The 115,343-nt window shown below is 66.3% G+C and carries 97 protein-coding genes and 1 tRNA gene (2 of these 98 cut by a window edge); 55 read left to right on the top strand and 43 right to left on the bottom strand.

From position 1 onward, the window contains the following. The 8 genes from AC07PE_RS23065 to AC07PE_RS23030 all read left to right on the top strand — a co-directional run. Positions 1-22, top strand: the final stretch of a protein-coding gene (locus tag AC07PE_RS23065) for a lipoprotein-releasing ABC transporter permease subunit (protein ID WP_498768883.1). 1,244 nt of this gene lie to the left of the window's left edge; the window shows 22 of its 1,266 coding nt (coding positions 1,245-1,266); the start codon falls outside the window, past its left edge; it ends in the stop codon at positions 20-22. A gap of 4 nt (positions 23-26) precedes the next feature. Continuing rightward, a complete protein-coding gene (gene lolD, locus AC07PE_RS23060; protein ID WP_498768881.1) occupies positions 27-737 on the top strand; it encodes a lipoprotein-releasing ABC transporter ATP-binding protein LolD in 711 nt (236 codons plus the stop codon). A 5-nt stretch (positions 738-742) separates the two neighbouring features. Continuing rightward, entirely contained in the window at positions 743-1,546 is an 804-nt protein-coding gene (locus AC07PE_RS23055; protein WP_498768879.1) for a TatD family hydrolase, read from the top strand. A 233-nt stretch (positions 1,547-1,779) separates the two neighbouring features. Next, positions 1,780-4,578 carry a type VI secretion system Vgr family protein gene (locus AC07PE_RS23050; RefSeq protein ID WP_498768877.1) on the top strand — a complete coding sequence of 933 codons (2,799 nt, stop codon included), beginning with the start codon at positions 1,780-1,782 and terminating at the stop codon, positions 4,576-4,578. Positions 4,579-4,609: 31 nt separating this feature from the next. Then, on the top strand, positions 4,610-6,280 hold the full coding sequence (locus AC07PE_RS23045) for an esterase/lipase family protein (protein WP_498768875.1): 1,671 nt from the start codon (positions 4,610-4,612) through the stop codon (positions 6,278-6,280). Beyond that, the gene (locus AC07PE_RS23040; protein ID WP_498768873.1) at positions 6,277-8,007 is read left to right on the top strand and encodes a T6SS immunity protein Tli4 family protein; all 1,731 of its coding nucleotides are present in this window, start codon (positions 6,277-6,279) and stop codon (positions 8,005-8,007) included. Before AC07PE_RS23045 ends, AC07PE_RS23040 begins: the two co-directional genes overlap by 4 nt. A 39-nt stretch (positions 8,008-8,046) precedes the next feature. Then, the gene (locus AC07PE_RS23035) at positions 8,047-9,183 is read left to right on the top strand and encodes a T6SS immunity protein Tli4 family protein (RefSeq protein ID WP_498768871.1); all 1,137 of its coding nucleotides are present in this window, start codon (positions 8,047-8,049) and stop codon (positions 9,181-9,183) included. Between the two features lie 12 nt (positions 9,184-9,195). Then, positions 9,196-11,589 carry a DNA internalization-related competence protein ComEC/Rec2 gene (locus AC07PE_RS23030; protein ID WP_498768868.1) on the top strand — a complete coding sequence of 798 codons (2,394 nt, stop codon included), beginning with the start codon at positions 9,196-9,198 and terminating at the stop codon, positions 11,587-11,589. Between the two features lies 1 nt (position 11,590). On the opposite strand, the gene AC07PE_RS23025 is transcribed toward AC07PE_RS23030, so the two are convergent. Both AC07PE_RS23025 and AC07PE_RS23020 read right to left on the bottom strand, forming a co-directional pair. Further along, a complete protein-coding gene (locus AC07PE_RS23025) occupies positions 11,591-13,123 on the bottom strand; it encodes a sensor histidine kinase (RefSeq protein ID WP_498768866.1) in 1,533 nt (510 codons plus the stop codon). Between the two features lies 1 nt (position 13,124). Next, positions 13,125-13,811, bottom strand: a complete 687-nt coding sequence (locus tag AC07PE_RS23020; protein ID WP_498768864.1) for a response regulator — start codon at positions 13,809-13,811, stop codon at positions 13,125-13,127. Between the two features lie 136 nt (positions 13,812-13,947). On the opposite strand from AC07PE_RS23020, the gene AC07PE_RS23015 reads away from it, so the two are divergent. From AC07PE_RS23015 to dcd, 4 genes are read left to right on the top strand one after another with little or no spacing between them, the layout of a single operon-like run. Further along, positions 13,948-14,484, top strand: a complete 537-nt coding sequence (locus AC07PE_RS23015) for a Spy/CpxP family protein refolding chaperone (RefSeq protein WP_498768862.1) — start codon at positions 13,948-13,950, stop codon at positions 14,482-14,484. Positions 14,485-14,502: 18 nt separating this feature from the next. Beyond that, on the top strand, positions 14,503-15,363 hold the full coding sequence (locus AC07PE_RS23010) for a dioxygenase family protein (RefSeq protein WP_498768860.1): 861 nt from the start codon (positions 14,503-14,505) through the stop codon (positions 15,361-15,363). Between the two features lie 41 nt (positions 15,364-15,404). Then, positions 15,405-16,232 carry an alpha/beta fold hydrolase gene (locus tag AC07PE_RS23005; protein WP_498768858.1) on the top strand — a complete coding sequence of 276 codons (828 nt, stop codon included), beginning with the start codon at positions 15,405-15,407 and terminating at the stop codon, positions 16,230-16,232. A gap of 38 nt (positions 16,233-16,270) precedes the next feature. Continuing rightward, positions 16,271-16,837, top strand: a complete 567-nt coding sequence (dcd, locus tag AC07PE_RS23000; protein ID WP_230022462.1) for a dCTP deaminase — start codon at positions 16,271-16,273, stop codon at positions 16,835-16,837. On the opposite strand, the gene AC07PE_RS22995 is transcribed toward dcd, so the two are convergent. Together AC07PE_RS22995 and AC07PE_RS22990 are read right to left on the bottom strand one after the other, a co-directional pair. Further along, entirely contained in the window at positions 16,807-17,643 is an 837-nt protein-coding gene (locus AC07PE_RS22995; protein WP_498768856.1) for an ankyrin repeat domain-containing protein, read from the bottom strand. The two genes, dcd and AC07PE_RS22995, sit on opposite strands and share 31 nt — an antisense overlap. Before the next feature lie 73 nt (positions 17,644-17,716). Then, complete coding sequence (locus AC07PE_RS22990; protein WP_498768854.1) at positions 17,717-19,972, bottom strand: Orn/Lys/Arg family decarboxylase; 2,256 nt, start codon at positions 19,970-19,972, stop codon at positions 17,717-17,719. Between the two features lie 216 nt (positions 19,973-20,188). Here AC07PE_RS22990 and AC07PE_RS22985 point away from each other — a divergent pair, with 216 nt between their 5' ends. Beyond that, positions 20,189-20,719 carry an Rv1443c family protein gene (locus AC07PE_RS22985; protein WP_498768852.1) on the top strand — a complete coding sequence of 177 codons (531 nt, stop codon included), beginning with the start codon at positions 20,189-20,191 and terminating at the stop codon, positions 20,717-20,719. Here AC07PE_RS22985 and AC07PE_RS22980 read toward each other — a convergent pair. From AC07PE_RS22980 to wrbA, 14 genes are all read right to left on the bottom strand, one after another. Further along, positions 20,648-21,268, bottom strand: coding sequence for a DUF4337 domain-containing protein (locus AC07PE_RS22980; protein WP_498768850.1), 621 nt, complete (start codon positions 21,266-21,268; stop codon positions 20,648-20,650). The genes AC07PE_RS22985 and AC07PE_RS22980 overlap by 72 nt on opposite strands. 19 nt (positions 21,269-21,287) lie before the next feature. Next, positions 21,288-21,770: a dihydrofolate reductase gene (locus AC07PE_RS22975; protein WP_498768848.1), complete on the bottom strand. Its 483-nt coding sequence runs from the start codon at positions 21,768-21,770 to the stop codon at positions 21,288-21,290. Positions 21,771-21,864: 94 nt separating this feature from the next. Then, a complete protein-coding gene (locus tag AC07PE_RS22970; RefSeq protein ID WP_498768846.1) occupies positions 21,865-22,047 on the bottom strand; it encodes a hypothetical protein in 183 nt (60 codons plus the stop codon). A gap of 310 nt (positions 22,048-22,357) precedes the next feature. Further along, positions 22,358-23,209 (bottom strand): hypothetical protein, encoded by an 852-nt coding sequence (locus AC07PE_RS22965; protein ID WP_498768844.1) that lies wholly within the window; start codon positions 23,207-23,209, stop codon positions 22,358-22,360. A 78-nt stretch (positions 23,210-23,287) separates the two neighbouring features. Further along, complete coding sequence (locus AC07PE_RS22960; protein WP_498768842.1) at positions 23,288-24,082, bottom strand: thymidylate synthase; 795 nt, start codon at positions 24,080-24,082, stop codon at positions 23,288-23,290. 49 nt (positions 24,083-24,131) lie between these two features. Continuing rightward, complete coding sequence (locus AC07PE_RS22955) at positions 24,132-25,220, bottom strand: threonine aldolase family protein (protein ID WP_498768840.1); 1,089 nt, start codon at positions 25,218-25,220, stop codon at positions 24,132-24,134. A gap of 53 nt (positions 25,221-25,273) precedes the next feature. Then, on the bottom strand, positions 25,274-27,292 hold the full coding sequence (locus AC07PE_RS22950) for a methyl-accepting chemotaxis protein (RefSeq protein WP_498768837.1): 2,019 nt from the start codon (positions 27,290-27,292) through the stop codon (positions 25,274-25,276). A 121-nt stretch (positions 27,293-27,413) separates the two neighbouring features. Continuing rightward, complete coding sequence (locus AC07PE_RS22945; RefSeq protein WP_498768835.1) at positions 27,414-29,204, bottom strand: ABC transporter transmembrane domain-containing protein; 1,791 nt, start codon at positions 29,202-29,204, stop codon at positions 27,414-27,416. Between the two features lie 28 nt (positions 29,205-29,232). Next, a complete protein-coding gene (locus AC07PE_RS22940) occupies positions 29,233-30,300 on the bottom strand; it encodes a lipocalin-like domain-containing protein (RefSeq protein ID WP_498768833.1) in 1,068 nt (355 codons plus the stop codon). Then, on the bottom strand, positions 30,300-32,855 hold the full coding sequence (locus AC07PE_RS22935) for an ABC transporter permease (RefSeq protein ID WP_498768831.1): 2,556 nt from the start codon (positions 32,853-32,855) through the stop codon (positions 30,300-30,302). Before AC07PE_RS22935 ends, AC07PE_RS22940 begins: the two co-directional genes overlap by 1 nt. After that, positions 32,843-33,283 (bottom strand): DUF4124 domain-containing protein, encoded by a 441-nt coding sequence (locus tag AC07PE_RS22930; protein ID WP_498768829.1) that lies wholly within the window; start codon positions 33,281-33,283, stop codon positions 32,843-32,845. Before AC07PE_RS22930 ends, AC07PE_RS22935 begins: the two co-directional genes overlap by 13 nt. Positions 33,284-33,299: 16 nt before the next feature. Continuing rightward, positions 33,300-34,709, bottom strand: a complete 1,410-nt coding sequence (locus AC07PE_RS22925; protein ID WP_498768827.1) for an FAD-binding oxidoreductase — start codon at positions 34,707-34,709, stop codon at positions 33,300-33,302. After that, the gene (locus AC07PE_RS22920; protein ID WP_498768825.1) at positions 34,702-35,100 is read right to left on the bottom strand and encodes a DUF2069 domain-containing protein; all 399 of its coding nucleotides are present in this window, start codon (positions 35,098-35,100) and stop codon (positions 34,702-34,704) included. The genes AC07PE_RS22925 and AC07PE_RS22920 overlap by 8 nt, the downstream gene beginning before the upstream one ends. 3 nt (positions 35,101-35,103) lie before the next feature. Then, positions 35,104-35,715: an NAD(P)H:quinone oxidoreductase gene (gene wrbA / locus AC07PE_RS22915; protein ID WP_498768823.1), complete on the bottom strand. Its 612-nt coding sequence runs from the start codon at positions 35,713-35,715 to the stop codon at positions 35,104-35,106. A gap of 86 nt (positions 35,716-35,801) precedes the next feature. Between wrbA and AC07PE_RS22910 the strand changes: the two genes are divergently transcribed. Both AC07PE_RS22910 and AC07PE_RS22905 read left to right on the top strand, forming a co-directional pair. Beyond that, positions 35,802-37,148 carry a YihY family inner membrane protein gene (locus AC07PE_RS22910; RefSeq protein ID WP_498769090.1) on the top strand — a complete coding sequence of 449 codons (1,347 nt, stop codon included), beginning with the start codon at positions 35,802-35,804 and terminating at the stop codon, positions 37,146-37,148. Positions 37,149-37,255: 107 nt separating this feature from the next. Next, positions 37,256-39,259, top strand: coding sequence for a GGDEF domain-containing protein (locus AC07PE_RS22905; protein WP_498768821.1), 2,004 nt, complete (start codon positions 37,256-37,258; stop codon positions 39,257-39,259). Positions 39,260-39,301: 42 nt separating this feature from the next. On the opposite strand, the gene AC07PE_RS22900 is transcribed toward AC07PE_RS22905, so the two are convergent. The 3 genes from AC07PE_RS22900 to AC07PE_RS22890 are packed head-to-tail and all read right to left on the bottom strand — an operon-like array spanning position 39,302 to position 41,734. Further along, entirely contained in the window at positions 39,302-39,616 is a 315-nt protein-coding gene (locus AC07PE_RS22900; protein WP_498768819.1) for an Mpo1-like protein, read from the bottom strand. Then, complete coding sequence (locus AC07PE_RS22895; protein ID WP_498768817.1) at positions 39,613-40,422, bottom strand: alpha/beta fold hydrolase; 810 nt, start codon at positions 40,420-40,422, stop codon at positions 39,613-39,615. The genes AC07PE_RS22900 and AC07PE_RS22895 overlap by 4 nt, the downstream gene beginning before the upstream one ends. 1 nt (position 40,423) lies before the next feature. Then, the gene (locus AC07PE_RS22890) at positions 40,424-41,734 is read right to left on the bottom strand and encodes an O-acetylhomoserine aminocarboxypropyltransferase (RefSeq protein ID WP_498768814.1); all 1,311 of its coding nucleotides are present in this window, start codon (positions 41,732-41,734) and stop codon (positions 40,424-40,426) included. A gap of 205 nt (positions 41,735-41,939) precedes the next feature. Between AC07PE_RS22890 and AC07PE_RS22885 the strand changes: the two genes are divergently transcribed. Beyond that, on the top strand, positions 41,940-42,392 hold the full coding sequence (locus AC07PE_RS22885) for a CBS domain-containing protein (RefSeq protein WP_230022542.1): 453 nt from the start codon (positions 41,940-41,942) through the stop codon (positions 42,390-42,392). 64 nt (positions 42,393-42,456) lie between these two features. Here AC07PE_RS22885 and AC07PE_RS22880 read toward each other — a convergent pair whose 3' ends face one another. After that, positions 42,457-44,718 (bottom strand): putative bifunctional diguanylate cyclase/phosphodiesterase, encoded by a 2,262-nt coding sequence (locus AC07PE_RS22880; protein ID WP_498768811.1) that lies wholly within the window; start codon positions 44,716-44,718, stop codon positions 42,457-42,459. A 176-nt stretch (positions 44,719-44,894) separates the two neighbouring features. Between AC07PE_RS22880 and aroC the strand changes: the two genes are divergently transcribed. Then, positions 44,895-45,986 carry a chorismate synthase gene (gene aroC, locus AC07PE_RS22875; RefSeq protein WP_498768809.1) on the top strand — a complete coding sequence of 364 codons (1,092 nt, stop codon included), beginning with the start codon at positions 44,895-44,897 and terminating at the stop codon, positions 45,984-45,986. Between the two features lie 112 nt (positions 45,987-46,098). Further along, positions 46,099-47,271, top strand: coding sequence for an MFS transporter (locus AC07PE_RS22870; RefSeq protein ID WP_498768807.1), 1,173 nt, complete (start codon positions 46,099-46,101; stop codon positions 47,269-47,271). A gap of 69 nt (positions 47,272-47,340) precedes the next feature. Here the strand turns inward: AC07PE_RS22870 and AC07PE_RS22865 are convergent, their stop codons facing one another. Beyond that, a complete protein-coding gene (locus tag AC07PE_RS22865) occupies positions 47,341-48,834 on the bottom strand; it encodes an HDOD domain-containing protein (RefSeq protein WP_498768804.1) in 1,494 nt (497 codons plus the stop codon). After that, positions 48,831-50,570, bottom strand: a complete 1,740-nt coding sequence (locus AC07PE_RS22860; RefSeq protein ID WP_498768802.1) for a putative bifunctional diguanylate cyclase/phosphodiesterase — start codon at positions 50,568-50,570, stop codon at positions 48,831-48,833. The genes AC07PE_RS22865 and AC07PE_RS22860 overlap by 4 nt, the downstream gene beginning before the upstream one ends. 348 nt (positions 50,571-50,918) lie before the next feature. Between AC07PE_RS22860 and AC07PE_RS22855 the strand changes: the two genes are divergently transcribed. From AC07PE_RS22855 to AC07PE_RS22840, 4 genes are all read left to right on the top strand, one after another. Further along, a complete protein-coding gene (locus tag AC07PE_RS22855) occupies positions 50,919-52,610 on the top strand; it encodes an isovaleryl-CoA dehydrogenase (protein WP_498768800.1) in 1,692 nt (563 codons plus the stop codon). Positions 52,611-52,685: 75 nt separating this feature from the next. Continuing rightward, a complete protein-coding gene (gene upp, locus AC07PE_RS22850) occupies positions 52,686-53,336 on the top strand; it encodes a uracil phosphoribosyltransferase (protein ID WP_230022558.1) in 651 nt (216 codons plus the stop codon). After that, positions 53,337-53,717 carry an Hpt domain-containing protein gene (locus AC07PE_RS22845; RefSeq protein WP_498768798.1) on the top strand — a complete coding sequence of 127 codons (381 nt, stop codon included), beginning with the start codon at positions 53,337-53,339 and terminating at the stop codon, positions 53,715-53,717. Between the two features lie 296 nt (positions 53,718-54,013). Next, a complete protein-coding gene (locus tag AC07PE_RS22840; RefSeq protein ID WP_036166698.1) occupies positions 54,014-54,217 on the top strand; it encodes a cold-shock protein in 204 nt (67 codons plus the stop codon). A gap of 117 nt (positions 54,218-54,334) precedes the next feature. On the opposite strand, the gene AC07PE_RS22835 is transcribed toward AC07PE_RS22840, so the two are convergent. Beyond that, positions 54,335-55,249 carry a LysR family transcriptional regulator gene (locus AC07PE_RS22835; RefSeq protein WP_498768795.1) on the bottom strand — a complete coding sequence of 305 codons (915 nt, stop codon included), beginning with the start codon at positions 55,247-55,249 and terminating at the stop codon, positions 54,335-54,337. A gap of 161 nt (positions 55,250-55,410) precedes the next feature. Between AC07PE_RS22835 and aceB the strand changes: the two genes are divergently transcribed. Then, on the top strand, positions 55,411-57,000 hold the full coding sequence (gene aceB, locus AC07PE_RS22830; RefSeq protein WP_498768793.1) for a malate synthase A: 1,590 nt from the start codon (positions 55,411-55,413) through the stop codon (positions 56,998-57,000). A 72-nt stretch (positions 57,001-57,072) separates the two neighbouring features. Here aceB and AC07PE_RS22825 read toward each other — a convergent pair whose 3' ends face one another. Both AC07PE_RS22825 and gloB read right to left on the bottom strand, forming a co-directional pair. Further along, a complete protein-coding gene (locus tag AC07PE_RS22825) occupies positions 57,073-57,756 on the bottom strand; it encodes a 2-hydroxychromene-2-carboxylate isomerase (protein ID WP_498768791.1) in 684 nt (227 codons plus the stop codon). Further along, positions 57,738-58,544, bottom strand: a complete 807-nt coding sequence (gloB, locus tag AC07PE_RS22820; RefSeq protein WP_498768789.1) for a hydroxyacylglutathione hydrolase — start codon at positions 58,542-58,544, stop codon at positions 57,738-57,740. The genes AC07PE_RS22825 and gloB overlap by 19 nt, the downstream gene beginning before the upstream one ends. A 34-nt stretch (positions 58,545-58,578) precedes the next feature. Here gloB and AC07PE_RS22815 point away from each other — a divergent pair, with 34 nt between their 5' ends. The 4 genes from AC07PE_RS22815 to AC07PE_RS22800 all read left to right on the top strand — a co-directional run bounded on the left by AC07PE_RS22815 (position 58,579) and on the right by AC07PE_RS22800 (position 60,698). Beyond that, positions 58,579-59,364, top strand: coding sequence for a class I SAM-dependent methyltransferase (locus AC07PE_RS22815; protein ID WP_498768787.1), 786 nt, complete (start codon positions 58,579-58,581; stop codon positions 59,362-59,364). Between the two features lie 8 nt (positions 59,365-59,372). Beyond that, on the top strand, positions 59,373-59,813 hold the full coding sequence (gene rnhA, locus AC07PE_RS22810) for a ribonuclease HI (RefSeq protein WP_498768785.1): 441 nt from the start codon (positions 59,373-59,375) through the stop codon (positions 59,811-59,813). A gap of 22 nt (positions 59,814-59,835) precedes the next feature. Continuing rightward, positions 59,836-60,543, top strand: a complete 708-nt coding sequence (gene dnaQ, locus AC07PE_RS22805; RefSeq protein ID WP_498768783.1) for a DNA polymerase III subunit epsilon — start codon at positions 59,836-59,838, stop codon at positions 60,541-60,543. Positions 60,544-60,623: 80 nt separating this feature from the next. After that, positions 60,624-60,698: transfer RNA gene (locus AC07PE_RS22800), tRNA-Val, on the top strand. A gap of 79 nt (positions 60,699-60,777) precedes the next feature. Here AC07PE_RS22800 and AC07PE_RS22795 read toward each other — a convergent pair. The 3 genes from AC07PE_RS22795 to AC07PE_RS22785 all read right to left on the bottom strand — a co-directional run bounded on the left by AC07PE_RS22795 (position 60,778) and on the right by AC07PE_RS22785 (position 66,674). Further along, positions 60,778-61,335, bottom strand: a complete 558-nt coding sequence (locus AC07PE_RS22795) for a PEP-CTERM sorting domain-containing protein (protein WP_498768781.1) — start codon at positions 61,333-61,335, stop codon at positions 60,778-60,780. 19 nt (positions 61,336-61,354) lie between these two features. Beyond that, positions 61,355-63,697 carry a LamG-like jellyroll fold domain-containing protein gene (locus AC07PE_RS22790; protein ID WP_498768779.1) on the bottom strand — a complete coding sequence of 781 codons (2,343 nt, stop codon included), beginning with the start codon at positions 63,695-63,697 and terminating at the stop codon, positions 61,355-61,357. Between the two features lie 112 nt (positions 63,698-63,809). Beyond that, the gene (locus tag AC07PE_RS22785) at positions 63,810-66,674 is read right to left on the bottom strand and encodes a TonB-dependent receptor (protein ID WP_498768777.1); all 2,865 of its coding nucleotides are present in this window, start codon (positions 66,672-66,674) and stop codon (positions 63,810-63,812) included. Positions 66,675-66,913: 239 nt separating this feature from the next. On the opposite strand from AC07PE_RS22785, the gene AC07PE_RS22780 reads away from it, so the two are divergent. From AC07PE_RS22780 to AC07PE_RS22645, 28 genes are all read left to right on the top strand, one after another. Continuing rightward, a complete protein-coding gene (locus AC07PE_RS22780; RefSeq protein ID WP_498768775.1) occupies positions 66,914-67,057 on the top strand; it encodes a hypothetical protein in 144 nt (47 codons plus the stop codon). A gap of 26 nt (positions 67,058-67,083) precedes the next feature. After that, positions 67,084-67,746, top strand: a complete 663-nt coding sequence (locus AC07PE_RS22775; RefSeq protein WP_498768773.1) for a glycoside hydrolase family 43 protein — start codon at positions 67,084-67,086, stop codon at positions 67,744-67,746. Between the two features lie 139 nt (positions 67,747-67,885). Next, a complete protein-coding gene (locus tag AC07PE_RS22770) occupies positions 67,886-69,244 on the top strand; it encodes an MFS transporter (protein WP_498768771.1) in 1,359 nt (452 codons plus the stop codon). 80 nt (positions 69,245-69,324) lie between these two features. Further along, complete coding sequence (locus AC07PE_RS22765; protein WP_498768769.1) at positions 69,325-70,275, top strand: glycoside hydrolase family 43 protein; 951 nt, start codon at positions 69,325-69,327, stop codon at positions 70,273-70,275. A gap of 12 nt (positions 70,276-70,287) precedes the next feature. Then, on the top strand, positions 70,288-71,355 hold the full coding sequence (locus AC07PE_RS22760; protein ID WP_498768767.1) for an aldose epimerase family protein: 1,068 nt from the start codon (positions 70,288-70,290) through the stop codon (positions 71,353-71,355). A 4-nt stretch (positions 71,356-71,359) separates the two neighbouring features. After that, on the top strand, positions 71,360-72,241 hold the full coding sequence (locus tag AC07PE_RS22755; RefSeq protein ID WP_498768765.1) for an SMP-30/gluconolactonase/LRE family protein: 882 nt from the start codon (positions 71,360-71,362) through the stop codon (positions 72,239-72,241). Between the two features lie 114 nt (positions 72,242-72,355). Then, positions 72,356-74,098 carry an IlvD/Edd family dehydratase gene (locus AC07PE_RS22750; protein WP_498768763.1) on the top strand — a complete coding sequence of 581 codons (1,743 nt, stop codon included), beginning with the start codon at positions 72,356-72,358 and terminating at the stop codon, positions 74,096-74,098. A 107-nt stretch (positions 74,099-74,205) separates the two neighbouring features. Then, the gene (araD1, locus tag AC07PE_RS22745; RefSeq protein ID WP_498768761.1) at positions 74,206-75,198 is read left to right on the top strand and encodes an AraD1 family protein; all 993 of its coding nucleotides are present in this window, start codon (positions 74,206-74,208) and stop codon (positions 75,196-75,198) included. Next, on the top strand, positions 75,195-76,775 hold the full coding sequence (locus AC07PE_RS22740) for an aldehyde dehydrogenase (NADP(+)) (protein ID WP_498768759.1): 1,581 nt from the start codon (positions 75,195-75,197) through the stop codon (positions 76,773-76,775). The genes araD1 and AC07PE_RS22740 overlap by 4 nt, the downstream gene beginning before the upstream one ends. 30 nt (positions 76,776-76,805) lie before the next feature. Beyond that, a complete protein-coding gene (locus AC07PE_RS22735; protein WP_498768757.1) occupies positions 76,806-77,582 on the top strand; it encodes an SDR family NAD(P)-dependent oxidoreductase in 777 nt (258 codons plus the stop codon). Between the two features lie 11 nt (positions 77,583-77,593). Continuing rightward, a complete protein-coding gene (locus tag AC07PE_RS22730) occupies positions 77,594-79,495 on the top strand; it encodes a glycoside hydrolase family 97 protein (protein ID WP_498768755.1) in 1,902 nt (633 codons plus the stop codon). Positions 79,496-79,526: 31 nt separating this feature from the next. Further along, a complete protein-coding gene (locus AC07PE_RS22725) occupies positions 79,527-81,071 on the top strand; it encodes an alpha-N-arabinofuranosidase (protein WP_498768753.1) in 1,545 nt (514 codons plus the stop codon). A gap of 3 nt (positions 81,072-81,074) precedes the next feature. After that, positions 81,075-82,130, top strand: a complete 1,056-nt coding sequence (locus AC07PE_RS22720; RefSeq protein ID WP_498768751.1) for an arabinan endo-1,5-alpha-L-arabinosidase — start codon at positions 81,075-81,077, stop codon at positions 82,128-82,130. Beyond that, positions 82,127-84,490, top strand: a complete 2,364-nt coding sequence (locus AC07PE_RS22715) for a beta-L-arabinofuranosidase domain-containing protein (RefSeq protein WP_498768749.1) — start codon at positions 82,127-82,129, stop codon at positions 84,488-84,490. Before AC07PE_RS22720 ends, AC07PE_RS22715 begins: the two co-directional genes overlap by 4 nt. A gap of 58 nt (positions 84,491-84,548) precedes the next feature. Further along, complete coding sequence (locus tag AC07PE_RS22710) at positions 84,549-85,124, top strand: demethoxyubiquinone hydroxylase family protein (protein ID WP_498768747.1); 576 nt, start codon at positions 84,549-84,551, stop codon at positions 85,122-85,124. Between the two features lie 105 nt (positions 85,125-85,229). Then, positions 85,230-86,195, top strand: a complete 966-nt coding sequence (locus tag AC07PE_RS22705) for an ABC transporter substrate-binding protein (protein WP_498768745.1) — start codon at positions 85,230-85,232, stop codon at positions 86,193-86,195. 7 nt (positions 86,196-86,202) lie between these two features. Then, positions 86,203-87,726, top strand: a complete 1,524-nt coding sequence (locus tag AC07PE_RS22700; protein ID WP_498768743.1) for a sugar ABC transporter ATP-binding protein — start codon at positions 86,203-86,205, stop codon at positions 87,724-87,726. After that, positions 87,723-88,760 (top strand): ABC transporter permease, encoded by a 1,038-nt coding sequence (locus AC07PE_RS22695; protein WP_498768741.1) that lies wholly within the window; start codon positions 87,723-87,725, stop codon positions 88,758-88,760. The genes AC07PE_RS22700 and AC07PE_RS22695 overlap by 4 nt, the downstream gene beginning before the upstream one ends. Beyond that, positions 88,757-89,734, top strand: coding sequence for a galactofuranose ABC transporter, permease protein YjfF (gene yjfF, locus AC07PE_RS22690; RefSeq protein WP_498768739.1), 978 nt, complete (start codon positions 88,757-88,759; stop codon positions 89,732-89,734). The genes AC07PE_RS22695 and yjfF overlap by 4 nt, the downstream gene beginning before the upstream one ends. 15 nt (positions 89,735-89,749) lie before the next feature. Beyond that, a complete protein-coding gene (locus AC07PE_RS22685; protein ID WP_498768737.1) occupies positions 89,750-90,700 on the top strand; it encodes a glycoside hydrolase family 43 protein in 951 nt (316 codons plus the stop codon). Between the two features lie 56 nt (positions 90,701-90,756). Continuing rightward, positions 90,757-91,701: a LysR family transcriptional regulator gene (locus tag AC07PE_RS22680; protein WP_498768735.1), complete on the top strand. Its 945-nt coding sequence runs from the start codon at positions 90,757-90,759 to the stop codon at positions 91,699-91,701. 96 nt (positions 91,702-91,797) lie between these two features. Beyond that, positions 91,798-92,946 (top strand): acyltransferase family protein, encoded by a 1,149-nt coding sequence (locus AC07PE_RS22675; protein ID WP_498768733.1) that lies wholly within the window; start codon positions 91,798-91,800, stop codon positions 92,944-92,946. 30 nt (positions 92,947-92,976) lie between these two features. Then, positions 92,977-93,999 carry an MBL fold metallo-hydrolase gene (locus AC07PE_RS22670; RefSeq protein ID WP_498768731.1) on the top strand — a complete coding sequence of 341 codons (1,023 nt, stop codon included), beginning with the start codon at positions 92,977-92,979 and terminating at the stop codon, positions 93,997-93,999. 176 nt (positions 94,000-94,175) lie between these two features. Beyond that, positions 94,176-96,572 (top strand): WD40/YVTN/BNR-like repeat-containing protein, encoded by a 2,397-nt coding sequence (locus tag AC07PE_RS22665; protein ID WP_498768729.1) that lies wholly within the window; start codon positions 94,176-94,178, stop codon positions 96,570-96,572. Positions 96,573-96,714: 142 nt separating this feature from the next. Then, positions 96,715-97,824 (top strand): TIGR03118 family protein, encoded by a 1,110-nt coding sequence (locus AC07PE_RS22660; protein WP_498768727.1) that lies wholly within the window; start codon positions 96,715-96,717, stop codon positions 97,822-97,824. 90 nt (positions 97,825-97,914) lie between these two features. After that, the gene (locus AC07PE_RS22655) at positions 97,915-98,487 is read left to right on the top strand and encodes an RNA polymerase sigma factor (protein WP_498768725.1); all 573 of its coding nucleotides are present in this window, start codon (positions 97,915-97,917) and stop codon (positions 98,485-98,487) included. After that, positions 98,484-99,146, top strand: coding sequence for an anti-sigma factor family protein (locus AC07PE_RS22650; RefSeq protein ID WP_498768723.1), 663 nt, complete (start codon positions 98,484-98,486; stop codon positions 99,144-99,146). Before AC07PE_RS22655 ends, AC07PE_RS22650 begins: the two co-directional genes overlap by 4 nt. A gap of 69 nt (positions 99,147-99,215) precedes the next feature. Then, the gene (locus AC07PE_RS22645) at positions 99,216-100,091 is read left to right on the top strand and encodes a CPBP family intramembrane glutamic endopeptidase (protein ID WP_498768721.1); all 876 of its coding nucleotides are present in this window, start codon (positions 99,216-99,218) and stop codon (positions 100,089-100,091) included. Here AC07PE_RS22645 and AC07PE_RS22640 read toward each other — a convergent pair. The 13 genes from AC07PE_RS22640 to AC07PE_RS22580 form a co-directional block, all read right to left on the bottom strand. Continuing rightward, positions 100,066-101,622, bottom strand: coding sequence for an MFS transporter (locus tag AC07PE_RS22640; protein ID WP_498768719.1), 1,557 nt, complete (start codon positions 101,620-101,622; stop codon positions 100,066-100,068). The two genes, AC07PE_RS22645 and AC07PE_RS22640, sit on opposite strands and share 26 nt — an antisense overlap. Beyond that, the gene (locus AC07PE_RS22635; RefSeq protein ID WP_498768715.1) at positions 101,619-103,877 is read right to left on the bottom strand and encodes a hypothetical protein; all 2,259 of its coding nucleotides are present in this window, start codon (positions 103,875-103,877) and stop codon (positions 101,619-101,621) included. Before AC07PE_RS22635 ends, AC07PE_RS22640 begins: the two co-directional genes overlap by 4 nt. A 114-nt stretch (positions 103,878-103,991) precedes the next feature. Beyond that, entirely contained in the window at positions 103,992-105,875 is a 1,884-nt protein-coding gene (locus AC07PE_RS22630; protein WP_498768713.1) for an AI-2E family transporter, read from the bottom strand. 84 nt (positions 105,876-105,959) lie between these two features. Continuing rightward, positions 105,960-106,562, bottom strand: coding sequence for an SAM-dependent methyltransferase (locus AC07PE_RS22625; protein WP_498768711.1), 603 nt, complete (start codon positions 106,560-106,562; stop codon positions 105,960-105,962). Then, positions 106,559-107,968 (bottom strand): APC family permease, encoded by a 1,410-nt coding sequence (locus AC07PE_RS22620; protein ID WP_498768709.1) that lies wholly within the window; start codon positions 107,966-107,968, stop codon positions 106,559-106,561. Before AC07PE_RS22620 ends, AC07PE_RS22625 begins: the two co-directional genes overlap by 4 nt. A 90-nt stretch (positions 107,969-108,058) precedes the next feature. Then, the gene (locus AC07PE_RS22615; protein WP_498768707.1) at positions 108,059-109,567 is read right to left on the bottom strand and encodes an FAD-dependent oxidoreductase; all 1,509 of its coding nucleotides are present in this window, start codon (positions 109,565-109,567) and stop codon (positions 108,059-108,061) included. A 95-nt stretch (positions 109,568-109,662) separates the two neighbouring features. Next, complete coding sequence (locus tag AC07PE_RS22610; RefSeq protein ID WP_498768705.1) at positions 109,663-110,394, bottom strand: ABC transporter ATP-binding protein; 732 nt, start codon at positions 110,392-110,394, stop codon at positions 109,663-109,665. Continuing rightward, positions 110,391-111,224 (bottom strand): ABC transporter permease, encoded by an 834-nt coding sequence (locus AC07PE_RS22605; RefSeq protein ID WP_498768703.1) that lies wholly within the window; start codon positions 111,222-111,224, stop codon positions 110,391-110,393. Before AC07PE_RS22605 ends, AC07PE_RS22610 begins: the two co-directional genes overlap by 4 nt. Positions 111,225-111,228: 4 nt before the next feature. Next, positions 111,229-112,233 (bottom strand): aliphatic sulfonate ABC transporter substrate-binding protein, encoded by a 1,005-nt coding sequence (locus tag AC07PE_RS22600; RefSeq protein WP_498768701.1) that lies wholly within the window; start codon positions 112,231-112,233, stop codon positions 111,229-111,231. Between the two features lie 25 nt (positions 112,234-112,258). Continuing rightward, the gene (locus AC07PE_RS22595) at positions 112,259-113,644 is read right to left on the bottom strand and encodes an LLM class flavin-dependent oxidoreductase (protein WP_498768699.1); all 1,386 of its coding nucleotides are present in this window, start codon (positions 113,642-113,644) and stop codon (positions 112,259-112,261) included. Next, positions 113,641-114,477 carry a MetQ/NlpA family ABC transporter substrate-binding protein gene (locus tag AC07PE_RS22590; protein WP_498768697.1) on the bottom strand — a complete coding sequence of 279 codons (837 nt, stop codon included), beginning with the start codon at positions 114,475-114,477 and terminating at the stop codon, positions 113,641-113,643. The genes AC07PE_RS22595 and AC07PE_RS22590 overlap by 4 nt, the downstream gene beginning before the upstream one ends. 18 nt (positions 114,478-114,495) lie before the next feature. Then, on the bottom strand, positions 114,496-115,158 hold the full coding sequence (locus AC07PE_RS22585) for a methionine ABC transporter permease (RefSeq protein ID WP_498768695.1): 663 nt from the start codon (positions 115,156-115,158) through the stop codon (positions 114,496-114,498). Continuing rightward, a protein-coding gene (locus AC07PE_RS22580) for a methionine ABC transporter ATP-binding protein (RefSeq protein ID WP_498768693.1) crosses the window boundary here: on the bottom strand, positions 115,151-115,343 show its 3' end. 587 nt of this gene lie beyond the right edge of the window; the window shows 193 of its 780 coding nt (coding positions 588-780); its start codon lies beyond the right edge, outside the window — the gene reads right to left on this strand; the stop codon is at positions 115,151-115,153. Before AC07PE_RS22580 ends, AC07PE_RS22585 begins: the two co-directional genes overlap by 8 nt.

Raw genomic sequence — 115,343 nt, 5'->3', positions numbered from 1 at the left:
GGAGGCACTGCGCTATGAATAATATGATGACCACTGAGACTATCGAGACGAATGCCGGCATGCCGGTCCTGTCCTGCCGCGGCGTCGGCAAGACTTTCCGCGAAGGCGATTATGCCGTCCAGGTACTGGACAACATCGACTTTTCCATTGCCCGCGGCGAGCGCGTGGCCATCGTCGGCGCGTCCGGCTCGGGCAAATCGACCCTGCTGCACATCCTCGGCGGCCTCGATACCCCGAGCGGCGGCGCCGTGGTGCTGAAGGGCGAGGACTTTGCGGCCCTGTCGGAAACGAAGCGCGGCGATCTGCGTAACGCCTCGCTGGGCTTCGTCTACCAGTTCCATCACCTGCTCCCGGAATTCTCGGCGCTGGACAACGTCGCCATGCCGCTCCTGATCCGGCGTGTAAAACGCGAGGAAGCGGTGGCGAAGGCGCAGGCGATGCTGGCGCGCGTCGGCCTGGCCAAGCGCGCCGTGCACCGCCCCGGTGAGCTGTCGGGCGGCGAACGCCAGCGCGTGGCCCTGGCCCGCGCCCTGGTGACGGAACCGGCCTGCGTGCTGGCCGACGAACCGACCGGTAACCTCGACCACACGACCGCCGAGACCATCTTCGACCTGATGCTGGAGCTCTCGCGCACCCTCGGCACCGCCTTCGTGATCGTCACCCACGACCCCGAGCTGGCGCGCCGCTGCGACCGCGTGCTGCGCCTGACCGAGCACGGACTGCGGCCGGAAAGCTGACGCGCATGTGGATCGACACCCACTGCCATCTGGACGCGCACGAGTTCGGCGCAGAGTCGCTGGACGTCGCCGCGCGCGCCGGGCACGCGGGCGTGGGCATGATCGTGATCCCGGCAGTCGAGCGGGGGAATTTCGATGTCGTGCGTGGACTGGCGCATGCAGCGCCGAATGCGTCTTATGCGCTGGGCATCCATCCGATCTACGTGCCGCAGGCGCAGGAAGACGACCTGGCGCTGCTGCGCCGGGAGGTCGAAGAATCGCAGGCGGATCCGCGCTTCGTCGCCATCGGCGAGATCGGCCTGGACTTCTTCATCCCCATGCTGTGCGAACCCGCGATGCGCGAGAAGCAGGAGCACTTCCTGCGCGAGCAGCTGCGCATCGCACGCGATTTCGGGCTGCCGGTGCTGACCCACGTGCGGCGTTCGCAGGACCAGGTGCTAAAACACATCCGGCAGATCCGCCCCGCGGGCGGCATCGCCCACGCTTTCAACGGCAGCTTCCAGCAGGCGCAGAACTTCATCGATCTGGGCTTCCACCTCGGCTTCGGCGGCGCCATGACCTTTACGCGCGCGCTGCAGATCCGGCGCCTGGCGGCCGAACTTCCCTTGGACGCCATTGTGCTGGAAACCGATGCGCCGGACATCGCCCCCAGCTGGGTCCACCCCGGCCGCAACAGCCCGGAAGAGCTGCCGGCGATCGGGCGTATGCTGGCTGCATTGCGCGGCATGCCCGAGGACGAGGTTCGCGCCGCCACCGGGCAGAGCGCATTTGCTGCGATTCCGCGCCTGAAAAACCTGCTCGCATCCTGATCCACGCCTAATCCCGCTTGCCGGCCCCCGTCCGCCACCCATGGTGCCGCCGTGCGCGCCTGGCGGGAGCGTGGCGCGCACCCTCCTACCGTATTCTGGCGGCCACGACAATTCCGCTCGCGTGAAGTTCCGGCTTGACCCTCCCCAAACCGTATGACGCACGGCAACGGACCGCCCGAGCAAGCGTGGAAAAATAGGTTCTCTGCCGCACTGCGGTACGCGAACATGGAGAGATGGTGGAGAGCGCGAGCGAGTTCCTGCGGGTCCTGCAGCATGAAAAGTCCCTGAGCACGGCCAACCGCCCCCTGCGCCTGCGCCTTGCGCATGCCGGGCAGCTCGACGAGGACATCCTGCTGCCGCAGCGGGTGGTGGGCAGCGAGGCGGTGTGCGGCGGCATCGAGTATCGCGTCGCCTGCCTGGCCAGCAGCCCGCACCTGCCGCTCAAGGAGCTGATCGCGCTGCCGGCGGAAATCCGGTTCGTGACCGACCGCGGCCAGCTGCGCAGCGTCTGCGGCCTGGTGACCGAAGCCCGCGCCGGCGATTCCGACGGCGCCCTCGCATCCTACGAACTGGTGGTCCGCGATGTCTTCGCCATCATGGAAAAGCGCACCAACAGCCGCGTGTTCCGCTACCAGAACGAGCTCGAGATCGTGCAGCTGCTGTGCGACGAATGGCGCCACTCGAATACGGTTTTGGCCAATGCCTTCGAACTGGAACTCGACGCGCTGCTGGACATGGGCCAGTACCCGCCGCGCGAACAGACCATGCAGTACAACGAATCCGACGCCGCCTTCGTGCGCCGCCTGCTCAAGCGGCGCGGCATCGGCTGGGTGTTCCGTCCGGGCCGCAGCCGCAGCACCGCCGTCGATCCGGCGCACGACCGCACCCCGGCGCATACCCTGGTGTTGTTCGCCAGCGCCGGCAACCTGCCGAGGAACAGCGCCGGCAGCGTGCGCTACCACCGCGACGGCGTGGCCGAGGGCCGCGACACCGTCACCTCCTGGACCGCCGCGCGCCGCCTGCAGCCGGGCGTCACCACCCGCCATAGCTGGGACTATAAAAACCCGGGCGGACCGCAGTTCATGACCGCCAGCGCGCGCGGCATGGCCGACCAGGGCCCGAGCGGCAACCAGCTGGCCGCCACCCTCGACGACTACCTGGTCGAGATGCCGCACGCCGGCGACGACGTCGAAGACCACTGGCGCCTTGGCCACGTGCGCATGAGCCGTCACGAATTCGAATCGAAGTGCTTCCATGGCGAGGGCAGCGTGCGCGATTTCTGCGCCGGCCAGTATTTTGCGCTGGAAGACCATCCCGAGATCGACACCCACCCGGCCGCCGAGCGCGAGTTCGTCATCACCGAGCTGCGCGTGGTGGCCGACAACAACCTGCCGCGCGAGCTGGCCTCCTCGGTGTCGGGTTTGCTGGGCGTCGGTTCACCCAGCCTTGACGCGGTTGGTCGCGTACGCATCTCCTTCACGGCGGTCCGGCGCGGGATCGCCATCGTCCCGGCCTTCGATCCGCGCATCGACCTGCCGCATCCCGAGCTGCAAAGCGCGGTCGTGGTCGGCCCGGCCAACGAGGATGTTCATTGCGATGCGCTCGGCCGGGTGAAGATCCGCTTCCCCGGCATGCGCGCCGCGGACCACGAGCATGCGCGCGGCGCCGGCGCCTCGGGCGGCCCGGCCGATTCGGCCTGGGTGAGAGTCGCCTCGAACTGGGCCGGCAATGGCAGCAGCAGCCAGCACCAGTCCGGCGCGCTGGGCCTGCCGCGGGTCGGCACCGAGGTGCTGGTGGCCTTCCTGGGCGGCGACCCGGACCGCCCCATCGTCCTCGCCCAACTATATAACCAGCGTTCGGCGCCGCCGGCCTTCAACGGCTATGGCGACCTGCCGGGCAACCGTTACCTGTCCGGCACCCGCACCAAAGAAATCGCCGGCGCGCGCGGCAACCAGCTGCGCTTCGACGATACCCGCGGCCAGATCAGCGCCCAGCTGGGCAGCGACCACGGCGCCTCGGAGCTCAACCTGGGCTGGATGACGCAACCGAGGGACCATGGCGCAGGCAGCCCGCGCGGCGAGGGCGCAGAACTGCGCAGCGACCTGTCGGTGGCGGTGCGCGGCGCCCAGGGCGTCCTGATCAGCGCCGAGGCGGACCAGGGCGGCGCCGGCGGACAGCTGGGACGCGCGGGCCTGGTCGGCCTGGCCGAAGTCATGCAGGGCATCCTGGACGAAGTCGGCAAGCTGGCGGCGGTGCACAACGAGGACGAGCCCTCGCAGCAGCGCCTGGCCGCGCTGGTCGAAAAACTCAAGCGCTGGCACGAAGGCAGCAACGTGGCCGAAGGCGCAGGTGGGACAAATTCGGGCGGCGGCCAGCCCATCGTCGCCGCCAGCGCGCCGGCCGGCGCCATCTTCGCCAGCAGCGACAACCTGGCGCTGGGCGCGCAGAACAAGATCGACGTGGTCAGCGCCGGCGATGCCGAAGTGTCCACCGGCCGCAACATCTTCCTGCGCGCGGCCCGCGGCCTGAGCATGTTCGCGCACGAACTTGGCATGAAGATCGGTGCGGGGAAGGGCGACATCGTGGTGCAGACCCACCTCGGCAACATCCAGATCAAGTCGTCCGGGCGCATCAGCCTGATCGCGGCCGAGCGCATCGAGCTGGAAGCGCCCGCGGTCAAGATCATCGCCCCGGGCGCCACCACCGACTGGGTGGACGGCAAGATCACCCACCAGAGCAGCAGCCAGCAGATCCACAAGGGCTCCGATTTCATGTACTTCGGCCCCGGCGGGGCCAACCCCAAGGACGTGCGCCTGCCGACTTCGCACCTGCACACCGACGAATACGTGGTGTTGCGCCACCTGCAGACCGGCGCGCCGATCCCGAACCAGCGCTACAAGGCGACCTTCGAGGACGGCCGCACGGTCACCGGCCGCACCGACGACCAGGGCCGGACCTCGCTGCTGATCGGAGAAATGATCGGCGGCGTCGACATGGCCTATTTACCCGAACAGGACGATCCGGCCGCCTGAGCCGGATCAACACCAACACGGAGCGCCGAGCATGGCAGATCCAACCCGCCCCTTGCCGAATCTTGTCCCGCAGCCGGATGGCAGCTGGACCGGACGTACGGTGCTGACGCCGACGGCGCTCAAGACCCGTGGGCTGTTTACGATGCCGCCGTCGAAGGTGGTGCCGGTGATTGTGGTGCCGGGGATTATGGGGACGAATTTGCGGGCGGTCAGTGATCCGGCCTTGCTTGCGGACGGGGTGCTCGAGCCGAAGGAGGAGGCGTGGCGGCCGCCGAATGGATCGATCGCCGGAATTAACGCGGCCCGCACATGGAAGAAGCGGGATCCCGGCACGCGGCAGAAGCTCTTGAACGCCGGGAAGCTCGAGGTCGACGATCGTGGGGATATCAGTTTGCCCTTGGAAGCCAGAAATTACGGGATGTTGGAGAAAGAAGTCCGCGATCGTTTCTGGGGCGAAGTGCACTGGGATTCTTATGGCGGACTGCTGTATGGACTTCAAGTAGGATTGAACCACACGTTTGAATTGGATCCGCTCGATAACGCCCCTGTCGTCTGCCGACATTGGAAAGAGGTGATGGCCTGCGATCCGGCAAAGTGGGGCGTCCGCAGCATCGAGAAGATTACGCAGAGCGAGTTGGAAAAGCATGCTGCGTACTACTACCCCGTGTATGTGTGCGGCTACAACTGGCTGGAATCTTGCGAAGAATCGGCGAAGAGACTACGTCAGCGCATTGAAAACACGATCGCGCACTGGACCAAACTGAAGCGTGAATGCAGTAAGGTGCTTCTTGTGACGCATTCGATGGGCGGGCTGGTCGCGCGAGCTTGCGCCAAGCAGATTCCCGACCAGATTTTGGGCATCATTCACGGCGTAATGCCAGCATTGGGCGCCCCGGTTTGCTATCGACGGATTGCCTGCGGCACTGAGCGCTGGAGTCCTAGCAACGACACAAGCGCCAATCTCAAAGCCGACTTTGCGGCTGATATTTTGGGCGGAAAACCGGAACAAACCATGCCGGTCATGGCTACCGCTCCTGGTCCATTGCAGCTTTTGCCCAACCACCTGTACCCGCAGCCATGGCTCCATGTGTGCATGCTCAGCCGCGTCAATAACAAGGACGTTCCGCGCGATGTGGTTCACCTACCGGTCGGGAATCCTTACGACTTGTACCGCGATACACAGTCGTGGTATCGGCTCATCGATTTGCAGCTGGTGGATCCAGCGCGGAAGTATAGCGGAGATCAGCGCAAGCTCGAACATGCCGTCCGGGTTGCGGTCGATACGGCGGAGAAGTTCCACCGCGATGTTCTGGACACGTATTACCACCCGAATACGTTCGCGTTTTATGGCGCAGATTCGGCGCATTTGTCATTCGGCGCCGTACGTTGGGTCGCGCGGGAGCCCGGGTCCGGGGCCGTATTCACCGAAGCGAACCTGCGCAAGGCAACGCTGATGGGGTATCGCGAAACTGTTGGCCGCCGGGTCAAAGTTGAAGGTAAGACCGCGCTGGAATTTGTGCCTGCGCGCCAGGATATCGGTGGCGATGGCACGGTGCCGCTGCAGTCCGGCGCCGGGCCGCGGGGAAAAGTACGGCAATTGTTCGAAATTCGCGGCGTGGACCACCAGGATGTCTTCAATAACGAAGCTGTACTGCTGCTGACCCAACACCTCGTCGTCAAGCTAACGCAAAAATTGCCATGACACGAGTAAGAAAAGGCGGATGGCGGGAACTCGTCGTCCTGCTGGCAGCCCTTGCCTGCGCCGGAAGCTGGGCTGCCGGCTACGTCCGCAGTATGCGGGACAGATCCGAGGTGGCGAAAATGACGGAAAACTTGAAAACGGTATGCGTCGGGCGTTACCTGGTAGACGTGCCGTCCCAGGCAGAAGTGAGCCTTTCTGGAGGAATGCTGGGTGGATTCGAGATCAGCACACGCGAGGAAGAGGAGGGCAAATTCCGGGAGCGGGTGATGGCGCGCGAAGCAGAGCTCAAGGCCAGTGCGACTAACTCCGGCGTTAATGCTCCGGGTGGCGTGATCGAGACTCGCGAATTGCGTGTTCCGAACATGATCGGACGTACTCTGGTCTTTGGGCGTACCCGTAGCCATGGCTTTGACGGCGAGCGTAGGGTGACGTCGGAGTATGCCTCGGTCGAGACACATGCACACGTAGGGGGGCTGAGCTTTTTGTTAGCCATGCAATATGCTGACGACGCTGACATTAAATTATCTGAGGTGCTGCTTTCGCGGCTCCAGATCCGGGATAAGGACGAAATCCCGACCGTTCCAGGGTTCTGCGTTTCGCGTGCCGTCTTTGCCGAACCGCTCCCCAGCCACAACAATGAACACATGGTCATGCACCTTGGGCTGCCTGGACACCCCGACGTCGCGCTGGCGCTTTTCAGTATCGCGGGCGCCAAGTCCGGGGCTGGCATTCTCTCTCGTACTTCGGATGTCGATGCCAGCGCAAGCGCGGAAGAGCTGCTGCGCGTGACCAAGCTACGCGCCGGCAAACGGAATATCAATGGACTGGAAGGTGAGGAGGTATTGGAACGGGTACGCGAGTTCAACTTCGCGACCACTTACGGCTTCAACTGGGAAACGCGAGGAATCGAGGAAGATCCCCTACAGCCCTATCTGTCTCTTGAGCTTCAAACCGGTGTTGGTGAGCGTCCTGGCGGCAAGCCAGTCGATACCAGCCTGCACGAAGATGCCTTGCTCTCCTTGTGGGATAGCATCGCCTCCAGCATCCGCCTCAGGAAAAGCGGGCCTCCACCACCAGCCTCGGCGCCGCCTGAACCGTTAGGCCCGAAACTCGGCGCCGTAGCCAGTGCAGGGGAGATTTGCCCACAGTCCGGCTGGTGGCGCTGCAAGGTTGGAGACGAAGGTATGAGCGTGCACGGTGGATCAGTGCAGTTCATTCGTCAGGGTGAGCGCATGCCACAGGCATTGCTGCTGCCCCGTCAGACTGTATGGCAAAAGCTGAAACGTATCCAGCCAAGTGTCGAAAGTCCCGAGTTGACAGCATGGACCCTCGTCGATAAGCGCCTGCGGCCACGAACTGCGATCACGGTTGCGTTGGCGCCGGCCCTTATGCCAGCCGAGGGCCCGGTGCCTGCTGCTTCGGACGCGCGCCCGGTCCTTCTCGGAAGCCATGTGCGTACAGGTGAGGTTTGTCCTGCGAGTGGTTGGTGGCGGTGCGAAGAAACCCACGCGCTTGACGGAACCCGCTGGTTCGCCAGGGGCAGCCTGATGCCGGCGGCAACGTTTCAAGTACCTGCTGGCGTGTTTGCCAAATCGAGCGGCCCCGAAATCATTCAACGGCGAAGCATGTGGCAACTCGTGCGACATGCCGAGGCATCGGTAGCATCGCAAACAGCGCTGCCGGTGTCCGATCGATTATCGATTAACGAACCGCCGGAGCTGGTGTAAGCATCAGCATCGGATCAAGGCGCGTGGCCGGGCTATTCTATGAAAATTGCGATAAAGCGCAACTGGTCTCATCTCATCGTTATCGTGGTCGCGCTCTCATACTTAGGGACCTGGGCTGTCAGTCAGGTACGCAGTGTGCAGGATCGTTCCACAGTCGCGCATCTCTCCGAGAAGATGAAGACAGTGTGCGTTGGACGTTATCTCGTGGATGTACCGGCGCAGGCCGATGTGACCCTGTCACGCGAAAGACTGGCTGGGATCGAGATCCAAACGCTAGAAGAGGATGAGGCGAGATTTCGGACTCGTATGGCAACGCGTGAGGCTGAGATCGCAACTCGAGGTTCCACGTCTGATGGTAGAGGTGGTTTGACGGAGGCTCGAGATTTGCGCATACCGGGAATGCTTGGGCGCACGATGATCTTCGGGCATAGCGTGGGATATCTAATGGAAGGGGATCGCCGGGTCGAAGATCAGTTCTCGTCGGTCGAGGTGCATGCGCATGTGGAAGGGCGCAGTTTTACGCTCTCCGCGAAATATGCGGACGAGTCCAGGGCGAGATTGGCCGAGGCGCTTTTGGCGCGGCTACGTCTGCGTGGTGAGGAAGAAATTCCGCCCGAGCCCGGTTTTTGTATTCGGGGTGCATTCTTCCTGGAGCCGCTTCCAGTACGCAAAGCGGAGCAGATCGCGATGCGGTTAAGTTTCCCGGAACATTCCGATGTAGAGATGATGTTCCTTAGCATGCCTGGCGGGGGACCCGAACCGGGCTTACTTGCACGCGTCGCCGAGACGGATTCCGAACGCGGCTTTGACGAACGCTTGCGGACCACGAAACTTCGTGCCAAGAAGCGGAGTATCAATGGTCTCGATGGCGAAGAAGCACTCGAAAGGTTCTTGGACCTGAATTTCGCGACTACATATTCCTTCATATGGGAAGCAAAAGGAATCAAAGACGATGCCCTGCGCCCCTTTCTATCCCTTGAGCTTCAGGCCGGAATGAGTCAACGTGCGGGCGGAAGACCTGTCGACGCGAGCCTCCATCAAGACGCCATATTGGCTTTGTGGGACAACATCGCATCCAGCATTCGACTGCGCGAGACTGAGCTGCGACCTCCGAAGCGCTCTGCCGATCCAGTGCGACTCAAAGTGGTCGCTGCGACCGACTCAAATAAGCCCTGACAGACGCACACGATGCGCTGCGCGATCCTCGGCTTTACCGTTGGCGTGCTGGCACTACAAAGCTGCGCTGAATTGCCGTCCGTGCCGGTCATGTTTATTTGCGCTGGATGTGCGATTGTTTGCGTCATGCTGACGCGCCATGTAAAAGTGTTCCTGGGTGTGATTTCTTTAACAGCCGGCGCCGGCGCACTGCTAGGCTACACCTGGACCGCCCTCCTGGCCCACCACGCCCTCGCTTCCCAACTCGCCCCCGCCGACGAAGGCCGCGACCTGACCGTGGTCGGCATCGTCGACAGCCTTCCATACCGCTTCGAACAAGGCCTGCGTTTCAACCTGCTGGTCGAGCGCACCGAAACCGCAGGCGCCGAAGTCCCGCCAAGAGTCGCCTTGTCCTGGTACGCCGACCGCCGCGGCGCCGGCGGCCTGCCGGACAAGCTGATGCCCGGCGAACGCTGGCGCCTGACGGTGCGCCTGCAGCGCCCGCACGGTAACGCCAATCCCGGCGGCTTCGATTACGAAGCCTGGCTGCTGGAGCAGGGCGTGCGCGCCATCGGCTACGTGCGCGTGGACACCGGCAACGCACGGCTGGACGCCTTCGTGCCGCGCGTAGGGACCTTGATCGAACGAACCCGCGCCGTCCTGCGCGACAGGATCCAGGCAGCGCTGCAGGACAGGCAGTACGCCGGCGTGATCGTCGCGCTGGTCATCGGCGACCAGCGAGGCATCGACCAGGGCGACTGGCAGGTCTTCAACCGCACCGGCGTCGGGCATCTCATCTCCATATCGGGCCTGCACATCACGATGATCGCCGGCCTGGCTGCGCTGGCGGTATCCAGCCTGTGGCGGCGCTCCTTCTTCACAGGGGCCCAGCTGCCATTGAAGCTTCCCGCGCAGAAGGTGGCGGCGCTCGCCGGCGCGCTGGCCGCGCTGCTGTACGTGCTGCTGGCCGGCTTCGGTGTGCCGGCCCAGCGCACGCTCTACATGCTGTCGGTGGTCGCGCTGGCGCTGTGGATGGGCAGGCTCTCCAGCATCACGCACGTGTTGTGCATGGCCCTCGGCGTGGTCGTGCTGATCGATCCCTGGGCCGTGTTGTGGCCGGGCTTCTGGCTGTCCTTCGGCGCCGTGGCGGTGATTCTGTTCGGCGGCCATGGACGGATTTCCGAGCGCGAGACGGGAATCAAGGCGAACCTGAAGATGGCCGGGCGTACGCAGTGGTCGGTGACCCTCGGCCTCGTTCCGCTGACGATGCTCCTGTTCGGCCAGGTCTCGCTGGTCAGCCCACTGGCAAATGCCGTCGCGATTCCGCTGGTGAGCTTCGTCGTGACGCCGCTGGCGCTGCTGGGCAGCCTGTCGCCGTCGCCGCTGTGCGCTTGGCTGCTGCTGGCGGCGCATGCGGTGGTCGAGGGACTCGCCGCCGTGCTCGCACAGCTCGCGACGATGCCGGCCGCCGTCTGGCGCGCGCCCGCGCCGCAGCTCTGGGTGTTCCTGCTGGCGCTGGGCGGCACCATGTGGATGCTGATGCCGCGCGGCTGGCCGCATCGCTGGGCCGGCGCGGCGGCCTGGCTGCCGCTGCTGCTGCAGGTCCCCGACCATCCCGAGATGGGCCGCTTTCGCATCATCGCCTTCGACGTCGGTCAGGGCATGGCCCTGCTGGTCGAAACCGCGAACCACCGCCTGCTGTACGACACCGGCCCCGGTTATGCACCCGGCGCCGATGCTGGCAGCCGCGTGCTGCTTCCGTATTTGCGCATGCGCGGCATCGCGGAGCTCGACGGCATGGTCCTCAGCCACAGCGATACCGACCACACCGGCGGCGCGCTGGCCGTGCTGGGCGAAGTGAAGGTCGGCTGGCTGGCGTCCTCGCTGCTGGCCGGCCACCCCGTCGTGCGCGCGGCGCCGCGACATCTGCATTGCGCCGCCGGACAAACATGGGAGTGGGACGGCGTGCGTTTCGAGATGCTGCACCCGGCTGCCGCCAGCTATGCGGACCCCAAGCCGAAGCCGAATGCGCGCAGCTGCACGCTGAAGGTTACGAACGGCCGCGCGTCCATGCTGCTGGCCGGCGATATCGAAGCGGCCCAGGAGGCGGCCCTTGTTACAACCAACGCAGCCGGTCTGCGCGCCGACGTCCTGCTGGCGCCGCACCACGGCAGCGGCACCTCGTCGACGCAGGCCTTCCTGCAAGCCGTGCAGCCCAAGCTCGGTGTGTTCCAGGTCGGCTGGCGCAACCGTTACAAACATCCGAAGAAGGAAGTCTACGAGCGCTATGGGCAGCTCGGCATCGGGCGCCTGCGCACCGACGAGCTGGGCGCCCTCAGCCTGGAGTTCGATGGAAAAGTCGAGGCGCAGGCCTACCGGCGCCAGCACGCGCGCTACTGGAGCGCGCCGGCGCAACAGGCGCAGTAGATCAGGCGTCGCGCGGCAAGGTAATCGTCACCCGCAAGCCTCCGCCCGCGCGGTTCGTCGCCGTGATCCGCCCACGATGCGTCTCGACCACGCGCTTGGCGATGGCCAGTCCCAGGCCGTGACCGTCCACGTTGTTCTGCGTCGGATTCGAGCGGAAGAAGGGCTCGAAGATCTGGCCCAGGTGCTCGTCGGGAATGCCCGGTCCGCGGTCCAGCACTTCGATGTGGACCACGCCGGCCTCCGGGTGCAGTGCGATGTCCACCGCGCCGTTGGCGCCGCCGTGCTTGACGGCGTTGCGTACGATGTTCTCGACCGCGCTCCACAGCAGGTCGGGGGCGCCGCGCACCGTCACCGGGACCGGGGCATCGACGTCGATGCGGGCGCCGGCTTCGAAGCGGGCGTCGTCGGCGATCTGGTCGACCATCTCGACCAGGTCGACCGGCTCCATCGCAGGCGGCGCACTGGGTGCTTCGAGGCGCGACAGCGTCAGCAGCTCACCGACCAGGCGGTCCATGCGCACGCTTTCGCGTTCGATGCGGCCGAGCGAGGCTTGAATCTTGTCCGGCTGCTGGTGCGCCAGGCCGATCGCCGCCTGCAGGCGCGCCAGCGGCGAGCGCAGCTCGTGCGAGACGTCGTGCAGCAGGCGGCGCTGGCCTTCCATCAGCGTGCGCAGCTGGGCGCTCATGCGGTCGAAGTCGTGGCCCAGTTCCGCCAGTTCGTCGCCGGCCACCGCCATCTTCGCTTCGCCGAACTTGGGTGCGAGGTCGCCGGCGGCGGCGGCTTCGAAGGCGCCGCGCAGGGCGCGGATCGGGCGCGAGAAATACCAGGCGAGGAGGGCGGCGAACAGGAAGCTGGCGGTGGTCGCGGCGGCGATCGGCAGCCAGCGGCCGACATGGCGGCCGAATTCCGGCGGCAGGCCGAACCAGCCCAGGCGACCGCCGGGGCCGCCGGGACCCGGGCCGGCGCCCGGTTCGCGGCCGCGTCCGAAGTCGGGCGCCGACGATATCGAGGGCGCGGCGGCGCCCGGGTGCGGTATGCCGCCTTGTGAGGAGACCGGCGGATTGCCGTCGGCCGGCGCAGGCTTGCCGTCTTGCGCGAATGCCGGTGAACGCTGGTCTGGCGCAAACGGCCATGGCTCGCGCGAGGCAAAGGCCAGATAGCGCCGCCCATCCGGTCCTGTCAGGCGGGCGACGGCATGGGTCCGGGTGCCGTCCACGAGATTGCGTGCGACTTCCTTGCGCAGCTTGTCCGGCACCGTGCGGCCGAGCAGTTCGTGGTCCTGGTCGTCCAGTATGTAGAGGCGTGTGCGGCGCGCGGAGCCGGCCAGTTCGCGCAGGCCGTCGACACCGCCGTGCTTGAGCGTGGCCGCGGCCGCGTCGAGCATAATCACGGCGGGCGGGCCGACGTCGAGGGTCGGTTCGGTATTCCGGTGGCGCGTCTGGTCGCGCAGCCAGAGGGTGCCGCCGATGCCGATGGTGGCCGCCACTTGGGCCAGCAGGATCGACAGGAAGAACTTCCAGAACAGCCGGCCCATCTTACTCGCGGATCAGCTGGTAGCCGAGACGGTAGACGGTCTGCAGGCAGGAGCGGCCGTCCGACAGCGTGCCGAGCTTGTGGCGCAGGCTGCTGAGGTGGACGTCGATGTTGCGGTCGAAGCGTGCCAGCGGCCGGCCCAGGCCCTGTTCGGACAGGTCGTTCTTGCTGACCGGGCGGCCGGCGTTGCGGGCCAGGACTTCGAGCAGGTTGAATTCGGTGCTGGTCAGTTCCAGCGGGCTGCCGTCCCAGGTCGCGCGGCGCTGCTCGGGCAGCATGGTCAGCTTGCCGACCGTGAGCGTGATGCCGGGACCGTCAGTGCTGGCGCCCTGCGTGCGGCGCAGGATGGCGCGCACGCGGGCGGTCATCTCGCGCGGGGTGCAGGGCTTGGTGACGTAATCGTCCGCGCCAAGTTCGAGGCCAAGGATGCGGTCGGCGTCGTCGCCGCGGCCGGTCAGCATCAGCACCGGGATGCGGCTGGCGGCGCGGATGCGGCGCAGGGTCTCGATGCCGTTCATGCGGGGCATCATCACGTCGAGGATCGCGATCGCGTACTGGCCGCTGAGCGCTTCACGCGCACCGGTCTCGCCGTCATGGGCGCAGGCCACGCGGAAGCCCTCCTGTTCCAGGTATTCGGTGAACATCCCGACCAGTTCGGTATCGTCGTCGATTAACAGCACTTGAGTCATGTTCGCATCTTAGCAAATGCGGCGCGGGCCGGGCGCACCGGGTCCTTTCTCTTTACCCGGTTTTACAAGGGACTAACACCGCTTAACAGGGGCGCGCACCACAATCCGGCATCTCAACCACACAAGGATGCGAAACATGAACCTGATGCGAAAATCGATGGCGGCCGCGCTGCTCGCGGCCTGCTGCGCCACCACCTTTGCCGCCGGCCAGGCCGGGGCGCCGGCTGCCGATGGCGGGCCGGCTGCCGATCGGGGGCCGCATGAGGGTCCGGGCGTGCGGGGTCCCGGCGGCCACGGACCCGACGCGCGTGGTCCGGAAGACGGCCCGCGCCATGGCCCCGGTTTCGGTCGCGGCTTCGGCCACCTTGGGCACCTGAAGCTGAGCGAAGCCCAGCAGGACAAGCTGTTTGCGATCGAGCACGCCGCCGCGCCGCAGCGCCGCCAGCAGGAAAAGGCGATCCGCCATGCGCACGAAGCGCTGCGCGCCCTGCGTGACGAAGCCCAGTTCGACGAAGCCAAGGCCGGCGCCGCCTCGCGCGACCTCGGCCAGGCCATCGCCGCCGAGACCCTGCTGGAAGCGCGCCTGCATGCCCAGGTACTGGCCGTGCTGACGCCCGAGCAGCGCGAACAGCTGCGCCAGCGCCGTCCACAGCCGCCGCAGGAGCGCCCGTAAATCATGGAGGAATTCGATATGGATCACCATCGCGACGGACTCGCCGCCGACCTCGAACCCTTGCTGGAGATTGCCGCCAACCGCCGCCAGTCGCTGCGCTGGCTGCTCAGCGGAATGGCGGCGCTGCCGCTGGCCAGCTGCGGCGGCGGCAGCACGGCCGGCAGCGTCGAAGCCGGCGCCACCAGCAGCAGTTCTGGCAGCACCGGGACGACCGGCAGCACGGGAAGCACCAGCTGCGCGCTCATCCCCGAGGAAACCGGCGGCCCCTACCCGGGCGACGGCACCAACAGCAACGGCAGCGGCGTCGCCAACGCACTGGCGCTGTCCGGGATCGTGCGCAGCGACATCCGCACCAGCGTCTCGCCGGGCAGCGCGACGGCGCAGGGCATTCCCTTGACCATCAAGCTGCAGCTGGTGAACGTCGGCGCGAGCTGCGCCCCGATCGCCGGCGCCACGGTCTACCTGTGGCATTGCGACCGCGACGGCAACTACTCGATGTACGCCAGCGGCCTGACCAAGGAAAACTACCTGCGCGGCGTGCAGGCGGCCGATGCCGATGGCTACGTCACGTTCACGACCATCTTCCCGGGCTGCTACGCCGGCCGGATGCCGCACGTGCACTTCGAGGTGTTCCCGAGTCTGGCCAAGGCCGCCAGCGCCGCGGGCCGCATCAAGACCTCCCAGTTCACCTTCCCGATGGCGACCCTGAACGAGGTCTACGCGAACACGGCCTATGCCGCCAGCTCGCGCAACCTGGCATCGATCAGCTATGCCACGGACAACGTGTTCAGCGATGGCACCTCGCTGCAGATGGGCAGCGTGAGCGGCAACGCCGGCACCGGCTATACCGTTTCTCTGGCAGTAGGCGTTTCACTCTAAAGCTGGATCGGGTTCACCGCAATGCCCTTACAATGGGCGCCATGAACAAGCCTCTGCTGCATTTCACGCACGGGAACAGCTATCCGTCCGGCTCCTACGGGCGCCTGCTCGAGGAGCTGGGCCGCGATTTCGACGTGCGCACCACCGACATGCTCGGCCACGATCCGCGCTATCCGGTCGACGACAACTGGCACGCGCTGATCGACGAGCTGATCGCCCAGCTCGAGCGCTATGACGAGCCGGCGATCCTGGTCGGGCATTCGCTCGGCGGCGCGGTCGGTATGCTGGCGGCCTGGCGGCGCCCGGACCTGGCGCGCTGCGTGGTGATGCTGGATTCGCCGGTGGTGGCGGGCTGGCGCGCCCACGTCTGGCGGCTGGCGAAAGCGCTGGGACTGGGCCGCAAGCTGTCGCCGGGCGGGGTGGCGGAGCGCCGCCGCAATGTCTGGCCCTCGCGCCAGGCGGCCTATGAACACTTCAACTCCAAGACGATCTTCCAGGCCTGGGCGCCGGGCGCGCTGGATGACTACCTGAACCACGGCTTGAAACCGCATCCGGAAGGCGTGCAGCTGCGCTTCGACCGCGATGTCGAGGCGGCGATTTACAGCACTCTGCCGCACGACATGGAGCGTGTGCTGCGCGAGCCGTATCCGCTGCCGATCGGCTTCGTCGCCGGCACCCGTTCGGAAGAACTCCGCCAGGCCGGTATGGACTCGACCCGCAAGCTGGTGGGCGAGAACCTGGTGATGATCGAGGGGAGCCATTTGTACACGATGGAATCGCCCCAGCTGACCGCGCAGCTGACACGCGAGATGATCGAACGCTTGTTGCCTGAACTGGCGACAGGTGACCAGCGCAGGGCTTTCGCGTAAAATCCCCGGTTAATATTTATTCACCGGGAAGCCCTGCAATGGCAATCAAAAGCGACAAATGGATCCGCCGGATGGCGGAAGAACACGGCATGATCGAGCCTTTCTCCGCCAAGCAGGTGCGAGAGAGCGAAGGCCGCAAGATCATCTCCTGGGGCACCTCGTCCTACGGCTACGACATCCGCTGCGCCGACGAATTCAAGGTGTTCACGAACATCAACAGCACCATCGTCGACCCGAAGAACTTCGATTCGAACTCCTTCGTCGACGTCAAAAGCGACGTCTGCATCATCCCGCCGAACTCCTTCGCGCTGGCCCGCACCATCGAGTACTTCCGCATTCCGCGTAACGTGCTGACGGTCTGCCTCGGCAAGTCGACCTATGCGCGCTGCGGCATCATCGTCAACGTGACGCCTTTCGAGCCGGAGTGGGAAGGTTACGTGACGCTGGAGTTCTCGAACACCACGCCGCTGCCGGCCAAGATTTATGCGGGCGAGGGCTGCGCGCAGGTGCTGTTCTTCGAGAGCGATGAAGTCTGCGAGACTTCATATAAAGACCGTGGCGGCAAGTACCAGGGTCAGCATGGGGTGACTCTGCCGAAGACCTGATACAGTTTACGGCGCGTGCCTGACCAGGCCGTATCACATCGGAAGGAGGTCATGGCCTCCTTTTTTTGCGCCAGCACTGCTTCAAACTGCCGCCAGCAGGCTTCTTCCCGCTGCCACCTGGCCGGGGAATCGCGCTTTCTGGCTTCGTACATCTCGCCCACGTTCATGCCGCGGTAGGTGGGCGCTTCCGCCAGCTCCGCATTGATGTAGAAGCGCTCGGCGAAGCTGGCGCCTGCCCTGGCCAGGGGCAACGCAGTCTCGCAGCGTAGGTAGTGGACGGCCATCACGAGCGGGGTCGCGTGGTCTCCCTTGTGGGCGTTGACGTCGGCGCCGGCGGCGATCAGGATCCTGAGCAGTTCGGGATTCTCCGAATACACTGCCCCTGTCAGCAGGTAGCCGCGATCTTCGGTGTGCAGGTCCGGATCGACGCCTGCCGCGAGCTGCCGGCGCAGGAGCTCAGCGTCGCTCCTTTGCACGGCCCGGAAGGCGTCGCGCTCGGCTTCCGTCATTCCGTCTCTGGTTGCCACGAGCACGAACGGCAAAACCAGCAGAACGAGCCCCACCGCGCCGAGCCAGGGACGGGTTTTCATCCGCCAGCCGACCAGGGACAAAACAGGAAAAGCGAGGCAGCCGATGGCCATGCGGATGCCGTCCGCTTCCGTGGGCGGATCGAGGTTTAAGCCCACGGCCATGAGCAGCAGCAGAGGCGTCAGGACCATGCCGGCGAAGTTGATGCGGACGAAGCCCTGGTGCGCGAGACGTTGGACCAGCGGAAGATCCGGCCTGTCGGGGAAAAAGGGAGCCATCCGGCGATTCTACGCCTGCGCGTCAATAAAAAAAGCCCGTATGGCTCCGGGCTTCTTCAGGCATGCCGATAAATCAGTCCTGCTTAACGCAATCCACGAAGTACCCCAGCTTCCCATCCACCTCACGCTTCACCAGCCCGTGCACATCGGTCTCGAAGCCCGGGAAGCGCTCGTTGAAGTCGCGCGCGAAGCGCAGGTAGTCGACGATGGTCTTGTTGAAGCGCTCGCCCGGGATCAGCAGCGGGATGCCCGGCGGATAAGGCGTCAGCAGGATCGCGGTGATGCGGCCTTCGAGGTTCTCGATCGCCACGCGCTCGATCTCGCGGTGCGCCATCTTGGCGAAGGCGTCCGACGGCTTCATGGCCGGGATCATGTCCGACAGGTACATCTCGGTGGTCAGGCGAGCGACGTCGCGCGACTTGTAGAAGTCGTGGATCTGCTGGCACAGGTCGCGCAGGCCCCAGGATTCGTAGCGCGGGTTGGCCGCGCAGAATTCCGGCATGATGCGCCACATCGGCTGGTTGCGGTCGTAGTCATCCTTGAACTGCTGCAGGGCGGTGACCAGCGTGTTCCAGCGGCCCTTGGTGATGCCGATCGTGAACAGGATGAAGAAGGAGTACAGGCCGCACTTCTCGATGATGACGCCGTGCTCGGCCAGGTACTTGGTCACGATCGAGGCCGGGATGCCGGAATCGTCGAAGGAACCGTCCAGCGCCAGGCCCGGGGTCACCACGGTGGCCTTGATCGGGTCCAGCATGTTGAAGCCTTCGGCCAGCTTGCCGAAGCCGTGCCAGGTGTCCTCGGCATGGATCATCCAGTCGGCTTGGGTGCCGATGCCTTCCTCGCTGGTGACCTGCGGGCCCCAGACCTTGAACCACCAGTCGTCGCCGATCTCTTCGTCGACCTTCTGCATCGCGCGGCGGAAGTCCAGCGATTCGTAGATCGACTCTTCGACCAGGGCGGTGCCGCCCGGCGCTTCCATCATCGCCGCGGCGACGTCGCAGGACGCGATGATCGAGTACTGCGGCGAGGTCGAGGTGTGCATCAGGTAGGCCTCGTTGAAGGCGTCCTGGTCCAGCTTGACGGTCTCGGATTCGCGCACCAGCACCTGCGAAGCCTGCGACAGGCCGGCCAGCAGCTTGTGGGTCGACTGGGTCGAGAAGATCATCGATTCCTTGGCGCGCGGGCGGTCGCGGCCGATGGCGTGCATGTTCTTGTAGAAGTCGTGGAAGGTCGCGTGCGGGATCCAGGCTTCGTCGAAGTGCAGGGTGTCGATCTTCCCGTCCAACATTTCGCGCAGGGTCTCGACGTTGTAGACCACGCCGTCGTAGGTCGACTGCGTGATGGTCAGGATGCGCGGCTTCTTGTTCTTGGCTTCGCGGGCGAACGGGTTCGCTTCGATCTTGCGTGCGATCGATTCGGGCGTGAACTCTTCCAGCGGGATCGGACCGATGATGCCGAGGTTGTTCCGGGTCGGCATCAGGAACACGGGGATCGCGCCGCACATGATGATCGAGTGCAGGATCGACTTGTGGCAGTTACGGTCGACCACGACGATGTCGCCCGGCGCCACGGTCGAGTGCCAGACCATCTTGTTCGAGGTCGAGGTGCCGTTGGTGACGAAGTAGCAGTGGTCGGCGTTATAGATGCGCGCGGCGTTGCGCTCGGACTTGGCCACCGGGCCGGTGTGGTCCAGCAGCTGGCCGAGTTCCTCGACCGCGTTGCAGACGTCGGCGCGCAGCATGTTCTCGCCGAAGAACTGGTGGAACATCTGGCCGATCGGCGACTTCAGGAAGGCGACGCCGCCCGAGTGGCCGGGGCAGTGCCAGGAATAGGAGCCGTCGTTGGCGTAGTTGACCAGGGCGCGGAAGAAGGGCGGCGCCAGGCTGTCCAGATAGGCCTTGGCTTCGCGGATGATGTGGCGCGCGACGAATTCCGGGGTGTCCTCGAACATGTGGATGAAGCCGTGCAGCTCCTTCAGGATGTCGTTCGGGATGTGGCGGCTGGTGCGGGTCTCGCCGTAGATGTAGATCGGGATGTCCGAGTTCTTGTGGCGGATCTCCTGCACGAAGGCGCGCAGCGCGCTCAAGGCGAAGTTGGTCTCTTCGAGCGTGCCGCCACCGAATTCCTCGTCGTCGATCGACAGCACGAAGGCCGAGGCGCGCGACTGCTGCTGGGCGAACTGGGACAGGTCGCCATAGCTCGTCAGGCCCAGCACTTCCATGCCTTCTTTTTCCATCGCGGCGGCAAGCGCGCGAATGCCGAGGCCCGAAGTGTTCTCGGAACGGAAGTCCTCGTCAATGATGACGATTGGGAATCGAAATTTCATGGACAGCTCCAAAGCGAAGCGCCGTGCACCCCATCTCCCTCAAAGTAGAGATGGCCGGGCACGGCACCGAAAAAAAATAGAAGCGGATTTTCGCAGAATTTCCGCATGTCGGCGCAATTTTTTTTGTTAGCTTAGCCAGACTGGTCCGATGGCGGCGCACCGTTGTTGCCGCCCAAGCAATGCTAGAATGCCATGGTCCATCCAGCGGAGGCCGGCATGAAGCCAGTGCGCATCAGATTCGAGAGTACGATCCCCAGGTCGGCCGATGAGCTCTGGGCCTGGAGCACGTCCGCGCGCGGCGTCCACACCGAGATGGCGCCCATCCTCAAGCTCGACTTCCCGAAAGGGATGCAGCACATCCCGCAGGACCAGGACAGCCTCGGCAGGCCGCTGGGGAATTGCCGCTTCCTGCTGTTCGGGCTGGTGCCGATCGACCTGTCGCGCCTGACCTTCGTGGAGATGGAGCCGGGCCGCCGCTTCGTCGAGCAGTCGCCGCTGCTGTCGATGAAGTCCTGGCGGCACGAGCGCCTGATCGAACCCGCCGAGGATGGCGCGCGGGTGATCGACAGCCTCGAGTTCACGCCGCGCCTTCCCGGCCCGGTAGTCGGCTGGTTCGTGGGGCGCTTCTTCGCGCACCGCCACACCGTGCTGCGGCGCGAATTCGGCGAGCGCCGTTCAGTGCCCCGCGCCGCCGCTGGCCATCAGGGCGCCGAGCGGATCGACATGCAGCCACGCGAAAGCACCTAGCGCGAAGCCGATGACGGCCACGACGTAGGTGGCCGACAGCAGCCAGCGCCGGCGCGTCAGCAGCGTGATCGCCGCCAGCGAGATCGCAATCTGCTCGGCGGTGGTGGCCAGCGCCCACTGGTGGTGAGTGTGCAGCGCCTTCTCCGACTTCTCGTTCCACTCGTCGGATTCCTTCTCGAACTTCTCGGCCTCTTTCTTGATGCCGGCCTTCTCGCCCTCGTAGCGCGCGACATCGGCCTTGTACTTGGCCTGGGTCTGTTCGGGCATGCCCGGCAGCGAAGACGCCAGCTCGGCCAGGTTCTGCTTGCTCGACTTGGCCTGGTAGTAGTTCCAGGAGTTCGCCGCCGTGGTCTTGGCAATCGCCGCGTTGTTCTTGAAGAGGGCCGCGTCGTTCTGCGTGGCGCCGCCCAGGTAGCCGAACAGCGCGCCGACCGTGGCCAGCACCGCGGTCATGACGGCGATGTTGTTGGAGAAGTTGTCGCCGCCGTGGGCGGCGTGTTCGACCGCGTGATCGTGCGGTCCATGCACATGGAAGCCTTGTCCGGACATACTGTTTACTCTTTATCTGTTACTTGTTGCGTTCGTAGGTGACGAAAGCGAAGGCAACGCCATCGGCCGATGTGTGCTCTTCGCGCGCCGTGATGGTCCATGCCGAAGGATCGATCTCCGGGAAGAAGGTGTCGCAGTCGTAGACGCCGTCGATATGTGTCACGATCATGCGGTCGGCGATTGCCAGCGATTCATTGAAGATCTGGGCGCCGCCGATGATGCTGGCCTCGTCCTCGCCGATCAGGGCTACCGCTTCTTCCAGCGAGCCGGCCACCTCGACGCTCTCGTGCGCCCAGTCGCGGTTGCGGGTGACGACGATATTGCGGCGTTTCGGCAGCGGACGGCCGATCGAGTCGAAGGTCTTGCGGCCCATGATGATGGGACGGCCGAGGGTGACGCGCTTGAAGTGCGCGAGGTCCTCGGGGAGGTGCCAGGGCAGCTGGTTGTTCACGCCGATGCCGCGCTGGGCATCGATTGCTACCACCAAAGTCAAATGCGTCATAAGGCTCTTGGAATTCGTGCGGGCGGTGGCCCGCCATTGGATGCGCATGATAGCATCCGGCCCGCCGGTGTGGGGAGGCGGGCCGGATGATGGCTCAGACCTCGACGGTGAATTCCACCAGCTTTTCGGCGACCGCGGCGGCGGCCAGCGCGCCGTAGCAGGCGCAGATCACCAGATGGTGAAGGTGGGGCGGGAGCGCGCGCTTCATCCCCTGCATATGAGTGAGCAGCAGAACGAGATATGCGCCGATGTGAAGCAGCTGGCAGAGCGAAGTCATTTGGACACCTGTCGGAGTTGGTTGTGACACCAGGAGTGCCCTGGTCTCATCTCCAGTATGGATTGCCGTTTTCCACAATCAATGTGACTCCCCGGGGCAGATTCTGGCCTTGCCCGGCCCAGGTCTCGCGGTGTCAGGACCTTCCGGGACCATGCCCGGCGCAAAAGCCCGGGGCAGCGGCGCATCGCCGACTTCGCATCTGGAGCGGCGCCGGAATGCCGGCGCAGAAATCGGCGATCGTGGCGCAAAAAGAGAATTTCACATGAGACCGCCTGACCAGCCGGAAAGTGTCGCTTTTTTCGCAGCAAGCCTAGAAGCGAATGACGTCTTCCACGACGCTGAACTTCAGCTTTCCTGCCACGGAAGGAGGAATGGCCTGCACGATGTCCAGCGATTCTTCCAGGCTGGCCGCATCGCCGTCACCGACGCGCTCGAAATAGGCGGGGGCGGCGAACATGGCTCTGCCGTAGCAGCCGATCACCAGCCCCTGCATGGCGCGCGCACTGTACTCCTGGTGCAGGCAGTTCGACAGGATGGTGACGCGCGGCGGCCCCTTGTGCCGCGCCGACTGGCGCGCGATGATGACGTAGGAATCCGATTTCTTGACCATGACGCCCTCGTAGTGCTCCTCTTGCGGGGACTCGCACTCGCTGCCCTTGAATTTCTGCTTCTCGATCACGGCCAGCGTGCCGGCCTCTTCGTCGTAACGGACCTCGAGCATGCCGAGAATGTAGCTGCCGGGCACATGCATCGAGGGCCGCCAGGCGCGGTAAACCCCTGGCATTTCTTCGATCAGGCCGCGGCGGGATATCTCGCCGACGTCCAGGAATCCCGCCAGTGCATGGAAGAGCATGCTCGGCGCGGCCGAGGACCCGGCGGTCAGGCGCCACTGATCGGACCACAGGCTGTCGTCCCACATGTGCCGGAGGAGATGCAGATAGGGCTCGGGCTCGAGGTAGGAGTCCGACTGCATGAAGTGGTCGAGCTTGTCGTGAGAAATGCGCGCCTTCTCGGCCAGCCGGCGATATTTGATCCCGTCCGAAATCGACTTGGCCCAGGCCATCTTGTCGCGGATGCGCTCGCGCAGCTTGTCCTGGTTCGCCGGAGTCGGCTGCAGCAGCAGATCGATCGGCGCCTGCGCGGGATTGGATTCGTCGTTCATGTCTGCCTCGCGAAATGGAAGTGATCAAATCGTCATCGACGTTTGATTCACGGCCAATTCGCGAGTTGCCCGGCGGGCTCAGACGGCGACGGGCGCCTTGATTGCTGGATGCGGATCGTAGCCGACCACTTCGAAGTCCTCGAATTTGTAGTCGAACAGCGAATCCGGCTTGCGCTTGATGAGGAGTTGGGGCAACGGACGCTCCTCGCGCGACAGTTGCAGCTCGACCTGTTCCAGGTGGTTCGAATACAGGTGGCAGTCGCCGCCGGTCCAGACGAAGTCGCCGACTTCGAGCCCGGCCTGCTGCGCCATCATGTGGGTCAGCAGGGCGTAGGACGCGATATTGAAGGGCACGCCCAGGAAGATGTCGGCGCTGCGCTGGTAGAGCTGGCAGGACAGCTTGCCGTCGGCCACGTAGAACTGGAAGAAGGCGTGGCAGGGCGGCAGCTTCATCTGCGGCACGTCGGCGACGTTCCAGGCGGAGACGATCATGCGGCGCGAGTCCGGATTGTTCCTGATCTGGTCGAGCACCTGGCTGATCTGGTCGATGTGTCCGCCGTCAGGGGTCGGCCAGCTGCGCCACTGGTAGCCGTAGATCGGACCCAGTTCGCCATTCGCATCGGCCCACTCGTCCCAGATCGAGACGCCGTGTTCCTTCAGGTAGGCGATGTTGGTGGAGCCGGCCAGGAACCAGATTAGTTCATGGATGATGGACTTCAGGTGCACCTTCTTGGTCGTCACCAGCGGGAAGCCGTCCTGCAGGTTGAAGCGCATCTGGTAGCCGAACACGGAACGCGTGCCGGTGCCGGTTCGGTCGGTCTTGACCGCGCCATGGTCGCGGACATGGCGCATCAGGTCTGAATATTGGCGCATCGGTAAAACTCGCGATGGAAAATTGGCATTTTAACCGATCGCCGGCCGGTCACGACGCCTGCAGTTCGCCCGCCAGCAGCGCCACCGCTTCGCGCACCCGCTCGTCGGGCGTGTCGAGCAGATTGTCGCCGACATAGCATTCGAAGTAGGAGGAGTCAGGCAGCACGCCGTGGCCGATGCGGTGGAAAATCCAGATGCCGTGGTCGAGCGCCAGCTTGCGGCGGATCTCCAGCGCGCGCTCGCGGCTCACCGGCAGGTGCACGTGCAGCATGTTCGCCTGAGGCGCGGCCGGATTCACCTTGATGATCGGATGTTCGCGCAGCACCGAGTACAGGAACTGCGTCCTGCGGAACAGTGCCGGCATGCTGGCCAGGCGCGCATCGAACTGCATCGCCGCCGCCACCACGTAGGGCGATTGATGCACCAGCTTGCCGCCCTGGCGCGCAAACCACCTGGCGGCGCGGGCGACGAACTCCGTTGAACCCAGCAGCATGGCGCCGCCCAGGCCGCCGATGCCCTTGTACAGCGACACGTAGACGGAATCGAAGCCGGCCGCGATCTCGGCCAGCGGACGGCCATAGCCGGCGGCCGCTTCCCACAGGCGCGCGCCGTCCATGTGCAGGTGGATGTCCTGCTCGCGGCAATGCGCCTTGATGGCGGCAAGTTCGTCCCAGTCCGACAGCTGGCCGCCGATTTCCCGCATCGGGATCTCGAGGCCGACGGCCGACAGGCGGTCCGGAATGGCGGTGATGTCCGCCGCGGTCCATGGGCGGTGGCGGTCGCCGACCGACAGCGCGTCGAAGTGGTCCAGCAGCTGGTAGTTCGAGCCTTCGTGGACGAAGATGTGCGAGGTCGGGTGCAGCGCCACCGGCGCCTTGCCGCGTTCCATCGCCGCCAGGCGCAGCGCGGTCACCTGGGTCATGGTGCCTGACATGCAGAACACGGCGGCTTCGAAGCCGAGCAGTTCGGCCACCTTGCGTTCGAAGTCCTGGATCAGGGCGCCTTCGCCGTAGACGTCGTGGCTGATGCCATTGGTTTCGCACCAGGCGGCCATGGTGGAAAACATCTCGGCCGGGCGGCGAGGGCGATGGCCGGGAAGGATGGTGGTGCAGCGGGCAAGCAGTTCGGTATCGCTCATGGAGCAACTGTACACCGAACGGGCGGGGCCGTGAAGGGCAACCCCGCCAGGGATCAATAGCGGCTCAGCGCCAGGCGCCCGGCCTGCTCGACTGCCGCCTGCGCATCGTCCAGCTTGAACAGGCGCACGGCGCGCGCCAGCTGCTCGGCCTGTTCCTGCATGGCCTGGGCGGCGGCGCTGGCTTCCTCGACCAGGGCTGCGTTGTGCTGCGTGACCTGGTCCATTTCGCCGATCGCGCGGTTGATGTCTTCGATGCCGCCGGTCTGCTCGGTGCTGGCGGCGCTGATGCGGCTCATGATGCCGGTGACCTGCTCGGCGCTGTTCAGCACCTCGGCCATGGTGGTGCCGGCTTCCTGCACCAGTCGGCTGCCCTCGTCGACCTCGGCGCCCGAAGCCTGGATCAGGGCCTTGATCTCTTTCGCCGCGGCGGCCGAGCGCTGCGCCAGGTTGCGCACTTCCGAGGCGACGACGGCGAAGCCGCGCCCCTGTTCGCCGGCGCGGGCGGCTTCCACGGCCGCATTCAGCGCCAGGATATTGGTCTGGAAGGCGATGCCGTCGATGACGCCGATGATGTCGGCGATGCGCCCGGACGAGGCCTTGATCGCCTCCATGCGCTCGATCACCTGGCTCACCATGCGGCCGCCTTCCTGGGCGACCATCGAGGTGTTCACGGCAAGCTGGTTCGCCTGGTGGGCGTCGCCTGCGTTCTGGCGCACGGTCTCGGTCAGGCCCTGCATCGAGTTCGCGGTCACGGCCAGGGTCGCGGCCTGCTGTTCGGTGCGTGTCGACAGGTCCAGGTTGCCGGAGGAGATTTCGTTGGAGGCGTTGACGATCTGTTCGGCGCCGCTGCGCACCTGACCGACCACGGTCGACAGGCCCTTGCCGATCTCGTTCATGGCGGCGGCCAAGCGGCCGATCTCGTCGCGGCGGCCGACGTCCAGCGCGACGGTCAGGTCACCCTGGGCCATGCGCACGGCGGCGTCGCGGGCTTCGCCGAGCGGACGGGTGACGGTGCGCTTGATCACGGCGTGCAGGATGACGGCGAAGATCGCCAGCACAATCAGGCCGCTCAGGATGGCGCGGTTGCGCAGCTGCGTCGCTTCCTGGACGATTTCGTCGTCGAAGGTGCCGCCGGCGATCAGCCAGTTCCAGTCCTTGAACAGCGCGTAGGCCACGATGCGGTCGCGCGGCGGCGTGCCGTCGGTGCTTTGCAGCGGGTAGGTGGTCAGGCCTTCCTGCGACGCCAGCATGGCGCGCACGTATTCGCGGCCATCGGCGTCGCGGTTGTCGAGGATGTTCTGGCCTTCCTTGGTCGGGTGGACGATCAGGTCGCCGAAGTTCTTGCCGGGCGCCGCGTTCAGCACGTAGAAGTAGCCGGTATCGCCCACCTTCATGCTCTTGATGCGGTCCTTCAGCTGCTTCAGGTCGGCACTGATGTCGACGCCCACGTAGAGCACGGCGATGACTTTGCCGCCTGCATCCAGCACGGGCTTGTATTCGGTGATGGTCTGCTTGCCGAACAGGGTCACCAGGCCGACGTAGGGTTTGCCGGCTTTCAGCTGGGCGTAGGCCGGGCTGGCATGATCGAGGGCGGTACCGACGGCGCGGTCGCCGTTTTCTTTGCGCACGGACGTGCTCACGCGGACGAAGTCATCGCCCTTGGCGACGAAAATCGTGGCGTTGCCGCCGGTCTCGCGGGTGAAGCGGTCGGGCGCGCTGAAATCGAGGTTGAGCGTGGTGTCGCCGTTCTTCAGCACCGGAACCTGCTTGCCGGCGACGTCCACGGTGTTGGCGGTATCGATGCTGAACTCGCCCGGGAAGGCGGCGGCGAAGATCTTGCCGAAGCTGACCGCCTCGCTGGAGACGGCGCGGTCGAACATTTCGACGGTGGCCATCACGCTGTGCAGCTCCGCCTTCACGTTGACCACCGCGCGCTCGTGCAGCAGCCTGGAGGTGCTCCAGCTGGTGGTGGTGACAAGGACGGCCAGGATCAGGCCGACGAGGGCGAAAGTGAAAGCGGTGATCTTCGAGCCGACGGACCAGCTTGAGACGTCGAACGAGGGCTTGTTCATGAAATCGGGGTAAGGAATGGGGATTCCCGCATGATACGGGAAGTATCCACAGGGCAACTACAAAAACACCCCGATTTCGACGTATTGCTACAACATATTGTTATGTTGGCATGCGCTTTTGTTATGCGTGAACATGGTGGAACTGCAGAGCCGCCAGGTTGGCGTAGATGCCGCCCAGTGCCACCAGCGAGGCATGGGTGCCGGTTTCCACGATGCGGCCGTCTTCCATGACGATGATGCGGTCGGCGCGCTGCACGGTGGCCAGGCGGTGCGCGATGATGAGCGTGGTGCGGCCGACCATCGCGGCCTCCAGGGCGCTCTGCACCAGGCGCTCGGACTCCGCATCCAGTGCGCTGGTGGCTTCGTCGAGCAGCAGCAGCGGCGGGTTTTTCAGCAGCGCGCGTGCGATGGCGATGCGCTGGCGCTGGCCGCCGGACAGGCGCACGCCGCGCTCGCCCAGGTAGGAAGCGTAGCCCTGCGGCAGCCGCTCGATGAATTCGTGGGCCGCCGCCATCTTCGCCGCGGCGATCACTTCCTCGGCGCTAGCCTCCGGGCGTCCGTAGCGGATGTTTTCCATGGCATCGGCCGAGAAGATCACCGTATCCTGCGGCACGATGCCAATCGCGCCGCGCAGCATCTGCAGGTCGAGGTCGCGGATGTCGGCGCCGTCCAGCAGGATCGCGCCCGACTGCGGATCATAGAAGCGCAGCAGCAGCTGGAACAGGGTGGTCTTGCCGGCGCCGGAAGGGCCGACGACGGCCACCGTCTCGCCGGGCTTGATGGCCAGGTTCAGGTGCGACAGGGCCGCGTGGTCCGGGCGCGAGGGATAGGAGAAGCCGACCTCCTGCAGCTGCAGGGACGCACCGCCCGCGTGGCGCGGCGGCAGCGGTTTCGGGTGCAGCGGGCTCACAATGCTCGATCGCAGGGCCAGCAGTTCCAGCAGGCGCTCGGCGGCGCCGGCCGCGCGCTGGGCCTCGCCCATCACTTCAGACAGCGCGCCGACCGCGCCGGAGACAATGGACGCGTACAGGATGAACTGACCGAGGTCGCCGCCCGTCATGGTCCCGGCCAGCACCGCGTGCGCGCCCAGCCACAGCACGAAGACGATGGCGCCGAACACCAGCACGATCGCCAGCATGGTCAGGATCGAGCGCGCGCGGATGCGCCGCATCGCGGTCTGGAAGGCCTGCTCGACGGAGCTGCCGAAGCGCTGCGCCTCGCGCCGTTCGCCGGTGTAGGCCTGCACGGTCGGCATGGCGTTGAGGATCTCGCCCGCCAGCGCCGAGGCGTCGGCGATGCGGTCCTGCGAGTCGCGCGAGAGCTTGCGCACGCGGCGGCCGAACAGCACGATCGGCACCACCACCAGCACCAGCAGGCCGAGGATGATGGAGGTCAGCCTGACGCTGGTGACGAACAGCATGGCCAGGCCGCCGACGAACAGCAGGGTATTGCGCAGGGCCAGCGAGATGCTGGTGCCGACCACGGTCTGGATCAGGGTGGTGTCGGTGGTCAGGCGCGACAGCACTTCGCCGGTGCGGGTGGTTTCGAAGAATTCCGGGCTTTGCCGGACTACGTGGGAATACACGGCGCTGCGGACGTCCGCAGTGACGCGCTCGCCCAGCCAGGACACCATGTAGAAGCGCGCCGCGGTGGCCACGCCCAGCACCGCGGCCACGCCGAACAGGGCCAGGAAGGTGGCGTTGACGTTGGCGATGCTGCCGCTGCCGGCGGCGCCGAAGCCGTGGTCGATCATCTGCTTGAACGCATAGGGAATCGCCAGGGTGGCGCCGGCGGCGATCAGCAGGGCGATACCGGCCAGCGCGAACTGGCGGCGGTAAGGCTTCAAGAAGGGCAGCAGGCCGGCGAGGGCGGCAAAGGTGCCTTGACGGCTAGGCTTGGAACTGTCACTCATGTTTCGTTGTTTCTTCTTTTCGTATCGTTCAAAGTTTCATCGGGTCGACGTAGCCGGTCAGCTCGAGATAGCCGCGCCCCAGACGGCGGCCGTCGCGCTCCACCGTCACCGCGCCTTCCCAGTACACGGCGCCGGTCGAGCGCCGCGAGTCGAGTTCCTGGTCGGGCTGCAGGGGTTTCAGCTGCCAGCGCAAAGCGCCGGTCGAAACCGTTGTCGCGACCGGATAGCTGGCCCCCGTGCGCGGCGACTTCCAGTTTTGCTGCGGTGTGAAGCTTACCTGCTCGGGATTGTACTGGGTGACGCGGCCGGCGCCATCGCGCAGGGTCGCATGGGCCCACAGCCTTGCGCCGTCCTTGGCGCGGATCTGGAAGGCCATCAGGGCGCCGCCATCGTCGAGATTGATGCCGGTCCAGTCCCAGCCGGCGGCATTCGTTTCCAGTACCTGGCTGGACCATTCGTGGTCGAGCCATGCCGTGCCTTTGACTTTCAGGGGCTTGCCGGCGCGCGTGACCGTGCCGCTTACGTTCAGGTGAGGCTCGCTGTAATAGTAGCTGGCGTGCTCCGGCTTCGGCCCCTTGCGCGAGAAGCCGGCCTCGCCCTGCAGCAGCACGGGCTGGCTCGGCGAAAGCTGCAGCTCGAAGGCCAGTTCACCGCCGCGCACCGACACCTGGTAGCGCCCATCGGGATTGCGCCGCATGCTCCAGTCCTCGAGCTTGACGTCGGTGGTGCCGGTCTTTGCCCAGGCGAGGCCAAAGCCTTCGCGTGCGCTGCGCTGGTCGTGCAATAGCCGACCGGTCGCCGGGTCGGACAGGGCGGCGTGGCCGATGATGAGCTGCTTGGGTGCGAAGGCACTGGGGTTGTTGGCATCGTGCTCGGTGCGGCTTCGGAAGAAGGTGACTTGGAAGCCCAGCGGCTTGCCGCTAGGGGTCTCCAGCCAGCCGGTCACGTACCACCACTCGGTGCGGTGCTGCGGATGGGCGCCGAAGTCCTGCGGGAAGACCAGCGCGCGGCCCGGCGTCACCGGGGCGAAGTCCGGTGGCGCGGCCTGGACCGCGTTCGCCAACAGCAGCAGGATGAAGAGCAGGCGTCGCAGCATCACCAGTCCTCCCGCACGGCGCGCACAGGGCCACCGGAGAGCGCATAGCGTCCCGACACCAGCGCCGTGGCCACCGACGCCGCCACCAGCACGCCGGCGACGCTGCCCAGCAGTGGCCAAGGCAGGTGCAGCTGCATGGTCCAGTGGAAGGACTGCGGATTGACGACGTAAACGAGGATCAGGCTGATCAGGAGGCCGAGCGCGAAGCCGGTGGCCACGCCCAGCACCGTCAGCGAGCCGCCTTCGAGCGCCAGGATGCGCAGCACCTGGCCGCGCGAGACGCCCACGTGGCGCAGCATGCCGAACTCGCGGGCGCGCGCCAGGGTCTGGGCCGAGAAGGTCGCCGCCACGCCGGACAGGCCGATCGCGATGGCGATCGCTTCCAGCAGGTAGGTGACGGCGAAGCTGCGGTCGAAGATCCTGAGGCTAGCCGCGCGGATCTCGCCGGGGCTGGCGAATTGCAGGGTCGCGCCGAAAGGCAGGGCGCGCAGGCGCGCGGCGATGGCATCGACGGGGACGCCCTTGTCGGCCCACAGCGCGGCGTCGGTGACGATGCTGTCGCCGGTCAGGCGGCGGTAATCGTGCAGGCGTACGACCACGGAGCCGGACTGGTTGGCGTAATCGCGCCAGACGCCGGCCACAAAGAAGCGCTGGCGCTGCCCGCCCAGCGGCAGATCAAGGCGTTGGCCGGCGTGGAGGCCGTACAGATCGGTCATGGCTTCCGACACCCATACCGGCAGCTCGCCGGCGGGCGCGGGGATGGCGTCGCCGACCAGCGCCAGCATCCGGCCCGGGTCTGCGGCGTCGATGTCGCGTGCGATCAGGGTGATGGCGGGACGCGTCGGATCCAGGGCCAGCGGCCGGGTGCGCAGGAAGGCAGAGCGCGAGACGCCCGGCAGCGCGGCGATCGCCGCCTGTTCCGGTGCGCCAAGGCCGCCGGTATTGCCGCCGCTGGCCGTGCGCACGTAGAGGTCGGCGGGCAGGATGTGCTGGATCCAGTCGTCCACCGACACGCGGAAGCTGGCCACCATGATCCCCATCGCGACCATCAGGCTGAAGCTGGCCAGCACGCCGCCCAGCGCGATCGAGGCCTGGCCCGGCGCATTCGCCAGCCGCGCCAGCGCCAGGTTCAGCACCGGAGATTGGGCAGCCGACGGCCTGCGCAGCTGCAGGCGGTTCAGCAGGCGGAAGCTGCTGGCCGCCAGGCGCGGCATCAGGCCGATCCCGCCGATCAGCAGCAGGGCCACCGCGAAATAGCCGAACAGCGGCAGCTCGAACACGGGCGGTGCGAAGGCGCAGGCGGCCGCCAACGCCAGGCAGACCACTGAAGGCCAGACGCGCGACAGGCGCTCCAGCGCGGTTTCGTCGTTGCCGGATTTGAGGGCCACCGCGGGACGGGCGCGCGCAGCCTCCCAGGCCGGCGCCGCGCAGCCGAGCAGTGCCACGCCCAGGCCGAGCAGGAAGAAGACGCATGCCGCCAGCGGGGTGAACACGACGGTCGGCTTCACGCCGGGGAAGTAGCCTGCGCCGAGGTCGCCGCCGAAGAAGGCCAGCGCCGCCGCGGCCAGCGCGTAGCCGCCGGCGATGCCCAGCAGCGCGCCGATCACGCCCAGGCTCGCGCCTTCGACCAGCACCTGGTGCAGCAGAAGCCGGCGCGGCAGGCCGAGCACGCGCAGCAGCGCGAACTGGCTGCGCCGGCGCAGGACCGACAAGGCCTGGGTCGAGAACACCAGGAAGGCGCCGGTGAACAGGGCCACCAGCGCCAGCACGGTCAGGTTGACGCGGTAGGCGCGGCTGAGATTATTGTTGCGGCTTTCCTGGTTGGCGTCGTTCGGCGCCGCCACCGTGAAGCGGCCGGGGAAGTCCTTTTCCAGTTCCGCCGCCAGCGCGCGCTCGAAGGCGGCGCGGTCGACGCCGTCCCGCAGTTTCAGGTCGATGCGCGACAGCTTCCCCAGCTGCCCGAAGCGCCACTGTAGGGTGCCGATGTCCATCACCGCCAGGCGCTGGCCGCTGCGCGCGCGGAGGATGGGGCCGGCCACGCGCAACGGCACGTCATGGGTACCGGCGCGCAGCAGCAGGGTGGCGCCTGGCCGCACCCCCAGCCAGGACTGGGCCGCCGGCGACAGGAAGATGGTGTCGTCGCCCAGCACGTCGGCGCCGCGCTCTTTCTGCGGCACGCCGCTCAGGTCGGGCGAGACGTAGCCGGCGCGCAGCGCGTCCAGGCCGACGATCTTCAGCGATCCGGGCCTGCCGGCCAGTGCCGCATCCACTTCCAGCACCGGCGAGGCCACCGCCACGCCCTCGTGCGCAGCCAGGCGCGGGTAGATGCGCTCGTCGAACTGGGCTTCGCGTCCGGCTACCTGCAGGTCGGCCTGGCCGGCCAGGCTCTGAATGGCGGCAGAGAATTCGTTGAAGGCGGCGGCGTTGATCAGGTGGATGGCGAAGCCCATGGCCACGCCGACCGCGATCGCTACCACGGCCAGCAGGGCGCGCATCGGGTGCGCGCGCCACTCGCCTAGCAGCAGCCAGCGGGAGAGCAGCCCTAGGCCGGACATTCCACCGCCAGGGTTTCGCGCTGGCGCTTCGCCTTCAGGCGCGCCGCCTCCTGCTTAGCACCGTGCACGCTGCGCGCCAGATCTTCCTCGGCCCATTTGTGGCGCAGGCGCAGCCTGTCGCATTTCTGCCGTTTGGCGTAGGCGGCGCGGCCCAGCTTCGCCTGCGCACGCTCCTCCCTGGCCGCTTCCTTCTCGCGGGTGATGCGCGCCTTTTCCAGCGCCAGCAGGGTGCGGGCGTCGCCGCCCTGCGGGCCCATGGTGTCGGCGGGCGAGATGCCTGTCGGCGGTGGGGGCAGGGCCGTCGATGCGCCCTGGGCGCAGGGATGGTCGCTATAGCTGGTCTTGCCGTCGGCCGTGCATTTGTACACGGACTGGGCCTGCGCGGCGATCGGCAACAGGCAGGCGCTTAGAAGGAAAAGAAGGCGCATCGTGAAGGTCTCCCGGTCAAAGAATTTTGCCAGGGTTCATAATGCCCAGCGGGTCGAGCGCGGCCTTGATGGCACGCATCAGGTCCAGCTCGACTTGCGCTTTGTAGCGTGGCAGCTCGTCACGTTTCAGGGCGCCGATGCCGTGTTCGGCCGAAATCGAGCCGGCGAAGTCGGCCACGCTGTCGTGCACGATGCGGTTGACGTCGCCCTGGTAGGCGAGGAAGGCTTCATGCGGCGTGCCGGCGGGCGGCGCGATGTTGTAGTGCAGGTTGCCGTCGCCCAGGTGGCCGAAGCAGACCACCTGCACACCCGGCCAGGCGCGCGCCAGCAGGGCATCGGTCTTTTCCACGAAATCGGCGATGCGGGAAATGGGCACCGAGATGTCGTGCTTGATGTTCTTGCCATCCGCGGCCTGGGCCAGCGGGATGTGCTCGCGGATCGCCCACAGCGCGCGCGACTGCGCGATCGAGGTCGCGACCACGGCGTCCTGGGCCAGGCCGGCTTCGAGCGCGTTCTCGATGGTCTCTTCCAGCAGGCGTACGGCGTGCTGCTCCGACTCGTGGCTGGACAGTTCCAGCAGGGCGTACTGCGGGTGGGTCTGCGGGAAGGGCTGGGGCAGGTCGGGGAAGTGCTTGCCGACCAGGCGCAGGCAGACGTCGCTCATCAGCTCATAGCCAGTAAGGTTCGGGCCGGCGGTGTCCTGGGCCAGCTTCAGGAGTTCGAGCGCATCGCGGCAGCTGTCCAGCGCAACCAGGGCAGTGATGCCCGCCTTCGGCTGCGGGAACAGCTTCAGCACGGCGCCGGTGATCACGCCCAGCGTGCCTTCCGCACCGATGTACAGATCGCGCAGGTCGTAGCCGGTGTTGTCCTTGCGCAGGCCGCGCAGGCCGCTCCACAGCTCGCCCTGTGCGGTGACGACTTCCAGGCCCAGGCACAGTTCGCGCGTGTTCCCGTAACGCAGGACCCCGGTGCCGCCGGCATTCGTCGCCAGGTTGCCGCCGATGGTGCAGCTGCCTTCGGCCGCAAGTGACAGCGGGAACAGCATGCCGGCCGCGCTGGCCGCGTGCTGGATGTCGTGCAGGATGCAGCCGGCGTCCACCGTCATGGTGCGGTTGATGGTGTCGACGGTGCGGATGCGGTTCAGGCGCCGCAGCGAGAGCACCACGGCGCTCCCCGATTCGTCGGGCACGCTGCCGATCACGAGGCCGGTGCGCCCGCCCTGCGGCACCACCGGCACCCGGTTTGCGGCGCACAGCCGGACCAGGCCGGCCACCTGCTGCGGATCGGCGGGGCGCAGCACGGCACGGGCGCGGCCCGTGAAGCGGCCGCGCCAGTCGGTCAGGTAGGGAGAGACGTCGGCATCGTCGGTGAGCACATGATCGGCGCCGATCAGCTGGCGGCAATGCGCGAGGAACAAATCAGTCATGCGGCACTTTGACCTTGTCGAGCAGCTCCTTGGCGAGCTTCTTCGCCTGCTTCTTGTAGGGGCGCAGGTAGAGCAGGGCGAAGACGAAATAGCAGCAGACCAGCATGACCTCGCCCAGCGCCATGATGCGCGAGATCTCGGCCTTGTCGCTCCAGGCCCGTACGGCGCCTTCAATGAAATAGATGAGGATGACCATCGACGACCACTGCAGCGTGTACAGGTCGCGCTTGATCACGCCGCGCAGCGGCAGCAGCAGCGGCAGGGCCTTGAGCGCCAGCAGCGAGCCACCCGGATGCAGCGGGGCCACCACGATCTCCCAGGCCAGCAGCCAGACGCACAGGATGACCAGGCTGGTCACCGCTCCCGTATGAAATACCCGATGCACTTGCATTGCTTATTCCATCCCTTGCAGGTTGCGGCCCGCCAGCGCCAGGCGCCGGCCCAGCGCGATCGCCAGCCGCTTCTCGTCGTCCGTGATCGGGCGGTTGCCGTCGACGCCGGACCAGTGGGTCGCGCCGTAGGGGCTGCCGCCGCTTTCGGTGGTCATCAGTTCCGGCATGGTGTAGGGCAGGCCCATCACCATCATGCCGTGGTGCAGCAGCGGAATCATCATCGACAGCAGGGTCGACTCCTGGCCGCCATGCAGGCTGCCGGTGGAGGTGAACACGGCCGCCGGCTTGCCGGCCAGGGTGCCGGACAGCCACTGCGCCGAGGTGCCGTCGAGGAAGTACTTCATGGCCGCCGCCATATTGCCGAAGCGGGTGGGGGAGCCCAGCGCCAGTCCGGCGCATTCCGCCAGGTCCTCCAGCTCGACATAAGGCGCGCCGCTGCGCGGGATGTCGGGCTCGGTCGCCTCCGCCACGGTGGAGACGGCGGGCACGGTGCGCAGGCGCGCTTCCAGGCCGGGAACGCTTTCGACGCCCTGGGCGATGAGCTCAGCCAGTTTGCGAGTCTTGCCATGCCGTGAATAGTAGAGGATGAGGATGATCGGATTGGTTGGGTTCATCGTTGGTATTATAGGGCGGTTTATTCCTCCTTCGCGCCCAGATGCTCTCGAAAACCGTTTCCTCGATCTCCCGTTCCACCAGCGAGATGATCAACGTCAGCGTCGACATGGTGCGCGGCCTGACCTGGGCCGAGGTGCGCGACCTGGTGCGCTTTGCGCGCCGCCGCCTGCTCGACGAGAAACTGCCGCAGGTGGCCGGCAGCCTGACCTTCACCACCACGCTGGCGCTGGTGCCGCTGCTGACCATCGTGCTGGCCATCTTTACGACCTTCCCGATCTTCGGCCAGCTGCGTTCGGCGCTCGACCATTATTTCGTGCAGATGGTGATGCCGAAGGCGATCGCCAACACGATCACCTCGAACCTGACCCAGTTCGCCAGCAAGGCGACGCGCCTGTCGGCGGTGGGCGCGGTGGCGCTGGTGCTGACCACGGCGGCCATGATCGGCATGATCGAGCGCGCCTTCAACCAGATCTGGCGCGTCAAGCGTCCGCGCCCCTTCGTACAGCGGGTACTGATCTATTGGGCCCTCGTCACGCTCGGGCCGCTGCTGTTCGGGCTCTCGCTGACCGTCACTTCCCAGCTGTTCAGCGCCACCACCGGCCTGCTGAGCGCAGTGCCCTTCATTGGCGCCCTTTTCTATACGGTGGTGTCGGTGGCCCTGACCACCGGCGCCTACACGCTGCTCTACATGACGGTGCCGAACCGCTGGGTCGACTGGCGCGACGCGCTGTGGGGCGGCCTGGTGGCGGCGATCGCCTTCGAGGTCGCGAAACGCGTATTCGCGATTTTCATCCGCCAGTTCCCGACCTACGCCATCATCTACGGCGCGCTGGCGGCGCTGCCGCTGTTCCTGTTGTGGATGTACCTGTCCTGGCTGATCACCCTGGTCGGCGCGCTGCTGACCGCGGCGTTGCCGGTGGTGAAATACGAGCGCTGGTGGTACGAGCCGGTGCCCGGCGGCGCCTTCGTCGACGCGATGGCCATCCTGAAAGTGCTGCACGGCGGCGCGGCGATCACCGGCACGGCGCTGGTGACCGGCGCCCAGATCCGCGCCCACACCCGCATCGGCTACGACGAGATGACCCTGCTCCTGGAGCAGATGGTGGCGGCCGGCTGGGTAGGCCGCGTGCACGCCGAGGAATCGCTGCGGGCGGTCTGGGGACGCGGCGCGCGTGAGGGCGGCGAGGGCTGGGTGCTGCTGGTCGATCCGGGCCTGATCCGCCTGTCCGACGTCTACCGGCGCTTCGTGTTCGGTGGCGCCGGCATCGAATTCGTTCCCGGACTGGGTGCCGGCGCGGGCGCTGGCGCAGTCGCAGGCGAGCCGGCGCCGGCCTCGCCGCTGGCGCTGGACTCGGCGCTGCTGGCGCGCCGGGTCGAAGAGGCCGTCGAGCGCGGCCTGGACCAGACCCTGGCTGAGCATTTCGCCAACTAATCGCCTGGCAAGCGGCTGTTCCGTGTCTGTCTGGATACGGATTGTATTGAATTGTGGAATCAAACGTTGCCCGATGTTACTATTGCCGGGATACGTTTGGAGATCACATGATCGTTCGCCGCTTCCTTTTTGGCCTGCTGTTCCTGTGCTGGACTGCGCTGGCCCATGCCGGGGCGGACCAGGACGATTTCACGCTTGCGCTGAACGTCGCCCGCGAAGAAGCCTACGTCAAGCCCACCGCGGCGCTGGCCAAGCTCGAACAGCTCAAGGAAGGGCGCAGCAGCCGCGAACGCGGCCTGGTGCTGGTCGAAACCAGCCGCGCCAACTTCTGGCTCGGCAAGAAGCACGAAGCCCTGGAAGCCGCCCTGCAGGCCGAAAAGCTCGGCCGCGACACCCACGACGACAGCCTGCTGGCCAAGGCCATGCTGAGCCACGGCCTGGCGCTGTCCCGGCTGGTGCACGACCAGGATGCGGCGCGCAAGCTGATCGACAATGCCGCCGCGCTGGCGGACAAGACCGAGGACATCCACCTCAAGACCCGCGCGCTGGTGGCCCACGGCCTGCTGGCCGACCAGGAAGGCCGCAGCGACGACGCCCTGGTCTACGTCGAGCAGGCCGCAAACCTGGCGCGCACCGGCGCCGATCCGGACGCGCTGGCGATGGCCTTGCGCGAGCAGGCGCGCCTGATGGCGGTGGTCGGCGACCCCGCCCCGGCGCTGAAGCTGGCCGACGAGCTGCTCGCGATCGCCAAAAGCCGCGGCATCCCGGCCCAGCTGGCGCATGCGCGGCTGATCGAATACGCCACCGCTGCCCATGCCGGCAATCCGAAGCGCGCCGAGAAGGCGCTGCAGGCCGCAATCGACATCCTCGAAAAACTCGATGCGCGCGAGCGCCTTGCGGTGCCGCTTGCGAACCTGGCGGAACTCTACGTCCAGGCCCGCCGCTTCGGCGAAGCTGCGCGCACCAGCGAGGCGGCGCTGCGCATCGCGCGCGAAGTCGGCGACGAGACCGGCGCCCGGCTGGCGTCGTACGAGCTGGGCATCAGCTACGTCTATTTCCGCAACGTCGCCCAGGGCCGGCAGATGGTCGACAGCGCGCTCGAGGGACTGAAGGACGACGAGCGCTACGTGCGCATGCTGCTCGACTACGGCCACGCGCTGAACCAGGTGGGCTGGGGCGACGTCGCGCTGACCGTCTACGAGAAGGCGGGCTCGGTATCGCTGGCCGCCTGGCGCAAGGAAAAGCAGCTGTCCTACCAGGCCTTGCAGCGCGCCCGGGCCTACCAGAAAAAGCAGGCCGAGCTGACCGCGCTGCACCACGAAAGCCAGCTGAAGGCGGCCGAGCTGTCCACCATCAAGCGCATCCGCACGCTGTGGGTGGCGCTGAGCGCAACGACACTGGTGGCCGTGCTGCTCATCGCCTTGCTGTACGGGCGGGTGAAAAAGGCGAACGGCACGCTGAAGCTGAAGAACGAACAGCTGTTCCGCCAGAGCACCCGCGATTCGCTGACCGGTCTGTTCAACCGCCACTACTTCTACGAGCACGTGGTGCCGGCCTATCACGAGAATCCCGGCCGCGACGGCAAGGCCGGCGGCGTCTTCCTGCTGATGGACGTCGACCACTTCAAGTCGATCAACGACCGCTTCGGCCACAGCGCCGGCGACGTGGTCCTGAAGAACGTGGCGGCGCGCCTGGCCGGCAGCCTGCGCGAGCAGGACGTGCTGATCCGATGGGGCGGCGAGGAATTCCTGGCTTACCTGCCGGGCGTGGCGCTCGACGAGGCGCGCCAGCTGTGCGCGCGCCTACTGGCGGCGGTGTCCGGCACGACGATAGACGCCGATGGCCAGGCGCTGACCGTCACTGTGTCGATCGGTTTCTGCCCGCGCCCGGTGGCGCCGGTGGACGGCGGTCCGGACTGGGAAAAGCTGGTGCACCTGGCCGACCTCTGCCTCTACCTGGCCAAGACGGCCGGCAGGAACCAGGCCTTTGGCGTGGCCGATGCGAACGCGTTGACGCCGGCGGCGATTGCCGCGGCGGATGCGGACCTCGGTCAGGCGTCCGCGGACGGACTGGTCGACCTCGTCAACGTGAAAACGACCGTCACCAGCTGAATCGGAACCAGTAGGGTGGGCACGGGGTGCCCACCCTACCGATCACCAGCTGATCTTCCCGGTCAACATCTGCCAGTACATCACCCAGTCCGCGCGGAAGGACCACCACGGGTTGCCGAAGGTGGCCGGCCGGTTCTTCTCGTAGAAAAAATGCCCGATCCAGGCGCCGCCGTAGCCGCTCACCACGGCGAACAGCAGCCACCACGGGTTGAGGCTGTCGATGTACTGGGCGATCGAGGCGATCGCCGAGGACGTCCCGATGAAGTGGGCGCGCCGGCACAGCCGGTGCTCGTGCTGGGTCAGGTAGTAAGGATAGAACTCGGAAAAGCTGTTGTAGCGAACGGCAGCCATCGTCATATCTCCTTTGTCGCGAACGCGATCAGCGCGTCCAGCACCGCGTCGGGCTGCTCGGCCATCATGGCGTGGCCGGCATCCACGGTGACAATTCTGCCATGCTTGAGCGCAGACGTCAGCGCCTGTGCGGAACGCGGCGGCGTCATCATGTCGCGCGATCCGAGCACGAACAGGGTAGGGCAGCTGACCCCGGCCGCCGCCTCGCCGCCGTTCGCGTAGGCGTTGCAGGCCGAGAAGTCGGTGTGGAAGAGCTGAGCCGGGTTCTGCTCGGCCAGGCGCTGCATCAGACGCCGCGACATGCCCGTCACCGAGAAGCCGGGCGCCGGGCAGGCCGGGCGCGGCATCGGTCCCGAATGCGACCAGATGTTCACCATGTCGATGGCCGACTGCAGCGCATCCTTCGAGGCCGCCAGCAGGGCGTCCGACACTTTCATCGGCCAGGTCGTGCCCAGCACCGCCAGGCCGCTCACCCGGGCCGGCGCGCGGTGGGCGGCTTCCAGTGCGATCAGCGATCCCATGCTGTGGCCGGCCAGCAGCGCCTTGCCCGCGCCGGCAGCGTCCAGCAGGGCCAGCACCCAGTCGGCCATCGCTTCGACCGTCGGCAGCGCCTGTCCGCCGCTGCGGCCGTGGCCGGGCAGGTCGACCGCCAGCACGTTCCAGCCGTGCCAGGCAAAATACCGGCTCTGCAGCGCCCATACCGAATGGTCGTTCTGCGCCCCATGCAGGAACACGATGGTGGGCTGCCGTGCATCGAAGGCCTTGCCGCCGGTGTAGCAGTAAGCGGGAGCGCCATTGACCTGATAGATCATCTCAGGCTCCCTTCTGGGCCAGCTTCAGGCCGCGCGTCAGGTCTTCGATCAGGTCGTCCGCATCTTCCAGTCCCACTGACAGGCGGATCATGCCTTCGCCGACGCCGCTTGCCGCCAGCTGCTCGGTAGGCACGCGGAAGTGGGTGGTCGAGGCCGGGTGGATGGCCAGCGACTTGGCGTCGCCGACGTTCGCCAGGTGCGAGAACAGCTTCAGGCCGTCGACGAAGCGCTTGCCGGCCGCGCGCCCGCCGCGCAGGTGGAAGGAGAACACGCCGCCGGCGCCGCGCGGCAGCAGGGTCTTGGCCAGTTCGTGATCCGGATGGCTTTCCAGCTCGGGCCACACCACCGATTCCACCGCCGCATGGCTTGCCAGGAACCCGACCAGCTTGCGCGCGTTGGCGACGTGGCGCTCCATGCGCAGGCCCAGGGTCTCGATGCCCTGCAGGATGGCGAAGGCGTTGTGCGGGCTCATCGCCGCGCCGAAGTCGCGCAGGCCCTCGCGGCGCGCGCGCAGGGCGAAGGCGCCCACCGTCGATTCTTCGGCGAAGACCATGCCGTGGAAGCCCTCGTAGGGTTCGCACAGCTCGGCGAAGCGCCCCGTACGCGCATGGGCGCGCTGCCAGTCGAAGCTGCCGCCGTCGACCAGCAGGCCACCGATCGCGGTGCCATGGCCGCACAAGAATTTCGTGGCCGAGTGGAACACCAGGTCGGCGCCGTGATCGAATGGCTTCAACAGGTAAGGCGTGGTCAGCGTGGCATCGACCATCAGCGGCAGATCGTGCTCGTGGGCCAGCGCCGCCACGCGCGGGATATCGAGCACGTCCAGGCCCGGATTGCCGACGGATTCGCCGAACAGGACCTTGGTCTCCGGACGGATCGCGGCGCGCCAGGCGTCGAGGTCGCGCGGGTCGACGAAGGTGGTGTCGATGCCGAAGCGCTTCAGCGTATAGGCCAGCAGGTTGTGCGAGCCGCCGTACAGTGCACGCGAGGCTACGATGTGGCTGCCGGCGCCGGCGATGGTGCTGAGGCCCAGGTGCATTGCGGCCTGGCCGCTGGCGGTGGCGATCCCGCCCACGCCGCCTTCCAGCGCGGCGATCCGTTCCTCGAGCACGGCATTGGTCGGGTTCGACAGGCGCGAATAGACGTGGCCGGCGCGCTCCATATTGAACAGCGACGCCGCCTGGTCCGAATCGCGGAACGCGAACGAGGATGTGAAATAGACGGGCGTGGCGCGTGCGCCGGTGGCCGGATCGGGGCTGGCGCCGGCGTGCAGGGACAGGGTGTCGAAGCCGGGATACCTGGGACCGCTCATGGGAAACTCATCCGATTAGTATAGACAAGCGGCATCCTATCATCAGGCAAGTTAATTTTGTTGAAGCGCAAGGCTGGCTTTTTTGGAATGCATAGGCTAGAGTCGGCGTTATGTGTTAATCAAGCTTGCCAAGCATCCGAATCCAGTGTCCAGCTCTCTCGTTCCATCCGCTCCCGTACCCCGTACTCACGACATGGTGACCGCTATGAAAGTATCCGAAATCCTGCAGGTGAAGGGCGATATTCTCTACACGGTGTCTCCGGACACACAGCTGGCCGATGCGGCCGCGACAATGGCGGATCGCGACATCGGTTCGCTGGTGGTGATGGAATACGGCGACCTGGTCGGCATGCTGACCTTCCGCGAAGTGATCCAGGCCGTCAACGCCCACGGCGGCACGATCGGCGCCGGCACGGTGCGCAAGCACATGGACGACAGCCCGATCACCGTCACCCCGGACACCGAAGTGAACGAGGTGCGCCGCATCATGCTGGAAAAGCACGCGCGCTACCTGCCGGTGATGAATGCCCGCACCCTGCTGGGTGTGATCTCGTTCTATGACGTCGCCAAGGCGGTGCTGGAAGCGCAGAGTTTCGAGAACCGCATGCTGAAGGCTTATATCCGGGATTGGCCGGCGGAGCAGGTCGCCGAGGACTGATCAGCGGCCTTGGTTTTTGTAGGGTGGGCACCCCGAGCCCACGCGTGGGCACGGGGTGCCCACCCTACGCGGCGCGTGTCAGCGCATCCTTGCCCAGCCATTCCAGCAAAGCCTCCGGCGCCAGCGGCCGCGAGAACAGGAAGCCCTGCGCCAGCGGGCAGCCCAGCGCCTGCAGGATCTGCGCCTGGCGCTCATCCTCCACGCCCTCTGCGATGATCGACAGGCCCAGGTTGCGGCCCAGTTCGATCACCATCTCCGCAATGCTGCTGCCGCGCGCCGAGCCCGTGATCTCGGTGACGAAGGCGCGGTCGATCTTCAGGCGGTCGACCTGCAGGCGCTGCAGGTAGGACAGCGAAGAGAAACCGGTGCCGAAGTCGTCGATCGCGATCGAGACGCCGGTGCGCTTGATCGCCGCGAGACGCTCGATCAGCAGGTCCGGCTCTTCCATCGCCATCGATTCCGTGATTTCCAGCTCGATGCGCTCGGGCGGTGCGCCGGTGTCGACCAGCGCGGCGCGCAGCATGTCGAGGAAGCTCGGGTGGCGGAACTGCACCTGCGAGACGTTCACCGACATCGTGAAGTCGAGGTGGCCGGCCGCGCGCAGGCGCATCAGTTCGGCGCAGGCCTGGCGCAGTACCCACTCGCCGATCTCGATGATCAGGCCAGAATACTCGGCGATGGGGATGAAGCGGTCCGGCGGCACCAGGCGCCCGTCCTCGGTGCGCCAGCGCAGCAGGGCTTCGGCCCCGAAGGGGCGGTGGGCGGCCAGCTCGACCTGCGGCTGGTAGGCCAGGAACAGTTCGCCGTGCGCGAAACCGCTGCGCAGCGCGTGCATCAGGCGCACGCGTTCGCGGATCTCCACGCCCATCCCGCGCGAGAAGTAGAAATGGCCGCCGCGCTGGCGGGTCTTGGCGCGCTTGAGCGCGATGTCGGCATCCTTCAGCGCATCGGCGCCGGTGCCGTCGTGTTCCAGCAGACGCACCAGGCCGAGGGTGCTGGATACCTGCACGTCCTGGCCCTTGATCGAGAACGGCGCCGCGAACAGCGCATGGATGCCTTCCGGATCGACCTGCGCGGCGTCACCGAGAATGCAGAAGATGTCGCTGCCGATGCGCGCCAGCTGCAGGCGCGGGTGGACGCGGGCGCGCAGGCGCCGGGCCACCTCGACCAGCAGGGCGTCGCCGAACTGGTGGCCGAGGGCGTCGTTGATCTCTGCAAAATGGTCGAGGTCGACCAGGCACAGGACTTCGTCGCTCCGTGTCTCGCCCTGGGCCAGGCCGGCGTCGATCAGCTCGACGAGGCGGGTGCGGTTGGGCAGGCCGGTCAATGGGTCGTAGAAGGCGGCGTGCTGCAGGTCGGTCAGCAGGGCGACGTTGTCGAGGCCGACGGCGATATTCGAGGCGAACAGCTCGAGCAGGCCGCGCCGCAGCGGGTCGAGCGGGCGTTCGAGTTCGATCCAGGCGGTGAAGTCGCAGTGGGCCTTGCCGCCAAAGTACAGGGTCAGGTGGCGTTCGCCGAACACGTGGCGCTGCTGCGCCAGGCCGTCGCGGATCGCATTCGCCGCGCCATCGCCGCTTGCGGCGAGGACGCCGGTCGGCGCCAACGCAGCCTTGTCGCCCGACGCGGCCAGCACTTCCCAGCCGGCGGCATCGGGGCCGCCGAGGCAGGAGCACATCAGGCCCGGCGCCGGCTGGCCGATCAGGTGCGCGGCTTCGCGCAGGATGCCTTCCGCCATGCCGCTGATGGAGCGCAGCGCCATCAGCTCGGCGTTGGCGCGCACCACCTCGGCCAGGCCGCGGCGGCTGGCTTCCAGCGCGTGGATCTGTTCATAGGCGCGGATCGCGCTGGCCACCGAGGTGTACAGCTTGGTGCGCGTGAGTTCGGACTTGGTGCGGTAATCGTTGATGTCGTAGCCGCGGATGGCGTCCATCTCCGGCGCGTAGCCGGGCTGGCCGGTGCGCAGGATGATGCGCAGGTCGTGCAGGCCGAGGGTCTCGCGGATGTGGCGCACCAGGTGCAGGCCAGCGTCCGCTTCTTCCATGACGACGTCGAGCAGGACCACGGCGATGTCGTCCTCGGTCTCGAGCAGGGCGCGGGCCTGGGCGGCGGAGTAGGCGTGCAGGAATTCGAGGCGGCGGCCGTGCAGCTCAAGGCTGCCGAGCGCGAAGGTGGTGGTCGAGTGGACGTCGGCGTCGTCGTCGACGATCATCACCCGCCATGCGCCGCCGGATGTGCCGGCGACTACGTCCGAGGCGCCGCTGGATAGAGCCGGCGCTTCGTCGACGAAGACCAGTTCATCGTCCTGCGCTGGGGGCGGTGCGGGCATTGCTGCATCTCCGGTTTGACTTGAATCAATGAATCTTAGTATATATGACTTGCCAGCACGTCAGGAAAAAATTCTTCAAGGCAACATTCACTTCGTTGTTCCAGATCCTCCCCCAAGCGCGGTGCATCCGCTGCTGGTAGAATCGATCATTCCGTTTACTCAACTTTAACGCATCCATGTCCGGCAACACATTTGGCAAGCTGTTTTCCGTCACCACCTTCGGCGAGTCCCACGGTCCGGCCATCGGCTGCGTCATCGATGGGTGCCCGCCCGGCATCACCTTGTCCGAAGCGGACATCCAGCCCGAGCTGGACCGCCGCAAGCCCGGCACCTCGCGCCACGTGACCCAGCGCCAGGAAGCCGACCGCGTGCAGATCCTGTCCGGCGTCTACGAGGGCGTCACCACCGGCACCCCGATCGCGCTGCTGATCCCGAACGAAGACCAGCGCAGCAAGGACTACGGCAACATCGCCGAGACCTTCCGTCCCGGCCACGCCGACTACACCTACTGGCACAAGTACGGCGTGCGCGATCCCCGCGGCGGCGGCCGTTCCTCGGCGCGCCTGACCGCGCCGGTGGTTGGCGCCGGCGCCATCGCCAAGAAGTGGCTGCGCGAGCACTACGGCACCGAATTCATGGGCTGCATGCGCCAGCTGGGCGACATCGACGTCCCGTTCGAGTCCTGGGACCACGTGCATGCGAATCCCTTCTTCGCGGCGACAAGCGACGCGGCCCTGATCGCGCGCATGGAAGCGGCGATGGACGAACTGCGCCGCGCAGGCGACTCGATCGGCGCGCGCATCGACGTGGTGGCGAAGAACGTCCCGGTGGGCCTGGGCCAGCCGATCTATGACAAGCTGGACGCCGACATCGCCTACGCCATGATGGGCATTAACGCGGTGAAGGGCGTGGAGATCGGCGCCGGTTTCCACTCCGTCGCGCAGAAAGGTTCCGAGCATGGCGACGAATTGACCCCGGAAGGCTTCGTCGGCAACAACGCCGGCGGCGTGCTGGGCGGGATCTCGACCGGCCAGGACATCACGGTCTCGATCGCGATCAAGCCGACGTCCTCGATCCGTACCCCGCGCCGTTCGATCGACAAGGACGGCAAGCCGGCCATGGTCGAAACCTTCGGTCGCCACGACCCCTGCGTCGGCATTCGCGCGACGCCGATCGCGGAAGCCATGCTGGCGCTGGTGCTGATGGACCATGCGCTGATGCACCGCGCGCAGTGCGGGGATGTGCGGGTTTCCACGCCCAAAATCTGATCGTCATTCCCGCGAAAGCGGGAATCCATACGCCGCGCGACCAGTGGCTCAGCATGGATTCCCGCCTTCGCGGGAAGTCAGGTCGGGCAATGCCCGGCATGACGCTGGTCGAATGTACCGCCCCCTAGCCAACTTCGCCGTGTTCCTGTTCGTGTACTACGCGTTCATGGGCACGCTCACCACCTACGCCCCGCTGTACTTCGCCGCCCATGGCGTGAGCGCTGCCGAAGTCGGCGTGCTGATGTCGCTGGTGCAGGTCATGCGCATCGTCGGCCCGACCCTGTGGGGCTGGGTGGCCGACCATACCAGCCGCCGCGTGCTGGTGCTGCGCATGACGGCGCTCGGTGCGCTGGCCGCGTTTTCGGGCATCGCGCTCGGCCGCGGCTTCGCGCATTTCTTCGTCGCGATGGTCTGCCTGAACCTGTTCACCAGCGCCCAGGGGCCGCTGACGGAAGCGCTGATGCTGGCCGAGATGCGCGGCGACACCAGCCGTTACGGCCGCGTCAGGCTGTGGGGTTCGCTGGGCTTCATCACCGCCGTGATGGCCGCCGGGGTCGCGCTCGACCGCTTCGGCGTCGGTGCGCTCCCCTGGCTCTGCGGACTCGTGCTGCTGGCGGTGCTTGCGCAATCGCTGCGCATCCGCGAGGCGCCGCCCGTGGACGGGGCGCACGCCGCGCCGCCGCTGCTGCAGGTCCTGCGCCAGCCGCCGGTGATCGCCTTCTTCGTCCAGGCTGCGCTGATGGTCGGCGCGCATACCTCGCTGTATTCCTTCTATTCCTTGTACCTGGAGCGGGCCGGCTATGGCAAGGCGCTGACAGGGGCGATGTGGTCGCTGGGCGTGCTGGCCGAGGTGGTGTTCTTCTATTTCCAGGCCGGCGTGCTGCGCCGCTTCGGGGTACGGGCGGTGATGATGGCCTCGTTCGCGGTGGCGGTGCTGCGCTTCGGCGCGATCGGCCTGGGCGCCGGCTGGCTGGCGCTGCTGGTGCTGGCCCAGCTGCTGCACGCCTTCACCTTTGCCGCCCACCACTGCGCCTCGATCACGGCCATGCAGCGCTGGTTCGGCGGCGCGCTGCAGGCGCGCGGACAGGCGCTGTTCATGAGTATCGCCTATGGCGTCGGCGGCACTTGCGGCGGCCTGTTCATGGCGTGGTGCTGGGAGAGCCTGGGGCCGGGTTCGGTGTACGGGGCCGCGATCGGCCTGACGATGATGGCGGCCGGGGCGGCAGGGCTGTTCTGGAGGTGGGAGGGTCTCTCGCTTCGTCATTCCGGGCATTGCCCGAAATGACTTCCCGCGAAGGCGGGAATCCATGCTGAGCGTATGGATTCCCGCTTCCGCGGGAATGACGGTAGACCTTTAGGCCCGCGTGACGACGGCTTCGAGCTGCTGGCGCCGCTCCACCGACTTCACCACCAGCGCCCGCAAGTCGTTCAGCAGCGAGAACTCGGTCTGGCTCAGGAACACCGACGGGAAGCGGTCGTCCCAGTCGCCGTAGATGAAGCCGACCGGCTCGCCGTTGGTGCACAGCGGGATGATGACGAAGCAGCGCGCCGAGCCCAGCGTGCCTTTCCACCAGCCGGGCAGCTTGCTGGCGAATTTCGGGTCGCGCGCGTTTTCGATGAAGATCACGCGGTCGCTGCCGAGGGCGGCGAAGAATACGTTCGGATCGTAGGCGTCGTCGAAGATCAGCTTGGGCTGCAGGGCCTTAGCGCCGTCGCCCAGGCCGATCTTGGCGCTGTACTTGCCTTCGCGGCGGCTGCGCAGGAAGCCGAAGGCGCGCGTGAAGGACAGGCCGTGGTAGGCGCTCTCGATCGCCATCGACATCATCTGGCCCGGGGTGGCGCTGCCGGCGGCATCGCGCATCTCGGCCACGCCGCTGGTCAGGATCTTGTTGCCAGCGTCCCGCATGCGGGTCGCGGCGGCGGCGCGGGCGCGCTTCTCGGGCGGATTCGCCAGCGGCGCGATCGACAGGTCGGCGGCGGCCTCGACCCTGGCCTGCTCGATGGCGCCGACGATGTTGTCGGCTTCGATGCCGAGCATGGCCGAGAAGTTCGAGGCCAGCTGGGCGACCTGCTCGGCGGCGCCCTCGTCGCCGTGCCACAGCGACTCGGCGCACTGCGAGGACATGGTGCCCAGTGCGGCCAGCCAGTCTTCGTGGGCGAAAGCGTCGCCGCGCTCGCCCGGTTCCACGCGGCGCATGCCGGCGATCAGGTTGCGCGGCAGGCCCCAGTGCTCGGCGGTGGCGCGGCCGATCTGTTCGAGGGTCAGGCCGAGCTGGTCGATGGCAGCCGCATCGTCGGCGCCTTCGGCCGCGGCCTGCTGCAGGATCGTCCAGCGTTCCGGCAGGTAGAAGGTGACCATCATGCGGCCCAGCGAATGCAGGATCGAGCAGACCACCGCTTCTTCCGGATCGCGCACGTCGGCCTTGGCGGCCACCTGCTGGGCCACCATCCCGGCCAGCACCGCCTTTTCCATCTCGATGTGGGCCTGCAGCGAGTCCGGCGTGGACTTGCTCAGTTCCTCGATCAGCTTCAGCCCCAGGGCCAGGTGGCCGATCGCCTCGGTGCCCAGCACCAGCACGGCCTTCGACACGGTGTTGATGCGCTGGCCGAAGGCCGAGTACATGCCGCTGTTCGCGAGGCGCAGCACCTTCTGGGTCAGGACGGGATCGGACAGCACCGTCTGGGTCATGGAGAAGTCGCGCTCGTCCTCGCCGCGCATCGAGGCCAGGATGGCGTTGATGGCGCGCGTGAAGCCGGGCATGTCGCCGCGCCGGCGGATGCGTTCCCACAGCAGGGCGAGGGTGGCGTCCGCCTTCGGCGAGCGTTCGGTATTCAGGGTCTGGTTCATGAGTGGCCCGCCCGCAGTTCGTTCGGGAGCAGTTCGGTGTACAGGTCTTCCTTCAGCGCCGCCATGGCGACGTGAGCCGACATCGGTTTGCCGGTCAGGTAGCCCTGCACGTAGTCGCAGCCGCGCGATTCCACGTAGCTGAGTTGTTCTTCGGTTTCGACGCCCTCGGCCACGACGGACAGGTCGAGGTGCTTGGCCAGGTCGAGCACGGCGTTGCAGATGGCCGCGTCCTTGGCGGACGCTGGCAGGTCCTTGATGAAGGCGCGGTCGATCTTCAGCACCGAAATCGGGAAGCGCTTCAGGTAGGCCAGCGACGAATAGCCGGTGCCGAAATCGTCGATCGCGATGCGCGCGTTGCGCTCGGCCATCTTGCCGAGGATGCTCTCGGCATGCGCCGGGTCGACCATCAGCGTGCCCTCGGTGATCTCGAGCACCAGCTTGTCGCCGGGCGTGCCGGAAAAGGCGAGGGCGTCGTCCAGCACCGACAGGAAGCGGTCGTTGCGGAACTGGCGCGGGCTGATGTTGACCGATATGTAGAGGTCGCGCTTGGCGATTTCCTCGAACTGGCGGATCTGCACCAGCGCGGACTTGAGCGCCCAGGCGCCCAGCATGTTGATCAGGCCATTCGTTTCGGAGATCGGAATGAAGCGCACCGGCGGCACCATGCCCAGGGTCGGGTGCTTCCAGCGCATCAGGGTTTCGAAGCCCTCGATGCGGCGGGTGCGGCTGCTGACGATGGGCTGGTAGTACAGCATGAACTCGCCCTCGCGCACCGCCTGGAACATCGCCGCCTCGAGCGAGATGTCGTGCTGCGGTGGACTGGTTTCGCGGCTGCTGTGGACGATGGTGCGGGCGCCGCCGGTTTCCTTGGCGCGGCCCATCGCGCTGTCGGCCAGCGCCACCAGGCGCACTTCGTCCTCGGCGTGCTCCGGGTACACCGAGACCCCGACCGAGGCGCCCAGGTAGACCGTGTGCTTGTCGATCTCGAAGGGCGACTGCAGCGCGGCCAGCAGGCGGCCGGTCACCAGCTTGATCTGGGCTTCGTTGTAGGTGCCCGGCAGGACCGCGACGAATTCGTCGCCGCCGACGCGGGCCAGGGTGTCACTGTCGCGCAGGGTCTTGCGCAGGCGGCCGGCGGCCATGCGCAGCACGGCGTCGCCGACCGGGTGGCCGAGGCCGTCGTTGACTTTCTTGAAGCCGTCCAGGCCGATGGTGGCGATCGAGAAGCCCTGGCCGGAGCGGCGCGCGTTTGCGATCACCATGCGGATGCGGTCCGACAGCAGCAGGCGGTTCGGCAGTTCGGTGAGGGCGTCGTGGGTGGCCATGTGGCGCAGGCGCTGCTCGGTGGCGCGCTGGGCCGACATGTCGCGGCCCACGGCCAGCAGTTCCGGGCCGCCGTCGAGCAGGCTGACGCGCAGTTCGAACCAGGTTTCCTTGTCGCCCGCGCGCAAGCGCGCTTCGACCAGCACCGGCTCGGCGCGCGCGGTGGCGTCGACGATGGCGTTGCGCAGCGCCGGCTGGTCGACGTCGACCGCGAGGGCGGGCAGGGCCGTGTTGCGCAGTTCGCCGGCCGCGCCGAGCAAGCGCTGGCCGCGTTGGCTGGCATGGCGGATCAGGCCGGAGGGGTCGATGCGGAACGCGATATCGCCCACCGCTTCCATGAGCGCATCCAGCCCGTGGGCCGGCGGCGCATGGCGCGGATCCTCGTTCGCTGCTGCTGGTGAACCGGGGCGCATGTCTGAATAGGTGCTTTCTTAATCCTGGCCGCAACCGGAGCGGCGGCAAACCGCACGAGTGTATCAAATCCTCTGGAAATGTATCACTGAAAGATTCTCGAAAGCATTAAAAAACACAACTCACCCCTGTGTTCAGTCCCACCTTGATACCCCGCAGCTGTCATTCCGGACAGGTCGTGCTTGCCCGGCTTGAAGCTTTAAGCTAGCCTTGTTGCCTTGTCGATAACGCAAGTCGGGCGCCGAGCCCGTGCATTGTCGCCGATGTAGTGCAATTAGGAAACCTTTCCTTTGCCTACGTGATGCTTTGGTGCAACAACCAGTAGTGCAATGACAGAAGGGCAGGCGTCCATGAACCGATTCGATACGCACGAGGTCTTCAACCAGGCGCCGCCCTTCGGCGACGTCAACCTGTTCCGCTGCGATCCCGCCTTGCGCGAGGGCCTCGAGCGCGAAGACGCCGGCTGGGCCGCCGGCACGCTGGACACGCTCGGCGAGCGGCTGGGCAGCAGCGAGGTCCTGGAACTGGCGCGCCTGGCCAACGAGTTCACGCCGCGGCTGGTGAATTTCGACCGTGGCGGACATCGCATCGACGAGCTCGAATTCCATCCGTCCTGGCATCGTCTGATGAGCTTGCTGATCGAGAACGGCGCGCATTCGCTGCCGTGGGAGTCGCCCAGGGCCGGGGCCCAGGTGGCGCGCGCCGCCGCCTACCTGATGTTCGGCCAGGTCGAGAACGGCTCGCAGTGCCCGGTGACGATGACCTACGCCTCGGTGCCGGCGCTGCGCCAGAGCCCGGCCATCGCCGCGCGCTGGCTGCCGAAGATCCTGTCGCGCGAGTACGACCCGCGCTCGCTGCCGGTCGAGCAGAAGCGCGGCGCCCTGGTCGGCATGGGCATGACGGAAAAGCAGGGCGGCACCGACGTGCGCGCCAACACGACCCGCGCCGCGCCGCTCGATCCGGCCCAGGCGAAGAGCCGCTTCGGCGAGCAGGGCGAGGGCGCATTTGTGATCGTGGGTCACAAATGGTTCTTCTCGGCGCCGCAGTGCGATGCCCACCTGGTGCTGGCGCAGACGGACAGTGAAGGCAGCGCCGGCCTCAGCTGCTTCTTCGTGCCGCGCTTCCTGCCGGACGGCAGCCGCAACGCCATCCGCGTGCAGCGCCTCAAGAACAAGCTGGGCAACCGCTCGAACGCTTCGTCCGAAGTCGAGTTCTGCGATGCCATCGGCTGGATGATCGGTAAGGAAGGGCGCGGCATCCCGACGATTCTCGAGATGGGCAGCCATACCCGGCTCGATTGCGTGACGGGCACCGCCGGCATCATGCGCGCCGCGCTCTGCCACGCATTGCACCATGCGCGCGGGCGCAGCGCCTTCGGCCGCCCGCTGGCCGAACAGCCGCTGATGCAGAACGTGCTGGCCGACCTGGCGCTGGAATCCGAGGCCGCGACTGCGTTCGCGCTGCGCCTGGCGCGCTGTTACGACCGCCAGGACGATCCGGCCGAAGTCCTGCTCGGCCGCATCCTGACCCCCGCCGGCAAGTACTGGCTGTGCAAGCGCGGCCCGGCCTTCGGCGCCGAGGCGATGGAAGTCATGGGCGGCAACGGCTATGTCGAGGACGGCCCGCTGGCGCGCCTGTACCGCGAATTCCCCGTCAACTCGATCTGGGAAGGCTCGGGCAACGTGATGTGCCTGGACGTGCTGCGCGCCTTCGGCAAGTCGCCGGAAGCACGCATCGCGCTGGCGCAGGAGCTGGGCCTGGCAAGCGGCATCGATGCCCGCTACGACGCCTGGTGCGCGCGCCTGCTGGAAGAGATCGGCGCTGCCGCGGCCTCCGAATTCGGCGCGCGCCGCCTGGCCGAGCAGCTGGTGGTCGGGGTCCAGGCCGGGCTGCTGCTGCGTCACGCGCCGGCTTTCGTGTCCGACGCCTTCGTCGCTTCGCGCATTGCACGCGAGGTCGGCGGCGCCTTCGGCCGCCTGCCGGACGGGCTGGACGCCCCGGCGATCCTGGCCCGGACTCTGGAAATTTCTTCAACAAGGTGAGGACAAACCGCCGCGCGGCTGGGATAATGCTGGTCTTCACGCCAACACTGGCCGCTTTTATACTCTGAGTCGACAATGAAACAAGATCCGCGTTTCCCCAGCCTGTACATCCTGAATCACCCCCTCATCCAGCACAAGCTGTCGCACATGCGCGACCGCGGCACCTCGACGCGCACCTTCCGCGAGCTGCTGAGGGAGATCACGCTGCTGATGGGCTACGAGATCACGCGCGACCTGCCGCTGACCACCCGCGAAATCGAAACCCCGCTGATGACCATCGATGCGCCCATCATCGCCGGCAAGAAGCTCGCCATCGTGCCTATCCTGCGCGCCGGCATCGGCATGAGCGACGGCCTGCTGGAACTGGTGCCCTCGGCCCGTGTCGGCCACATCGGCGTGTTCCGCGACCCCGAGACCCACCAGCCGGTCGAGTACCTGGTGCGCCTGCCGGACACCACCGAGCGCACCTTCATTCTGTGCGATCCGATGGTCGCGACCGGCAATTCCGCAGTCTACGCCGTCGACGTGCTGAAAAAGCGCGGCGTGCCGGACGAGCAGATCATCTTCCTGGCCCTGGTGGCCGCGCCGGAAGGCGTCGAGGTGTTCCACAAGGCCCACCCGAACGTCAAGCTGTACGTGGCCTCGCTGGACAGCCACCTGAACGACCACGCCTACATCATCCCGGGCCTTGGCGATGCCGGCGACCGCATCTTCGGTACCAAATAAATGCAGACCGGCAGCGCGGCCGACGCGGAATTCTTCGAACGCCTGGCGGAGCTGAACGACAGGTTCGCGGCCTCGCTACCGCAGACCCTGGGACGCCTGTCGGCTGCACGCAACGCTTTCGACACGGTGCAACCGCAAACGGAGCTGATGCAGGAGCTGCACGCCGTGCTGCACACGCTGGCGGGATCCTCCGCCACCTTCGGCTTCCGCATCCTCGGCCACCAGGCGCGCAATATCGAACAGCGCTTGCGGGTGCTGATGACCTTCGACGCCGTCGCCCCGGAGGAGTGGGAAGCCTGGCTGGTCGAACTGGACCAGTTCGTAGCCTGGGCCCTGCGCGACCCGAAGGATGCCTACCCTAATGACGAGTCCGCCATCTAGACCTTGGACAAGAACATTGTCTTGAGGTCGTTTGATGTATGACAAACTTGCTAACTTTCGATAATCTATATTCTGCTTACCACCGACGTGAAATAAGGGCTCGTAAAAGTTGGTTTTAGGAATGTTACGAGTCGCAGATTTTATTTTGCGAAAACCGTGTACGTTTTGGTTTATTCGGTATAATGTGGGATCGTTGGATTCGCGGTTGCAGTGCAGTTAGTCTGTCATTTGTTTCTTGCTTCTTCAAACGATCGTAAACGGGCGTGAGCCCACTTCAACTGAAATAGGAAATAGTAATGGCAACTGGCATCGTTAAATGGTTCAATGACTCCAAGGGCTTCGGCTTCATCACCCCGGACGAAGGCGGCGAAGATCTGTTCGCTCACTTCTCGGCGATCCAATCCCAAGGCTTCAAGTCGCTGCAAGAGAATCAGCGTGTTTCGTTCGACGTGACTTCGGGTCCGAAGGGCAAGCAAGCATCGAACATCCAGCCGCTGTAATCGTCACGATTACTCGCTGAATTTCGGCAAAAAATCCTCGGCATGTCCGGGGATTTTTTTCGTCTGTCGATTGCAGAGGCAGCACAGCATTAACTTATTTTTTGTCGGCAATCTTCTTTAATTCCCAAGCTTGTTCCGCCAGTAATTGGGTTGCGAATAGGCATGGCGCAGGAAATCGACGAAGGCGCGGATCCGCAACGGCAGATGGCGCCGTTGTGCAAATACCGCGTATATGTCGTTACCCGGCGCCGCATATTGCTCGAGCACCGGCACCAGGCGGCCCGCCGCGATTTCCGGTCCCACTTCCCACATCGAACGCCAGGCCAGGCCGCGCCCGGCCATTGCCCAGTCGTGCAGCACGGCGCCGTCGTTGCAGACCATGTTCCCCGCCACTTTCAGGGTCACGATTTTCCCTTCGTCGCGGAAGGTCCAGCCGCGCTGGCTGCCTTCGCTGCTGATCGCCAGGCAGTTGTGGCGCGCCAGGTCGTCCAGTGTCTGCGGGCTGCCGTGGCGCTTCAGATAGGCCGGCGTGGCGACCACCACGCGATGGTTGTCGGCCAGTTTGACGCCCACCAGATTGGAGTCCGACAGGCTGGCGATGCGGATCGCCACGTCGACGCCTTCGCCGATCACGTCCACCACGCGGTCGTTCAGGTTCAGGTTGAGCGTGACGTCGCGGTGTTCGAGCAGGAAGGACGGCACCAGCGGCGCCACGTGCTGGCGCCCGAAGCCGGCCGGGGCCGACACCAGCAGATGGCCGGTGGCGCGCGCACTGCGTGCCGACACCGCCGATTCCGCTTCTTCCAGCTCGGCCAGGATGCGCTGGCAATCCTCGAGGAAGGCGGCGCCTTCGTCCGTCAACACCAGTTTGCGCGTGGTCCTCTGTAGCAGTTTGACGCCGAGACGGGTTTCGAGGGCATCGAGGCGGCGCCCGATCATGGCGGGCGCGATGCCCTCGGCACGCGCGGCGGCGGACAGGCTGCCGCGGGCGACGACCTCGACGAAGGTGGAAATCTGGCGAAAATGACCCATGCGTGCTGCTTGCTCCCTCATCTGTGACAAAAACGCATAGATGAATGTATTTTTTGTCTCGTTTATTGACGCTCGAGTGAATATACTTGACGAGATAGCAAACGCCAAGGCCCCAGTGGAGCCTGGCAGCGCCGAGTTTTCATACTAAAGAGGAGTACGTCATGACCATCGCCACCCCGTCCGGAATGGAAATCCGCGCCGAGATCAAACCCGGCTACGAACAGATCCTGACTCCCGAGGCGCTTGCCCTCGTCGCCAAGCTCAGCCGCGAATTCGAACCGCGCCGCCAGCAGTTGCTGGCCGCCCGCGTCGAACGCGCCAAGCGCCTGGACGCCGGCGAGCGCCCGGACTTCCTGCCCGAAACCGCCAATATCCGCAACGGCGACTGGAAGATCGCGCCGATCCCGCAGGCGCTGGAATGCCGCCGCGTGGAAATCACCGGCCCGGTCGAGCGCAAGATGGTCATCAACGCCCTGAATTCCGGCGCGGACAGCTACATGACCGACTTCGAGGATTCGAACACCCCGAACTGGGACAACCAGATCACCGGCCAGCTGAACATGCGCGACGCCGTGCGCAAGACGATCTCGCTGGAGCAGAACGGCAAGCAATACAAGCTGAACGACAAGGTCGCGACCCTGGTCGTGCGCCCGCGCGGCTGGCACCTGGATGAAAAGCACGTGCTGGTGGACGGCAAGCGCGTCTCCGGCGGCATCTTCGACTTCGCCCTGTTCATGTTCCACAACGCGAAGGAGCAGCTGGCGCGCGGCGCCGGTCCGTACTTCTACCTGCCGAAGATGGAATCGCACCTGGAAGCGCGCCTGTGGAACGACATCTTCGTCATGACCCAGAACGAACTCGGCCTGCCGCAGGGCACCATCAAGGCCACCGTGCTGATCGAGACCATCCTGGCCGCCTTCGAGATGGACGAGATCCTGTACGAACTGCGCGAGCACAGCGCCGGCCTGAACGCGGGCCGCTGGGACTACATTTTCTCCTGCATCAAGAAGTTCAAGCTCGATAAGGACTTCTGCCTGGCCGATCGTCCGAAAGTGACGATGACTGCGCCCTTCATGCGCGCCTACGCGTTGCTGCTGCTGAAGACCTGCCACAAGCGCGGCGCGCCGGCGATTGGCGGCATGTCGGCCCTGATCCCGATCAAGAACGATCCGGAGAAGAACGCCGTCGCGATGGCCGGCGTCATCGGCGACAAGTCGCGCGACGCCAACGACGGCTACGATGGCGGCTGGGTCGCGCACCCGGGCCTGGTCGAGCCGGCCATGACCGAATTCAAGAAGGTGCTGGGCGACCGCCCGAACCAGTTCGACAAGCAGCGTCCGGACGTTGAAGTGACGGCGGCACAACTGCTCGACTTCAAGCCGGAAGCGCCGATCACCGAAGCCGGCCTGCGTTACAACATCAACGTCGGCATCCACTACCTGGGCGCCTGGCTGGCCGGTAATGGCTGCGTGCCCATCCACAACCTGATGGAAGATGCGGCCACGGCCGAGATCAGCCGCTCGCAGGTGTGGCAGTGGATTCGCACGCCGAAGGGTGTGCTGGACGACGGCCGCAAGGTCACCGCCGACATGGTGCGCGCGATGATTCCGGAAGAACTGGCCAAGGTGAAAGAGGTCGCGCCGAACGGCGACAGCCCGACCTATGCGCGTGCGGCGGAGATCTTCGAGAAGATGTCGACCTCGGAGGAGTTTGCGGAGTTCCTGACCTTGCCGCTGTACGAAGAGATTTGATGGTTTGCGTGGGCACGGGGTGCCCACCCTACGACATACATTGTAGGGTGGGCACCCTGTGCCCACGTTGCATCACCGCCTGCGCTGCGCCAGCGGCGGCCTCGCCAAAAAGGCCGCCAGCTGATCCTCATCGACGGCACCGCCTTCGAGACGCCACAACAGCGTCTCGATGCGGTCGCCACCCCAGAACCGCTCTCCATCCAGCCGATAAGTCGGCACGCCAAAGATACCGTCAGCGATCGCCGCATCGGTCGCCGCCGCCAGCGCCTGCTTCACCTCCGGCGTCGCGGTACGCGCCACCAGCGCCTCGCCATCGAAGCCGGCCTCATCCGCCAGCCGCGTCAGCACCGCCGCGTCCGACACATCCTCTCCACGCTCCCAGCAAGCTGCAACCAGCGCCAGCGCCAGCCTGCGCCGATCGGCATCGACGTCGAGCGCGGTGCACATGCGCAGGGCCGTCAAGGGATTGAAGGGATGCCCGGGCGGCCCGGCAAAGGGCAGGCCGAGCCGCGCCGCTTCGCGCATCACGTCGCGGAACAGATAGCTGCGCTTGGCCGGCACCTCGGCCGGGCCGAGGTTGCCGTGCGCCTTGAGCAGGCCGGCAAACAGCACCGGCACGAAGCGGATCTCGAGGCCGGCGGCCTCGAGCCGCCCCAGCGAGCGCATCGCCAGCCAGGCGTAGGGACTGATCGGATCGAAAAAGAAGTCGAGGCGCCGCAGCGGATGACGGGCGGTCATCAGAACACGTTCTTCCATTCGCGCAGCGCGGCAAAGGCCTCGACGGGCGTGGCGCCGCGCTCCAGCCTGCCTGCCGCCACCAGGCTGTCGACGATGCCGGGTTCGGTGGCGCGCAGGAAGGGATTGGTCGCTTTTTCGATGGCGATGTTGGAAGGGATGGTGGGCAGATTGGTGCCGCGCGCCTTGCTGTCGGCTTCGAGGCGCATCCGCAGCGCGCGGTTGCCGGGCTCGACGGCTTCGGCGAAGCGCAGGTTGGACAGGGTGTATTCGTGGGCGCAATAGACCAGGGTGTCGTCGGGCAGGGCGGCCAGCTTGGCCAGCGAAGCCGCCATCTGCGCGGGCGTGCCCTCGAACAGGCGGCCGCAACCGGCGCCGAACAGGGTGTCGCCGCAGAACAGCCAGTGCTCGCCCGGCGTCTCGCGCACGTAGGCGATGTGGCCCAGCGTGTGGCCGGGCACGTCCAGCACCGACAATTCCAGCGCCAGGCCCGGCACCTGGATGCGGTCGCCTTCGCCCAGCGGATGGCTCACCGCGGCGATATTGTCATTACGAGGACCAAATACCGGAACGGAATACTCGCTGAGCAATTGAGGCACGCCACCGATATGGTCAGCATGGTGATGGGTGAGTAGAATGGCGGTAAGGGTCAATCCATTCGCCCGCAAGGCATCGAGGATGGGCTGCCCGTCGCCCGGGTCGACCGCCGCCGCATGGACGCCGTCGTGGATGAGCCAGAGGTAATTGTCCTTGAAAGCGGGTATGGTCAGGACGCTGAGGGCGGTGGAACTGCTCGGCGGATTCGTCATAAGCTATGTAGATGCGTAAGCAAAAAGGGGTGGCATGGATAGCGCCGTATCCGAAAAATCCATTATAGCGCTCGACCGATGGCTGCAATCGCCGGCCGGCGCCTACGTGCGCGCCTGGGAGCAGGCCTGCCTGGACGAGCTGACGGCCGACATCTTCGGCTTCAATGCCGTGCAGATCGGCGTGCCGCAGATCGATGCGCTGGCCGCCAACCGCATGCCGAACAAGTGGCAGGCCGCAACCCGCACCTCGAACGCGGATGAACTGGCGATCGCCGCCGGCGGCAAGCAAATCGCGGTCGCGCTCGACTTTGCCGAACTGCCTTTCGCTTCGCAGAGCCTGGACCTGGTGGTGCTGCCGCACGTGCTGGAGTTCGCCGCCGAGCCGCACCAGGTGCTGCGCGAGGTCGAGCGGGTGCTGATCCCCGAAGGGCAATTGATCATCTGCGGCTTCAATCCGGCCAGCATGTGGGGCGTGCGCCAGGGCATGGGCCGCATCACCAGCAGCGCCTACCTGCCGACCGCGGGCGAGTTCATCTCTATGCCCCGGCTGAAAGACTGGTTAAAATTGTTGAATCTCGGCGCCACCCGCAGCCATTTCGGCTGCTATGCGCCGCCTTTCCGCACCACCCAGTGGCTGAACCGCTTCGCCTTCGTCGAAGGGGCAGGGCAGCGCTGGTGGCCTTACCTGGGCGCGGTCTACATCGTGCACGCGATCAAGCGCGTCAAGGGAATGAACATCATCGGACCGGCCTGGAACAAGAAGCCGGGCAAGGCGCCGAAGGCGGTGCCGGCAACCAACCGCAACGAACGCATCAAGTAGAAGAGAGCATGACGACCAAAGTAGAGATTTTTACCGACGGGGCCTGCAAGGGAAATCCGGGCACCGGCGGCTGGGGCGCGCTGCTCGTGGCCGGCGACCACGAAAAGGAAATTTTCGGCGGTGAGCCGAACACCACCAACAACCGCATGGAGCTGCGCGCGGTGATCGAGGCGCTGGGCGTGCTGAATCGACCCTGCCACGTGGTGCTGCACACCGACAGCCAGTACGTGCAGAAGGGCATCTCGGAATGGATCCACGGCTGGAAGGCGCGCGGCTGGAAGACCTCGACCAAGGAGCCGGTCAAGAACGAAGACCTGTGGAAGGCCCTCGACGCCGCCCAGCAGCAGCACGCGGTCGAATGGCGCTGGGTGCGCGGCCACAACGGCCACCCGGGCAATGAGCGCGCGGACAGCCTGGCGAACATGGGCGCCGCCTCGGTCAAGCGCTGATTGCTTGGGGTAAAATACACGTATGCGCCAGATCGTCCTCGATACCGAAACCACCGGCCTGAATCCACGCACGGGCGACCGTGTGATTGAAATCGGCTGCGTCGAAATCTTCAACCGTAAACTCACGGGCAACAACTTCCACCGCTACATCAATCCCGAGCGCGACTCGGACGAAGCAGCGCTGGCAGTCCACGGCCTGACCACCGAATTCCTGCGCGACAAACCGAAGTTCCACGAGATCGTCGAGGAACTGCGGGAGTTCGTGAAGGATGCCGAGATCATCATTCACAACGCGCCCTTCGACCTGGGCTTCCTGAACCACGAGTTCGAGCGCCTGGGCCTGCCGCCTTTCGTCGACCACTGCAGCAGCGTGATCGACACCCTGGTGCATGCGAAGGAACTGCACCCGGGCAAGCGCAACTCGCTGGACGCGCTGTGCGACCGCTACGGCATCTCGAACGCCCACCGCAAGCTGCACGGCGCGCTGCTGGACTCGGAGCTGCTGGCCGACGTCTACCTGGCGATGACGCGCGGGCAGAACATGCTGTCGATGGATGTCGAAGTCGAAGAGGCTGGCGGCGGCGCGCTGCTGGAAGCCGTGCCGCTCGGCGAGATCATCGTCGTCTCGGCAGCCGCGGATGAGCTGGCTGAGCACGACGCCGTGCTGGCCGCGCTCGATAAAGGGGTGAAAGGAGAATGTGTTTGGAGAAAATATTCTCCGCAGGGGTGACAAAACGCAAAACTCCCCCTATAATGCTCGTCATTGCAGCGATGCATTCGCAGCAAAAGGCAGCAAAAGGTAGTAAATCAGGGAGGTTAGCTCAGGGGTAGAGCACTGCATTCACACTGCAGGGGTCGCAAGTTCGAAACTTGCACTTCCCACCAGGATTCATCGAAAAGGCCAGCAGAAATGCTGGCCTTTTTGTTTTCGCGAACAGCGCGTTGCCGCGCTGTCCACGCCCGATCACCAGCGGCGGCGTACGCGGCGGCCGGCCAGCAATCCCGCCAGCGAGCTGCCGAACAAGGCCAGCGTCGCCGGTTCCGGCACCGTGAAATCGTCCATTGCCCACTGCGTCCCGCTGCTGTTGTAGATGACGAGCGTGTCGATGCCCGTCCAGTTCAAGCCTATCCACTGCGGCGTCAGGGTGTCCAGCGTGTACGCGCCGCTTGCGCGTAGCAGCTCGCCGTTCCGGTAAGCCTCGAAGGAGATTTCCTGCTCCACGTAGGCGGACGTGAAATGGGCGCCGGCGAAGGTGAACGCCTTGCCGTCGGCCGTCGAAATCGTGGCCGTCAAGCCGTACCAGTTATACGCGGCGTTCGTGGGCGACACCACGCCGGTCTCGAAGCCCGTACCCGGCGCGGCGTCGCTGCGGATGGTCCCCATGTTGGTCCAGTCGAAGCCGGCGTAGCCGCTGTCCAGCGCTTGCGTCGGGTCGCCCGGCAAGTCGTCGAAGTTGATGACGCCAGCCGACGCGGTGGCGCACGCGCATGCGGCGAGCAGGGCGATGAGGTATTTGTTCATGGTCGATCCTCTCGATGTTTCAATGGGCTAGGCCGGCCACCTGGGCGTCCGTCAAGGCCGTGTTGTAGATGCGTAGCTCGTCCATCGAGCCCTTATACGGCGTGTCCCAGTAGTTCACCCCCAGCGCGAACGCGGCCGTCGTGTTCGTGAACACGTTCGGGAAGCCGGTGCCCGAGAAGCGCTTGACGCCATTGACGTAGACATTCACCGCGCCGTTATTGACGGTGAAGGCCAGGTGCGACCACTGGTTGACGGGAATGTTCATGCCGAGGCCCGCGTCATACCAGGCGGAACCGGACCACAGCATCGTGGCGCCGTTGACAAAACCGTGCCCCATCGGCAGCAGGCTGATCCAGGAATCCGTCGTGCGCGCGCCGAAGAAGGTGGGCGTGTAGGCCGTCAACTGGGCAGGTTTCAGCCACAGGGAAACCGTGTAGTTGTTCGAGGAAATCAGACCGTTCGGCAGGCGCACGCCCGTCGCGCCATTGAATACGGCCGCGCTGCCGCGCATGCCGGTCTCGTAGGACAGGCTGCCACCCGCGACGTCGATCTTGTTGCCGATCACGGCGCCGGCAGCGAAGCCGCCGCTCGAATCGACCAGGTTGCCATCGAAGGCGTAGTAGGCCACCAGGCCGCCCAGCTTCGTCACCGTGACCGTGAAGACTTTCGTCAGCACCGCCGAGCCCTTGGCGATGCGCGCCGTCAGCGAGACGTTGACGGCGCCGGTGGCTGGCGTGGTCACAACCCCGGTGTTGCTGACGACGGCCGGATTCGACGAGGTCCAGCTGATCGTCGCGCCCCGTGCGGCGATCGTGGGCAGCGTCAGGTTGCCGGTGACGGCCGTGGTGGCGCCCAGGCTCAACTCGTTGTAGACCGCCGCTGCGATTGCGGCGTCGGTGCGCGGAAGCAGGCGGCTGCCGAAGATCGCGATGCCTTCGCGTGAGGACGCACTGAAGGTCATCACATAGCTCTTTGAGGTCTCGTCCCACTGGCTCAGCAGATAACCCTTGTACGTCGACGCGCCGGGCAGGGCGATCTCGACCTGATTGCTGCCGACGATGCGCCAGGTGCCGGACACGGCGCCCGTAATGGCGCCATTGGCGTTCAGCGTGATGATTTGCGACTTCTTGATCGCGGCCGTGATGTCCTTGCCGTGATTGACGTACATGTAGTCGCCCACGACGAACTCGCTACGCACCGCGCTCAGCGTCTCGTTGGCGTAGCTGTAAGGCGCGACAACGGGCCAGCCGTCCGCATTCATGAACATCTGGTGCACGCGCACTTCATGCTGTTCGCCTCGCTCGGGAAAACGCGTGTGGAACACGAGGAAGTGCTTGCCGGTCGCCGGATCGTACCAGGCGGAATTGTGGCCGGCGGAGACATAGCCGGTGCCGATACCGGTGCCGGCTTCACCCAGGAGTCGCTGGAACAGGAAGTTCCCCATCAGCTTGACGCCGTAGGGAGCCACCGAGGCATCGTCGAACAATGGCTTGCTGGCGTCCGCCTTCACGTTCGCCATGTTGTACCCCTGCGCATCGACATACGGACCGTCCGGATTCGTCGAACGCGCCACGCGCATGTTGTAGCCGCCCGCGGAATCGAGGCCGCCGAAGGAGGTGAACAGGTAATAGTAAGCCGTGGCCGGGCTGTACATGATATAGGCGCCTTCAATCCGTGCATGGTTGCCGCCCATGAGGCGCTTGCCGTAACCCTGGTTCGGATAAGGCAGGCCCGTGCCGGGGTCCATCTGCATGATGAAGATGCCGCCCGAGTAGGAGCCGTAGACCATCCAGAGCTTGCCGGCATTGTCGTAGAAGACGCTGGGATCGACCGCATTTGGGTGTTTATAGGCGTCGTACACGGTGCCGTCCGGGCTTGCCAGCCCCCACATGCCGGACTTCAGGATCAGGCCCTTGTTGACGTAAGGTCCCTCGACGCTGTTCGCGACGGCCACACCAAGCGCGGAACGGGGCGCGTCGCCCTGGCAGGCGTCGTAGTACATGTAGTACTTGCCATCGGCCAGCTGGCGCACGTCAGGCGCCCACAAGTCCTTCGTGTTCGCCCAGGAAAAGGCTTCCGCCAGCTCTGTGAACACATTCCTGGACCCGTTCAGGAACAAGGGATTGGTGGCGGTAACGCCATCCGTCATCTGCGTCCACTTCAGCAAGTCCGGCGATTTTGCGGACGCCAGGTGCGAGCCGAATACGTAATAGGTATTGCCGACCTTGATTTGCGCCGGGTCGTGCACTGAAGCGTTCTGGAAAGCGGGCTGTGTAAAGCCGGCCTGGGCGCCGGCGCCGGCGGCGATGAAACAGGATGCGCACAGCGCTCCCATTCTCGTAAAAGCGTGCAGTCGTTTCACGGGATGTCTCCTCCTCGATTTGTCTATCCCATCGATGAATGAAAAAGGGCGTTGCGGGTGCGAACCGTACAACGCCCTGTCTGACCAGCGGGGTCTTGTCGACCTTCGGGGCTTACATCTTCCAGTGCAAGGCAGCCGAGACCGAACGTCCGATCTGGACCGTACCGAAATTGCTCAACTGCGCGTTACCCGCATTGCCGAAGTGGTAGTACTGTTGCTGCATTTCGTTGGTCAGGTTGACGCCACTGATATCGACGGACATGTTGTCGTTGATTTTGTAGGAGATCTGCATGTCCACGCTCTTCTCCGGATGGCGCCAGATGCCGATCGGATTGGCAAACAGGGCGGCTTCGTTGGCGGCCAGGAAGCCGGAGCGCCAGACCTGGGACAGGCGCACGCTGACCGGACCCTTTTCGTAGGCCAGGGTGGCGTTGTAGGAGCTGTTGGACACGCCGAAGAACGGTGTCTCCAGCTGCGAGACGATGACGCCGGCATCATTGGCGTCGGGTACGTTCTGCGACGAGGTAAGTCGCGTATAGCTGCCCTGGAATCCCAGACCGTCCAGCACGCCCGGCAGCCACTTCGGGAAGTAGATTAAGCCGAGCTCGGCGCCCTTGATCGTGCCGTTGGAGGCGTTGACCGGCGAGTTGATGACGTAGTCGTAGCCGTTCGTATGGTCGCCGCCCGAGGTCGAGTTGCGGTACGGGTCGTTGGCCGGATCGACGTGCACCCTGTGGCGCAGGCCCACGACCAGGCCGTCGATCTTGCGCTTGAACAGCGTGCCGTAGAGCGCGCTGTCCTTCTGGAAGTACCACTCCGCCGTCAGGTCGAAGTTCCTGGAATGCGTCGGCTTCAGGTCCGGATTGCCGCCGCTGCCCGAGCCATATCCCACCCGCGACACGTCGTCACCAAGTTGCAGGACAGGATTCAGATCGCCGAAGTTCGGGCGGCGCAAGGTTTCGCCATAGTTGAAGCGCAGCACGACGTCCTTCGACGGGTCGTAAATCAGGGTCATGCTTGGCAGGAGCTTGTTCGTCGACTTGCTGGCACTGGACGGCGTGACGGCCTTGGTGGTGGCGTCGACTTTGTAGAAGGTCATGTCGGTTTTGACCTTGACGTAGCGCACACCGAAATTGCCGCGCAGGCGATGGCCGAACAGTTCGTTCTGGGTATTCCCCATCAGGAAGAGGTTGGTCGTCTTCTCGTCGATCTCGAAGGTCTTCTGCAGGCTCAGTTTGTCCGTCGTCATGAAGTTCGGATCGGCCGAGGCCATGAGCTTGCGCCAGTCGTCGATATTGTCGCGAATATAGTAGGCATTCGGCTCCACCCATGAGCGCGGAACGTCCGAGATGGCGGTGCCGAAGTTCGCGTTGGTGGACGAATATGCCGGACCGAGGGAGGCAAGGTTGCGGCCTAGGGTGCCCGATTGGGTGCGGTTGGCCTCCGAGGCCTTGCGGTCGTCGAAGCGTACGCCGAAGTGGATCGTGTCCAGCACCCCCCAGTTGGCGTCGAAGACACCCGACAGATTGGCTGTCGCGGCGCTGCCCTTGTTGCGGTTGGCGTTGTCGTAGAACTGCGCGACATTCCATTTGGCCGGGTTGGCGAGGTCGGCGTCGTCGTTGAAATGGAAGGCCGTGTTGTTGCTGCCGTCATTGAAGTTGACGTTGATCGACGGTGCAACGCGATCGATCCGGGTGGCGGTGAATTCCGAGTGATAGGTGCTGGTCTGGTAGGACACGTCGCCATCCAGCTTCAGGCGGTCGCCCACGTTCCACTTGCCGTTCAAGGCATAGACATAGGAATCGGTGGCCGACGTGGTGTAGTCGCCGCTGTTGAAGCCATACACGTTATTGACGGTGCGGCTCTTGATGACGTTCGTTCCCGGGAAGGTGGTAATCGTTCCGGCAGGGTTGCTGCCGAGATCCCCCCACCAGTCGACGAAGCTGAACAGCAAGCGGTTGAAGGACTTGTCACGGTAGCCGTTGTACATCGACTCGAAGGTGTAGACCGCATCGTTGTTCGGTTTCCACTGCAGGGCGATATTCGCGGCGGGACGCTTGCGCTCTCCCTCGACGTCGCTCTGGAAGACGGCGTCACGCGCCAGGTAATAAGGATAAGCCTTGCCGTTGAAATTCAGCGTCGAACCCGCCGCCATCGGCAAGCCGGTATGGGTACCGGCCGTCCAGATATTGTTGTCGAAGATGCGCTGCAAGGGCGTGTAGCCGGCCGGATCCTCGGCCGCATTTGGGCTGGCGAAGGGCACCATGGCGCCGGGCGTCACGCTTTCATTGCGGTATTTCGTCCTGGTGGCCGACAGATTGACCAGGGCGCCGAATTCGCCGGCCCCAGTGTCCCAGCGGTTGCTCAACAGGCCGCTGAGCTGCGGATTCGTCTTTTTCGCGGGATCGAGATAGGTCTCACGTGCCGACAGCGACACTTTCGAACCCTTGAAATCGAAGGGCCGCAGCGACTTGACGTCGATCTGGCCGGCAATTCCGGTGTCCAGCTGGCTGGCGTCGCGCGTCTTGTAGACGTCGATCTGGCGAACCAGGGTCGAGGGAATGTCCTGGAGTGCGACCTGGGTACCGGACGCGGTGAAGATATTGCGGCCGTTCCAGGTCGTCTGGACGTCGGGCAGACCGCGGATGGACAAGGTGCCGACTTCGCCGCCGGCGCGGTTGGTGACTTGGATACCCGTCACGCGCTGCAGCGCTTCGACGACATTGTTATCGGGTAGCTTGCCGATGTCTTCGGCAACCACCGATTCCACGACCTGGTCGCTGGTGCGCTTAATCGCCAGGCTCTTGATCAGCGAGGCCTTGACACCCGTGACGACCACGGTCGAGGTTTCAGGAAGTTCCGTCGCTTCGGCGGCCGCTTGCGCCCACACCGAAGCGCTGCTCAGCAGGCCGGCGCCCATCAACGCGGTCACGCTCAGCTTCAAGGCCAATGGACGTGCAGATTCATGCGATTTCATACGTCTCCTGTGTTTCTAGTTATTGGAAATTTTTTTCATCTGGCATTACTGTTAGAACATGTTAGAGATCCTGTGATAATCGGACTAATGATTTTTTCTGGATCTGACATATCGGTTTTGATATCGGGCCGTCTGTGCCGTGAGGCTGACGGAAACGGTATCGCTCGGTCAAAAAAAGTAATTGGTCGAATCAAGCACGATTTCTTACCATGAGGATTTCCTCATCAAGGGTGTCGGCGATGACCAGGTTTCGATTCCTGTACGTGAGGGGTTCTCTCGTGTTTGCCGTGATCGCGCCGGCGATGGCCTCGCCGGATATCCTCAATCCTCTCGTCAGGCAACGCGCCGATCCCCAGGTGACGCTCGGCGCCGACGGCTATTAGACGCGCCTTTCGACGTCCGTCTCTACGTGCTCGAGAACGCCGCCGCCGATCCGCTCGAAGGTGGATGGATCGAGCGCGGACAGCTGAAGACAGGGTGGGAATCGTTTGCGCTGGATGCGACGACGTTCGCGCTGAACGGCCAACGCTACCTGGCATGGGCGCAACGCCCGCCATCCGCGGAAAAACACAGGACGGCAATCTACCTCGCCAGGATGGACACACCGGTGTCGATTGCGGGCCCGGCAGTCCTGCTCACGACGCCGGAGTTTGCATGGGAGACGGTGAAGTTCGACGTCAACGAAGCCCCAGCCGTCCTGGTGAAGAATGGCCGTGTGTTCATGACCTATTCCGCCAGCGCGACCGATGCAAACTACGCCATGGGTATGCTCACGGCGCTAGTCGGCGCCAACTTGCTGGACGCCGCCTCGTGGGCCAAGTCGCCCATGCCGGTGTTTGCCAGCAGCGCCGCGAATGGCCAGTATGGCCCGGGCCACAATTCGTTCACTACCTCCGTCGATGGCAAGACCGATATCCTGGTCTACCACGCCCGCAATTACCGGGATATCGTCGGCGACCCCCTGTTCGATCCTAACCGCCATACCCGCGCCCAGGCGATATCGTGGCAACAGGACGGCACTCCCGATTTCGGCCTGCCGGTCGCGGACGCGATGGCGCAGCCGGCACGCTGATCCGCAGTCCTTGTCAGTCATGACATACTAAAAACGATATCGGACTCTTCAGAATTTTGATTGGAATAGTCTCGCTTCAGCTCTTATGATGCCGAAGCAAGGCAAAAACCATAACAAAGACTTGGGAGACGAAGTCAGCATGCAAACTCAGACCCAAAAACTGTCCACGCTCGAAAAAGTGGGCTTCGGCGCCGGCGACATGGCGCTCAACGTGGTGATCTCGTCGATGATGTTGATCATCACCTTCTTCTACACCGACATCTACGGCCTGAAGACGACCGACCTGGCGCTGCTGTTCGTGGCGGTCAAGATCGTCGGTGCGCTGTCCGACCTGGCGGTGGGGCAGATGACGGACAGTTTTCTCACGCGCTGGGGGCGCTACCGTCCCTGGCTGCTGATGCTGGCCGTACCCTACGGGATCTCGGTCTTCATGGTCTTCAGCACGCCCGACTGGTCCTACCACGCCAAGCTGGTGTGGGCCTATTCGACCTACATCCTGATGACGGTGATGACTTCGGGCGTGGGCGTGTCCTATATCTCCCTGCCCAGCGCCCTGACCGCCGACCCGCAGGAACGCCTGTCCGCCAACGGCTACCGTCTGTTCCTGGCCAAGGTGGGCGCCTTCATGGTCACCATCGTGGTGCCCATCCTGGCTGAGCGCTGGGGCAACGGCAACCCGGCCGCCGGCTACCAGGCGGCGATGGCGCTGATGGCCGTGCTGGGCGTCGTGCTGTTCCTGTTCTGCTTCTTCACCACCACCGAGCGCGTGGTGCACAAGGTGGCGCGCCAGCCGCTGCGCGAGCAAGTGAGTGTGCTGTTGAAGAACGATCAGTGGCTGATCCTGTGCGGCGTCTGCGTGACCGGCACCATCGGCTACGTGATCCGCGGTTCGGTGGCCGTCTACTACGCCAAGTACTACCTGCATGGGGACACCGCCACAGTCTCGGCCTTCCTGTCGACCGGCGTCGCCGCGGCCATCCTGGCGATGGTGGTGTCGACCTGGGTCACCAAGTTCTATTGCAAGGTCAAGCTGTTCCGCTACACCCAGCTGGTGGTGGCGCTGCTGTCGGTGATGATCTATTTCCTCGTCAAGCCCGGCGATACCGGGCTGGCCTTCGTGCTGTACTTCGCGCTGTCGCTGGTGGTGGACCTGCATGCGCCGGTGTTCTGGTCGGCGATTGCGGAGACCATCGACTACGGCCAGGTCAAGACCGGCAAGCGGGTCTCCGGCTTTGCCTTCGGCGGCATCTCGGTGGCCCAGAAGGCCGGCATGGCGGTGGCCGGCGGCATGGTCGGCATCCTGCTCAGCTATTTCGGCTACCAGCCCAACCAGGAGCAGTCGGCGCTGGCGCTGCAGGGCATTGCGCTGATGCTGTCGGTGATTCCGGGCTTCTTCCACTTCCTGATGGGGGCGCTGATGTTCAAGTACCGCATCAGCGATGCCTATTACGGCACCGTCAAGGAAGACCTGCGCGCTGGCGGCGTCGCAGCCGGATGAGGTAGGGTGGGCACCCCGTGCCCACCAGGAGCCTATTAACCGCATACATTGGTGGGCACGTGGTGCCCACCCTACAAATAATGATGGAAACCTTGATTACTCCCCTGATCGAACAACGCGCCGACCCGTATATCTACAAGCACTCCGACGGCTACTACTACTTCACCGCCTCGGTCCCGCAATACGACCGCATCGAGCTGCGCCGCGCGACCACCATCGAAGGGCTGGCGACAGCGCCCACCGTGGACGCCTGGGTCAAGCCGGACACCGGCCCGTACAGCGAATTGATCTGGGCGCCCGAACTGCACTTCAACATGGGCGCCTGGTACGTCTACTTCGCGGCCGCACCGAGCCGCGAGATCAAGTACAAGCTGTTCCAGCACCGCATGTACGCGATCCGCAATACGAATGCGAATCCGCTCGAGGGCAGCTGGGAGTTCATAGGCCAGGTCGACACCGGTATCGACACCTTCTGTCTCGACGCGACCACCTTCACCCACAAGGGTCAGCTCTACTACCTGTGGGCCCAGAAGGACGTCGAGATCGAGGGCAACTCCAATCTCTACATCGCGAAGATGAAGACGCCCTGGCAGATCGAAGGCAAGCCGGTGCTGCTGTCGAAGCCGGAGTTCGACTGGGAAACGCGCGGCTTCTGGGTCAACGAAGGACCGTCGGTGCTGCACCGCCACGGCAAGATCTTCATTTCCTACTCGGCCAGCGCGACCGACGAAAACTACGCCATGGGCCTCCTGAGCGCCGACGAGAATGCCGACCTGCTCGACCCCGCCTCCTGGACCAAGGCGAAGGAGCCGGTCTTCCGTACCTGCTACGAGCATGGCATCTACGGCCCCGGTCACAACAGCTTCACCTATGCCGAAGACGGCGACACCGTGATGCTGGTCTACCACGCCCGCACCTACACCGAAATCGTCGGCGACCCGCTGTGGAATCCGGACCGCCATACCTTCGTGAAGCCGCTGCGCTGGGACGGCAAGGGCATGCCGGTGTTCGGCCGTCCGTCCACGCTTTGAAAGAGGGCAGACGTGCATAGAGAAATCACGCGGGAAGCCTTCGGCGTCTTGCCGGACGGCGCCCAGGTCAGCCAGTTTACGCTGACGAACACGCAGGGCATGGTCGTGAAGATCCTGGATTTCGGCGGCGTCATCCGCGAGATCCACGTGCCCGACCGCGAGGGCCAGTTCGCCGACGTCGCGCTCGGCTTCGACACGCTGGAACCGTATGTGAAGGACAGCCCCTTCTTCGGCGCCCTGATCGGCCGGTACGGCAACCGCATCGGCAAGGGGCGCTTCGCCCTCGACGGTAAAGAATTTCAGCTGACGGTCAACGACGGCGAGAACCATCTGCATGGAGGCACTCCCGGCTTCGACAAGCTGCTGTGGCAGTCCGCCATCGAAGGCGGCGCGCTGGTGCTGCGCTACCGCAGCCCCGATGGCGAGCAGGGTTACCCCGGCAATCTGGACGTCACCGCCAGCTATCGCCTTACGGACGACAACGAGATCGTGGTGCGCTTCCACGCCACCTGCGACAAGCCGACGCCGGTCAACCTGACGCAGCACAGCTATTTCAACCTGCGCGGCGTGGCGCCCGAGGGCGGCGACGTGTTGGGCCACATGATGGTCATCGATGCCGACCGCTTCGTGCCCATCGATGCCGGCTCCATCCCGCTGGGCCCCTTGGCGCCGGTGACCGGCACCCCTTTCGACTTCCGCCAGCCGCGCCCCATTGGCGAGCGCATCGGCCAGCCGGACAAGCAGCTGCGTCACGGCAGCGGTTACGATCATTGCTGGGTGCTGAACCGCGGTGCGGACAGCCGCGAGCTGCGGCGCGCCGTGCACGTGCGCGATCCGGACAGCGGCCGCGTGCTGGAACTGTACACCCAGGAGCCGGGCGTGCAGTTCTACAGCGGGAACTTCCTCGACGGCTCCTTGAGCGGGAAGGGCGGCCGCCGCTACGAACTGCGGAGCGGCTTCTGCATCGAGCCGCAGCACTTCCCGGACTCGCCGAACCAGCCGGCTTACCCGGACACGATCCTGCGCCCCGGCCAGGTCTATGAAACCGAATCGCGCTTCAAATTTTCAGTGGAACCCTGACACGATGATGCAACTGGTGGTGGATGGCCGGCACGGGCTGGGCGAAGGAATCATCTGGAACGAGCGCACCGGGCGCCTGCTGTGGACCGACATCATGCGCAGCGAGCTGTGGTCGCACGATCCGGCCAGCGGGCTGCTGGAGCGCTGGCCGCTGCCCGAGCGTCTCTGCTCGATCGCCCTGACGCCTGATGACGAGCGCCTGCTGCTGGCGCTGGAATCCGGGCTGGCCTTCTTCGCGCTGCCGACGGGCGAGCTGACCCGCATCTGCGAGGTCGAAGCGCATTTGCCGACCACCCGCCTGAACGACGGCCGCGTCGACCGTCAGGGGCGCTTCGTGTTCGGCGTCTTCAACCAGGCCGAGAACCCCAAGCACCCCATCGGCGGTTTCTACCGGCTGAACCGGGACCTGTCGCTGGAACGCCTGCCGCTGGGCGACGTCGCCATCGCCAACAGCATCTGCTTCAGCCCCGATGGCTGCACCATGTACTACAGCGATACCGCCACCGGCGAGATCCGCTGCTGCGACTACGATCCGATCGGCGGCGCCGTGGCGAACCTGCGCCTGTTCGCGCCGGCCGGCGTGGCGCCGGGCGACCCGGACGGCGCCACCGTCGACGCCGAGGGCTACCTATGGAGCGCCCGCTGGGGCGGCGGCCAGGTGGTGCGCTTCGCGCCCGACGGCCGCATCGATCGGGTGCTGGAGGTGCCGGCGCTGCAGCCGACCTGCGTCAGCTTCGGCGGCCCCGGGCTGGACGTGCTCTACGCGACCTCCGCTACTGTCGGGCTGGCGCCGGAAGCGCTGGCAGCGGCGCCCGGCTCAGGCGGCGTGTTCGCGCATGCGCTGCAGGTGCGCGGGCTGCCGGAACAGCGCTTCGGTGACGCCTGATGGCATACCAAAATCGATATCGATAAGCGCTAAAAATTGATTGGAAAGATATCTGATGGCAATTTAGACTTTCTTCCATCGCTGAGCCAGGACAATAAGACGGAAGGAGACCACATGTCCGATACGAAAAAGAAGCCCACCCTGCGTTCCGCGGCGTGGTTCGGTACCCAGGACAAGAACGGCTTCATGTACCGGAGCTGGATGAAGAACCAGGGCATCCCCGATCATGAATTCCAGGGCAAGCCGATCATCGGCATCTGCAATACCTGGTCCGAACTCACCCCCTGCAATGCCCATTTCCGCAAGCTGGCGGAGCACGTCAAGCGCGGCATCCTGGAAGCCGGCGGCTTCCCGGTCGAATTCCCGGTGTTCTCGAACGGCGAATCGAACCTTCGCCCGACCGCCATGCTGACCCGTAACCTGGCCAGCATGGACGTCGAAGAATCCATCCGCGGCAATCCGATGGACGGCGTCGTGCTGCTGGTCGGCTGCGACAAGACCACGCCGGCGCTGCTGATGGGCGCTGCCAGCGTCGACATCCCGACCATCGTCGTCACCGGCGGCCCGATGTTGAACGGTAAGCTGAACGGGAAGGACATCGGCTCCGGCACCGCCGTCTGGCAGCTGCACGAGCAGGCCAAGGGCGGCCAGATCACGATGCACGACTTCCTCGCCGCCGAAGCCGGCCACTCGCGCTCCGCCGGCACCTGCAACACCATGGGCACCGCATCGACCATGGCCTGCATGGCCGAAGCCCTCGGCACCTCGCTGCCGCACAACGCCGCGATTCCGGCGGTGGACGCGCGCCGCTACGTGCTGGCCCACATGTCCGGCATCCGCATCGTCGAGATGGTCAACGAAGACCTGAAGCTGTCGAAGATCCTGACGCGCGAGAACTTCGAGAACGCGATCCGCGTGAATGCCGCGATCGGCGGCTCGACCAATGCCGTGATCCACCTGAAGGCCATCGCCGGCCGCGCCGGTGTACCGCTCGAGCTGGAAGACTGGACCGCGATTGGCAAGGGCACCCCGACCATCGTCGACCTGCTGCCCTCGGGCCGCTACCTGATGGAAGAGTTTTATTATGCCGGCGGCCTGCCGGGCGTGCTGCGCCGCCTGGGCGAGGGCGGACTGCTGCCGCACAAGGATGCGCTGACCGTCAACGGCAAGACGCTGTGGGAAAACGTGCAGGACGCGCCGATCTACAACGATGAAGTGATCCGCAAGCTGGACGCGCCGCTGATCGAAGACGGCGGCATCTGCATCTTGCGCGGCAACCTGTCGCCGCGCGGCGCGGTGCTGAAGCCCTCGGCGGCATCGCCGCACTTGATGCAGCACCGAGGCCGCGCGGTCGTGTTCGAGGACTTCGACCACTACAAGCAGCGTGTCAATGACCCCGACCTGGACATCGACGAGACCTGCGTCATGGTCATGAAGAACTGCGGCCCCAAGGGTTATCCGGGCATGGCGGAAGTCGGCAACATGGGCTTGCCGCCAAAGCTGCTGGCGAAGGGCATCACCGACATGGTGCGCATCTCCGACGCCCGCATGAGCGGCACTGCCTACGGCACCGTGGTCCTGCATGTGGCGCCAGAAGCGATGGCCGGCGGCCCGCTGGGCATTGTCAAGGACGGTGACTTCATCGAACTCGATTGCCCGAACGGCCGCCTGCACCTGGACGTGCCGGACGAGGAAATCCAGGCCCGCCTGGCGGAACGCGCTGAAACGCATAAAGGGCCTGCCCGCACCGGTTACCAGGGCCTCTATCTCGATCACGTGCTGCAGGCCGATGAAGGCTGCGACTTCGACTTCCTGATCGGCTGCCGTGGTTCGGCGGTGCCCAAGCATTCGCATTGAACGAGATGTTCGCGTGGGCACGGGGTGCCCACCCTACGTTGATTGGTCCGTAGGGTGGGCTCCCCGAGCCCACGCAGCACACCAAAAAAAATGAAGGAGACGCTCCGATGCTCTTGATTCAGTACACCACAACCGCCGGCGAACGCCGCGTCGGCATCCTGGACGGCGACGCCGTCACCCCGATCGCGGGCTACGCAACCACGCTGGGCCTGGCCAAGGCCGCCATCGCGCAAGGCATGGGCATCGCCGCCCTGGCAGATGCCTCCACCGGCGCCGCCGCCGAATCCTACAAAGCCATCGCCGCCGAAGGCCGCCTGCTGGCCCCGATCGACCACCCCGATCCTGCCCACTGCTACGTCACCGGCACCGGCCTGACCCACCTGGGCAGCGCCGACACCCGTGATGCCATGCACAAGAAGATCGGCGGCGATGTCGAGACCCTGTCCGACAGCATGAAGATGTTCCGCATGGGCGTCGAAGGCGGCAAGCCGCAGGGCGATACCCCGGGCGTGCAGCCGGAATGGTTTTATAAGGGCGACGGCTCCATCGTGCGCGCCAGCGGGCAGCCGATAGCCATGCCGGACTTTGCGCTGGACGGCGGCGAAGAGCCGGAGATCGCCGGCCTCTACCTGATCGGCGAAGACGGCCAGCCCTGGCGCGTCGGCTACGCGCTCGGCAACGAGTTCTCGGACCACGTGACCGAGCGCCAGAACTATCTGTACCTGGCCCATTCGAAGCTGCGTAACTGCGGCGTCGGCCCGGCGTTGCTGGTCGGCGAGTTGCCGGCCCACGTTTCCGGCGTATCGCGCATCGTGGGCGCCGACGGCCAGGTGCGCTGGGAGAAGGCCTTCGTCTCCGGTGAGCAGAACATGTCGCACACCATCGCCAACCTCGAATACCACCACTTCAAGTACGGGCTGTTCACGCGCCCGGGCGACGTCCACATCCACTTCTTCGGCACCGCCACGCTGAGCTTCGCCGACAACGTGCAGGTCGCGGCCGGCGAGACCTTCGAGATCGAATCGCCGCAATTCGGCCCGGCCCTGCGCAATCCGCTCGCCGTGACCACCGACACCTACAGGAAAGTGAAAGCATTATGAGCAGTCTGACTGGCGAAGCACTCATCGGCGGCCGCGCGGAGCAGGGCGCCGGCGGCTCCTTCAAGGCCTGGAACCCCACGCTGCGCGAGCACCTGGAGCCGTCCTTCCACATGGTCGACCGCGAGCAGATCGACCGCGCCTGCACGCTGGCCGGCGCTGCCTTCGACACCTTCCGCAGCACCACGGACCAGCAGCGCGCTGACTTTCTCGACGCTGTCGCCGAGCAGATCATGGCCATCGGCGACGAACTGGTCGAGCGCGCGATGCTGGAGACCGGCCTGCCGCGCGCGCGCATCGAGGGCGAGCGCGGACGCACCTGCAACCAACTGCGCCTGTTCGGCGCCTTGCTGCGCGAAGGCTCCTGGCAGGACCCGCGCATCGATCCGGCCCTGCCGGCGCGCACCCCGCCGCGTCCGGATCTGCGCAGCCGCCTGATAGGGGTCGGACCCGTGGCCGTGTTCGCGGCTTCGAACTTCCCGCTAGCCTTTTCGGTGGCCGGCGGCGATACCGCCTCCGCCTTCACAGCCGGCTGCCCGGTGGTGCTGAAAGCCCACTCGGCCCATCCCGGCACCTCGGAGCTAGTGGCGCGCGCCGTCGTCAAGGCGGTCGGGCAATGCGGCCTGCCGGCGGGCACCTTCGCACTGCTGACCGGCACCGGCCGCGACATCGGCCAGGCACTGGTGGCCCATCCGGCGATCCAGGCGGTCGGCTTCACCGGCTCGCGCGCCGGCGGCACTTCGCTGATGGCGACCGCGGCAAACCGTCCGCAGCCGATCCCGGTGTATGCCGAGATGAGCAGCATTAACCCGGTCTTCCTGCTGCCGAACGCCCTCAAAGCGAACGGCGAGCGGATCGGCAAGGAATTCGCGGCCTCGCTGGTGCTGGGCGTGGGCCAGTTCTGCACCAACCCTGGCCTGGTGCTGGCGGTGGAGGGCGAGGGACTGGAGGCGTTCTGCGCCGGCGCCACCGCCGCGCTGGGAGAAACCCAGCCGGCCACCATGCTCTCGGCCGGCATCGCGGCCAGCTTCCGCAGCGGCGTCGACACGCTGCACGGCCATGACGCGGTGACGACCCTGCTGCGCATGGAGCACGAAGAACACCAGGGCCACGCCGCGCTGTTCCGCGTATCCAGCAGCGATTTCCTGGCGCGCCACGAATTGCACGAAGAGATCTTCGGCCCGGCCTCGCTGCTGGTGGTCTGCAAGGACCTTGAAGACATGCGCGCCGTGGCCGAGCGCCTGGAAGGGCAACTGACCGCCGCGCTGCACATGGTCGACGGCACCGACGATGTCGATGCGGCGCGCGGCCTGCTGCCGACGCTGGAGCGCAGGGCCGGCCGCATCCTCGTAAACGGTTTCGGCACCGGCGTGGAAGTGGCGCACGCGATGGTGCACGGCGGCCCGTTCCCGGCCACCGCCGACGGCCGCAGCACCTCGGTCGGCACTGCTGCGATCTACCGCTTCCTGCGCCCGGTGTGCTACCAGAACCTGCCGCAATCCTTGCTGCCGGCCGCGCTGCGCGACGATAATCCGCTGGGCATCTGGCGCCGCCGCGACGGGGCGCTCGGCAAAGAATAAGCAGATAAATAAAAAAACGATGGAGACGGTATGAGTAAGTTGGCCAAGTACGGCAGCCTGGAAGGCAAGCGGGTATTCGTGACGGGCGGCGGCAGCGGGATCGGTGAAGCAATCGTCGCCGCCTTCGTGGAGCAGGGCGCGGCGGTCGCCTTTGTCGACATCGTGCGCGAGGCAAGCGAGGGTCTGGTGGCACGGCTGACCGGTTCACTACAGCCGGGGCAGACGGCGCCGGTATTCCGCTACTGCGACATCACCGACATCCCGGCGCTGCAGCAGACCATGGCCGAACTGGCCGGCCTGCTGGGCGACTTCGACGTCATCGTCAACAACGCCGCCAACGACCAGCGCCACCAGATCGGCGACGTCAGCGCCGCTTACTACGACGAGCGCATCGCCATCAACCAGCGCCCGATGTTCTTCACCGTGCAGGCGGCGCTGGAAGGCATGAAGCGGCGCGGCGGCGGCTCGGTCATCAATTTCAGCTCGATGTCCTTCCACGCCAAGAACCCTGGCTACCCGATCTACGCGGCCACCAAGGCCGCCGTCACCGGCCTGACCCGCTGCCTGGCGCGCGACCTGGGCCAATTCAACATCCGCGTGAACACCGTCACCCCGGGCTGGGTCATGACCCAGCGCCAGATCGACCTGTGGCTGGACGAGGAAGGCGAGGCACAGATCAAGCGCGCCCAGTGCCTGCCGGGCAAGCTGATGTCGGAAGATATCGCGGCCATGGTGCTGTTCCTGGCGGCCGACGACAGCAAGATGTGCACGGCGCAGGATTTCGTCGTCGACGCGGGTTGGACCTGAGGAGAAGCGCCATGACCAGATTCGCTCCGCTCGCGCTGGCGCTGTTCGCCACCGGCGCTTTTGCCGCACCGCTCACGAGCCCCGACCGTCACATCAGCGTCCAGGTCCGCATCAGTCCATCCCACACGCTGGAATACACCGTCGAGCGCGACGGCCACCCGGTCATCCTGCCATCGCGCCTCGGCCTGCAGCTGGAAGGCGCGGACCTGGACACGCAGCTGAAACTGGCCGCCACCTCACGGGTCAGGCCGATTGCCGAGGATTACGAACTCGCCGCCGGCAAGAAGCGCCGCATCGCCTACCGCGCCAACGAGCAGGTCTACACGGTGCGCAATGCGAAGGGACAGGCGATGGATGTCGCCTTCCGCGTATCGAACGACGGCGTCGCTTTCCGCTACCTGGTGCGCGCTGCGGGTCCGCAGAAGTTCGTATCCGAATCGACCAGCTTCGCCTTCGACACGCAAGCAAAGGCCTGGCTGCAGCCGATGGCGGTCGCGCAGACCGGCTGGAGCAATACGAACCCGTCCTATGAAGAGCATTACCAGCGCGAGATCGCGGTCGGCACCAGGGCGCCGATGGCCGGCTGGGTGTTCCCGGCGCTGTTCCGCACCGGCGACACCTGGGTCGCGCTGACCGAGGCGAACATGGATGGCAGCTGGCATGCCTCGCGCCTGCAGGCCGATTCCACCGGCAGCGTCTACCGCCTCGGCACGCCGATGGCGCCGGAAGTCTTCACCAATGGCGGCCTGCTGGCCGAAAGCAGCGGCGAGTTGATGTCGCCATGGCGCGTGATCGCACTCGGCAGCCTGGCGACGGTGACCGAATCGACCCTCGGCACCGACCTGGCTGCGCCGGCCATCGCTTTCGACAGGGCGAAACTGAAGCCCGGGCACGCATCCTGGAGCTGGGCGCTGCTGAAGGATGACGCCACCGTGTTCGATGTGCAGAAGAAGTTCATCGACTACGCCGCCGACATGCACTGGGATTACACCCTGGTGGATGCCGACTGGGACCGCAAGATCGGCTACGACAAGATGCGCGAGCTGGGCGCCTATGCAGCGACGAAGGGTATCGGCATGCTGGCCTGGTACAACTCGTCCGGCGACTGGAACAAGACGCCGTACTCCCCGAAGAGCAAGCTGTTGACCCACGAGCAGCGCGTGGCCGAATTTGCGCGTCTGGCGGAGATCGGCGTGAAGGGCGTGAAGATCGACTTCTTCGCAGGCGATGGCAAGTCGATGATCGACTACTACGTCGGCATCCTGAAGGACGCTGCCGCCGCCGGCCTGCTGGTGAACTTCCACGGCGCGACCCTGCCGCGCGGCTGGGCGCGCACTTATCCCAACCTGATGACCGCCGAAGCCGTGCGCGGCCTTGAATACACGACCTTCACCCAGGACGACCAGGACGCGGTAGTCCGTCATGCGGCCATGCTGCCGTTCGCCCGCAACCTGTTCGACCCGATGGACTTCACGCCCATGGTGTTCGGCGATATCCCGAAGATCCGCCGTGCCACGCGCAACGGCTTCGAGCTGGCGGAGTCGGTGCTGTTCCTGTCCGGGATCCAGCACTTCGCCGAGACGCCGGAAGGCTTGGCCACCGCACCCGCTTACGTGAAAACCTTCCTCCAGGAGCTGCCCCGCAGCTGGGACGAGGTGAAATTCGTGGCTGGCTATCCAGGCCGCCATGCCGTCATCGCCAGGAAGAGCGGCAAGGCCTGGTACGTGGCCGGCTTCAACGCCGACGACGCCGAGCTGCAGCTCGACCTTGACCTCGGCTTCCTGGCCGGCAGGGAAGGGCAGCTGATCACGGACGGCGCCGGCGAGCGTGACTTCGTCCAGGCCGGTATCCGCGGCGGCAAACAGAAAATCGCCATCAAGGCGCACGGCGGTTTCGTCGCCGTATTCAAATAAATACGCACACATTTATAACAAGGAGACCCGCATGCAGTCCTTCAAACCCACGATCCTCGCGCTCGGCCTGATGGCGGCACTGCCGGCGTTCGCACAGGTGAACCTCAGCGTCGACGCCAGCAAGCCCGGCGCGGTCATCAACAAGAACGTCTACGGCCAGTTTGCCGAGCACCTGGGCACCGGCATCTACGAGGGCTTGTGGGTCGGTCCGGAATCGAAGATCCCGAATACCAAGGGCTGGCGCAAGGACGTGGTGGGCGCACTGAAGGACCTGCACGTGCCGCTGGTGCGCTGGCCGGGCGGCTGCTTCGCCGACGAGTACCACTGGAAGGACGGCATCGGCCCGCGCAACAAGCGCCCGGTGAAGGTCAATACCAACTGGGGCGGCGTCCCCGAGAACAATGCGGTCGGCACCCACGAGTTCTTCGACCTGGTCGAAATGCTGGGCGCGGACGCCTACGTCAACGGCAACCTGGGCACCGGCACGCCGCAGGAAATGGCCGAATGGGTCGAGTACATGACCTCGGAAGGGAAGTCGACCCTGGCCGAACTGCGCGCCAAGAACGGCCATCCGCAGCCTTTCAAGGTCGCCTATTTCGCCATCGGCAATGAGGCCTGGGGCTGCGGCGGCAACATGAAGCCGGAGTACTACACGAGCCTGTACAACCACTACCGCACCTTCCTGAAGGCGCCGGAGGCCTACCGTCCGAAGCTGATCGCCAGCGGCGGCAACGACAATGACACCATCTGGACCGAAGTCCTGAGCCGCGACGCGGGTCACGGCACCGACGGCATCAGCTTCCACTACTACACGCTGCCAACCGGGAAATGGGAAAAGAAGGGCGCCGCCATCGGCTTCCCGGAAAACGAGTGGTTCTCGACCATGGCGGCCACCCTGCGCATGGACGATCATATCAAGCGCAACGTCGCCGTCCTCGACAAGAACGACCCGCAGAAGAAAATCGGCTTCTACGTGGACGAGTGGGGCACCTGGTACGACGTCGAGCAGGGCACCAATCCGGGCTTCCTGTTCCAGCGTAACACCCTGCGTGATGCAGTGGTCGCGGCCCTCAACTTCAACATCTTCCATGCGCACGCCGATCGCGTCCGCATGACCAACATCGCGCAGATGGTCAACGTGCTGCAAGCCATGATCATCACCGACAAGGACAAGATGCTGCTGACGCCGACCTACCACGCCTACAAGATGTACGTGCCCTTCCAGGACGCGACCTCGCTGCCGGTCACGCTGTCCAACAACACGACCTATACCTCGGACGGCAAGGGCGTCCCGGGCATCAGCGCCTCGGCCGCGCGCGGCAAGGACGGCAAGGTCTGGATCGCGCTGGTCAACACCAATCCGCACGATGCCACCGACGTCAGCCTGGACGTGGCGGGCCAGGCCATCGGCGCCGTGCGCGGCCAGGTCCTGACCGCCGAGGCGATGGACGCCCACAACACCTTCGACAAGCCGCAGGCCATCAAGCCGGCGCCGTTCAGTGCCAATGCCAGCGGCGGCAAGCTGACGGTCAAGGTGCCGGCCAAGGCGGTGATGGTGTTCGCGGTCGAGGGCTGAGCCATGCGTGCGCCGACCCTGAATGCGATGGGGTGGGCGCATCGCGCCCTGCGTGCTGCCGCGCTGGCAATCCCGGTCGCGATCACGCTGACCACGGGCGCAAAGGCCGCCCAGGTCAGCATCCACGACCCGGTCATGGCCAAAGAGGGCAACAAGTACTACCTCTTCAGCACCGGCCCCGGCATCACCTTCTACAGCTCGGCCGACATGCTGAACTGGAAGCCCGAAGGCCGCATCTTCCCCGGCCAGCCCTCCTGGGCCAAACAAGCCGCACCGACCTTCAACGACCACATCTGGGCGCCGGACATCCAGTATCACAAGGGTAAATACCTGCTGTACTACTCGGTGTCCGGCTTCGGCAAGAACACCTCCGGCATCGGCGTGACCGCCAACGCCACGCTCGACCCGCGCGCGCCCAACTACCGCTGGGAAGATCAGGGCATGGTGCTGCAATCGGTCCCGGGCCGCGATTTGTGGAACGCGATCGACTCCAACGTGGCCGAGGACGACAAGGGCAATGGCTGGATGGCCTTCGGCTCCTTCTGGGGCGGCATCAAGCTGGTCAAGCTCGACGCCAGCTGGACCAAGCTGGCCGAACCTCAGGAATGGCACACCATCGCGCGCCGCGAACGCCCGGCCTTCACGCCCGACGAAAACGCCGGTCCCGCCGAGATCGAAGGGCCCTTCATCTTCAAGAAGAACGGCTGGTACTACCTGTTCGTCTCCTTCGGCAAATGCTGCCAGGGTCCGAACAGCACCTACAACGTGGTCGTCGGCCGCGCGAAACAGATCACCGGCCCCTATCTCGACCGCCAGGGCAAGGACATGGCGATGGGCGGCGGCTCGCTCGTCATTGAAGGCGACAAGAACTGGAAAGCTCTGGGCCACAACAGCGCCTACACCTTCGACGGTAAGGACTGGCTCGTGCTGCACGCCTACGAGACGGCCGACAAGTACCAGCAGAAGCTGAAGGTGCTGGAAATAAAGTGGGACAAGGATGGCTGGCCGGTGGTCGACTCCGCGGACCTCAATCGCTATGTGAGCAAACAACTCCCATGAAACTGAATCCGCTTCGGCTTACTGCGGCAGCGCTGCTGCTCATCGTGGGCGCTGCATCCGCGCAGGCCGCCGACCTGTTCCCGCTGCGCGACGTGCGCCTGGGCCCCAGCCCCTTCCTCGACGCGCAGACGACGGACCTGAACTACCTGATGGCGATGGAGCCGGACCGCCTGCTCGCGCCCTTCCTGCGCGAGGCAGGGCTGGAGCCGAAAAAGCCCAGCTACGGCAACTGGGAATCCTCGGGCCTGGACGGCCACATGGGCGGCCACTACCTGTCCGCGCTCGCTTTGATGTTCGCATCGACCGGCGACGCTGGCGTCAAGGAACGCCTCGATTACTTCGTCGCCGAGCTGAAACGCGCGCAGCAGGCGAACAGCGACGGCTACCTCGGCGGCATCCCCGGCGGCCGCGCCGCCTGGCGCGACATCGCCGCCGGCCAGCTCCACGCCGACAACTTCTCGGTCAACGGCAAATGGGTCCCCTGGTACAACCTGCACAAGGTCTATGCGGGCCTGCGCGACGCGTATCGCTACGCCGGCAACGAGGACGCGCGCGCGATGCTGATCGCCTTGTCCGACTGGGCGCTGCGCCTGACGGACCACCTGAGCGCGGAACAGATGCAGGCCATGCTGAAGAGCGAGCATGGCGGCATGAACGAGGTGCTGGCCGACGTCTACCAGATGACGGGCGAGCGCAAATACCTTGAGCTGGCGCTGAAATTCTCGGATCAGCGCATCCTGCAGCCGCTGGAGAAGAGCGAAGACAAGCTGACGGGCCTGCACGCCAATACCCAGATCCCCAAGGTGATCGGCTTCAAGCGCATCGCCGACCTGTCCGGTAACAAGGACATGGAGCAGGCCGCGGAGTTCTTCTGGCAGACCGTGGTCGACCATCGCACGGTGGCCATCGGCGGCAACAGCGTCAAGGAGCACTTCCACGACGACAAGGACTTCAGCCCCATGATCAACGACGTCGAGGGCCCGGAGACCTGTAACACCTACAACATGCTCAAGCTGACGGAAATGCTGTTCCTGTCGCAGCAGAAGGGCAGCTTTGCGGACTACTACGAGCGCGCGCTGTACAACCACATTCTCGGATCCCAGCATCCCGGCACCGGCGGCTTCGTCTACTTCACGCCGATGCGGCCGAATCACTACCGCGTGTACTCGCAGGTGGACCAGGCGATGTGGTGCTGCGTCGGCTCGGGCATCGAAAGTCATGCCAAATACGGTGAGTTCATCTACGCGCGCGATAAGGATGCGCTGTTCGTGAACCTGTTCATCCCGTCGACGCTGACGTGGCGCGAGAAGGGCGTGCGTATCACGCAGGCCAACCGCTTCCCGGACCAGGGGGGTACGCGCATCACGGTCGATGGCAATGCGCGCTTCGCGATGAAGATCCGCTATCCGGCGTGGGTCGCAGCCGGCAAGCTGGCGGTGCGTGTGAATGGACGCGGGGTGAAGGTCGTCGCGAAGCCCGGCGATTACGTCGAGATCGACCGCGCATGGCGCAAGGGCGACCGGGTCGAGGTCAGCCTGCCGATGACAACGCGGCTGGAGCAGATGCCGGATAAGTCCAACTACTATGCGGTGCTGCACGGGCCCATCGTGTTGGCGGCGAAGACCAATCCCTTTCCGAACGAGCATCTGAACTTCCTGGCCGACGACTCGCGCATGGGACACATCGCCTCCGGCCAGGTCTGTCCGCTGGAGGCGGCGCCGACCTTCATCGCTTCCAGCCGCGATTTCATGAAGGGCCTCAAGCCCGTGAAGGGCAAGCCACTGACTTTTACGGCGCCGGGACTGGTGCAGGGTGGGGCGGGTTCGGCCACGGAGTTCATTCCCTTCTTCCGCCTGCACGATTCGCGCTATGCCGTGTATCTGCCGCAGTCGACGCCGGGCGACTACGCGCGTATGCGTGCGGAGGCGGCAGCGCGCGAGGGCGAGCGGCTGGCGCTGGATGCGCGGACCATCGACCAGGTGGCGCCGGGGGAGCAGCAGCCGGAGTCGGATCACTTCTTCAAGGGGGCGGAGGCGGAGGCTGGGGTGAATGGAGGGCGGCACTGGCGAAGTGCGACCAAGTGGTTCAGTTATCAGTTGAGCGATCCGAAGGGTGAGGCGAAGATGCTCAGGCTGACGTTCGCGCGGGCGGATGCGGGGCGCCGATTCGATATGCTGGTCAACGGGGAGCTGATTGCCGAAGTGGCGCTGTCGACGGATGCGGCGCAAGAGTTTTATACCGCCGATTTTGCACTGCCCACGGGAACGGCGCAGCACGCAGATGGCAAACTGGAGGTGCAGTTCATCGCGAAAGGCGGATCGGTGGCCGGTGGCCTCTACGGCTTGCGGCTTCTGCGCTGAGCCTCCGGTGGCCGCAGGATGTAAGATCTGGAGAAGCTACCTGTCGCTGCGAGGCACCATGACATTGCACGCCAAACTTCATAGTAAGGAAACACTGGGTGACCGTATCATGAAGGTCAACCACGCCGGTGAACACGGAGCAGTCAATATCTATCGCGGCCAGTTGATGCTCGCACGCTTCACCGCTCCTGAGCAGAGCGCCGTACTCGAAGAATTCCTGGCCCATGAGTGCAGGCACAGGGCGATATTCGTTAGTCAGCTGGCGCGGCGCGGACAGCCGCGATGCCGCAGCTATGCCTTGTGCGGCCTGGGCGGCTGTGTGCTCGGTATCCTCACCGGTATGCTCGGGCGCCGCGCCATCGGCGCCACCACTTTTGCCGTTGAACGCGTCGTGCTGAAGCATCTGCAGGCGCAACTTGCGACTTTGGGCGACAAGGATGCGGAGGCTGTGGAAGCGATCCGCGACATCATGGCTGAGGAAGCCGAACACAAAGACCGTTATTCGGATGTCCAGGCCGGGGATCGCATCTGGCGCGCCTTGCTGCTTCCGGTCGTGGCAGCGGCGACGGAATCCGTGATCTGGCTGGGCATGCGTCTTCGGCGACCTCGCTTCCTGGAACGTATGCTGGCGTAATCTTCGGTTGATATCAAAACTGGTATTGCATACGTCAAAAAAATGATTGGATGAGCATCCCTCACCTGTAATAGTATTGGCACACAACAATACCGGAGACAAGTGATGCCCCTCCCAATCCGCAGGACCTTCCTGGGCGCGGTCGTAGCCGCCGCATGTGCCGCCGCCATCCCCGCCTTCGCCGCAAAACCGCTCATCATCGGCTTCTCCCAAGTCGGCGCCGAAAGCGAATGGCGCACCGCGAACACCGCTTCCATCAAGGCCGCCGCCAAACAGTCCGGCGTGAACCTGAAGTTCGCCGACGCCCAGCAACAGCAGCAGAACCAGGTCAAGGCGATCCGTTCCTTCATCGCCCAGCGCGTCGACGTGATCGCGTTCTCGCCGGTGGTGGAAACCGGCTGGGAGACCGTGCTGCGCGAGGCAAAAAACGCGAAGATTCCCGTCATCCTGACCGACCGCTCGGTCAAGGTCAGCGACCCGTCGCTGTACGTCAGCTTCATCGGTTCCGACTTCGTGGAAGAGGGCCGCCGCGCCGGGCGCTGGCTGCTGGAGTACGCGAAGAAGAACCCGGGCAAGCCGCTCAACATCGTCGAGCTGCAGGGCACGGTCGGCTCGGCGCCGGCCACCGACCGCAAGACCGGCTTTGCCGAAGTCATCGCCGCCAATCCGAAGCTGAAGATCATCCGCTCGCAGACCGGCGACTTCACCCGGGCCAAGGGCAAGGAGGTGATGGAAGCCTTCTTGAAATCCGAGGGCAAGAACATCAACGTGCTGTACGCGCACAACGACGACATGGCCATCGGCGCGATCCAGGCCATCGAGGAAGCGGGCCTGAAGCCGGGCAAGGACATCGTGATCGTCTCGATCGACGGTGTGCGCGGCGCCTTCGAGGCCATGATGCAGGGGAAGCTGAACGTGACCGTCGAGTGCAATCCGCTGCTGGGGCCGACCCTGATGCAGACCGCGCAGGACGTCGTCGCCGGCAAGCCGGTCGCCAAGCGCATCACCGTCGAGGAAGGCGTGTTCCCGGCTGATGTCGCGGCCAAGGTGTTCCCGACCCGGAAGTACTGAGTCGGCCATGGTCGATGCAATGACGCCCGTCCTCGAGGTGACGGGCATTCACAAGCAGTTCCCCGGCGTGAAGGCGCTGTTGGATGCTGGTCTACGCCTCTATCCCGGTGAAGTCCACACGCTGATGGGCCAGAACGGCGCGGGCAAGTCCACGCTGATCAAGGTCCTCACGGGCGTCTACCAGCCGGACGCCGGCAGCATCGTCCTGAACGGCCAGGCGATCCGGCCGCGCTCCACCCAGGACGCGCAGGACCTCGGCATCAGCACCGTCTACCAGGAGGTGAATCTGTGCGCCAACCTGTCGGTGGCGGAGAACATCTTCATCGGACGCTATCCGCGCCGTTGGGGCATGGTCGACTGGCGCAGCATGCGCAGGCAGGCCGCCGATCTGCTGAAGCGCCTGCAGATCGATGTCGACGTCAGCAAGCCGCTGGGCGACTATCCGCTGGCGATCCAGCAGATGGTGGCGATCGCGCGCGCCCTGAATACCGAGGCGCGTGTGCTGATCCTCGACGAGCCGACCTCCAGCCTGGACGAAGCCGAAGTCCAGACCCTGTTCGGGGTGCTGCGCCGGCTGCGCGAGGAGGGCATGGCGGTCCTGTTCGTCACCCACTTCCTCGACCAGACCTATGCGATTTCCGATCGCATCACGGTAATGCGTAACGGTGAGCGCGAAGGCGAATATGCCTGCGCCGAGCTGTCGCGCCTGGCCCTGGTGAACAAGATGATCGGCGCACCGGCCGATGCGAATACCGAAGTGGCAGACGCCGGCGACGACGCCAGTAAAGAAGCCGCACGCGGAGAGGTCTTTCTGCAAGCCCGCGGCATCGCGCGCAAGGGCGTGCTGTCGCCGGTCGACCTGACTATGCACCGCGGCGAGCTGCTGGGCCTTGCCGGCCTGCTGGGCTCCGGCCGCACCGAGACCGCGCGCCTGCTGTTCGGCGCCGACAAGCTCGATGCCGGCAGCGTCGACGTCAACGGCAAGTCCACCAGTTTCAAGAATCCGCGCGACGCCATCGCCCAGGGCATCGGCTTCTGCTCGGAAGACCGCAAGCACGAAGGGGCGATCCTGCCGCTGTCGGTGCGCGAAAATCTCATCCTTGCGCTGCAGGCCCGCCAGGGCATCTGGCGCGCGATTTCGCTCAAGCGCCAGCAGCAGCTGGCCGCCGACTACGTCAAATGGCTGGGCATCAAGACTGCCAGCATCGAGACGCCGATCGGATCGCTCTCCGGCGGCAACCAGCAGAAGGTGCTGCTGGCGCGCTGGCTGGCCACCGAGCCGCAGCTGATGATACTCGACGAACCGACGCGCGGCATCGACGTGCGCGCCAAGCAGGAAATCATGGATTACGTCAGCAATTTGTGCCGCAAGGGCATGTCCATCCTCTTCATTTCGTCCGAACTGCCGGAAGTGCTGCGCGTATCCGACCGCATGGTCGTCATGCGCGACCGCAAGGCCTGCGGCGAGTACAAGCGCGGTGAGCTCGACGAAACCACCGTGCTGCGCGCAATCGCGGGAGAGGGCGCATGAACGCCAGCCTCGACCCCGGCCTCGCCAAGCCGGCAGCAAGCCCCACCGCATCGCTGAAGTCCGTGCTCCTCCAGCACCCGCTGCTGCGCCCCGCCGCCGCGCTGCTGGTGCTGCTGGTCCTGGACGCCATCCTGGTGCCGGGCTTCTTCCGCCTCGAGATCAAGGACGGCCACCTGTACGGCGCCCTGGTCGACATCCTCAACCGCGCGGCGCCGCTGATGCTGGCGGCGCTGGGCATGACCCTGGTGATCGCCACCCGCGGCATCGATATCTCGGTGGGCGCGGTGGTCGCGCTGTCCGGTACCGTGGCGGCGATGCTGATCTCCGCGAACACGCCGATGGCCACGGCGCTGCCGGCCGCCTTCGGCGTGGCCCTGCTGTGTGGGCTGTGGAACGGTGTGCTGGTGGCGGGCGTCAAGCTGCAGCCCATCGTCGCGACCCTAATCCTGATGGTGGCGGGGCGCGGCCTGGCCCAGCTGCTGACCGATGGCCAGATCGTCACGGTCTATCAACAGTCCTTCTTCTTCCTTGGTTCCGGCTATCTGGTCGGGCTGCCGTTCTCGCTGTTCGTGGTGGCCGCCGTGTTCGCGGTGACGATGCTGCTGATGAAGAAGACCGCGCTGGGCCTGTTCATCCAGGCGGTCGGTATCAACCCGGTGGCCGCGCGCCTGGCCGGCCTGCGGACCGCCACCCTGGTGATCTTCGTCTATGTGTTCTGCAGCGCCTGCGCGGGCCTGGCGGGGATGCTGATCACCTCCAACATCAAGAGCGCGGACGCCAACAACGCCGGCCTGCTGCTGGAGCTGGACGCGATCCTCGCCGTCACGCTGGGTGGCACCTCGCTCGCCGGCGGCAAATTCAGCCTGGCGGGCAGCATGATCGGCGCGCTGATCATCCAGACGCTTACGTACACCATCTATTCGCTGGGCGTGCCGCCCGAGGTGAACATGGTGGTCAAATCGGTGGTCGTGTTCGTCGTCTGCATTTCGCAGTCGGGCGAATTCCGGCAACTCGTCAAACGGAGGACAGCATGAGCACAGCGGTACGCAAAGAAGGCATCGCCTCTAGACCCTGGTTCACCGCTATGGTGACGGTGGTGCTGCTGGTGGCGATGCTGGGCGCCGGCGGTGCGGCCTATCCGGGCTTCCTGTCGCTGCAGGTGATCTTTAACCTGCTCATCGATAATGCCTTCCTGCTGGTACTGGCGATCGGCATGGGCTTCGTGATCCTCTCCGGCGGCATCGACCTGTCGGTGGGCTCGGTGCTGGCTTTGTCGACCATGGCTGCGGCCTGGCTGCTGCAGACGGCGCACTGGCATCCTGCGCTGGTCATCGCCGCGGCGCTGCTGATGGGCGCCGTGTTCGGCGCCGCGCAGGGCCTGCTGATCCATCTGTTCAAGCTGCAGCCCTTTATCGTCACCCTGGCCGGCATGTTCCTGGCGCGTGGGCTGTGCTACCTGATCAGCATCGAGTCGATCACGATCGACCAGCCTTTCTTTGTCGCGCTGTCCCAGACCCAGGTGCCGCTGCTCGGCGGCTTCCTGTCGCCGGGTGCGATTATCGCGCTGGTGGTGCTGCTGGTCGCGGTCTGGCTGGCGCATTTCACTTCCTTCGGACGCGCCGTGTATGCGGTCGGCGGCAACGAGCAGTCGGCCGCGATGATGGGCCTGGGCGTCGGCCGCACCAAGGTGGCGGTGTATGCGCTGAGCGGCTTCTGCGCGGCGTTGGGCGGCCTGCTGTTCTCGTTCTATATGCTGTCTGGTTACGGCCTGCATGGGCAGGGGATCGAGCTGGATGCGATCGCCGCGGTGGTCATCGGCGGCACCTTGTTGACCGGCGGTTACGGCTACATCGCCGGTGCGCTGTCGGGCGTGCTGGTGCTGGGCGCGATCCAGACTCTGATCGCCTTCGACGGCACGCTCAGTTCGTGGTGGACCAAGATCGTCATCGGCGCGTTGCTGTTCGTCTTCTGCGTGGTGCAGAGGGTGATGGGCGGACGCCTGAAATAATCAATCGGAGACTTCATGTTCAAACGCGCCATGCCGGCCATTCTTCTGGCCGTGACCTCGCTCGCCCAGGGGGCGAACCCCATCACCAGCAAGATTTTCACCGCCGACCCGGCAGCCCTGGTCGACAAGGGCCGGGTCTACCTTTACGTCGGCCACGACGAAGCGAAGGAGGGCGGCAAGGACTACCTGATGAACGAGTGGCGCGTCTATTCGAGCTGCGACATGCAGCACTGGACCGAGCACCCGGATCCGGTCTCCTACACCATCTTCAAGTGGGCTGGCCGCGATGCCTGGGCCAGCGACGTCACCACGCGCAACGGCAAGTACTACCTGTACACCACGGTCGAGCACAAGAGCATCCCCGGAAAGGCGATCGGCGTGGCGGTGTCGAACAGCCCGACCGGCCCCTTCGTCGACGCGCGGGGCTCGGCCCTGGTCACCAACGACATGACCCACGAGACGCCGATCTCCTGGGACGACATCGACCCCGCCATCTTCGTCGACGACGACGGCCAGGCTTACCTCTACTGGGGCAACACGGTGATGAAGTACGCGAAGCTCAAACCCAACATGATCGAGCTGGATGGCCCGATTCACACGGTGGGCCTGGAAGCCTTCACCGAGGCCTCCTACCTGCACAAGCACGCCGGCAAATACTACCTGTCCTATTCGCGCAAGTTCCCGGAAGAGACGGTGTACATGACCGGCCCCAGCGCGACCGGTCCATGGTCCTTCGGCGGCGTGATCATGGAGCAGAACACGAACGTCAAGACCATCCACCATGCCATCGTCGACTTCAACGGCAAGTCCTACATCTTCTACCACAACGGCAAGCTGCCGGGCGGAGGCGAGTTCCGCCGCTCGGCCGCCGTCGAGGAGCTGCATTACGGCCCGGACGGCAAGATCCTGCCGGTGGCGCAGACCGCCCAGGGACCGGCGGCCAACCCCTCGTCGGCCTGCAAGTGATGCAAGTTCCGGTAAAGAACCGGTTGAAGCAATATCGATAATGATATGATTGCTTAATGGATACTAACAATCCCAACTGGTTCCTCAAGGCCCGCCTCAAGACCCGCCAGCTGCTGCTGCTGATCGCCCTCGACGATTACCGCAACATCCACCGGGCGGCCGAGGAGCTGCACATGACCCAGCCCGCCGCGTCCAAGCAGATCAAGGACCTGGAGGAGATGCTGGACGTCAAACTGTTCGAGCGCCTGCCGCGCGGGATGGAACCAACCATCTACGGCGAGACCATGATCCGTCACGCGCGCATGGCCCTCACCAGCCTGGCGCTGGCGCACGACGACATCGTCACCCTGAAGGCCGGCCTGACCGGCCAGGCCGAGGTGGGCGTGATCATGACCCCGGCCATGGCCCTGCTGCCGCGCGCCATCGCGCGGGTGAAGGAAGAGGCGCCGCTGCTGCGCATCGGCGTGCAGCTCGAGACCAGCGACGTCCTGCTCGACAAGCTCCAGCACGGGACCCTGGATTTCATGATCGGCCGTATCTTCGACACCATCGACACCACCGGCCTGATCTACGAAGAACTGACCGAGGAGCCGGCCTGCGCGGTCGTGCGGCCCGGCCATCCGCTGCTGCTGGCAAAGCGCGAGCTGGCGTTGCAGGACATCGCGCCGCTGCCCTGGATCCTGCCGCCGCACGGCAGCATCCTGCGCTACCGCTTCGACATGATGTTCCGCCGCGCGGGCCTGGAGCCGCCGTCCAACGTGGTCGACACCACCGCCATGCTGCTGATCACGTCGCTGCTGCAGCACACCGATTCGCTGCACGTGATGCCGCTCGAGGTGGCGCAGTACTACGCCTCGCTGAACGTGATGCGCATCCTGCCGATCGAGCTGCCCTGCAAGATGGACGCCTTCGGCATCATCCGCCAGCGTGACCACTTGCTGTCCCCGGGCGCGGACCTGCTGCTGCGCGCGGTGCGGGCTGCGGCGGCGGAAATCTACTGAATCGGCGGGTAAACGCCGGTTTACGGCAGAGATAACGGAACTTTTCGGCCGCGCTGGCTGCCTACGCTTTATGCATAGTCAGCCAGGGAGCCTGCAATGCCCAAAGCCGATGCCTACGATTCGATGCTCATCTCGCTGCTGCGCGGCCTGGCAGGCCTGGCGGTGGCGGCAGGCCACTTGCGGGCGCGTGTCTATCCCGGTTTCGGCAGCGTCGCCGACCCCACGCTGTGGTTCGAGCTGTTCGCCTTCCTGAGCGGCTACGCCCATCTGGCGATCGTCGTGTTCTTCGTGCTGAGCGGCTGGCTGGTCGGCGGCGGCCTGCTGGACAGGATCGATACCCCGGGCGCGGTCCGGCGCTATGCGATCGACCGCATCACCCGCCTCTGGATCGTGCTGATCCCGGCCTATGCCGCCATGCTGCTGTTCGCCGCCTGCGCCGGCTGGCTGGATACGTCGTATGTCGACCTGGGCGGCAGCGGCGAGTATGCCGCCGGCGCCTTCGTCGGCAACCTGCTGGGCCTGCAGACTGTGCTGGTGCCCCGGTTCGGCGGCAATTATCCGCTGTGGACGCTGGCGAACGGGACCTGGTATTACATCCTGTTCCCGCTGCTGCTCACGGTGTTCCGCGCACGCACGGCATGGGCGCGCCTTGCCGCCATCCTTGCCGTGCTCGGCATCGCGCAATTGCTGAGCGGCGTGATGCTGCTGTATTTCTCGGTCTGGCTGCTGGGGACGGCGGCCTCGCGCCTGCGGATCCCGGCGGGGCGGCTCCGGCGCACGCTGCTCCTGCTGCTTTTCCTGGCGGTGACGGTCTATTTCCGCATCGCCGGCGGTAACAACCACATGACCCTCGACACCATCGTGCAGGATCTTGCCTTCAGCCTGGCGCTGGTGCTGTTCCTGTGCAGTATGCGCTTCCGTCCGGCCGGGCCGTCAGCGCTGCGCGACCGTATCATGGCCGTCGCGCGCTTCTTCGCCGGCTTTTCCTTCACCCTCTATGTGATCCATGTGCCGCTGATCGACGCGATGCTGTACTTCAGCGCGCCGTTCTTCGCCGCGCATCGTTTGTCGCCGGCAGCGCCGCTGCACTACCTGGCTTACGCCGGCATGCTGGGCGGGATTGTGGCGCTGGCCTGGTTGTTCCATCTGCCCTTCGAAGCGAATACCCGGCGCCTGCGTGCATGGCTCGGGGAAGGCCTGGCGCCAGGCGCGGGAAGGGCCGTACGCTGGACTGAACCCTTGTAATTCTTTCCTCGCGACCCGATATGGGAGGGCATGACCCGATCCAGCGCCGCCTCGCCCCCAGCCTTCCCGCAATCGCCGCAATTTCGCGACGCCAAGTTCCGCAACCCCGTCCCCATGCGCAAGCACAGCTTTGGAGAGACCGCGCGCCTGTGGTGGGCCTTCATGTTCGACAAGCCGGCCGGCACCGTGCCGCTCCAGCCGCTGCCGGTGCGCGCGCTCACGCGCGAGGCGCTGCTGGCGGCGCCCGACAACACCCTGTACCGGCTCGGCCATTCGACCATGCTGATCAAGCTGGCCGGCGAGTTCTACCTGACCGACCCGGTCTTTTCCGAGCGCGCCTCGCCGGTGCAATGGGCCGGGCCGGCGCGCTTCCACCAGCCCCCGATAGCCATCGCCGAGCTACCGCCCATCAAGGCCGTGATCCTGTCGCACGACCATTACGACCACCTCGACCGCGCCGCCGTGCTGGCGCTGGCGCCGAAGACGTCGGTGTTCCTGACGCCGCTGGGCGTCGGCAAGCGCCTGGTCGACTGGGGCATTGCGGCGGATAAGGTGCGCGAGTTCGACTGGTGGGAGGGGACCGAGATCGACGGCGTGCGCTTCGTGGCGACGCCGGCCCAGCATTTCTCGGGCCGCGGCCTGAACGACGGCAATGCGACGCTGTGGGCGTCGTGGGTGATCCTGCACGGCGACCTGCGCCTGTTCTTCAGCGGCGACACCGGCTACTTCGACGGCTTCAAGGAGATCGGCGCCAAATATGGTCCTTTCGACGTCGCCTTGCTGGAGACCGGCGCCTACGACGAGCGCTGGCCGGACGTGCACATGCAGCCGGAACAGACGCTGCAGGCTTTCCGCGACCTCAAGGGAAAATGGCTGCTGCCCGTGCATAACGGCACCTTCGACCTCGGCCTGCACCGCTGGCAGGACCCGTTCGAGCGGATCGCGGCATTGGCGCAGGCGGGTGGGGTGCCGCTGGCGACGCCGGAAATGGGCGAAGCGGTCGACCTCATGCAACCGCAGGCCGGCCGCGCCTGGTGGCGGGACCTGGAATGAATCCGCGCAATGTCGTGCGTTTCACCAATGCTTTAGAAATATCTCCTTGATCTGGCTCGTCTCGTGACGGCTTCGTCTCCCGGCATCTGCCCGGTATCAACCGGGCATGGCCGTAGGCGCTTAGCGTGGGAAGGACTCTGCTTCCCAACCGCTAGCAGCCTTTTCAGGAGATTGCCATGTCAAAACTCAAGCATTTAGTTGCCTGCGCGATAGGAATCATCGCCGCCGGCAGTGCGCCGGCCACTTGGGCGCAATGGGCCGAGCAGGGCCCCGGGCCGACGCTCGGCGGCCAGACCGAGGGCCTGCCCGGCAACCCGGTGGCCGGCGCCGCGATTGGCATCGCCGTCGACTACAGCCATCCGGGCACGGTTTACCTCGCCACCGTCAACGGCGGCGTCTGGAAAAGCACCAATGCGAACGGGAGCGCGCCGACCTGGAAGCCGCTGACCGACCTGCAGCTGCCGGCCCTGTCGATCAACTCGATCGCCATCAGCCCCCTGAATTCCTCGACCATCTTCGCCGGCACCGGCAGCACCAGTTCCGACGCCTTCGAAGGCAGCCCGGGTTTCGGCGTCATCCGCAGCACGGACGGCGGCGCGACCTGGTCCGTTCTGGCCGGCTCCACCTTCGCCGGGCGCCGCATCAACAGCATCGTGCCGCTGGCGCGCACCACCGGCGGGCTGGCGGGGCAGGTGGTGCTGGCCTCGACCCTGTTCGACGGCGGCGGCGTGTACCGCAGCACCAATGGCGGCAACAGCTTCGTGCGCGTGTCCGGCTCGGGCGGCTTGCCGGACGCCGGCGTCAGCAAGCTGGTGGCCGATCCTACCAACAGCGCACGTGTGTATGCGGCCGTGCCCTCCAGCTATGCGTCCGGCGGCGCCCCCGGGATCTACCGCAGCGATGACGCCGGCTTGACCTGGACGCCGGTGAATACGGGACTGAGCGGCATCGGCAACACGCTGCGGGTGCTGCTCAGCGTGGGCCGTCATACCGGGGTGGTGTACGCGATGCTCATCGACAGCAACGGCGCGGCCACCGGCATCTTCCGCTCGGCCAATAACGGCGCCAGCTGGACGGCGCTGGGCGTGCCCACGCCCACCATCCACCCCGGCTTCCAGGGCATCGTCCACGGCGCCATCGAGGCCGACCCGTTCAATCCCAATGTGGTCTACATCAGCGGCGACCGCCAGGACTTCCCCTTCCCGAGCGCTGCGGGCTGCAACGACTTCAGCGCCAACGTCTTCCGCGGCGACGCCTCGCTGGCCTCGCCCTGGCAGAACGTGGTCTGCAACGGCGCGGGAGGGACCTCGCCGCATGCCGACTCGCGCGACATGGCCTTCGACAGCAACGGCAACCTGCTGCAAGCGAACGACGGCGGCTTCTACCGCCTCGACAACCCGAACGCGGCCAGCCGCCGCTGGGTCTCGCTGAACGGCGACCTGCGCCCGGCCGAGATGCATTCTGCCGTGTACGACGCGGTGACGAAAACCCTGTTCGGCGGCACCCAGGACACCGGCACGCCGATGCAGAACGCGCCCGGCAGCCGCACCTGGACCGACTTCCTGACCGGCGACGGCGGCGTGGTCGAAGTCGACGAGATCAGCGGCGGAGGCGCCTACTCGACCCGCTATACCAACTTCGAAGTGCTGGAGTTCTTCAACCGCTCGACCTGGAGCCCGTCGAACACCCTGATCAGCGGGCCCACCGAGCTGGGGCTGCAGATCGTCTCCGGGCCCGGCGCCGGGCAGGACCTGCACAGTTATGACCTCAACATCCAGTTCTACAACCCCTATGTGCTGAACCGGATAGATCCGCGCCGCATGCTGATCGGGACCGCCAACATCTACGAGTCGCACGACCAGGGCGACACGCTCTACGATCTGGGCTTTACCGGCAAGTACATCTCCTCGCTGTCCTTTGGTGGACGCCTGAACGGGGCGCCGTTAGCGGACGCCTTCTATGTCGGCACCTATGGCAGCGCCGAACCGCGCATCCTGCACCGCAGCGGCAAGGCCAAGGCAATCGAGACCCTGAGCGCCTACCCGGGCGGCGGCATCAACGACCTGGTGATGGACCCGCAGGACATCCGGCGCGTGTACGTGGTGGACGAACAGAACCGCGTCTGGGCCTCCTTCGACGAGGGCCTCAGCTGGCGCGAGCTGAGCGCCAACCTGCCAGGCCTGGCCCAGCAGGTGCGCACCATCGAGCTGTATCGGCCGGCGGCGAGCGGCAAGACGGTGCTGGTGGTGGGCGGGCTCGCCGGCGTGTTCCAGATGGCCGAGCCGGGAACGGCGGGCGCCACCTGGAGCCGCCTGGGCAGCAATCTGCCGCACGGCCTGGTGCTGGACCTGCGCTACAACTACAAGGCGAACGTGCTGGTGGCGGCCATGCTGGGGCGCGGCGCCTGGACGCTGACCGGCTACTTCAGCGGCGCGGCCGGCGCCACCTGGCAGAGCGCTGCGGCGACGGCGGGAGCGGAATCGGCCGTGCCGATGGCGCTGCCGGGCATCGTGCGCAAGGCTGCGCCGCGCTCGCGGGTCGGCAGCGGGAAGGCGGCGGCGCCGCGGAAGTAAGCGCGACGGGGTCGGCTTCGGCATCGGATTTTTCGCAGCTGACCCCGTGAACCGCCGCTCCCTCCCGGGGAATCAACGGTGCCGGTCCGCTTCGCGCACGCGGGCGCGGCCGGCAATCCGTCCACCTGAGGGAGAGAGCAAGATGAAGACCATGTCCACACCACTGGCCTGCGCGATCGGCGTATTGGCCTTCGCCGGCGTATCCAGCGCCTGGGCCAGCGATTTCTACAAGCAGCGCAATCTGGTTTCGGACACGAACCAGATCCGCGCCGAACACCATGACCCGCGCCTGGTCAACGCCTGGGGACTGGCCTTCAATCCCTTCGGCGTGGCCTGGGTGGCGGACAACGGCACCGGCTTTTCCACCCTGTACGACGGCGACGGCAAGCCGCAGAGCCTGATCGTCACGATTCCGGGCACGGGCAAGGAAACCGGCAACCCGACCGGCACCGTGTTCTACGGCGGCCCCGGCTTCGTCGTCAGCAAGGGCGCAGCCTCGGGACCGAGCCGCTTCCTGTTCGTGAACGAGGACGGCGGCATCTCGGGCTGGTCGCCCATGGTCGACCTCAACCACGCCGTGCGCGTGATCGACAACGGGCCGGCCCATGCCATCTACAAGGGCGTGGCGGTCGGCGCCAACGGCCGCGGCGCGCTGCTGTACGCGACCGACTTCCACAACGGGAAGGTGGACGTGTTCGACGCCATGTTCAAGCCGGTCTACCTGCCGGACCGGCCCTTCTACGATCCCAACCTGCCGTCCGGCTTCGCGCCCTTCGGCATCCAGGCCATCGCCGGCGACCTCTACGTCAGCTATGCGAAACAGGACGAGGACCGCGAGGATGACGTGGCCGGGCGCGGCCTGGGCTACGTGAACGTGTTCGACCCGGACGGCAAGCTGCTGCGCCGGCTGGCCTCGAACGGCGCCCTGAACGCGCCCTGGGGCATGGCGCTGGCGCCGGCCAGCTTCGGCAAGTTCAGCAATTGCCTGCTGGTGTCGAACTTCGGCGACGGCAGGATCAATGCCTACGACCTCGCCAGCGGCCGCTGGGTGGGCCGTCTCAAGGGCGCGGACCACAGGCCGATCCGGATTCCCGGCCTGTGGGGCATCGCCTTCGGCAATGGCCTGTCCAACCAGCCGATCGACACCCTGTTCTTCACGACCGGGCCGGGCGACGAAAAGCACGGCCTGTACGGACGGCTCGACGTGGCGCCCGGCGACAGCTATGACGACATGAACGACGCCGAGGATTGAGCCGTATCTAGCGGCTGCGGCAATTACGGCGCCATCCCTGCGGTCCAAGCGGAAGACGGCGCCGGATCACCGCACGGAAGGGGACGCGGCATGCGCGATACTGATGGCGACAACGAGGACGCCCGCCTGCTGGCGCGGGTGGCCGGCGGGGACCGGCTGGCCTTCGAACGCCTGTACCACCTGTATTTTGCCCGGCTGACGCGCTTCCTGAACCGCAGCACGCGCAGTCCGCCGCTGATCGAAGAGATCGTCAACGACACCATGCTGGTGGTGTGGCGCAAGGCGCCGAGCTGGGATGCGAGCTGCAAGGTCTCCACCTGGATCTTCGCGATCGCCTGGCGGCGGGCCCGCAAGGCCTTGAGCGGCATGCACACCGCCATCGACGAGGCGCTCGAGCTGGAGCCCGACCTGTTCGAGGCCGGGCCGGACAGCCAGCCTGAGCGCCAGTGCGCGCTGCTGCGCCAACACCAGGCCGTGGACGCCGCCCTGCGCGCCTTGCCGGCCGACCAGCGCGCGGTGGTGCAGCTGACCTATTTTCACGACATGGGCTATGCCGATATCGCGGACGTGCTGGGATGTCCGCAGAACACGGTCAAGACCCGCATGTTCAACGCCCGCCGGCGCCTCGCAGCCCTGCTGGCGGGCCGCCAGGAGACGCAATGATGGACAGCCCGAACGACTCCACCGGCCCGGACGGCCCGCATGGTCCGGATCTGCACGCGGAAACCCGGATACTGCTGCCGTGGCTGGCCAACGGCAGCCTCGCCGGCGCCGAGCTGGAGCGCGTGCGGGCGCATCTGGGCGAGTGCCCGGCCTGCCGGGCGCAGCTGGAATGGGAGCGCGGCATGGCGGCGGGCGCCGACCCGGCGCCGCGGATGTCCGCGCAGCAGGCCTTTGCACGTCTGAAGCCGCGCCTCGGCCCGCAGGAGCTGCGCAGCAGTCCGGCCCGCTGGCTCAGGCTGGCGGCAGCCAACGACCCGCGCTGGCTGCGCTCGGTGGCGGCGGTCCAGCTCGGCGTGATCCTGGTGCTGGGGCTGGTGGTCGCCCGGCCCGCGCCCGAGCAGGGGCTGTACCACGCGCTCGGCGCGCGCCAGGCGGCGCTGCAGGGAAATATTGTCGTCAGTTTCGACCCGTCGACGCCGGAACGCGAGCTGCGCCGCATCCTGCAGGCCAGCGGGGCCCGCCTGGTGGACGGTCCGACCGCCGGCAACGCCTACGTGCTGGCGGTCGCCCCCGGCGAGGCCGGGCCGGCGCTGCAGCGGCTGCGGGCGGAACCGGCCGTCACGCTGGCGGAGACGCTCAACACCATAGACGGGCAATGACGATGGTCCCGTCGAGGCCGGCGCGATCTATAATCTTTCGCGTCGACAAATATTGCCCGGGACCCCCGCATGCTCATCAGCCCCAATCACCTCCTGTCTTTCGGCATCCTGGCCCTGGCCGTCCTGCTGCTGTGGGCGCCGCCGATACGCGGGCAGCGCGACTGGAACTGGTGCGCAGGCCTGGTGCTGGCCTGCGTGGGCGGGCTGCTGGCCGGCGCCATGGACTGGCGGGCGCCGCTGGGCGTGGCCGTGTTTGCGGTGCTGGCCTGGCGCGCGCGCGAGGCGCAAGCTGCCTGGCAGCGGCTGCCGCTGCTGGTGTCGTGCGGGCTGTTCGCCTTGCTGCTGGCGCTGCACCGCGTGCCCGGCTTCTTCAATCCGGTGGTCGCGGAGGGCATCGTCTTTTCGAGCGGCGCGCCGCCGGTCAGCCTGCGCCTGAACTTCGACACCGCAGTGGCCGGCATCGTGCTGATGGGCGTGTTCTGCCAGACCATCCGTACCGGCGAGGAAGCGCGCGCCATGCTGCGCCGGGTGTGGCCGCTGCTGCCGGCCACGCTGCTGGTGGTGCTGGGGACCGGCTGGGCCCTCCATTATGTGCGCCCGGACCTGAAGTGGACCCCTTACTCGCTGTACTTCCTGCTGTCCAATCTGCTGTTCACCTGCGTGACCGAGGAAGCCTTCTTCCGCGGCTTCCTGCTCGAGCGCATGGCGCGTGGTCTGGCGCGCTGGCGTGCCGGCGCCGCCGTGGCGCTGGTGCTGAGCTCGGTGCTGTTCGGCCTGGCCCATGCGCGTGGCGGTGCGCCGCTGGTGCTGCTGGCGACCGTGGCAGGGCTGTTCTATGGCGCGGCTTACCTGCGCACGCGCCGCATCGAGGGCGCGATCCTCACCCATTTCGCCCTCAATGCGGTGCACTTCCTGGCCTTTACTTATCCGGCACTCGCGGGCTGATCATCCACCAGGCGCACAGCGCGCTGCAGGCCGACAGCAGGGCGCACAGCAGCATCACCCAGCGGAATCCGGCAACGAAGGAGCCGGCCACGGCCTCCCGCACGGCCTGGCGCTGCGGCGCCGGCACCGAAGGCGGCAGCGAGATCGCCGCCAGTTTCTGGCGCTGCGTGTCGAGCTGGGCCAGCACATCGGCGGGCACCGGCAGGGTCCGGACCCGCTCGTCCAGCGCATGTTCGAAGCCGCGCTGCATGACGATGCCCAGCAGGGCAATCGCCAGCAGGCCCGCTGCCCGCGATACCGCATTGTTGATGCCCGAAGCGAGTCCGGCGTGGACCGGGTCCAGCGCGTTCATGACGGTGGTGGTGAGCGGCGCGACCGTCACCGTCATGCCGAAGCCGAGCAGCAGCATCGCCGGAAAGAAGCCGGTCCAGTAGCTGCCGCCGATGCCGGGCAGGGCGAAGCAGCCGAAACCGGCCGCGGCGATGGCGGGTCCGATCACCAGCGGACGCCGAGCGCCATAGCGGTCGACCAGGCCGCCGGCCCAGCCCGAGAGCGAGAACATGATCAGGATGAAGGGCACCAGTGCGCCGCCGGCCGCGGTGGCGGTGTAGCCCTGGACCTGGATCAGGTTGAGCGGCAGGAAGAACATCAGGCCGCCCAGGGCCGCATACAGCAGCAGGGTCAGCAGGTTGGCGCCGCTGAAATCGCGCACCCGGAACAGGCCCAGGGGCAGCAGCGGCGCGGGATGGCGCAGCTCTACCCGCACGAAGGCGGCGAAGGCCAGCGGCGCGGCTGCCAGCGCGGCCAGCACGGCCGGATCGGTCCAGCCGCGCGCCGAGGACTCGATCAGGCCGTACACCAGGCAGCCCAGGGCCAGGCTGACCAGGGCCGCGCCCGCCCAGTCGGGGCGGACGTGCGCATCCTCATCCGCGCCGCGGCTTTCCGGCACGTAGCGGAAGGTGAGGAACAGCACGATGATCGTGAAGGGAATGTTCAGGAAGAAGGCGTAGCGCCAGGACACGTGTTCGATGAGAAAGCCGCCGAGCACCGGCCCGACCGCGGCCGTAATGGCGGTGTAGCCGGACCAGGTGCCGATCGCCTTGCCGCGGATGTTTTCCGGGAAGGAGGCACTTATCAGGGCCAGGCTGCCCGGCACCAGCAAGGCGCCGCCCAGTCCCTGCAACGCCCGCGCGGCGATCAGCTGGCCGATGCTCTGGGCGGCGCCGCACAGGACGGAAGCGGCGCCGAACAGCAGCACGCCGGCGGCGAAGACGCGCCGCCGTCCGTAGCGGTCGCCCATGCTGCCGCCGAGCAGCAGCAGGGCGGTCAGCAGCAGGGCATAGGCCTCGACCACCCACTGCGCCTGCGCCACGTTGGCGTCGAAGGCCCGCTGCAGGGCCGGCAGCGCGACGTTGACGACCGTGCCGTCGATGAACACCATGCCGGAGGCCAGGATGCTGTTCGCCAGCACCCATTTGCGCGCGGACGGCGGACAGAGAGCCGCCCCGGACCCGGCGTTCGCGTAGCTCACCGCGCAGCCCGCTGAGGCTCGGACCCCATCACCATGCGCCTGGCCCGCTGCCAGTTGGCCAGGAAGGCATCCACCTCGGCCGCCTCGCTCTCTCGGCGTTGCAGCATGCCGGCCATTGCGCGGGTGGTGCCGCCGTTCAGGAACCAGCTCAGCGGCGGCTTTCGCCCTTCGGCGGTCCAGGGGTAGCGCAGTTCGATCACCCGGCCGGCGCCGCAGCCGCCCAGCAGGCGCGGGGTTTCTTCCTCTGCCGCCTGGGCCCGCGCATTGCGGGTCTGGTAGAGGGCGAAGAAAGGCAGCGACAGTTCCGGCACCGGCGGCACGACCTTGTCGCCGGGACGCAGGCGCGGCTGCCAGGGCAGGCGCAGGCCGACCTTCAAGGGCGGGCGGGGCGGGCCGGCGACGGCATCGATCATCTGCGCGCGCGTCGGGCAGATCCACTGCGACTGCGTAGCCGGCTCGTTCTCGATCACCAGCACCACCAGCTGCTCGGGCCTGACCACGCCAAGCTTCAGGATCTCGGCGATCATCGCGTTCAGGGTGGCGGCGCCGGAATTTTCGAAATAGCCGCCGTCGACCAGGTAGTCCCAGGGCTGGCCGTCGGTGGTTGAGACCAGGGCGGCCGGGCTGATGTAGGGGAAGCGGGCGCTGTTGTGGACCGCCTGCGCGAGCGTGATGCGGCTGGTGTCCAGCGGCGCGTCGCCGGGCCCGCCGGCGAACAGGTCGTAGGCCTGCGGCGGCAGGAAGGCGAGGTTCGCCTGCACCACGCGCCGGCCTTCGCTGGCGGAGGTCGCGTTGAACAGCAGGCGCGGCATCGCGGCAGCCTCGGGGCCGAGTGCGAGCAGGGGCCGCGCGAACCAGTCGGCCGCCTTCGAATGCGGGAAGCGCTGCGCCCAGCCGCGCTGCCAGGCGCCTTCCTGCGCCAGCGAGCGGTCGCAGCTGTGGCAGGGGAAGGGCGAGAAGCGCGCCAGCAGGTCCGGGTAGAGCAGGTAGCCGACCAGCGGCGCCAGGTAGTCCTGGCCGAGGAAGGCGCCGACCTGGCTGGCCGTCGCCGCATAATCCGGGCCGCCGACGGCCAGCGAGCCGGCAAAGGCGGCCAGGCCCAGGCTGCCGCCGGACACGCCGCTCATCGCATAGATGTTCGGGGCGAAGCGCTTGCCCTGGCTGCGCGCCTGGCGCTCCAGTTCGAGCAGCAGGGTGCCGGCCCAGAAGGCCGCCCTGGACGCGCCGCCGGCCGCCGCCACCAGGTAGACCGGCTCGTCGCCATGCGTTCCGCGCGCCGCTTGCCAGGCGCGGAAATCCTCGGCCAGCGCCGGGCGCCGCACCGCCAGCGGCGGGCCGGCGTTGCGGGCGACGTAATGGTTTTCGTTGGAGGTCGAGGCCAGCAGCACGGCGAACAGCGGCAGCAGGGCCAGCGAGGGCCAGCCGGCGCTCTTCGGCAGGTAGACCAGCACGATGCTGCCGAACACGGTCCAGGAACCGAAGGCGAACAGCAGCAGGGCCGGCGCGCCCAGCGCCCGCGCCGCCGCTTCCTGGCCGAAACACACCGCCGCCAGCACCAGCACCGACACGCCGAACATCAGCAGCACGGCGGCCACGCTCACGGGCGGCGTGCGGCGCGAGCGCGCCCAGGCCTGCGGCGCCACTGCCTGCCGCCCGAGCCAGCGGTTGATCAGCTTGCGGCGCAGCACCGCCAGCATCAGGAAGGCGCCGGTATAGATGGCCGGGGCCAGCCAGGCGCCGGACGGCGTGCCGGGCAGCGCGAACCAGATCGTGATCGGCACGCAGGACAGCAGGCCCAGCGCGCGCGGCAGCCAGGTGTTGACGGCGGCGGCAAAGCGGTGGTGCGCACACAGGCCGACGTTGTCGACGGCGAAGCGCTTGGCCAGCAGCAGGCGCGCGCAATACCAGGCGGTGAGCGACCAGTAGACCAGGGCGGCGATGAAGATCCAGTAGCTGGCGTTGGACCACAGGCTTTCGGTGGTCTCGCCGGTGCCGCGGAAGGCGCCCAGCGCTTCGCGCGCCTGGGGCACCCCGAGCAGGATGGTATTGCCGGCGACCACCGTCAGCACCGGGTAGAAATTCAGCAGCAGGATGCGGCGCAGGAAGGTGTAGCGGGTGAGCCGGCTCGTGGGCGTGGGCGTGCGCCGGGGTGGCGCCAGAGCTGCCGCGGATTCGGGCCGGGGCTGGGGCGGACGCGCCCGAGCCGGCCGCCCGTCCGCGGCCCCGCGCTCGTCGATCCCGCTTGGCTCTTGCATGGCCCGCTCCCTTTCATCGCCCGTCGCTCCGATCATACGGGCAAGCCTGACGCTGCGGAACATGCCGCGCGCAAGGTCTTGGCTGCGGATCAAAACGCCGCAGCGGAAATGCTGTCAGGCGGAAAGTCGGCTCTGTTTGAGCGCCGGCGCCTGCTCGGGCGTGACCAGGGCCAGCGCCTCTTCGAAGGAGCGCAGCACCATGTCGACGTGTTTTTCGACCAGCGAGGCGCTCGGCACCGGGTCGATCAGCGGCAGGCGTATCGTCACCAGCATCGCCTCCGGCAGGCCGGCGCGCAGGTTGGCGACCGCGGTCAGCCACTGGTCGAGCATGGCCTCGATCGGATAATTGATGAAGACGGTCGAAATCAGCTCGGCCTTGTCCGGTCCGGGGTTCTCGCTCTCGCCGATGATCGAGAAGCTGCGCGCGTCGACCTCGTCTTCGCGCAGTGCCCGCACCAGCAGTTCGCTGAGCAGGTCGTCGCGCATGGAGGCCAGGCCCACGCACAGCACGACCGAGTGGGCCGGCACGTCGAGCTCGCCCTGCCAGCGGCCCAGGCGCGCTTCGCGCATCTGGCGCAGGTGGGCGCCGATGTTGGCGTCGAGCAGCGACAGGTTGCGCCGGCGGTTCTTCGGCGGGCCGCCCGATTCCGGAGTCAGGGTCGCGGCGACGTCGGCGATGGCGGTGCGGATCCGCTCTTCCTGCGGCTTTTCCATCTTGCCCGAGCGGGTGTCGTTGGCGGCCAGCACGATGCCCGGCAACAGGATGTGGTCGCAGTAGCGCGCGAAGCTGGAGCGCTCCAGGAAGGCCTGGGCGTCGTGGATGATGGCGGCGATGTCGCCGGCCAGGATGCGCTGGTAGAAGCGCTGGGCGCCGGACACCGCCGGGGCGTCGCCGAGCAGGATGGTGACCGGTTCCAGCGTGCGCACGTGGCGGCCGGCGACTACCAGGCACAGGGTCAGTGGTGTCGACAGCAGCAGGCCGACCGGGCCCCACATCGCGCCCCAGAACAGGGCCGAGATGATCACCGCCAGCGGCGACAGGCCGGAACTGTGGCCATACACCTTGGGCTCGACGATGTTCGCCACCAGCAGCTCCAGCGCGACGAACAGCACCATGCAGGACAGCGCCAGGGTCCAGCCCGGATCGATGGCGGCGACGAACAGCGCGATCACGGCGCCGGCCGCCATGATGCCGAGGTAGGGCACGAAGCGCAGCAGGCCGCTCAGCGCGCCCCACAGCGCGGCGTGCGGCACGTCGGCGGCCCACAGCACCACGCCGATCAGGAGGCCGAAGGTGACGTTGACGATGAATTGCGAGAAGAAGAAGCGAGATACGCCCTGGGCGGCGTCGGCCAGGGCCTGGATCGTGCGGCTGACCTCGGTCTGCCCGCCCAGCCGGATCAGGCGGTCGCGCAGCGATTCGTGCTCCAGTGACATGAATATCAGCAGCACCAGCACCAGGCCGGCCTCGCCTATCGGTCCCCAGGCCAGCGAAAACAGGCGGGTGATGGCGCCGGTGGTGGTCAGGCGCGGGGCGCGGATCTCGACCGGGATCGGCTGGGTCGGGCTGATGGTGATCGTGGTCATGCCGCGCTTGCCGGTGGCCGTGGTGCCGCCGGTCGGCGCGACCGCGCTCAGCTCGGCCTCGATGCGCTCGAAGGGGCGCTCGGCCAGTTCGCGCACGGCGGCCACCTTGGTGCGCATCGCCGCCCGGTACTTGGGCAGGTCGCGCGTCACCGCCACCAACTGGAACGCCAGCACGATGCCCACCCCGACCAGGCAGGTGGTGGCCAGCAGTACCGACAGCATGGTGGCCGGCATCTGGTGCAGGCCGGCGCGGCGCATGCTGCGGATCAGCGGCGCGATGACCAGGCTCAGGATGGACGCGAGGGCGATCGGCTCGAGGACGTCTCGACCGAAATAGAGGAGTCCCAGCCCGCAGGTCACGGTGACCAGCGAGCCGGCATTCAGGTGCTTGAACAGGGAAAGATCGCGCATTCGCGTGCTGCGGGCGGGATAGAAAACTATCCCGTGGAAACGTAAAACTAGCAATGTATCGCAAAAACGTGAATACGATCAATTTTATGCCGATTTCTTTCCGCCGGCGGTCTTCTGCGCCGCTCCAATGGTCCACAGATAAATGGTCCGTCCGTTGACGTCGACCGTGCGCTCGGGCGGCCATTCCGGCCCCATGTCGAAGGCGTGCGAGACCACCCGCGAGCCGGGCTTGAGCTGGGCCCACAGCCGCGGCCTGAGCCTGACGTTGACGTCGGGCAGCAGGTAGAGGCTGACCACCGAGGCCGGCGAGAGATCGGTGTCGAACAGATCCGCCACCTTGAAGCTGACCTGTTTGTCGACGCCGGCCTTCCTGGCGTTGGCCTCGGCTTCGACGATGCGCTCCGGATTCAGGTCGATGCCGACCCCGTGGGCGCCAAAGCGTTTGGCGGCGGTCACCACGATGCGGCCGTCGCCGCAGCCGAGGTCGTACAAGGTGTCGTTCTTGCCGACCTTCGCCAGCGCCAGCATGCGGTCGACCACCTCCTGGGGCGTGGGCACGAAGGGCACGTCGAGCCTGGGCGGCTGGGGCGCGTCCTGGGACCAGGTCAGGCGGGGCGGAAACAGGCCCAGTCCGGCGCCGGCAGCGGCGGACAGCAGCAGGGTACGGCGGCGTGTTGGCAGGTTCATCGTCGGTGCTCCTCGTCGTTGGCAGGGTCGTGGTAGGCCTCGTCCTGGTGCAGCAGGGCCAGCAGCAACACGCCGGCGGCCAGCACCGCGACTCCGATCCAGGCCGCGTTCAGCCCGCCGAGGGTCTGGCTGCTCACATAGCTCAGGCTGGACCACAGCATGTAGGCGCAGCTGGCGCAGAACAGCAGCGGCAGCAGCGGGAACAGCGGCACCCTGTAGGGCCGCGCATGGCCGGGCTCGCGCCGGCGCAGCACGAACAGGGAAATGCCGCTCAGCAGGAAGAACAGCCAGAACACGGGCGCGGTGAATTCCACCATGCTGCGAAAACCGCCGCCGAGCGCGGTGCCCAGGCCGATCAGCAGCAGGGCCGCGCCGCATTGCAGCAGCATCGCCAGGGTCGGCGTGGCGCGCCGCCCGTCCCAGCGCGCCAGCCAGGCCAGCGGCCTCCAGTCGCGTCCCATCGCATAGCCGGTGCGGGCGCCGACGATCATGGTGGCGTTGATCGAGGTGAGGGCGGACACGGCCACCAGCAGAGCGATGGCCTGCTCGCCGCCGCGCCCGAAGGCGCGCCGCATCAGCTCGGCGGCGGGCGCCTGCGAGGACGCCAGCGCGTGCATGCCCAGGCCGCGCCAGTAGCCCCAGGTGACGAGCAGGTAGAGCCCGGTGACGATCAGCACCGCCAGCACCAGCGAGCGGACCATGTTGACGGCGCCGTCGCGCACTTCGGCGCTGAGGTAGGCGGCCTCGTTCCAGCCGCCGTAGGTCAGCAGCACGAACACCATCGCCAGCCCGAAGGAGCCCTCAGTGGGAGGGGCCGCGGCGGCGGGCGCTGGTGCGCTGGCCGGAAGCTGGAGGGCGGCCAGCGCCACCAGCAGCAGGCCGCCGACTTCGGCCAGGGTCAGCCAGGTCTGGGTGGCGCTGCCGGCGCGCAGGCCGTGCAGGTTGAGCAGGCCCAGCACCAGCACGGCGGCGCCGGCATACAGGGCGCCGCCGGCGGCCGCCGTCAGTCCCGGCAGCGGCGCCACCTGGGCCAGGTAGTCGCCGAACACGAAGGCCAGCAGGGCGATGGACCCGGTGGTGATCACGGCGTAGCGCGCCCAGCCGAACAGGAAGGCGACCGCGCGGCCGTAGGCGCGGTGCAGGAAGTGGTAGTCGCCGCCGGCATGCGCATAGGCGGTGCTCAGCTCGGCGTAGCACAGCGCCCCGGCCAGCGACACCGCGCCGCCCAGGGCCCAGGCCAGGAACATGCTGCCGGCGCTGGCGCTCATGCCGGCCACCAGGGCCGGCGCCTTGAATATGCCGGCGCCGACCACGATGCCGACGATCAGCAAAACGGCTTCACGCAGCCCGAGCAGCGGGCGCGGCTGGGCAAGCGGGTCAGGCGTGGTGGTGGACGGGGTCGGCATGTCCCTTAGGACGGGCCGGCGTGCGACAAGTTCCTCCTCCAGGCAAAGCTGTGAGCCGCATCAAGTGCGGCACGGCCTCAGCTGCCTGACTCAGCTGCCTTGCTCGACCGCCGCCACCTGGAGCGGCACCAGGGCCGGCCCTTCCAGTACCCGGCCGTCCGGCGCGAAGCGGCTGCCGTGGCAATCGCAGTCCCAGCTGGTCTCGGCGCCGTTCCACTTGATCTCGCAGCCCATGTGCGAGCATTTGCCGGCCACCGCCTGCAGCGCGCCATCCTTGCCGCGGTAGACCGCCACCGGCTGGCCGCCGACATCGATCTTGCGGCTCTGGCAGGGCGGCAGGTCCTGCAGGGCGGTCACTTCCTCGGCGCCGAGCATGACCGCCGGGTCCGGGCTGGCCGGTCCGCTGCGTTCCCGCTCGAAGCCCCCCGGGCGCTCGCCCTGGGCCAGCCGGTCGACAGCGTACAGGTCGCGCCAGGGCGTGCCGCGCCCGAGGATCTCGTCGGCCAGCATCATCCCGGCCAGGGTGCCGTAGGTCAGGCCGTCGCCCGAGAAGCCGGTGGCGATATAAGTGTTCCTGGCGTCGACGTTGCGGCCGATGTAGGGCAGCTTGTCCTTGGCGCGGTAGCGCTGGGCCGACCAGCGGTATTCGACGGGGCCGATCGGCCAGTGGTCGCGCGCGAAATCCTCGAGCGCCTGGAAGCGTTCGGCGCCCACCTCCTGTTCGCCCAGCTTGTGGGCGCTGCCGATCACGGCCAGCCAGGTGCGGCCGTGCGCGGTGTAGGTGCGCACCGAATACCGCTGCTGGCCGATGCACCAGTAGACGCCCGGCTCGGGAAAGCTGTCGTGCAGCGGCGCGGCGATGCCGTACTCGCGCACCACTTCCAGCTGCGACTGCACCAGGTGGATGCCGACCGGGGTATGGGTAGCGATCACGATGTGCTGGGCTTGCACCTTGCCGTGCTCGGTGTGGACCACGGCCGGCTCGTCCTCGATGGCGGTGACGCGGGTGTTCTCGAAGATCAGGCAATCCTCGCCGGCGATGCGCTGGGCCAGCTGGCGCACGTAGTCGAGCGGCTGGAACTGGGCCTGTTCCTCGACCCGCAGGGCCTTCGCCGTGTCGAGCGGCAGCGGCGTATCGTCGCGCAGGTCGGTATGAAGGCGCGCGCGCATGGCGGCCAGCGCTTCCTTCTCGACCTCGCCGACGTGGTCGGCATCGAGGGCGAGCAGGTTCCAGGGCACGCGCTGGAAGCCGCAATCGAGGTTCAGGCTGCCGACCGTGGCTTCGATCAGGTCGATGGCGGCGGCGCGCGACTCCACCACGCGGCGCATGGTTTCGAGTCCGTGCTGCTCTTCGAGCGTGTGCAGGCCAAGGTCGACGGTGGCGTACAGGTTGCCGGTCGAATTGCCGGTGCTGGCGTCGCCGGCCTTGTGGGCGTCGAGCACGGCCACGCGCTTGCCGGCCTGGACCAGCAGCATGGCGGCGGACAGGCCGGTGATGCCGGCGCCGACGATGGCGACGTCGACTTGCAGGTCGGTTTGCAGGGTCGGCAGGCAGGCCGTCTTGGCCGCCGTGCCTTTCCAGAGAGAAGATGTATCCATGGGAGTGCCTTTCATATCTTTTCCCGGATCATCCCAAGATACGGCCCGCCGCGGCGCAGCGTTGCCGGGTGTAAACTATCCCTCCGGAGGCATCTCTACGCGGCCAGGCCGATGTCGAAGTGAGCGAGGATTTCGCGCTTCAGCGCGGCCGCGCCGGCGCCCCCGCGAGCGCGCGGACGCGGCAGGCCCACGGACAGCTCGACGCGCGCCGGTCCCGGCTGGGTATCGAGCAGCAGCACGCGGTCGGACAGCTGCACGGCTTCGTCGACGTCGTGGGTCACCAGCAGCACCGTCAGGCCGCGTTCGCGGGCCACGCGCGCCAGCAGGTTTTGCAGTTTCATGCGGGTGATGGCGTCGACCGCCGAAAAGGGTTCGTCCAGCAGCAGTACCCGCGGCCGCGTGTACAGGCCGCGCGCGATCGCCACCCGCTGCGCCTGGCCTCCGGAGAGCTGCTTGGGCAGGGCATCGGCATAGCCGGGCAGGCCGACTTCCTCCAGCAGGGCGGCGATGGCCTCTTTCGGCGCGCGTCGGACGCCGGCGCCGAAGCTGATGTTGTCCGCCACCGTCAGCCAGGGGAAGAGCCGCGGCTCCTGGAACACGAAGCCGATTCCGGCATCGGGGCCCCGCAGTTCGCGCCCATCCAGCCGCACGCGCGCCACACCGGCCCGATCCAGGCCGGCGACGATGGACAGCAGGGTGCTCTTGCCGCAGCCGCTGGCGCCCAGCAGGCTCACGATCTCGCCCGCCTTCAGCGACAGGCGCAGGTTGCGGAGCACCTGGCGTGCGCCGAAGCGCTTGTCGTCGACCTCGATCTGCAGGAAGCTCATGTCCGTACTCCTGCATCGAGGTGGGTATCGCGCCAGGCCAGCAGCCGGCGCTCCAAGGCCAGCATGGCCATGTCGCTCAGCTTGCCCAGCACGGCCAGCAGGACGATGGCGGCCAGCACGATGTCGGCGCGGCTGGTTTCGCGGCCGTCCGACAGCAGGTAGCCGAGCCCGCGCGAGGCGGCGATCAGTTCGGCCGCCACCATGAACATCCAGGCCAGCGAGAGACCGTTGCGCAGCCCGGTGAGGATGGACGGCAGCGCCGCGGGCAACAGCACCCGGCCTACCAGCGCGGGCGGCGCCAGGCGGTACAGGAGGCCGACTTCGACCAGCTTGCGGTCGACGCCGGCGAAGCCCGAGGTGACGCCGGTGTAGACCGGGAAGAAGGCGCCGATGGCGATCAGCACCAGCTTGGGCAGCTCGTCGATGCCGAACCACAGAAGCAGCAGCGGCACCCAGGCCAGCGAGGGAATCGAGCGCAGCGCCTGCAGGCTGGGATCGAGCAGGCCGCGTGCGCCGTGGTGCAGGGCGACCAGTGCTCCCAGCAGCAGGCCGGCGCCGGCCCCGCACACGAAACCGAGCGCCACGCGCAAGGTGCTGGCCGCGATGTGGCCCGCCAGGCCGTGTCCGGCCAGGTAGGCCAGTGTCCGCGCTACCTCGGATGGCGGCGGCATCAGGTTGGCCGGAACAAAGCCTGCGCGCACGGCGATTTCGAGACCGGACAGCGCGATGGCGGGCAGCAGAAGCGCCGCCAGCAAGGCCCTCGGCAGTCGCAGTCCGCTGGCGCGTCGATGGATGGCGGCACGGGGCAGGTCCAGCACACGGGTATTCATCGCTTCAGGCCCGCGCAATATAAGGCTGGGCGAAGCGCGTATCGACCAGCTCCGCCACCACCCGGTTCAGGTCCGTGCCCGGCTTGACCAGCGCCTCGTCGTGAAGGATGGGGGCGGCGGCGCGCAGGGCGTTCAGATGCTCGGCGCCCGGCAGCGGATGGGAGAAATCGCTGCGCAGCTTGATCTGCAGGAGGGCCACCGGCAAAGAGACCTTGGCCTCTTCCGCCAGGATGCGCGCGGCCTCGCCGGGGTTGGCGCGGATCCAGGCGCGGGCCCGTTCGTAGGCCTTGATCACACGCGCGGTCTGCTGCGGATGACTGGCCAGGAAGGCTTCGCGCACGTTCAGGAAACCGTAGGTGTTGAAGGCCACGTTCCGGTACAGCAGGCGCGAACCGCTTTCCAGTTCGCTGGCGGCCATGTGCGGGTCCAGCCCGGCCCAGGCATCGACCTTGCCCTGTTCGAGCGCCACGCGGCCGTCGGCGTGCTGCAGGCTGACGTGCTCGATGTCGGCGCGCTTGAGGCCCGCCGTCTGCAGGGAGCGCAGCAGGAACAGATAGGGATCGGTGCCCTTGGTGGCGGCGATCTTCTTGCCCTTCAGGTCGGCCAGGCTCCTGATGTCCGAGTCCTTGCGCACCACCAGCGCCGTCCATTCCGGGCGCGAGTAGATATAGGGCGTGCGGATCGGGTTGCCGTTGGCGCGCGCCAGCAGGGCCGCCAGGCCGGCCGAGGAGCCGATGTCGATGCTGTTCCCGTTCAGGTATTCGAGGGCGCGGTTGCTGCCGGCGCTGAACACCCATTTGATGTTCGTACCCTCAGGCTTGAACTCCTGCTCCAGCCAGCCGAAGCGGCGCAGTACCAGGCTGGTGGGTGAATAATAGGCGTAGTCCAGCCGCAGTTCCTCGAGCGGGATGCCGGATTGGGCGCTTGCCACGGCGGCGAAGGCGGCGCGTGGGAGTGTATGGGCGGCGGCAGCGCCGGCGGCGACTTGGAGCAGGGTCCTGCGTTTCACGTTGGTCCTTTCGGGTTTGTCGTTTTCATGCCGCCGAGCGCTGCGGCGGGTCGATGCTCACCTGGCGTCCCGGGTGATCCGGCGCGAGGCGGTCGCCGCGGCCCAGCAGCTGGCTGCGCAGGGTGCCGCCCCCGTAGTCCTTGCGGTAGCGCCCGCGCCGCTGCAGCTCGGGCACCACCAGTTCGACCACGTCGCGCATGGATTCGTGGGCCACGGCGAAGGCGAGATTGAAGCCGTCGGCGCCCGTCTCCTCCTGCCATGCTTCCAGCTGGTCGGCGATCTGGCCCGGGTCGCCCACCAGCACCGGTCCGCGGCCGCCCAGGCCGATGAAGCGGGCGGCTTCGCGCACCGTCCACTTGCGCTCCGGGTCTGCGCTGCTGAGCGAGGCCAGGGCCGTGCGGCCGGCGTCGGTGTCGATGTAGTCGACGGTGGCGTCCAGCGGCAGGCGCGAAAAGTCGACGCCGGTCCAGCCGGACAGCAGTGCCAGCGCGGCTTCGATGTCCACGTGGTCCAGGTAGTCGCCGTACTTGGCGCGCGCCAGCCCGGCGGTGGGCGCGGTCACGATCAGGGCCTGGGCGTAGACGAGGACCTCGTGCGGATCGCGGCCGGCGGCGCGCACCGCTTCGCGGGTCTGGTCGACGTAGCGCTTGACCACCTTCTTGCTCGGGCCGCAGACGAAGGTGGCCTCCGCATGGCGCGCCGCGAAGGCCAGCCCGCGCGGCGAAGTGCCGGCCTGGTAGAGGAAGGGCGTGCGCTGCGGCGAAGGCTCGCACAGGTGGATGCCGGGCACCGTGTAATGCCTGCCCTGGTGGCGGATCGGATGCACGCGGGCCGGGTCGGCATACACGGCGCTGGTCTTGTCGGCAAGGACGGCGTTATCGTCCCAGCTCTTTTCCCACAGTTTGTAGACCACGTCGAGGTATTCGTCGGCGAGGTCGTAGCGGGCATCGTGGCCCAGCTGGCGCTCCAGGCCAAGGTTGCGGGCGGCGCTGTCCAGGTAGCCGGTGACGATGTTCCAGCCGACCCGGCCGCCGCTCAGGTGGTCCAGCGTCGACATGCGGCGCGCAAAAGTGTACGGGTGCTCGTAGGTGAGGGCAGCGGTGACCCCGAAGCCGAGGTGGTGGGTGGCGTGGGCCAGCAGGGGCACCAGGGCCAGCGGATCGTTCAGCGGCGCCTGCACCGCGTGGCGCAGGGCGGCATCGGCGGTGCCCTCGTAGACGTCGTAGACCCCCAGCACGTCGGCCAGGAACAGGGCGTCGAAGCCGCCGCGCTCCAGCAGGCGCGCCAGTTCGACCCAGTGCTCCGTGGTCTTGTAGCGGTGGCTGGTGTCGCGCGGATGGGTCCAGAGGCCGGGCGACTGGTGGCTGACCGTGTTCATCTGGAAGGCGTTGAAACGGATCCGGCGGCTCATGGCGCGGCTCCAGCTTTGCTGCCCAACAGCGCCAGCTGGTAGTCGGTCTTGGCATAGCCCTGGCAGTTCTGCACGGTCCAGGCCAGGAATTCGCGCGAACGGTAGGCGGCGGCGAGGTCGCGCGCGAAGTGCTTGCCGATATCGGCCGTGCGCACCGCCACCAGGTTCACGTAGTTGCGCGAGATGGCTTCGGTGCGTAGGGCCTCGGTCAGCTTCAGGCCGGAGGCCAGCGCGTAGTTCCCGTTGACGAAGGCATAGTCGGCGTCCTGCAAGGCGCGCGGCAGCTGGGCCGCCTCGAGCGGCAGCAGGCGCACGCCGCGCAGGTTGGCCGCGATGTCGCGCTCGGAAGCCTTTATCGGATCGGTGTTCGGGCGCAGCCGGATCCATCCCAGCTGCTCCAGCATGACCAGGGCGCGTGCCTGATTGGTCGGGTCGTTCGGCAGCGCCACCGTGGCGCCGGCGCGTGCCTCGTCCAGGCTGCGGTGGCGGCGGCTGTAGATGGCGATCGGCGCCGTGGGTATCGTCACCAGTTCGCTCAGGGCCAGCTTGTGGTCCGCCGCGAACTTCTTCAGGTAGACGCCGTGCTGGAACACATTGGCGTCCAGCGAACCTTCGGCGAGGGCGAAGTTGGGTTGGATATAGTCGCTGAACTCGACCACCTTGACCTTGTAGCCCTGGCGTTCGAGGATGGGCTTGATACCATGCCTGACCTGGTCGGCGTAGGGGCCGGCGCTGGTGCCGATCACGACTTCGTTCGGCTCCCTGGCCTGGACGGCCGGCGCGATGGCCATGGCGAGCATGGCGGCGATGGCCATGCGGCGTGCTTGCAGCATATTCTTCCCTTCCTGTTGTCAGCGTTTGTCGAGCCTGTGCGCGAGGCGGGCGCCGGTGAACTGGATGGTCTGCACCAGCACCACCAGCACGGCCACGGTCAGGATCATGATGTCGGTGTCGAAGCGGTAATAGCCGTAGCGGATGGCAAGGTCGCCGATGCCGCCGCCGCCGACCACCCCGGCTACCGCGGAATACGAGAGAAAGCTGATCGCCAGCACCGTCAGTGCCAGCACCAGGCCGGAGCGCGCTTCGACCAGCAGTACGCGGGTGACGATTTGCAGCTTCGATGCACCCATGGCTTGCGCCGCCTCGATCACGCCGTGCGGCACCTCGGCCAGGGTCTGTTCGACCAGGCGCGCAAAATAGGGAATCGCGGCGATGGACAGCGGCACGGCGGCGGCCAGCGGTCCGATCGAGGTGCCCGTCAGCAGACGTGTGAAGGGGACCAGTGCGACCAGCAGCACGATGAAGGGGAAGGAGCGCAAGGTGTTGACGGCCCAGCCCAGCAGGCGGCCCAGTATCCGCAAGCGCCCGGGAGCAGCGCGTCCGGCCTGGAACAGCAGCACGCCGAGCGGGCCGCCGAGCAGCAGGGCCGAGGCAAGGCCGATGCCCAGCATGGTGAGGGTCTGGCCCAGGGCGGTCAGCAGCTCGGGCATGAGTTCGCGCAGGGTCTCAAGCATGCAGCGCCCCCTGGCGCGGGGCCGCCGCTGCTTCCGCACTATGGAAAGCAAGTTCGCGGCCCAGCGCGGTAACGCGCGGCGTGCTCGCGTCGTCCAGGGCGAATTCCTCGGCCACCCGCCCGTCCTCGATCACGGCCACACGCCGGCACAGCGCACCGAGTGCCGGCAGCTCGTGGCTGACGATC

The sequence above is a fragment of the Telluria sp. GW821-FHT07G12 genome, assembly GCF_059418525.1.
The sequence above is the reverse complement of the archived record's forward strand: the minus strand, read 5'-3'. Positions and strand labels throughout refer to the sequence as shown.

Excerpts from the sequence above, each read along its gene's own strand:
- AC07PE_RS22625 (WP_498768711.1), bottom strand. The coding sequence starts at position 106,562 with ATGAACCTGCCAACACGCCGCCGTACCCTGCTGCTGTCCGCCGCTGCC.
- AC07PE_RS22650 (WP_498768723.1), top strand. The coding sequence starts at position 98,484 with ATGATGGACAGCCCGAACGACTCCACCGGCCCGGACGGCCCGCATGGT.
- aceB (WP_498768793.1), top strand. The coding sequence starts at position 55,411 with ATGACCATCGCCACCCCGTCCGGAATGGAAATCCGCGCCGAGATCAAA.
- AC07PE_RS22860 (WP_498768802.1), bottom strand. The coding sequence starts at position 50,570 with ATGCGCCCCGGTTCACCAGCAGCAGCGAACGAGGATCCGCGCCATGCG.
- AC07PE_RS22785 (WP_498768777.1), bottom strand. The coding sequence starts at position 66,674 with ATGAAATCGCATGAATCTGCACGTCCATTGGCCTTGAAGCTGAGCGTG.
- AC07PE_RS22920 (WP_498768825.1), bottom strand. The coding sequence starts at position 35,100 with ATGCAAGTGCATCGGGTATTTCATACGGGAGCGGTGACCAGCCTGGTC.
- AC07PE_RS22780 (WP_498768775.1), top strand. The coding sequence starts at position 66,914 with ATGACCAGGTTTCGATTCCTGTACGTGAGGGGTTCTCTCGTGTTTGCC.
- AC07PE_RS22675 (WP_498768733.1), top strand. The coding sequence starts at position 91,798 with ATGCCCAAAGCCGATGCCTACGATTCGATGCTCATCTCGCTGCTGCGC.
- AC07PE_RS22885 (WP_230022542.1), top strand. The coding sequence starts at position 41,940 with ATGAAAGTATCCGAAATCCTGCAGGTGAAGGGCGATATTCTCTACACG.
- AC07PE_RS22945 (WP_498768835.1), bottom strand. The coding sequence starts at position 29,204 with ATGAGTGACAGTTCCAAGCCTAGCCGTCAAGGCACCTTTGCCGCCCTC.
- AC07PE_RS22655 (WP_498768725.1), top strand. The coding sequence starts at position 97,915 with ATGCGCGATACTGATGGCGACAACGAGGACGCCCGCCTGCTGGCGCGG.
- AC07PE_RS22615 (WP_498768707.1), bottom strand. The coding sequence starts at position 109,567 with ATGGATACATCTTCTCTCTGGAAAGGCACGGCGGCCAAGACGGCCTGC.
- AC07PE_RS22750 (WP_498768763.1), top strand. The coding sequence starts at position 72,356 with ATGTCCGATACGAAAAAGAAGCCCACCCTGCGTTCCGCGGCGTGGTTC.
- AC07PE_RS22940 (WP_498768833.1), bottom strand. The coding sequence starts at position 30,300 with ATGCTGCGACGCCTGCTCTTCATCCTGCTGCTGTTGGCGAACGCGGTC.
- AC07PE_RS22700 (WP_498768743.1), top strand. The coding sequence starts at position 86,203 with ATGGTCGATGCAATGACGCCCGTCCTCGAGGTGACGGGCATTCACAAG.
- AC07PE_RS22735 (WP_498768757.1), top strand. The coding sequence starts at position 76,806 with ATGAGTAAGTTGGCCAAGTACGGCAGCCTGGAAGGCAAGCGGGTATTC.
- araD1 (WP_498768761.1), top strand. The coding sequence starts at position 74,206 with ATGCTCTTGATTCAGTACACCACAACCGCCGGCGAACGCCGCGTCGGC.
- AC07PE_RS22670 (WP_498768731.1), top strand. The coding sequence starts at position 92,977 with ATGACCCGATCCAGCGCCGCCTCGCCCCCAGCCTTCCCGCAATCGCCG.
- rnhA (WP_498768785.1), top strand. The coding sequence starts at position 59,373 with ATGACGACCAAAGTAGAGATTTTTACCGACGGGGCCTGCAAGGGAAAT.
- AC07PE_RS22660 (WP_498768727.1), top strand. The coding sequence starts at position 96,715 with ATGAAGACCATGTCCACACCACTGGCCTGCGCGATCGGCGTATTGGCC.
- AC07PE_RS23050 (WP_498768877.1), top strand. The coding sequence starts at position 1,780 with ATGGTGGAGAGCGCGAGCGAGTTCCTGCGGGTCCTGCAGCATGAAAAG.
- AC07PE_RS22970 (WP_498768846.1), bottom strand. The coding sequence starts at position 22,047 with ATGACTTCGCTCTGCCAGCTGCTTCACATCGGCGCATATCTCGTTCTG.
- AC07PE_RS22695 (WP_498768741.1), top strand. The coding sequence starts at position 87,723 with ATGAACGCCAGCCTCGACCCCGGCCTCGCCAAGCCGGCAGCAAGCCCC.
- AC07PE_RS23035 (WP_498768871.1), top strand. The coding sequence starts at position 8,047 with ATGAAAATTGCGATAAAGCGCAACTGGTCTCATCTCATCGTTATCGTG.
- AC07PE_RS22880 (WP_498768811.1), bottom strand. The coding sequence starts at position 44,718 with ATGCCCGCACCGCCCCCAGCGCAGGACGATGAACTGGTCTTCGTCGAC.
- AC07PE_RS23015 (WP_498768862.1), top strand. The coding sequence starts at position 13,948 with ATGAACCTGATGCGAAAATCGATGGCGGCCGCGCTGCTCGCGGCCTGC.
- AC07PE_RS22835 (WP_498768795.1), bottom strand. The coding sequence starts at position 55,249 with ATGGGTCATTTTCGCCAGATTTCCACCTTCGTCGAGGTCGTCGCCCGC.
- AC07PE_RS22715 (WP_498768749.1), top strand. The coding sequence starts at position 82,127 with ATGAAACTGAATCCGCTTCGGCTTACTGCGGCAGCGCTGCTGCTCATC.
- AC07PE_RS22925 (WP_498768827.1), bottom strand. The coding sequence starts at position 34,709 with ATGACTGATTTGTTCCTCGCGCATTGCCGCCAGCTGATCGGCGCCGAT.
- AC07PE_RS22755 (WP_498768765.1), top strand. The coding sequence starts at position 71,360 with ATGATGCAACTGGTGGTGGATGGCCGGCACGGGCTGGGCGAAGGAATC.
- AC07PE_RS23055 (WP_498768879.1), top strand. The coding sequence starts at position 743 with ATGTGGATCGACACCCACTGCCATCTGGACGCGCACGAGTTCGGCGCA.
- AC07PE_RS22585 (WP_498768695.1), bottom strand. The coding sequence starts at position 115,158 with ATGCTTGAGACCCTGCGCGAACTCATGCCCGAGCTGCTGACCGCCCTG.
- AC07PE_RS22605 (WP_498768703.1), bottom strand. The coding sequence starts at position 111,224 with ATGAATACCCGTGTGCTGGACCTGCCCCGTGCCGCCATCCATCGACGC.
- AC07PE_RS22910 (WP_498769090.1), top strand. The coding sequence starts at position 35,802 with ATGATCAACGTCAGCGTCGACATGGTGCGCGGCCTGACCTGGGCCGAG.
- aroC (WP_498768809.1), top strand. The coding sequence starts at position 44,895 with ATGTCCGGCAACACATTTGGCAAGCTGTTTTCCGTCACCACCTTCGGC.
- lolD (WP_498768881.1), top strand. The coding sequence starts at position 27 with ATGACCACTGAGACTATCGAGACGAATGCCGGCATGCCGGTCCTGTCC.
- AC07PE_RS22870 (WP_498768807.1), top strand. The coding sequence starts at position 46,099 with ATGTACCGCCCCCTAGCCAACTTCGCCGTGTTCCTGTTCGTGTACTAC.
- AC07PE_RS22635 (WP_498768715.1), bottom strand. The coding sequence starts at position 103,877 with ATGCAAGAGCCAAGCGGGATCGACGAGCGCGGGGCCGCGGACGGGCGG.
- AC07PE_RS22795 (WP_498768781.1), bottom strand. The coding sequence starts at position 61,335 with ATGAACAAATACCTCATCGCCCTGCTCGCCGCATGCGCGTGCGCCACC.
- AC07PE_RS23020 (WP_498768864.1), bottom strand. The coding sequence starts at position 13,811 with ATGACTCAAGTGCTGTTAATCGACGACGATACCGAACTGGTCGGGATG.
- AC07PE_RS22630 (WP_498768713.1), bottom strand. The coding sequence starts at position 105,875 with ATGCGCGATCTTTCCCTGTTCAAGCACCTGAATGCCGGCTCGCTGGTC.
- yjfF (WP_498768739.1), top strand. The coding sequence starts at position 88,757 with ATGAGCACAGCGGTACGCAAAGAAGGCATCGCCTCTAGACCCTGGTTC.
- AC07PE_RS22950 (WP_498768837.1), bottom strand. The coding sequence starts at position 27,292 with ATGAACAAGCCCTCGTTCGACGTCTCAAGCTGGTCCGTCGGCTCGAAG.
- AC07PE_RS23040 (WP_498768873.1), top strand. The coding sequence starts at position 6,277 with ATGACACGAGTAAGAAAAGGCGGATGGCGGGAACTCGTCGTCCTGCTG.
- AC07PE_RS22855 (WP_498768800.1), top strand. The coding sequence starts at position 50,919 with ATGAACCGATTCGATACGCACGAGGTCTTCAACCAGGCGCCGCCCTTC.
- AC07PE_RS22595 (WP_498768699.1), bottom strand. The coding sequence starts at position 113,644 with ATGAGCCGCCGGATCCGTTTCAACGCCTTCCAGATGAACACGGTCAGC.
- upp (WP_230022558.1), top strand. The coding sequence starts at position 52,686 with ATGAAACAAGATCCGCGTTTCCCCAGCCTGTACATCCTGAATCACCCC.
- AC07PE_RS22890 (WP_498768814.1), bottom strand. The coding sequence starts at position 41,734 with ATGAGCGGTCCCAGGTATCCCGGCTTCGACACCCTGTCCCTGCACGCC.
- wrbA (WP_498768823.1), bottom strand. The coding sequence starts at position 35,715 with ATGAACCCAACCAATCCGATCATCCTCATCCTCTACTATTCACGGCAT.
- AC07PE_RS22710 (WP_498768747.1), top strand. The coding sequence starts at position 84,549 with ATGACATTGCACGCCAAACTTCATAGTAAGGAAACACTGGGTGACCGT.
- AC07PE_RS22815 (WP_498768787.1), top strand. The coding sequence starts at position 58,579 with ATGGATAGCGCCGTATCCGAAAAATCCATTATAGCGCTCGACCGATGG.
- AC07PE_RS22770 (WP_498768771.1), top strand. The coding sequence starts at position 67,886 with ATGCAAACTCAGACCCAAAAACTGTCCACGCTCGAAAAAGTGGGCTTC.
- AC07PE_RS22865 (WP_498768804.1), bottom strand. The coding sequence starts at position 48,834 with ATGAACCAGACCCTGAATACCGAACGCTCGCCGAAGGCGGACGCCACC.
- AC07PE_RS22975 (WP_498768848.1), bottom strand. The coding sequence starts at position 21,770 with ATGACGCATTTGACTTTGGTGGTAGCAATCGATGCCCAGCGCGGCATC.
- AC07PE_RS22995 (WP_498768856.1), bottom strand. The coding sequence starts at position 17,643 with ATGGCTCCCTTTTTCCCCGACAGGCCGGATCTTCCGCTGGTCCAACGT.
- dcd (WP_230022462.1), top strand. The coding sequence starts at position 16,271 with ATGGCAATCAAAAGCGACAAATGGATCCGCCGGATGGCGGAAGAACAC.
- AC07PE_RS23010 (WP_498768860.1), top strand. The coding sequence starts at position 14,503 with ATGGATCACCATCGCGACGGACTCGCCGCCGACCTCGAACCCTTGCTG.
- AC07PE_RS22905 (WP_498768821.1), top strand. The coding sequence starts at position 37,256 with ATGATCGTTCGCCGCTTCCTTTTTGGCCTGCTGTTCCTGTGCTGGACT.
- AC07PE_RS22725 (WP_498768753.1), top strand. The coding sequence starts at position 79,527 with ATGCAGTCCTTCAAACCCACGATCCTCGCGCTCGGCCTGATGGCGGCA.
- AC07PE_RS22685 (WP_498768737.1), top strand. The coding sequence starts at position 89,750 with ATGTTCAAACGCGCCATGCCGGCCATTCTTCTGGCCGTGACCTCGCTC.
- AC07PE_RS22980 (WP_498768850.1), bottom strand. The coding sequence starts at position 21,268 with ATGTCCGGACAAGGCTTCCATGTGCATGGACCGCACGATCACGCGGTC.
- dnaQ (WP_498768783.1), top strand. The coding sequence starts at position 59,836 with ATGCGCCAGATCGTCCTCGATACCGAAACCACCGGCCTGAATCCACGC.
- AC07PE_RS22955 (WP_498768840.1), bottom strand. The coding sequence starts at position 25,220 with ATGAGCGATACCGAACTGCTTGCCCGCTGCACCACCATCCTTCCCGGC.
- AC07PE_RS22680 (WP_498768735.1), top strand. The coding sequence starts at position 90,757 with ATGGATACTAACAATCCCAACTGGTTCCTCAAGGCCCGCCTCAAGACC.
- AC07PE_RS22610 (WP_498768705.1), bottom strand. The coding sequence starts at position 110,394 with ATGAGCTTCCTGCAGATCGAGGTCGACGACAAGCGCTTCGGCGCACGC.
- AC07PE_RS23005 (WP_498768858.1), top strand. The coding sequence starts at position 15,405 with ATGAACAAGCCTCTGCTGCATTTCACGCACGGGAACAGCTATCCGTCC.
- AC07PE_RS23030 (WP_498768868.1), top strand. The coding sequence starts at position 9,196 with ATGCGCTGCGCGATCCTCGGCTTTACCGTTGGCGTGCTGGCACTACAA.
- AC07PE_RS22930 (WP_498768829.1), bottom strand. The coding sequence starts at position 33,283 with ATGCGCCTTCTTTTCCTTCTAAGCGCCTGCCTGTTGCCGATCGCCGCG.
- AC07PE_RS22965 (WP_498768844.1), bottom strand. The coding sequence starts at position 23,209 with ATGAACGACGAATCCAATCCCGCGCAGGCGCCGATCGATCTGCTGCTG.
- AC07PE_RS22990 (WP_498768854.1), bottom strand. The coding sequence starts at position 19,972 with ATGAAATTTCGATTCCCAATCGTCATCATTGACGAGGACTTCCGTTCC.
- AC07PE_RS22895 (WP_498768817.1), bottom strand. The coding sequence starts at position 40,422 with ATGATCTATCAGGTCAATGGCGCTCCCGCTTACTGCTACACCGGCGGC.
- gloB (WP_498768789.1), bottom strand. The coding sequence starts at position 58,544 with ATGACGAATCCGCCGAGCAGTTCCACCGCCCTCAGCGTCCTGACCATA.
- AC07PE_RS22665 (WP_498768729.1), top strand. The coding sequence starts at position 94,176 with ATGTCAAAACTCAAGCATTTAGTTGCCTGCGCGATAGGAATCATCGCC.
- AC07PE_RS23045 (WP_498768875.1), top strand. The coding sequence starts at position 4,610 with ATGGCAGATCCAACCCGCCCCTTGCCGAATCTTGTCCCGCAGCCGGAT.
- AC07PE_RS22900 (WP_498768819.1), bottom strand. The coding sequence starts at position 39,616 with ATGACGATGGCTGCCGTTCGCTACAACAGCTTTTCCGAGTTCTATCCT.
- AC07PE_RS22730 (WP_498768755.1), top strand. The coding sequence starts at position 77,594 with ATGACCAGATTCGCTCCGCTCGCGCTGGCGCTGTTCGCCACCGGCGCT.
- AC07PE_RS22620 (WP_498768709.1), bottom strand. The coding sequence starts at position 107,968 with ATGCCGACCCCGTCCACCACCACGCCTGACCCGCTTGCCCAGCCGCGC.
- AC07PE_RS23025 (WP_498768866.1), bottom strand. The coding sequence starts at position 13,123 with ATGGGCCGGCTGTTCTGGAAGTTCTTCCTGTCGATCCTGCTGGCCCAA.
- AC07PE_RS22705 (WP_498768745.1), top strand. The coding sequence starts at position 85,230 with ATGCCCCTCCCAATCCGCAGGACCTTCCTGGGCGCGGTCGTAGCCGCC.
- AC07PE_RS22960 (WP_498768842.1), bottom strand. The coding sequence starts at position 24,082 with ATGCGCCAATATTCAGACCTGATGCGCCATGTCCGCGACCATGGCGCG.
- AC07PE_RS22590 (WP_498768697.1), bottom strand. The coding sequence starts at position 114,477 with ATGCTGCAAGCACGCCGCATGGCCATCGCCGCCATGCTCGCCATGGCC.
- AC07PE_RS22845 (WP_498768798.1), top strand. The coding sequence starts at position 53,337 with ATGCAGACCGGCAGCGCGGCCGACGCGGAATTCTTCGAACGCCTGGCG.
- AC07PE_RS22825 (WP_498768791.1), bottom strand. The coding sequence starts at position 57,756 with ATGGAAGAACGTGTTCTGATGACCGCCCGTCATCCGCTGCGGCGCCTC.
- AC07PE_RS22935 (WP_498768831.1), bottom strand. The coding sequence starts at position 32,855 with ATGTCCGGCCTAGGGCTGCTCTCCCGCTGGCTGCTGCTAGGCGAGTGG.
- AC07PE_RS22740 (WP_498768759.1), top strand. The coding sequence starts at position 75,195 with ATGAGCAGTCTGACTGGCGAAGCACTCATCGGCGGCCGCGCGGAGCAG.
- AC07PE_RS22985 (WP_498768852.1), top strand. The coding sequence starts at position 20,189 with ATGAAGCCAGTGCGCATCAGATTCGAGAGTACGATCCCCAGGTCGGCC.
- AC07PE_RS22720 (WP_498768751.1), top strand. The coding sequence starts at position 81,075 with ATGCGTGCGCCGACCCTGAATGCGATGGGGTGGGCGCATCGCGCCCTG.
- AC07PE_RS22840 (WP_036166698.1), top strand. The coding sequence starts at position 54,014 with ATGGCAACTGGCATCGTTAAATGGTTCAATGACTCCAAGGGCTTCGGC.
- AC07PE_RS22645 (WP_498768721.1), top strand. The coding sequence starts at position 99,216 with ATGCTCATCAGCCCCAATCACCTCCTGTCTTTCGGCATCCTGGCCCTG.
- AC07PE_RS22765 (WP_498768769.1), top strand. The coding sequence starts at position 69,325 with ATGATGGAAACCTTGATTACTCCCCTGATCGAACAACGCGCCGACCCG.